Source organism: Fundidesulfovibrio butyratiphilus (assembly GCF_054657235.1).
This window is the reverse complement of the sequence record NZ_BAAHXA010000002.1, coordinates 110,809-225,049: the sequence shown is the minus strand read 5'-3', so window position 1 is coordinate 225,049 and position 114,241 is coordinate 110,809. Positions and strand designations below refer to the sequence as shown.

The window sequence follows — 114,241 nt, the reverse complement described above, 5'->3', positions numbered from 1 at the left end:
CATCCTGGCGATGCAATCAATCGCGACCTGACCTTCGGTATGGAGGTCACCTCGAGTCCGGGACGCCCGGAATGCTCCTTACCATTGAGGTTGACAGTTCTTTGGCCCTCCTCTCCGACTTCACCTCTTGGCACATTTGCCTCAACAACAGGTATTATTGTAAAATGTTGTTAGTAGTTATTGGGTATGGAGTCGACAGGTGCTTGACGTGTGCAACAACCATACTATATAATACATTATACAGTAAATAGTTTGCGCATTAATAATGCTTAATAACTTTACTGAAGGAGGTAGGTATGGGTATTAATAACGGGAAAACGATTCAGATTTATTTGCCAGATGGCGACCCGCGTGGGATACGAATCGCTGAAATCACAACGCGGTTGGTTAAGGCCATTCAGATTCCTCAAGTGCAATTGTCTCAGCTTCAGAATATTAAAGAAGCTAGTCAGCCAACTTGTTATTTTTTGTTTGGAGAATCACAAGAAACTGGCCGTCCAACTGTTTACATAGGGCAGTCAGAAAATTTTTCAGGAAGGCTCCTGGTTCATGGCCGCGAAAAAGATTTTAACACAGCAGTAATGGTTGTATCTTCTTCAGACTCATTTACTCAGACCCATATTAAATACCTGGAAAGTCATTCAATACAAATAGCAAGGGAAAGAGATAGATACGTATTGGTAAATACAAAAGACGAGTCGAAGCCACATGTAAATGAACCTATGGAGGCGGACATACTTGATGCATTTTTAACCATAGAAACATTGTTGACAACGCTTGGATTTCCTGTTTTTGAACAATTGGTGTCTAGTGATAAATTCGAAAACGATTCAGATAGGGCAAATGAGTATCGCAATAAAAAACATCATGTTTTTAAATGTTCAGGTCAGGGAGGAGATGCTCGGGGGGAACTGAACGATGAGGGCTTTGTCATATTTAAAAATTCCATAATTAGAAAAGAAGTTGTTCCGAGCATGCAGTCTTATGCTGCGTATATGCAAAAGCGTGACGCGCTGTGCAATGAGGGGGTGCTCGTTGATCATGACTCTGGGAATTATATTTTAACAAAAGATCTTTTGCTTTCAACTCCTACTGCTGCAGCAAATCTTGTGCTTGGAAACTCAAGCAACGGTTGGAAGTCATGGGTTTCAGAAGATAATGGAAAATCTTTGCATGAAGTATATAGAACGCCGTTCGAGAATAAACAGCAGGAATTTGATGATTAATGTTTTGTTGTTTCCTGGCGAGGGGTTGAACCGTATGCGGCTCTACGGTGAGGTCGTTTTAATGGCTGGTCTGAGATATAAAGGATTGGATGGGGTTGTTGCGACGGGGCTCTCGTGCGTCACAAGGATGTTGGCTTTTTTCTGTTATATTGAATAGTACAGCAGTGTCCTGATACGCATACACGCCAAAGAGGCGCTCTATGAGCCAGCAGTACAGACCACCTTTTTCCATCACCTCCGTGATTGTCAATCTTGTCGGCCGAGTTAGCGAAGCGGTGGGACGGTTGACTATCCTCAACGAGCAGGCGAAATCACTTCGGTTGCGGCGCATCAACCGCATCCGCACCATTCAAGGATCGCTTGCCATTGAAGGAAACACACTGAGCGAAGCGCAAATTACCGCTATCCTCGACGGGAAAAGGGTTATCGCTCCGCCTCGAGAAGTGCAGGAGGTCCGCAATGCTCTCGTTGCCTATGATTGCTTCGACACATGGAGCCCTGGAGAGGAAAAGGACCTTCTGGAGGCCCACCGTATTCTGATGTCCGGCCTGGTTGATAGAGCCGGAAGCTACCGGAGTGGAAACGTTGGTGTGATGGAAGGTCCTCATGTCATTCACATGGCCCCTCCGGCGGATCGCGTTCCGAAGCTGATGGACGATCTGTTCAGTTGGTTGAGGTGCAGTGACCTTCATCCGCTGATCGCCAGTTCGGTCTTCCACTATGAATTTGAATTCATCCATCCCTTCGCTGACGGGAATGGTCGCATGGGGCGACTGTGGCAGAGTCTCATTCTGGCTCGCTGGAACCCTTTGTTTGGCGATATGCCCGTGGAAAGTCTGGTTTATGAGCATCAAGCCGAGTATTATGAGGCCTTGCAGGAAAGCACGCGGCAAACGGACTGCGCTCCTTTCATAGAATTTATGCTCGGGATGATTTTCGATACCATCGCCGTATCTACCCCCCAAGTCGCCCCCTCAGTCACCCCCCAAGTCGGTCAACTGCTTCTGGCCGTGAAAGGGGAAATGTCCCGTGAAGAACTGCAAGAAGCCCTTCAGTTGCACGACCGCAAGTCATTTCGAGAGCGCTACCTCAGACCTGCCCTGATAGAGGGACTCATTGAAATGACTCTTCCCGACAAACCCAATAGCCGTCTGCAACGATATCGTCTGACGGAAAAAGGGCGTCAGTGGCTGCGATTGTTCGATGAGTAGACTCTGAAGAATGCTATGCGTGTACTATAGAAAGCGTATGCTACTTACTAGAGGAGTAAACCTGTGAGTGTGTTGTTTTCAGAATGCAATTTGTTACGATTGACGCGGATGCAATAAAGTGTTTTCCTTGCATGGAAAAAGAAATGTCGAGTTTGTACGCGCATTTTGTCCATAAATAAAGCGATGTTGTTTACTTCCTTAAAGTGTATTTTTCTTGAGATAGAGCGCGATAGCCAACGGTAAATTGGAGCGTTGGCAGCACTGTTGGAGGTTAACCAACGGTGCGTTGGCAGGATCGTTGGGAATCACCAAAAAACCGTTGGCTCAGCGTTGGTGTAGACGCCAAAAATTATTTAAATTATCCAATTATTTCAAATATTTACTACGGACCTGGAGACATGGGGTTCAGGGGGTCGGAGGTTCAAATCCTCTCATCCCGACCACAAATTTCCCCAAGAAAATGGGCCGGTTAACACATAAAGTTGACTGGTCCTTTTTTTATGGTTGTCAACCTCCTGGTGAACCTTGCGTTGACCGCGATGTTGGAGAGAACTGTTTAATCCGCTGTAATCACTGTGTATGAAGGTGTATGAAGCGGAAAAGTGTCAACCCCTGATTACCCAAGCCCTTCAGACACCCTCCTGCAAAACCTCCATACTTCCTCCAACACCGTATGAGACATGAGGTACGGGTTGCTGTTTCATTTCCCTCGTCTTGAAAAATATTGAGGGAGGGACATTTCTGCCCCTCCCTTCACAGCTTGGTTTCCATGCGGTTCAGCTAGTCCAGCTCAGGCAGGAGCGCCGCAGCGCGTTCCTCGTCGCCGGGCATGATGTGCCCGTACCGTCCAAGGGTCATGGAGGGGTTGCTATGCCCCATCATCGCGCTGACGGTGCGGACCGAGGCCCCCTTGGACAAGAGCGTGGAACAGAACAAGTGCCGGATGTCATACGAAATGATGTCGTCGGAGATACCGGCGGCCTTGCAAGCTGTTCTGAAGGCCTTGCTGATACGCTTGACCTGACGCCCCTGGTATTCCACCAGATACGGAGTCTGAGCCTCAGCCTTCTTGAGTTGCAGCTTTTCCAGGAACTTCGGAGACACCTTCACGCGTCTCCAGGTCTTGGTCTTTCTGCCGTAGACACGGACGTAGCCGTTTTCCCAATCCACGTGACGCCACTCCAGGGCCAGCAACTCGGACTGTCCGGTGCGGACGCCGAGGTTGTACGCCACTTCGACTGAGGTGGTCGCAGAAAATTGGGCAGCCTGTTAAGCTCTAGTCCTCGACACAGGAGGACGGTTTCGATGTCCAAGCGACGGAAGTTTTCAGCGGAGTTCAAGGCAAAAGTGGCGCTCGAGGCCCTGTCCGGCGAATTGACCTTGGCCGAGTTGGCCAGCAAGTACGACGTGCACCCGACGCAGATCACCGGTTGGAAGCGCCAGGCCAAGGAGGGCATGGTTGCGGCCTTTTCCGGGAAGGCGGCGACCGTACAGAAGGATGCCGCCGCCGAAATCCGGGAACTCCACGCCAAAATCGGCCAGTTGACCGTGGAAAAAGATTTTTTAGAACGAGCCTTCGCCAAACGATGAGTCGCGAGCGAAGGCGCGGGATGGTCGAACGTCACCATCCCCGACTCAGTGTCTGCCGGCAGTGTCACATTCTCGGGCTGGCCAGGTCGACGTGGTATCATCGCCCGAAGGGCGAGTCGGCCATGAATCTGGACCTGATGCGGCGTATCGACGAACAGTTTCTGGAGACGCCGTTTTACGGATCACGCCAGATGCAACGGCATTTGCGACATCAGGGCATCACGGTCGGACGTGGCCGCGTGCGGCGGTTAATGCGCAAAATGGGACTGATGGCGATTTACCAGAAGCCCAGGACCAGTGTGCCGCATCCCGATCACAAGATTTACCCGTACCTGCTGCGCGATCTTGCGATCAAACGGCCGGATCAAGCGTGGTGCGCCGACATCACGTATATACCGATGAAGCGAGGCTTCCTGTATCTGGTGGCGGTCATGGACTGGCATAGCCGGGCCGTGCTGTCCTGGCGGCTGTCGAACACCCTGGACGCTGATTTTTGCGTTGACGCCTTGGAAGAGGCCATGAATCGCTATGGAGTGCCGGAAATCTTCAACACGGATCAGGGATCGCAGTTCACTGGCCAGAACTTCACGCAGACTCTCAAAGATGCCGGCGTTGCCATCTCCATGGATGGCAAGGGCCGATGGATGGATAACGTCTTTATCGAGCGGCTGTGGCGCTCGGTGAAATGGGAGTGTGTCTACCTGCGAGAGTTCGAAACTGGCAGGCAAGCCCGTCAGGCGCTCGGAAACTGGTTTCACTTCTACAACGAGCAGCGGCCGCATACGGCCTTTGACGGTCGCCGACCCATGGACGTATACCGAGATGGCCACTCAGCCTCAAAGGCGGCATGACCACCAACCGGGCTAGAGCTTAACTTTGCCGCCAATCTGTCCAAACAAATGGGACCACTTCACCGCATGCGTATCGACTTCATGACCCAGTGGTTTCCGCGCCTTACCATTCTTCAATGGTTTGTCTGCGTGATTGCCGCCATTGGGTTTGCTTTTGACACCTATGAACTGTTGATGCTGCCCTTAATCATCAAGCCGGCCCTTCTGGAACTAGGGGGCATTCAGCCCGGCTCGCCGGCTTTTACGCTCTGGTTCAGCCTGTTGTTCTATGTTCCGGCATTGGCCGGCGGAGTATTCGGACTGCTGGGAGGATACCTGACGGACTGCTTTGGACGCAAAAGAGTGTTATGCTTGAGCATCCTCCTCTACTCTTTCGCCGCATTCCTTGCCGGATTTTCAGTCACCCTACCCATGCTTCTGGTATTGCGCTGTCTCGTCTTCATCGGCGTCAGCGTGGAATTTGTGGCGGCTGTAGCCTGGCTCGCGGAATTGTTTCCTCAACACCAGCGAGAAGGGATACTCGGCATGACGCAGGTTTTCTCTTCACTTGGGGGCGTCATGGTCGCGGTTGCCAACGGCGTCGTCACGGCCTGGTCCACTAACAGCCCCGCCCCGCTCTTTCTCGGATTGCAGTTGCCGGCAATTCAGCTCCCGGCCATCGCCACACCCGCGCTGTTCGATATGCTTGGCTGCGTCTCCAACCCGCACGCGCACTGGCGATATACGCTCATGTCAGGCCTCATCCCCGCCATTCCTTTGCTTTTGTTCAGACCGTTTCTCCCCGAGTCTCCCCTCTGGAAAGAGAAGCGGAGAACAGGGAAACTCCAACGCCCAAGCATTGCTGAACTCTTTCGCCCAAGATTGCGCAAGACCACCATTCTCGTCACGGTGATGTTCACGATAAGCTATGCGACGTTTTATGGCGCGCTCGCCCAGACACCGCAGATCGTTCCCGAACTGCCCGAAGTGAAGGAGGATATCCGCATTGCGCTGAAGCAGCGGTTGCCAATTGCCTTGCAGGAGGAATACAAGTCGCGATGGCGCGAAGAGGGCAAGACAGACGCGGACATGGCGCAACTGCTCAGAGCCGAAGAGCGCCTCATCGCCGGCCAAGTCGAACAGGCCCACACCGCCCGAATCATGAAAGCGCCGCCGCTTGGGGGGCTCGTGGGCAGATTCGTTCTGGCCTGCCTGGCCATCGTTGTCGTCAGCCGGCAACGACTGCTGCGCGCGTTTCTGTTGCCTGGCCTTGCCGTGATGCCTCTGACGTTTGTATGGGCGGGGGGGAGCAGCCTCTCTTGGCTGGAGAGCGGCATTTTTCTGGCCGGCTTCCTGACTGTCGGCCAATTCAGCTTTTGGGGCAACTATCTGCCGCAGGTTTTTCCGCTCCACTTGCGGGGAACAGGGGAAAGCTTTGCCGCAAACATCGGCGGGCGCATGATAGGCACGTCGTTCGCCGCCCTCACGCCGATGATCGCCGCCTGGCTGCCGGCAGGTGTCCCCACCGCGACTAAAATTGCCTATACGGCTGCCGTCGTGGGCTTTCTCTGCTACCTGCTCAACGCAATCTGCTCGTTTTGGCTGCCGGAAACCGGCACCCGCGACGTTTCCAGGTAACTCGGGCTCAAACCACCGCGAAAGCGGCGGCGACGCAATGCTCCGGCTTCAGTCTGCGAGGGCCTGGGCAAGAGCCACAAGTCCTGCCCGATCAACTTTGCCGCCTCGCGTCAAAGGCCACTGATCGACCCTATGAAACGCCACGGGAACGGACTCGACATCAACCCGTGCGGACACCAGGGCGCGAAGCGTTTCCTCCGCAGGATCGTCGGCAGACTGCCCAAGTCGATAAAACGCCACCGGAACCTGGCCGGCAATGGGGTCCGGCATGCCCACGAGAATGGCCTCGGCAACGGCGGGGTGTTCAAGCAGCACATCAGTCACCAGCGCTGAAGCGACATTGGTGGCGTTGCGGACGATCACATCGGCAGCCCTACCCTTGAACCAATAGAACCCGTCCCTGTCCATGCATGCAAGATCCTGGGTGTCGAACCAGCCGGAGCAGGTGGCCTGATGCGTTCGCAAGGTGTCGTTCCAATAACCGGCCATCCAGTTCTTCGTACGCACCAGCAGTCTGCCGGATTTTCCCGGTGGCACATCGCGCCCGTTTTCGTCCACCAGGCGCATTTCGACTCCTTCGAGCGGCTTGCCCATGGACCCCGCGTTCAGGGGGCCGGCCAAAGGATGCGCGGCCACAAGGCCGGTTTCCGTCAACCCGTACAGATTGAGCAGCGGTTTTCCTGTTGTTTGCTCCACCTTGCGGACCAGCTCCGGGCCGGGATTGTCTCCAGATACCAACAGAAATCTCAAGCTGGAATGATCGGCCGATGCGGCTGAGGGATGCTCGAAGAGCTTGCGGGTGTAGGCCGGCATGAATACGCTGTATGTCGGCCGTACCTCGGCGTAGATGTCCCAAAACGCACCGCTGTCTGGGGGGCTCGCCATGACGACGGTTCCCCCCACCCGGAACATGGCCAGCACCTGAAACACGAAACATGTGGATCGAAGGGGTGAGAACACCAGGAGCGTCGTATCCTGGTCAGTCATCATCATTGCGTTGCAGAGGTGTTCTGTCCTTCTTGCAAGGCGGGTCTGGGTGTGCGCTATGGCTTTCGGACGCCCTGTGGTGCCGGAAGTGAACACAAGAAACCCGATAGGGTCTTGACAGTGCGTTGAGCACTGCTGGGGTACACCCTGCTGCGTGGCCATGAGCGACGAATACGGCGTACGGCCTTGAACCTGCCCGTCCGTAAGAATGCAATGCGCAATTGTTCCCAGCGAGTCCTTCGGCAAGTGCGGGAGCATTTCCCGGTTTGTCACCACAGCCTTCGGGGAGGCTTCAGACAGATACAGGGCATACAGGCTGGACGGAGCATCGACAGGCAAGGAAACCACGATCAATGCGGCGCGGTTTGCGGCAAGACATGCGGTCACGAGTTCCATCGAGGTCGGCAGCACCAGGGCGATTCTGTCGCCCGGGCGCAAGCCGAGAGAATGAAATCCCGCAGCCAGCCGTTCCACATCCATTGCGAGACGGCCATAGGTAATTTCCTGTCCGCCAAAGACCATGGCGATGCGGTCAGGCGTACGAGTGGCTGTTCGCTCGAGAATGTCCCAGATCAGCATTCGCGTCTCGCAAGCTTCTTCAACAAGAACCTGTCGGGTGTTCGACGCCTCTGTCGCAACAGGGAGCAGGTCGTCTCAAACGCCTTGAGCGACCTGCATGGCGGGCTTGTCGCTCAAGGCTCGGACGCATCCGCGTAGCCTGTCAAACGGGATTGAAGATTATTTGGCCAGATTCACCGGATCATTCTTCAAGCTCTTGGCGAGCTGGTCTCGCAGTTTTATGCTGTATGCCGCGCTTTTCACTTCACCGGTGCGATCGTCGCATTTGACTTTCAACTCAACGTCATCAGTCATGTTGCAACTATACTCGGTCCAAGGTCCGGACTTTTTGACTTTTATCTTCTGACCAAAACTCGCCTTCATTTTGTTCAGGACGTCTTCCTTATGTCTCCCAACAACACGTATAATTCTAGCATAATACATGCCATCGACGAAAGCATAGGAAATGGCCGGGCATGCGTCCTGATGCACCTGGAGCCGGCAATTTCCGATGTAATTGTAGTACGAGACCCCTTCAACCTGTTTATACAGAATGAAATTTCCATCATCCAGTTCGCTGAACTTCGCGCCAAAGTTCAGCTTTGTACAGTCAAATGCATACGAAACATTGCAGAAGAAAACTGTCAACACAAACAAGCTGGCCACTGCAAGTACTCGCATTGCTGCCCTCCCCATTTTCCGATTGTTCACATTTTTATAAATATAATCAATAGATATTAGATATATCCCTTATTGTCAAACAGCATTGATCACGTTTGGCCAAAGCCCCCCCTCTCGACGGTCAGTCGCTCTTGTAAATGTTCGCTCACTTGAGCTGGCCGTTGAAAACGTCGTTTCATGAAGTCTGTTCAATAATTCGCTGGCTGAACTGCTGCGAAAAACTCAAAACATCACCTATGCGAACTCCACTCTGTGCTGGACGCAATATTAGAGGCACAAAATCACTACAGTCAAGCGATCCCGTTTATTTCATGGGCTTTTCACTAGGTTAAGCCTCGATAGGAATTGATCAACTCATGATATGATAATGTATTTTTAGAGCGTCTGCCAAGAAAATAGAACCCTGACGCACCATCAAGAGTCCCTTTCGTGCCGTGCGTTATGTAGTCAAAGTATTTGATTGGAAAAAAAAGAACTCGGCCTGCCGCGTGAAGGAGTGATTTTACTTTTCTTTTTGATGTGAAACTCTGTAGAAAGTAAATTAATGACCAGCACAACGCTGTGCCAGCACCACAAGCCGTCCCACTCGAGAGTTCTTCAAAATCACGAAACAACCAACGATGTCCAAGATTCGTAAATCTTTGAAAATCATAAGCTCCCATATGAACTTGTTGCATAAACGGTGTCTCTGCGTACACTATCCCATCGTCTTTTAATACTCGGCATGCTTCTCTCAAACATTGATTGGGATCTAGCACATGTTCAAGAACCGCTTGAAAAACGATGCAATCGAATGATCCGCTTTGAAACGGAAGGTCATGGGCGTCGCAAATCATGTTTGTTTTTTCTTGAAACACAACATCACTTGAGACAATGTCAAGATCCTTGCGATTTCTAAGTACACCAAAGCCTTTCCCGTCAACTCCCCCTCCAACGACGAGCACTGAAGCACCATTTGCTAATAACTTACTAATTTTAATGAAATTAGCCTTTGCGGCCACGTTAACTTCTGCAGAAGGAAGATGCTTGAACATAAACGAAACGAGGCGATTGGAAGGCGTTTTATACGTCGTATCTTCCCCTTTAGCATATTGCCCTGTGTTAAACAGGGATTCTCCGTCCCGAATGAAAATTGGTATCCCCTGCATAACCGGCCATTTCTTTCCGCATCCTGTGCAAAACAAGGTATTTTCTTCTTCGTTTACGCAGATATCAGCGTTGCAAAGCAAGCAGCGCAACTTTTTGATCATGTTTTGACTGAGTTTCATTGGAAATCCCTGTTTTGGAGTAAACGGATGGCCAGACCTATAAACAATACTCCATGGATTTACAACCAACCCTGCGGCAAAGGCCCACCTCTGTGACTCGCTTCTCCTGCCCTTTCGTCAACCCTTGCGTAGTGGCGTTTCCAGGACAGCACGACATGGAGTACTTCCGCCCCCAGGTGTCCTTGAACTCGGCCAAGGCCATGAGATGAGGCAGTCCTGGTTCCTTCTCCCTGAGCCCCGCCGTTACGGGTTTACCGATTGACAAGCCGGGCGTTTCGTCCGATTTCCCGTCCTGGACCGGGTGCGCGCCAAGAGCGGTCGTTTCTTCGCAGCGCGCCGATTCGCAGGTCCGAACCCGCTTTGCGCGCACATCGCTTTCAGGAGAACACTTCCATGGATCTCACGTATTGGGCCCTCTACGCCCTGGCCGGAGCCGGCGCCGGCGTCCTGGCCGGATTGCTCGGCGTGGGCGGCGGCATCGTCATCGTTCCCGTGCTCATCGCCCTGTTCACCATGCAGGGCCTGCCTCAGCACTATCTCATGCAAATGGCCCTGGGCACCTCGTTGGCCAGCATCATGTTCACTTCGGTGTCGAGCATGCGCGCCCACCATCGGCACGGAGCCGTGCGCTGGAACATCGTCAAATCCATCGCCCCGGGCATCATCCTGGGCACCCTGGCCGGCTCCACCGTGGCGTCGATGCTTCCCACCCGGTTCCTGAAAGGCTTTTTCGTTTGCTTTCTCTACTTCGTGTCCGTGCAGATGTTCCTCAACTTCAAGCCCAAACCCAGCCGGGAAATCCCCGGACAAAAGGCCCTCCTGGGCGTGGGCGGCGGCATCGGCATTTTGTCGGCCCTGGTGGGTATCGGCGGCGGATCGCTCTCCGTGCCCTACATGGCCTGGTGCAACATCCCCCTGCACCAGGCCGTGGGCACTTCGGCCGCCATCGGCTTTCCCATCGCCGCCGCGGGAACCGTGGGCTACATTCTCAACGGACTGAACAAGGCCGATATCCCCTCCGGCTGCCTGGGCTACATCTACCTGCCCGCCCTGGTGGGCCTGGTGGTGTTTAGCATGCTCACCGCGCCGCTCGGGGCGAAAATCGCCCACAAGTTGCCCGTGGCCAAGCTCAAGCGCATTTTCGCCCTGTTTCTCTTCGTTGTCGCCACGAAGATGCTCTACAACATCGTCATGAAGTAGGCGCCGCGCCCCATGGACGCCGCACTGCACACCCTGGCCGGACAAGGACGCGCTCCGGCCCTGCTTCGCACGCTTCTGGCCAACTGCCGGGAAGGCGTGATGCTCACCGACGCGCATGGAGCCATCGTCCTGGTGAACGCGGCGTTCACCGCCATCACCGGCTACGAACCCCGGGAAGTGGTGGGACAAAGCCCCAAGGTGCTCTCCTGCGACCGCAACGACCGGGCCTTTTTCCTACGCATGCGCAAAAGCCTGGAAGAGTCCGGACGCTGGGAGGGCGAGATCTGGAACCGCCACAAGAGCGGCGAGGCCTACCCCGAATGGCTCAGCATCTGCGCCCTGCATGACGAACAGGGGACCCTGTCCGGCCACTTGGCCGTGTTTCAGGACTTGAGCGACCAGAAACGCCGGGAAAATCTGCTGCTGGCCAAGATTCACCACGACGCCCTCACCGGCCTGCCCGACCGGCACCTCTTTCTGGACAGGCTGCGCCGGGCCGTTCGATCCATGAACCAAACCGGCGCCATGGCGGCCGTGATCTGCCTGAATCTGGACCGCTTCCGCCTGGTCAACGACAGCCTGGGACACCTGGCCGGCGACGTGGTGCTGGCCAGGGTGGCCAAGCGGCTTTCGGGGTTCATGCGCCAAAGCGACACCCTGTCGCGCTTCGGCGGGGACAGCTTCTATCTGCTGCTGGGCTCCCTGCGCGATCCGGGCGACGCGGCCCACGTGGCCGGACGCATTCTCACGCGCCTGGCCGCACCCATGCGCATCGACGACCAGGAACATTTCGTCTCGGCCAGCCTGGGCGTCTGCGTGGCCCCCACCGACGGCGACACGCCCGAACAGCTTCTTCAGCACGCCGAAACCGCCATGCACCGGGCCAAGGAAGCCGGGCGCAACACCTACGTCTTCTTTACCGAGGAGCTCGGCAACCGGGCCAGCCGGTCGCTGCGGCTGGAAAACGACCTGCGCAAGGCCTTGTCCCGACGCGAGTTCGTTCTGCACTACCAGCCCTGCGTGAACATACGCACCGGCCGGGTCACGGGCATGGAGGCCCTGGTGCGCTGGATTCCCCCGGATGGGCGCGTGGTCTCCCCGGAGGAATTCATCCCCCTGGCCGAAGAAATCGGCCTGATGCCCAGTCTGGGACGCTTCGTGCTCGCCGAGGCCTGCCGGGCGGCCGGGGAGTGGCGCAAGGCCGGACACGGTCCGCTCAAGCTGGCCGTGAACCTCTCCACCCGACAGCTCGGACAGAAGGATCTGATTGATTTTGTCTGGAACACACTGGAACGCAACGGCCTCTCCCCAAGCGCCCTGGAGCTTGAAGTCACCGAATCGGCCTTTCTGAGCGACTACCGCGCGGCCACGGCCTTTCTCGGACGCATGGCCCAGGCAGGCGTGGGCGTGGCCCTGGACGACTTCGGCACCGGGTATTCGTGTCTGGCCTATCTCAAGCGGTTGCCCATCACCACGCTCAAGATCGACAAGAGTTTCATTTCCGGCCTGCCCACCGACAGGGAGGACGAAGGCATTGTGCGTTCGGTGCTCTCCCTGGCCGATCACCTGGGCCTGACCACCGTGACCGAGGGCGTGGAGACCCGCGACCAGTTGGAATGCCTGCTCTCCCTGGGTTGCCGGGGAGGCTGCCAGGGCTACCTCTTCAGCCGGCCCCTGCCGGAACAGGAGTTTACCCTGCGCCTGCGCTCTGGATGGAAGGGCCTGGACACGTGAGGCTCATCGACACTACCCTGCGCGAAGGCGAACAGGGGTACGGAATCTATTTTTCGCCCCGGGACAAGCGCGACATTCTCACCCTCCTGGCCCGAACCGGCGTGGAAGAAGCCGAAATAGGCGTGGCCGGACGCGACGAGGAGTTGGCCGCCCTGGCCGCCTTCGCCCGGAGCCTCTCCCCCAGGCCCGCCCTGTCGGTCTGGACCGCCTGCCGCGCCAAGGACCTGGACCAGGCCAAGGCCTGCGCGCCCGACACCCTGCACATGGGCCTGCCCGTTTCCGACGCCCACATGACCGCCCGTCTGGGCCTGGATCGCGGTCAGGTGCTCGAACTTCTGGCCGCCAACGTGGCCCAGGCCCGGAGCCGGGGCTTTCCCCGCGTTTCCATCGGCCTGGAGGACGCCTCCCGGGCCGATGCGGACTTCGTGTTCGAGGCCGCCCGCACAGCGGCCAAGGCCGGGGCGTGCCGGGTGCGCCTGTCCGACACCGTGGGCGTGTGGAGCCCCGCGGACACTGCCCGCGCGGTGACCTCCCTGACGCAACGCCTTTCCGTGGATGTGGGGGTGCATTGCCACAACGATTTCGGCATGGGCACGGCCAATGCCGTGGCCGGACTCATGGCCGGAGCGGCCTTTGCCGACGGCTCGGCCCTGGGCCTGGGCGAACGGGCCGGCCTGGCCGCCACGGAGGAACTGGCCGCCTACCTGGCCTTGCGCCTGGGCAAGTCCTACGACCTGGAGGCCCTGGGACCGCTGTGCCGGGCCGTGGCTAAGGCGGCCGGGCTGGTGGTGTCCGACCGCAAACCCGTGGTGGGGGGGGCGGTGTTCGCCTGCGAAACCGGCCTGCACGTGCATGCCCTGTGCAAGAATCCCGCCCTGTTCGAACCCTTCGACCCCCAGGCGGTGGGAGCCGCGCGCACCACGTCCCTGGGCAAGAAAAGCGGCCGGGCCGCGGTGGCCGGAGTGCTCGCCCGCCTGGGCCTGGATCCGGCCGGATGCGATCTGGAAAGCCTGGTGGATGCCGTGCGCGCCCGTTCCAACCAGTTGGGCCGTCCCCTGACCGACGCCGAAGCCAAAACCCTTCTGGACGATCCCGCGAATAAATCCTGAACACCCGCGCCTGCCGACAAAAGAAACCGGCGGTTCAGGCCCCCCGGAACTTCCCCTCCACTTTTCCTATCGGATATTGCGCCTTTTTGCCCGACGACGCCTTGACCGCGAAGGCTTCCTGTGACTAGGGATGCACAGATTCTGTCCGAATGGCAGCGGTCCGCGCGGCGATTCCGACCGATCCGAGGGGCTTTTTCCCGCCGAGTTCGCCCGTGTGACCTCGGGTTCGCTTCGGGCGAGTCGATGCGTTCGGCTCCGCTTCATTTATCGCACTCGCACGGTATGTTTCCGTGCGGGCGGGCCTTCCCAAAGGCCCCAAGCTTGTCGACTCCGCTGGGCCGGCAAACGCAACCTCGGCAACCGGTATGTCATGACACCCGACGTCCCACCGGCCGGTCTCGGGCCGGCCACAGCACCTCCCGGCGATGGCGCGGCCCTCACGGCCCTTCTGCCAGATTTTCCGTTCAAGGCGGCGCACAGCCGGCGTCTTCCCCCCGTCCAAGCCGTTTCTTTCCGACCGCCACACGGCCGGCCCTCAGGCTCTTTTGCCTTTCGGCGGCATCCTTCCTTCCCGCCGGTTCCTTCGAACCCCAAGTCGATCCAGGAGTCTTAAATGGCGAAAAATCTCTATATCATAGCCACGGAAGCCCGCAGCGGCAAATCCGCCATCTGCCTTGGCGTAATGCAAATGCTGCTCAAGCATTTCAACAAAGTGGCCTTTTTCAGACCGATCATCAGCAACGGCGACGTGGGCAAAAGAGACCATGACATCGCGCTCATGCTCAACCAGTTCTCCCTCAACATGCGTTACGAGGACACCTACGTCTACACCCTGGACCAGGCCCGCGACCTGATCACCCAGGGCAAGAGCGCCCTGCTGGTGGACAACGTGCTCCAGCGCTTCAAGGACCTGGAAGCCAATTACGACTTCGTGCTCTGCGAAGGCACCGACTTCGTGGGCGCCGACCCGGCCTTCGAATTCGACCTCAACGCCGAGCTGGCCGCCAACCTGGGCTGCCCGGTCATCGTGGTGGCCAACGCCCTGGGCAAGGAGCCCGAACGCCTGGTCGCCGCCACCCAGATCGCCCTGGACGCCTTTGAAGACAAAAACCTCGACATCTTCGCCACCATCATCAACCGGGTCACCCCGGGCGACGAGGCCAAAGTGCTGAGCGGCCTGAGCTGCAAGTACATGGGCGGCGACTGCCTGACCTACGCCATTCCCGAAGAACCCCTGCTCGGCAAGCCCACCGTTGGCGACGTGGCCAAATGGCTGGGCGCCAAGGTGCTCTACGGCAAGAGCCTGCTCGACACCCCGGTGGAAGACTACATCGTGGCCGCCATGCAGGTGGGCAACTTCATGGACTACATCTCCAAGGGCTCGCTGGTGCTCACCCCCGGCGACCGGGCCGATGTGGTGCTCAGTTGCTTCGCCTCGCGCAACTCCACCTCGTACCAGGCCGTTTCCGGCATCGTGCTCACCGGCGGCATCGAACCGCATCGCAACGTCCGTCGCCTGATCGACGGCTGGACCGGGGTGCCCGTTCCCGTGCTCCTGGCCGAAGGGCACACCTTCAAGGTGGCCCGCTGCCTCATGGACCTGTACGGACGCATCGATCCCAGCGACCAGAAGAAAATCGCCACGGCGCTCGGCTCCTTCGAGACCCACGTCAACTGCGACGACTTCCGCCAGCGTCTCGCGGCCAAGACCACGGCCAAGATCACGCCCAAGATGTTCGAATACCTGCTCATCGACAAGGCCAAAGCCAACCGCAAGCGCATCGTGCTGCCCGAGGGCGCGTCCGACCGCATCCTGCTGGCGGCCGATATCCTGCTGCGCCGCGGCGTGGCCGACCTCATCATCCTGGGTAACGAAGAAGAAGTGAAGGGCCGCATCTCCCAGCTCGGTCTCGACCTCTCCGGCGCCGAGATCATCGAGCCGGCCAAGTCGCCCCACCTGGAGACCTACGCCGAAGCCTTCCATGAGCTGCGCAAGAACAAGGGCGTGACCATGGAAATCGCCCGCGACCAGATGCTCGACACCAACTACTTCGGCACCATGATGGTCCAGTTCGGACACGCCGACGGCATGGTTTCCGGCTCCATCTGCACCACCGCCGACACCATCCGCCCGGCCCTGCAGATCATCAAGACCAAGCCCGGCATGTCCATCGTGAGCTCGAGCTTCCTCATGTGCCTGTCCGACCGGGTGCTGGTCTTCGGCGACTGCGCCGTCAATCCCAACCCCAATGCCCAGGGGCTGGCCGAAATCGCCATCCAGTCGTCCCAGACCGCCCAGGCCTTCGGCGTTGAGCCGCGCGTGGCCATGCTGTCCTACTCCACCGGCGGCTCGGGCTCGGGCGCCGATGTCGACAAGGTGCGCGAAGCCACCAAGATCGCCCAGGAAATGGCCCCCGAACTGGCCCTGGAAGGCCCCCTGCAGTACGACGCCGCCATCGATCCCAGCGTGGCCTCCCTCAAGATGCCCGGCTCCAAGGTGGCGGGCAAGGCTACCGTGTTCATCTTCCCCGACTTAAACACCGGCAACAACACCTACAAGGCCGTGCAGCGCGCCGCCCAGGCCGTGGCCATCGGTCCGGTTCTCCAGGGCTTGAACAAGCCCGTCAACGACCTCTCGCGCGGTTGCACCGTGCCCGACATCGTCAATACCGTGGCCATTACCGCCATCCAGGCGCAAAATTAAACCTCCGAACACACCAACATGCGCCCCGGACCGGTCCGGGGCGCACCGAGGGAGTCAAGTCTCATGAAAGTTCTCGTTCTCAACTGCGGCAGCTCTTCCCTGAAATACCAGCTCATCGACATGGACAACCTGGACGTGCTGTGCTCCGGCCTGGTGGAGCGCATCGGCGAACCCGTGGGCAAGATCGCCCACAAGGCCTATCCTGGCACCCCCAAGGAAAAGGCCGTGGTCTCCGAAGAGCCCTTCACCGACCATGAAGCCGCCCTGAAACGCACCGCCGGTCTCATCACCGGGTCCGAAGCCGGCGTGGTCAAGAACGCCTCCGAAATCGGCGCCATCGGCCACCGCGTGGTGCACGGCGGCGAAGCCTTCCGGCAGCCCGTGCTCATTACCGAAGATGTCAAAGCCGCCATCAAGCAGTTCAGCACCTTGGCTCCCCTGCACAACCCCGCCGGCCTCACCGGCATCGAAGCCGCCACCCGTCTGTTCGTGGGCGTGCCCCAGGTGGCCGTGTTCGACACCGCTTTCCACGGCTCCATCCCGGATTACGCCTACCTGTTCCCGATTCCCTACGAATATTACAAGGACCTGGGCATCCGCCGCTACGGCTTCCACGGTACCTCCCACGCCTACGTGGCCAAGCAGGCCGCCAAGGTCCTGGGCAAGCCCTTCGACCAGACCAGCGTCATCACCGTGCATCTGGGCAACGGCTGCTCCATGGCCGCCGTCAAGAACGGACAGTGCATCGACACCACCATGGGCCTCACGCCCCTGGAAGGCCTCATGATGGGCACCCGCTCCGGCGACGTGGACCCCTCGATCCACGCCTTCCTGGCCAAGAACAAGGGCCTCACCATTGACGAAATCGACACCGTGCTCAACAAGCAGAGCGGTTCCAAAGGCATCGCCGGCGTTTCCGACATGCGCGACATCCACGCCCGCCGCGAAAAGGGCGACAAGATGGCCCAGCTGGCCTTTGAAATGTTCTCCTACCGCGTGACCCGCCACATCGGCGCCTTCCTGGCCGTCATGGACGGTTGCGACGCCATCGTGTTCACCGCCGGCATCGGCGAGAACGACCCCGACACCCGCCAGCAGTGCCTGAGCACCCTCGGCGCCCTGGGCGTCAAGGTCAGCAAGGAGCGCAACTACGGCTTCAAGCGCGGCCAGATCGAAAAGATCAGCACCGACGACTCCAAGGTGGCCATCTTCGTGATCCCCACCAACGAGGAACTCGAAATCGCCAACCAGACCTACTCCCTGGTCAGCGCTCAGTAAGACAATACGTCATACAATATGACTTCGAAAAGGAGGACGCTTGCGTCCTCCTTTTTTGTTACAAGGAAGAGCCTCCGGCGGCTGGGGGCGGAGCCCGCCCCCAGACCCCCGCAAGGGAGAGCGGAAATAATGAGTCCGCATGGAAAAAAAGGTCATGAACGGCAAAAAGAAAAAGAATGTGCGCCTTTTCGGCTTTGCCGAAAAGACGCACGCTCTTGTCTTTGCTTCCGCGCTTGTCTCTAGGGGGCGCGATGGAAACCGGTTGGCAGGCAATTGGGGATTTCCAAGGGGGTCACCCCCTTGGGCCGCCGGAGGCTCTTCGCCTTTCTGCGTTAAAACATCCAGCCGTCAGCCCTGTTCTGGGCCAGTTGCAGGTCGCCGGACGGCAGTTCAGCGATGACCGCCATTCGCCCCAGATCCGCAAACGTGGTGGACTGGCGCAAGGTGATCACGCTTTTGTCCGTGACCGTAAAGGGCCTCCCCAGGGTAAGGGGAGCGTCGCCCAGAAACGGCTGGACCATGGTGGCGGGTCCGTTGCCCACAATGTCGGTCAGGGTGTAGCGCCCGGGAGGGGCCACGGCGGGCTTGCCCGGGGTCCAGGGCAGGGTGAGCGTCTCGCCGTTGGGCTTGACCAGGATCAGGGCTTGCACCTTGCGGGGCAGCAGCCGAATGAGAAACCGGTCCTTGGGCTGCCCGGGCGTTTCGCGCACCACTTCGCACAGGGTTTCCCCCGGCGTGTCGCAGGGGAGAAAGAACTTCTCGATAAAGCTCTTCGGGTCGAGAATGATTTCCTGTCCGGCGTCCTGTCCGTCGTTTTCGCCCACTCGCGAGACATAACCCTTGAGATTGAGCACCTCTTCGCGTCGGCTGCCCTGTACGCCTTCAAGAATAAGCTGATCGCCCTGCACGGCGGTAAGTGTCTGTCCCGCGCGCACGATCTTGAGCTTGCCCCCCAACCAACAGACAAACGCCGTCGGCCCGCCGGGCTTGGCCGCGGGCCAGGTCCCGTTCCAGTCCAGCTTGGCCTTGGCCAGCACCACGCCGTCGGCCCGGACGTCCAGGGTGTCGAACGGGGCCAAAGGCAGTCGGGGAGCGCGGGTCAGGTTCAGCCCCGGCCGGTCCGAAGCGAAGACGGCGGTGACCGGATCAAGGGGATTTCGCGAGTCGTTCAGGGCCAATTGCACCGTGAGCGGGGAGCCGGGATTCACGCTCAACCGGGGTTTGTTCTTGTCCAGGGGCCGACCGTTGACCAGCACGGTGTATTCCCGGGGCGGATAGGCTTGGAAATCGGCGGGCGAGAGCGCGGGGGGTTCGAGTTCCACGCCGAATTCGCGCAAGAAGAGGGTGGTGGCCCGCATCTGCTGATTCACCTTCCAGGCCAGGTCGGTGATGTTCTTGCTGACTTCCACGGCCACGGCCGGAATGCCTACGTTGGAGAGGCAATAGTAGGTCAGGGATTTGCGTTGTTCCAGATAGTGGGAACGGTCGTTGAAGGTGTCCATATTGAAAAGCTGAAAGGCGAAATCCTTCCTGTCCACGCCCTGGTTGAGCCGGTCGAGCACCTCGCGCACCATATTTGCCAGCGGAATGGCGTGCTTGTAGTTGACCGTATCGATGATGACCGACTGGCCGTAGCGATGGGGACCGCGCAGGTCGGAAATCTGCTTGGCATCGTAGAATCCTGATCCTTCGTGCAGGTGGATAAGCGCCTTGCTTTGACCCACGAGGAACCGGATGAGACGTGCCAGACGGTCTTCGTAGAACTCGTTGTAATCCTTGTCGAAGCGCCGGTTCAAATCGACGTTGATGGATCGTTTGCGTTCATGGATGGAGGGCGGATTGGCCCGTGGGACGATGATGATCGTCCCCTTGGTCACCTTCGCCCGGGTGAGCAACTGGGCGGTGAGAAATCCCGCGGATTCGTCCCCCTGGATGCCGCCCTGTACCATGACCGTGGGACCAGGTTGCGCGCCGCGCAGAAAGTGCACGTCGATGGCGTATTGGGTGCCGGGGAAAAAGGTATGCACCTCTGCTTGAGCCGGTTCGCACACGGTCAGCGCGAGAATCAGCCCGAAAAGGACATTAGGGAGCCTGAACAAGGGGATACGTCTCGCTGAAAATGGTTTTGCCCGAGGAATTGGATATCACCAGGCGCAAAGCGAACACGTTTTGCCGATCCATCTGGTTCGGCAGGGGGGCTTGGGCGTTGACCTGCTTGAATCGCTGAATTTGAAAACCCAAATCGTCCTTGCCGGTCTCCAGGGGAATCATGGCGCCGTCACGACCGATCACGAGCAGTCGGCCGCCGCCGGACAAGGCGGTCTGGGGCATGAGATTGTTCAGGTCGAAGCCGTAATGCACGGTCTTGCCGTCGACCTTGAAGCGAAAATTTTCCACGCCGACCTGACCCAGGTCGACTTTGGAAAGAATGTCGGCCAGATCGAAACCGGCCGGCCTTTCCCGTTCGGGTTGCTGATCTTTCTTGCCCTGGTCTTTTTTGCTCGCGCCGGTCTGGACGGTCGGAGCCTTGCCCGCGGGCATTGCCACGCCCAGCCCGGCCAACAATTGCGAAAGCTCGCTCGGATCGGATGTGCGCAAGAGCTTGTCGATATTTTCCAGTCGCTCGACCTGGAGAAGGGTTTCGGCCAAACGTTTGTCCACGTCGCGCTTTTCCTCGGCGATCTTGCGGGCGCGTTGCCAGAATTCCCAACCCGAGTAGGCCCCGCCGACAGCCAAAAGGGCCAAACAAACAGCCAGATACGTCAAGGCGCGCAACCATCCCGGATGCAGGCGCATGCGCCTGGCCGGCTCGTCGTCACGAAACCAGATGAGGCTGATCTTGGCCTTGCTCGACATGATCTAGAGTTTTCTCCAGTCTTCGTCCACGATCTGCCACTTGTCGCCAAGAGGGGCCAACACCAGCTTCTTGAGGCCCTTGTCGGAAACGCCGTCCTTGCTGACGTATTCCTGGACGAATTCGACTTCCAGGCCTTTGTTGTCCAGGCCCACCTTGACGTTCCGCAGGGCGACCTTTTTCGGGGCCTTGGCGCCGGCCCACAATTTTTGTTTCTGTTCCCGGATGGCCGACCGGCCCTCCCGATCGCCCTGGCTGGCGTTCTCGGCGTAAAACCCCATGTATCCCTGAAGGTTGCCCTTTTCCCAGGCCTGACGCCAGGCCTCCACCAGGGCGATGGCGTCGGGGCGCACACGGTCCAGGTATTTGGCCTCCAGGCCCATGTTGACGTCCTGGTAGTCCATCCCCACGATCACGTAGCGGCCCTTGTCGTCCTTCTGCCAGTACAGGCGCTTGATTCCCTCGCTGGTCAGGGTGGGGGAGCGGTAGAGCTGGCCGAAATAGGTCACCCAGTAGTCCGGCCCCTGCACGGCGCGCACGTCGTCGATGAGCACATGGATCCAGGGCAGGGAGGAAAAGAGTTGGCGCTTATGGTCGCGAAACACGGAAAACGGTTCGCCCTGGGCTATGGAAAACTTGACCGCGTCATGAAAACCGAAAAAATCATCGGACTTGCGCGACCAGGCCTTGGCCCATTCCAGGGTGGCGGCCACCACTTCCTGAGCCTCCTTGCGGACCTGGGGCGCGTCTTTGCTCCAGTGCACCTTGTTGGCGATGATCACGGGCATGGTGCGTTTGGCCAATTGCCCGTCAAGGTCCTTGATGTCGGGATTGTTGAGCGCGACGCAGCCCTGGCTTTCGTTGGGCGTGATGGGCTTTCCCCGACCGTGGATCCAAATGCCGCTGCCCGTGTGTTTGTTGATGATGTCGACGGGATTGGGATAATTGAGGGTGAAGGCCAACTCGCCGTAAAGGCTGTAATCGAGGTTGCCGCTCAGGCGTTCCTTGATGAAATACACGCCCTCCGGGGTCTTGAGATCGCCTTCCCGGGTTTTGGTGCCGGGTTCCTTGCCCGTGGTGCAGGGCAACTGCTTGAAGACGACCAGGGGGCTTTTCTGTTCGAAAAACCAAAACGTCTGGGAGGACTTGTCCACGGCCAGAAACTTTTCCGGCCCTGTGGGATCGGCGCGCAGATTGACGAACCATCCTTCGTTCTCGGCCCGGGCGGGTAGGGAAACGCCGAGACAGAGCGCAAAAGAACAGACGGCCCATGCGACCGCAGGAAAAATGATCCGGGAATATTTTCGGGACTTGGCCACGGTCTGGCTCCTCCTTGAGTCGACGGTGGGATGCTCTACTCCTTTGCGTTCAAGAGGTCGGCCCTGGTGAAGATCGAACGCAACGCGTATCCGGCTTCGGCCAGGTTTTCCTTCCCGCCTTCCTGCCGGTCGAGAACCGCCAGAACGGCCACGATATCAAGGCCGGCCTCGCGTACCCGCTCGCAGGCTTTGATAAGTGTTCCGCCGGTGGTGACCACGTCTTCGAGCATGGCGACCTTGTCGCCGGGACGAAAGTTGGTCAACCCCTCAAGAAATTGGTTGGTGCCGTGTCCCTTGGACTGCTTGCGGACAATAAATCCGGGCAAGGGCCGGTTGCGCGTGTAGGAAACCACGGTGACGGCGCTGACCAAGGGATCGGCCCCCAGGGTCATGCCGCCCACGCCCGTCACGTCCACGCCGTCGAGCATGTCGCAAAAGAGATTGCCCAGAAGATAGGCGCCTTCGGGCCAAAGAGCGGTGGGTTTGCAGTCGAAATAGTAATCGGCCTTGCGACCGGAGGTAAGAATGAACTCCCCCTCGCGGTAGGACTTTTCCAGGATGAGCTTCGCCAATCTGGTCTTCACGATCCGAAAACCCTTTTCAATATCATGTCTTCATATTTCAAGAAATTGGCCGGATCGAAGAGGCTTTCCAACGCTTTGGGACCAAGCGCCGCACTCATGGCGCTATCATGGCGCACGGCTTCGGGAAAGTTCTTTTTTTGCGTCCAGCAGTCCATGGCGATGCGCTGCACGGCCTCGTAGGCCTTTTGCCGCTCCATGCCGCCTTCGATCAGGGCCAGAAGCACGGCCTGGGAAAAGAAGAGACCGTATGAACTCCAGAGGTTGCGCTCCATGTTCTCCGGGATGACCCGCAACCCGGAAAGCAGACCGGCCAACCGGGACAGCATGTAGTCGGCCAGGATGGTGGAGTCGGGCATGATCACCCGTTCGACCGAGGAGTGGGAGATGTCGCGTTCGTGCCAAAGGGCCTGGTTTTCCATGGCTGCAAGGGCGTTGGAGCGCAGGAGGCGGGAAAGTCCGGTCAGATTTTCGGCCGAGATGGGATTTTTCTTGTGCGGCATGGCCGAGGACCCTTTCTGGCCCTTGCCGAAGCCTTCTTCCACCTCGAGCACCTCGGTGCGCTGAAGATGGCGCAGTTCCAGGCACAGGCGTTCCACCCCGCCGCCCATGACGCCCAGGGCGGTGAAAAATTCGGCGTAGCGATCGCGCTGCACGATCTGGGTGGAAATGGGATCGGCGGTCAGGCCCAAGAGGGCGCAGGCCCGACTTTCGATTTCCGGCGGCACGTAGGCGTAGGTGCCCACCGCTCCGGAAATCTTGCCCACGGCCGCGTTTTCCACGGCCCGAGCCACGCGCTGGCGGTGACGGGAAAACTCGGCGTAAAAACCGGCCATCTTGAGGCCGAACGAGGTGGGTTCGGCATGCACGCCGTGGGTGCGCCCCATGCAGAGCCGGCCCCTGTTGTCCTGGGCCATCCGCTTGAGCACGTCGAGCAGCTTGTCGAGTCCGGCCAGCACCATTTCGCCCGAGCGCTTGAGCAAAACGCCGTTGGCAGTGTCCACGATGTCGGAAGACGTACACCCCAAGTGGATGAACCGGGCCGAGGGTCCGACGAATTCTTCGACGTTTGTGAGAAAGGCGATGACGTCGTGGCGTGTGCGCTCCTCGTGTTCGAGTATGCGCGTGACATCGATATCGGCCTTTTGTCGGATACTCTCCATATCGGCCTGGGGGATTTCTCCCAGGGCGTGCCAGGCCTCGCACACGGCGAGTTCGACCTCGAGCCAGACCCGAAAACGATTTTCCAGGCTCCAAAGCCTGCCCATTTCCGGGCGGGTGTAGCGTTCTATCATGGGTGTGTCGCTTACGTGGCCCGAGGGCCGGGCTTGAAAACAAGCAAGGCAGCCGAAGCTGCCTTGCCGGTCGGATTAATTGGAGCAGCCTCCGCCGCTACAGGACGTGGAACACGCAGCGGAAGCGGTGGCGGACTCGGTCTGGCTCGATTCGGACGTGCTTTGAGCGGGTTTGGAATACAAATCGCTATACCAACCGCCGCCTTTGAGCACAAACGACGTGTTGGACATGATCCGCTCGGACTTTCCTCCGCAGACCGGACAAGGCACTTGGCGCTCGGTGAAATCCTTCTGCCACTCCTCGAAAGTCTGCTGACACTCCTGACAGCGGTATTCGTAGATGGGCATCATGAACCTCCTTGCCACAAGCCGAATGGCTTAGGAAATAAGCAGTGTGCCGAATATTGTCAAATCTTAGGACTTCTTGGCCGCCTTCGCTTCGCGGATACGGTCTTTGAGGCGTTCCTGGCGACGTTTGCGGCGACGGTCGAGTTCCTTCTTGCGTTCGTGCTTCTTGTGGCTCATTGCGTTTCTCCTAGCATGTGGCGTAAAAAGTCCGCATAGACAAAACAGGCTTGTCTGTCCAGTCTTTTCGGTCCAGGAATCGCCGGCTGGGTGTGTCCCCCAGGACACGCGCGCCCCTGATTCCCATGGAGAACATCCCGAAAATCCTGGTTTTCTCAGGACGCGGCGCTAGTACGAGGGAATCTTGTCCTGGGCCTCGGTGAGGAAAAATTCTCCCTTTTCGAGCTTGGACTTGAGATCCTGGGCTATTTCCAAAGACGCCGAATAGCTGGTCACGGGCACGGATTTGACCGTCTCGCCGTTCACCGTAATCTGGCCGCTCTTGAGCTCCTCGAACGTCACGTAGCCAAGGATGCGGTCGATGCCGTTGGGGTAGTCGTGCCCGTAATCGCGCACGGCCACGGTGATGTCGGCGTCGCTGACTCCCGTGTAAAAGGCCATTTCCTCGTCGAGAATGGGAATGGGAATGCCCAGGCCCACGGCCATGGAGCAGCCGTAGCCCAGGATGGAAACTCCACGGATCCACTTGGCGCTCATGCCCTTGAGATCGCCCTTGAGCATGAGCGTGCCCGAAGCCACCTCGGGAACTCCCCGGGCGTTCCTGGGCGGCCTGGGATTGTGTTGCGTTCCGGCCCCGATCACCCAACCGGTGCCGCCTCCCAGCCAAATGCGCGTCCCCAGACCGATGGTGCGAAGGAACGGATCGTTAAGAAGAGGCGAAATCTGTCCCGCCGTGGCGTAGTTGGCGTTCTTGCAATTGGGGCGCAGGGGACCCATGTAGGTGTAGATGATTCGGCTGGTGAGGTTCACCGCCACGTTGTAGTTCTGGTAGCAGTTGCGGGGATTGATGAGCTCGGCGTTGCGCAACTGGGCCAGGGTCACGTCCTTTTCCAGCGACCGGCGGGGATAACAATCCGTGCCGTAGGCCAGGGCCTTGAGGCGCACGGCCTTGCCCCGCAGCAGGTCCTCGATGACGTGGCCTCCGCCGTACTTGAACCGGCCGGGATAGACCTTGTTCAGGGGATCGTCCACGCTGGGCTCGGTGCAGCCCATGTAGGCGTCCACGGCGGCCAGGCCGGCCATGCAGGGAACGTTGTTGAGCCACACCTGCGACGCCTTCATGACCGGCGGCTCCTGTCCGAAGTTGAACAGCAACCCCGACGAGCACATGGGCGAAAACGTCCCCGTGGTCACCACGTCCACTTCCTTGGCGGCCGCGGTCTTGCCCATCTTTTTCACGGCTTCCACCATCTCCTCGGCGGTGAGGATGACGGCCTTGCCCTTGGAAAGGCGCTCGTTGATCTCGCGAATGGTCTTTTTCACAGGTGCGGACATGTCTCTTCCCCTTGGCGCTTGAAAAAAGCGGCGTAACGTTGGCCCAAATCCGTCCGCTTGGCAAGCTCGGGCACCCCCGTTGCCACCTCTCGGGTGGATTTGGTATGTACGGGGAAGAGGAAAAAAGACTGAAAAATCAGGCAAAGGGACCATTTGTGAACAAAACGTTCCCTCCTGCGAACTCCGCTCCTCAAATAACTTTGTTCGGGGTCAGGCCCAGCGAACCTCTTCAGACACCGGGAGACTGTTTTTTGGAGATGAAGGGTCTGGGGAGAACTCTTTTTTGTCCACACAAGGGGTTTTTCCCCGGTCGCCTGTTCCTTCTTTTCCGCTTCACTTTCTTACCCATCTTCCAGAGGTCTTGTGCTGCACGCGTCTTTGCGCCGACATCTCTTGCAATCGTTTAGCGAGGAAGAACTTTCCCGCTGGTACGACGGCCTGGTCATCACAGAGGGCACGTATCCGTTGGAAATCTCCGTGGAGTTTCCCCATCCCTTGTTCGCGCAATGGTTCGAGGAAAACGTCAAGGAAGCCTTCGAGCGCCATGCCGGACTGTTTTTCGGCCCAGGCCATGTGTTGCGCTACAGAACACCTGCTGGACGCAACATTCAAATGGCGTCGTCTTTTTCCGAGTTTTTTCACAGCTCGGTGGATTTTCCTTTCGGACACGAATTCACCTTCGAAAGTTTTTTTACCAATCAAAAAAATTTGTTCGCATTGGCATCGGTCCGCGACGCGGCCAAAAGTCGCGAAGTGAAATTCAATCCCCTGGTGCTGACCGGTGAAGCCGGCACGGGCAAGTCGCACCTCTTGCGCTCCATGGCCAACGAGCTTTCCAAGCGCCACGACCAAAGCGTCTTGTTTCTGGGCAACGTGGACGACCTGGCCGAACTCTCGGCCGCACTGCCACGCGACGTCCCCATGGCCCTGCGCACGCACATGTCCGGCTACAAATTCTTTTTTCTGGATGACTTGCAGCATCTCGCTTCGTATCCGGGCCTGGGGAGGATGGTGCTGATCCTGTTCAACATGTTCCATGATCTCAAGCGCCTCATGGTATTTACGGCCAACCAGAAGCCGGCGGACATGGACTTTTTGCCCGAAGCCTTGCGCACGCGCCTGGATTGGGGGCTGTCGGTTCCGCTTTCGCGTCCGGATTTGGACGTGCGACTCAAGTACACGCAAAGCCACTGCCAACGAAAAAAAATTGGCCTTACCAAGGCCCAGATGCTCACCTTGGCCCAGAATCACGCGGATTTTAGAACCCTTACCGGAGTATTGAACAAATTCCAGGCCTACAGGGAGCTTCTCAAGCGTGATATTTCCGATTCCATCTTCGAAAATATCCTCGGTCACGAAACCGCCAGCGAAGCGCCCCGCCTGAGCCCGGAAGATATTATCCGCCTGGTCGCGGAGCAGTTCGAACTGGATGTTTCCGATCTAGTAGGCAACCGCAGGCACAAGGAGGTGGTCGCCGCCCGCCAAGTGGCCATGCTGCTGTGTCGAGAGATCCTGGCCCTGTCCTATCCGGCCCTGGGCAAACTGTTTGGCGGCAAGGACCACAGCACTGTCCTGTACGCCATTCGAAAAGTTCAAGAAATGCAACTGGATAATCCGGTTATGAAAGAAAAGGTGGCAAGCTTGCGCAAAATGTTGGCCAAAGCGAACACTGGCGAAGGCTCATGACGGAGCAAGACGCGCAAGTGTCACTTGCCGATCAAAACCGCATTCGCAAAAAATATAAGGATTCAAGCTTGTTCTTTGTTTTTGGCACAAGAAGCACCCCCCTATTATTCCGACAACCTTTTTCTCTTTTCAAATCCTGTTTTAAGATTGAAGCTGTCGCTTCGAACGGGAAGTCCCTCGTTTTGAAAATGGGCATTGGCTAATCCATAAAGGGTTCCAATGCTTGATGATTGTCCCATTGGCATTCGTGAGCACCGGGCAGGAAGGGCTTTCTTTTTCGCTGATTTTCCGTATGATGTCTCGTGCCGCGCCGATCTCTACTCCCCTGACCAAGCACGCTTATGCATTCCTAAGGAGACGACCATGTTCGTGAAGGTCACCCGTGAAGACATCATCGAAGGCCTGCAAAAATCGGCCAATATCATTCCTGCCAAGACGGGAGCGGCCTTCTTGCGCACCATCTGGTTGCAGGCCGAAAACGGCTCCTTGCGCATCATGTCCACCGACTCCAGCCTGGAATTCGTCGGCAAGTATCGGGCCGAAGTGGTGGAAAACGGTTTGGTGGGTGTTCAAGGCCGGTCGTTTTTCGATCTCGTGCGCAAGCTGCCTAAAGGCGAAATCCACCTCAAGCTCGATCCGGAGAGCCAAAATCTCTTGGTGCACCAGGGGGCGCGCCGCTACAAGCTTCCTACCAGCGAAAAAAGCTGGTTCCAGGATTTTGCCGCTTTTCCCGCCCAAGGCCACGTCATGTGGTCCGGCGATTTTCTCAACGAACTCATCGACCGGGTGTTCTTTTGCATTTCCGACGAAGACACCATGGAAGCCATGGCCTGCATGTATTTCAAACCCGTGGACGAACGCGTGGAAGTCTGCGGACTCAATGGCCATCAATTCGCCATGGCTTCGTTTTTGAACGACGACATCAAGGGAATCATGCCGCCCGAAGGCATTCTCATTCAGAAAAAATACGTGCTCGAACTCAAGAAATGGCTCACCGCCGACGAGATCGAACTGGCCATCAGCCAGAAGCGTCTTTTCTTTCGCACCCAGGACCAGAGTGAAACCTTCAGCTTGCCGTTGTCCTATTTTCAGTATCCCGACTACAAAAATTTCGTGAGCAAGCTTTCCGTGACCGGAGTTTCGGACCTCACGGTGGAAAAAATGGCCCTGGCCGAAGCGCTCGACCGCATCGCCATCTTCAATACCGACAACAACCGGTGCACCTATTTCCTTTTCGACGATCCCGCCCAGCTCATGTTGCAGAGCCAGGGCCAGGAGACCGGAGCGGCCACGGAGTCGCTGGAGTCGACCTTCACCGGCGATCTGAAAAAGATCGCTTTTCCCACCAAGGACCTTCTGGAAATTCTCGGTCACTACCATTCGTCCAATGTGCGCTTTTCCTTGACCGGCTCCGAAGGACCTTGCGGTATAACCGGGGAGGACGACACGGACTATCTCGTCATAATCATGCCGATGAAGATCGTCGAGGAGACGTATTACAGCGAGGAAGCTTCCGCATGACGCCAAACGAGCAGTCTCAAAGCTACAACGCCAACTCCATCACCGTTCTCGAAGGACTTTCGGCGGTACGAAAACGTCCCGCCATGTATATCGGCTCCACCGATGTGCGCGGGTTGCATCATCTTGTCTACGAAGTCGTGGACAACTCCATCGACGAAGCCATGGCCGGCTATTGCGACCGCATCCGGGTGGTGATCCATCTGGACAACTCGGTCACCGTGGCCGACAACGGGCGCGGCATTCCCGTGGACATGCATCCCAAGGAGCACCGTCCCGCCGTCGAAGTGGTCATGACCGTGCTGCACGCCGGCGGCAAGTTCGACAACAACGCCTACAAGGTGTCGGGCGGATTGCACGGCGTAGGCGTTTCCTGCGTCAACGCCCTTTCCGAATACCTGGAAGTAACCATCAAACGCGGCGGATCGCGCTACCAGCAGCGCTACGAACGCGGCGCGCCCGTGACCCCGGTCAAACTCCTGGGCGAGGCCGAGGGAACCGGCACCACCGTACGCTTTCTTCCCGATGACCAGATATTCGAGACCGCGGATTTCGTACACGAAACCCTGGCTAAACGGTTCGAGGAATTGGCCTACCTGAACAAGGGGTTGTCCATTGAATTTCGCGACGAGCGCACCCAGGAGGAGCAGGTCTTCCACTTCGAGGGGGGAATCCGCCAGTTCGTGACCGACCTCAATTCCGGGTCCATGGGCATTCACGAACTCATCGCCGGTTCGGGACAGGTGGACACCACCATCGTGGACTTCGCCCTGCAGTACAACGCCGGCTACAAGGAAGATGTCCTGACCTTCGTCAACAACATCCGCACCAAGGAAGGCGGCACGCATCTGGCCGGATTCAAGACCGCGCTGACCCGGGCGATCAACGTCTATATCGAGAAATCCGGTCTCATCAAGAAACTCAAGCAGAAGCTGACCGGCGACGACGTGCGCGAAGGCCTGACCGCGGTCTTGAGCGTGAAGATTTCCCAGCCCCAGTTCGAAGGCCAGACCAAGACCAAGCTCGGCAATTCCGAAGTGGCGGGGCAGGTGGCCAAGATCTGCTTTGACGTTCTCAACACGTTTTTCGAAGAAAATCCCAAGGACGCCAAGCTCATCGTGGACAAGGCCGTGGACGCCGCCAGGGCCCGGGAAGCCGCGCGCAAGGCCAAGGATCTGGTTCGCCGCAAAGGCGCCCTGTCCGACAACGCGCTTCCGGGCAAGCTTGCCGACTGCCAGTCCAAGAGCCCGGAACTCTCCGAACTGTTCATCGTGGAGGGCGATTCGGCCGGCGGTTCGGCCAAGCAGGGGAGGGACCCCAAATTTCAGGCCATTTTGCCCCTGCGCGGCAAGATCCTGAACGTCGAGAAAACCCGGTTCGACCGCATGCTCGGCAACAAGGAAATTCGCGCCCTGATCACGGCCATGGGACCGAGCCCGTCCATGAACGAGGATTCGGTGGATCTTTCCCGGCTGCGCTATCACAAGATCGTCATCATGACCGACGCCGACGTGGACGGAGCGCACATCCGCACGCTTTTGCTCACGTTCTTTTTTCGTCAGTATCAGGAACTCATCGAAAGCGGCTATCTCTACATTGCCCAGCCGCCCCTGTACCGCGTGCACAAAGGGGATTTCGAGCGGTTCATCAAGGACGACAAGGAACTTTCCGATTTTCTCTTGTCTCGCGTCACACAGGACCTGAGTGTGACATCGTCCAACGGCGTGTCCTACGAAAACGCTCCCCTGCGCGAGCTTTTGGCAAAAATCGAGACCCTGCAGACGCGCTTTGCCGAAGCCCAGTCCTACGGCGTTTCCGAGACGCTTTTATGGAAGCTCTTGCGCTATCCCGATCGGTTGATTCCCGGGGACTTCGACCTGGATCCGGAAAAGATCGAAGGCATGGATCCCGACCACCTGGAAAAAGCCCTCAACGAACCCGACCATTTGCGCACGTTTCGCGACTACCTGCGTGACAGCGAGTACGACCTTTCCCTGACGCGAGAAGAAGACGATTCCGAGCATCGGCTCTTTGCGCTTTTCACCTCGCAAGGTGGTCTGCGCACCCGTTTGGGCGTCGAATTTTTCGGCTCCAAAGCCTACCGCCAGTGCTGGACCCTGTTGAGCGAACTGCGCGAAGCCTTTGGCGGCACGGCCTTCACCCTTTCCCGCAAGGACATGTCGAGCACTGTGGAAGGCGTGTTCGAACTCCTTCAGAACGTGTTGGACGAAGCCCACAAGGGGCTCAATATCCAGCGTTACAAGGGCCTGGGGGAAATGAATCCCGTCCAGTTGTGGGATACCACCATGAACCCCGAGAACCGGACCTTTCTGCGCGTGACCATCGACGACGCCGGAGAAGCCGATCGCCGTTTCACCGACCTCATGGGCGACGAAGTGGAAAAACGCCGCGAGTTCATCCAGCGTTATGGATTGGCGGTCCGCGATTTGGACATTTGATCCGTCTTTTTTCCATGACGGGCCAGTGTCCCACGGATCGCTCGCCTGACGTTCTTTGAAGCGCCTTTTTTGGAGACTACAGCGTGCTTGACCAGATCAGCATTGAGACGGAACTGAAGAAATCCTACCTGGAATATTCCATGTCCGTCATTGTGGGCAGGGCCATTCCAGATGTTCGTGACGGCCTCAAGCCCGTGCATCGGCGCATACTCTTCGCCATGCACGAGCTATCCAACACGTGGAACCGGCCGTACAAGAAGTCCGCTCGCATTGTTGGCGACGTCATCGGCAAATACCATCCGCATGGCGATTCCGCCGTGTACGACGCCCTGGTGCGCATGGCCCAGGAATTTTCCATGCGCGACCCCCTGGTCGACGGGCAGGGCAACTTCGGCTCCATAGACGGCGACGCCGCGGCGGCCATGCGTTATACCGAAGTGCGCATGTCTCGTCTGACAAGCGAGTTTTTGGGCGACATCGAGAAAGAGACCGTTGATTTTCGTCCCAACTACGACAACTCCTTGGAAGAGCCTTCGGTACTGCCCACCAAGGTGCCCAATCTGCTGGTCAACGGCAGTTCCGGCATCGCCGTGGGCATGGCCACCAATATTCCGCCCCACAACCTGGGCGAACTCTGCGACGCCCTGCTTTTTCTCATCGACAATCCGCACGCTCCCGTGGATGAGGTCATCGCCCGCGTGCCCGGACCGGATTTTCCCACCGGGGCGTCGATTTATGGCGGAGCCGGACTGGTCGAAGCCTACCGGACCGGACGCGGCACGTTCAAGATCCGGGGCAAGGTCGAGGTGGAGACGCCCAAGAAAGGCCATGAACTGGTCATCATTCGGGAAATCCCCTACGCGCTGAACAAGTCCTCCCTGGTGGAAAAAATCGCCCAGCTCATCAACGAGAAAAAGATCGACAACGTAAGCGATCTTCGCGACGAGTCCGACCGCAAGGGAATCCGTATTGTGCTGGAACTCAAGCGCGGTTCCATCCCCGACATCGTCACCAACAGCTTGTACAAATACACGCCGCTGGAGACGTCTTTCGGCATCAACATGCTGGTCGTGGCCGGCAACCGGCCCGTACTGTGCAACTTGAAGCAATTGTTGGGATATTTTCTCGAACACCGCAAGGAAGTGGTGCTTCGGCGCACACGCTTTGACTTGCGCAAGAGCGAAGAGCGCGCGCATATCCTGGAAGGTTTGCGCATCGCCCTGGACTTCATCGACGAAGTGGTGGCCATGATTCGGGCTTCCAAGACTCCCCAGGAAGCCAAGGAAAAGCTCATGGTCCGTTTCGGTCTTTCCGAAAGACAGAGCCAGGCCATCCTCGACATGCGCTTGCAGCGTCTCACCAACCTGGAACGCCAGAAGATTTTGGATGAACTCGAGGAACTCAAAAAATTGATCCTGTACCTCAAGTCCATCCTGGAAAGCGAAGAAGTGTTGCTCGGGGTCATTCGCGACGAAGTGCGCGAGCTCAAAGACAAATATGCCACCCCGCGCAAGACCGAGATCCTCGAAAGCCTGGAAGGCATTGATATCGAGGACCTCATCCCGGACGACAACGTCGTCATTACCCTCTCCAGACGCGGCTACATCAAACGCACCCCCCTGGACACCTACCAGCAGCAACGACGCGGCGGAAAGGGCATAGCCGGGGTGCACACCAGCGCCGAAGACACGATCCAGTTTTTCTGCACCACAACAAATCATCAATATCTGCTGCTTTTTACCAACCAGGGCCGGATGCATCAACTCAAGGTGCACCAGGTTCCCGAAGGCTCGCGTGTGGCCAAGGGTGTGCACATCGCCAATTTGCTGCCCATGGAAAAAGACGAGGTCGTGGCCACGGCCATCACCATTCGGGAATTCACCCCGGAACGGTTTTTTCTTTTTGTCACGCGCAAGGGCATGGTCAAACGCACGGCCATCGATCTCTACAAAAACGTGCGGGTAGGGGGCATCAAGGCCGTCAACCTGAACGACAACGACGAGTTGCTCGACGTCAAGGAAGTGCCTTCCAGCGCTGAGATCATTCTGGCCACGGAAATGGGACTGGCCATTCGCTTCAATGTGGGGGACGTGCGCCCCATGGGCCGTTCTGCCGCCGGCGTGCGCGGTATCGCGTTGCGCGGGGAAGACAGCGTCGCGTCGGGCGTCGTGATAGACGGCACATCTGAACGCTCTCAGATTCTCACAGTCGCCGGGCACGGGTTCGGAAAACGGACGGACCGGGATCACTACCGGGTTCAAAGCCGGGGTGGAAAAGGCGTCATCAACATGAAGGTCACGCAAAAAACCGGACATGTCGTGGGCGCGGTCATGGTGGCCGATAGCGATGAAATCCTTCTGCTCACTTCCGGCAACAAGGTCATCCGCTTGCGTGTGGGCGAAATTTCCAATGTGGGACGCGCCGCTCAGGGCGTGACCCTGGTTCGCATGGACGACGGCGAAAAAGTGGTGGGGTTCGATTTGGTGGACGCCACGGAAAATGCCGATGAGTCGGCCCCCCTGTAATAGGGTATGAACGTCTCCCAAAAGCTTGCCCTGCTTGCCGTGGCCGGCGTTTGCGGCACCTTGAGCCGGTATTGGCTTTCCGGCGTGGTGCAGCGTTTGGCGGGCCCGGGATTTCCCTGGGGAACCTGGTCCGTCAACATCTTCGGGTGCTTTCTGTTCGGGCTCGTGTGGGTGTTGAGCGAGGAACGTTTGTACCTGTCCTCCCAGGCGCGGGTCATCATTCTGGTAGGATTCATGGGCGCGTTCACCACCTTTTCGTCCTACATGTTCGAAACCACGGAACTCCTTCGCGGGGGAGAGTGGATCAAGGTCGCCGGAAACTTTTTCGGGCAAAATGTCGTGGGATTGCTCGCCATGATGACGGGCATGTTTGTCGGCAGGGTGCTCTGAGATGGAGTGGAGCGCCCTTGTGCGTTTGCGCATCTATCTAGGGGAACAGGACACGTTTCAGGGCGAATCCGCCTCGTTGGCCTTGGTCAAGGCGGCCCGCGCCAAAAAGCTGCATGGCGCGACCGTCATTCGGGGCGTGATGGGCTACGGCAAACACAGCCTGATTCATACCGCAAAGATTTTGCGTTTATCCGACGATCTTCCCTTGATAGTCGAAATTCTGGATGAACCCGAAGCCGTTGAATCCTTTCTTGATGATGTGTTGCTTATCGCTCCCACCTGCCTGGTCACCCGTGAGCAGGTGGAAGCGCTCTTGCCCTGATCGGTGAATACGTCTATTTGTGCTTGCGAAACGAGCCGTCAAAGCGAATTTTCATGATCAACATGGCCAGAATCATGCCCAGACTGACCGTGTTGGCCAAAATGACGGACACGGATTGAACCAGAACCCCGTAGACGATCCACAGACCGATTCCCATCGCCAAAATGGCGTACATGAGAAAGGAAATGTCACCGACGGAACGCGTTCGCATGGTTCGCAAGACTTGTGGCACATAGGCCCCCGTCGTCAGCGTACCGGCGAGAATGCCAATCGCTTCAACCCAGAATGAATCCAACAAATGACCTTCCTCCGCAACATATTGTTCTTTGAGGAAAAAACACCATGCTTGCGCACCATCTGAACTTTGCCATCCACCGGTCCACACCGGTTCATCTGGGAGTAACCGGTTCCGTCGCAGCCTACAAGTCCGCGGAAATTCTTCGCATGTTGCTGCAAGTCGGCTTGGATGTGAGCGTCACCCTGACCTCTGGCGCGGCAAAGTTTGTCAGTCCCCTGCTTTTTGAATCCCTTGGGGCAAGCGCGGTGTATACATCGCTTTGGGATACTCCGGACAGTGCCTTTGGCCATCTCGAACCGGCCCAAAAAACCAAAGCCATGCTTGTCGCTCCGGCCACTGCCAATACCTTGGCGAAGATGGCGCACGGGATCGCTGATGAAATTCTCAGCACGCAGTACCTCGCTTTCCAGGGTCCCGTGCTCGTGGCGCCAACCATGAATCCCAGGCTGTTTGAAGCGTCCGCTACGCAAGACAACCTTGCTCTTCTTCAAAAACGCGGTGTGAAAATCCTCGAACCCGAATCCGGTGAAATGGCCTGCGGCGAAACCGGAAGAGGGCGATTGCCAAATCTGGAATACATGGTCATCGAGGTTTTGCGCGCGTTGACCGTTCAGGATATGGCCGGAACCCATGTGCTCGTCACTCTTGGGCCGACCCAGGAATTTTTTGATCCGGTTCGCTATTGGACCAATCCGTCCACAGGGCTCATGGGCGCCTGCCTGGCCATGGCCGCTTGGCTGCGCGGGGCAAAGGTCAGTGTCGTCCATGGACCGGTCGATCTCTGGTTTCCCCCGGACGTTGCCCGGGTCCCCGTGGTATCCGCACGGCAAATGTATGAAGCGTGTATCGATCTTTGGCCGACCCAGGATATTGGTCTCATGAGCGCGGCCGTGTCCGATTTTTCGCCTGTTCCTTTTACGGGTGGCAAATTCAAGAAGCGCGACATTCAAGATGGCGACATGCGCGTCGCATTCACATCGAATCCCGATATCTTGCGCACGCTCGGGGAAAACAAGGCTCCCGGGCAGAAGCTTCTCGGATTTTGCGCGGAAACCGGCAACCTGGAGCACTGGGCCTCCTTCAAGCTTCAAGAAAAGCATTGCGATCTCATGGTGGCCAACTCCGTCACTGCCGAAGGATCAGGATTCGCCGTGCCGACCAACATCGTGTATGTGCTTGACGCCAAGGGACGCAACGAAACCTGGCCGACGCTTTCCAAAAGTGAAATCGGCTGGAGACTGATGGAATGGATGACGCAGCTTTTGGATTGAACGAATGCCAGCGAGTTTTTTTTTCAGCGGGTATTCGCTATATGTTTCGTCCTCCATCCGACAATATTTCACGTGAAACATTTCAAGAAGCTCGTGTTGATGATCTTCCCAAGGAATTTCGCAAGCTTCTTGAAAATACCGAGCCTGGATGTACAACATTGTGGACGTACGCCGAGCTTGGGCAGGACCTGATGGGATTGGGGTCAGCCAACCGATCACGCGTCCTGAAACAACTCATTCAAGCGTTGGCTTGGCCTAAAGGTTCGATTTGTTTTTGGCCTTTTACCCTATGGAAAGACGAGAGCCTTCTTTTTCAACCTGATATTTTTTTACTTGGTCTTCATACTCTTGTTCCTCGTGCAATTGTCTATTTCGAAAGCCAATCGGTTCAAAACAATATTTCATTCCATGAACAAATGGTATCTGTGTTGAATTTGTGTGATGTTTCCCATGTCTCATTGCCGGATTTTCATGAATTCGATCGAGCGGAACTGATTGATCCACGTGTTCTTGAGCGTCTTCAATCCCTGAAAGATTCCCTTTCATGACCCTGGCGCCATATATTTTTGAAACTTGACAGTGGGTATCCAGCATCGTACCAGCCGCCAGGGAATGTACTAACAAAAACAAAAACCTTTTCCACAGGAACCGGGATAAAGGAAACTCAATGAAATTTCTCATTACAGGAGCCGCCGGCTTCATAGGGTTTCATCTTTGCAAACGCCTCCTTGAAATGGGGTATGAAGTTTCTGGACTGGATAATCTCAACGATTATTACAGTGTTCAATTGAAGAAAGATCGTTTGCAGATTTTAAAACCCTATGATCGGTTCACGTTTTTCAAAATGGATTTATCCGATCAGGCGGCTATCAATGATTTGTTTGCATCAAATCAGTTTACCCATGTTGTCAATCTCGCCGCTCAAGCCGGGGTTCGCTATAGTATTCTGAACCCAATGGCTTATGTTCAATCCAATATTGTCGGTTTCACCCATCTTCTTGAAGGGTGTCGCCATAACAATGTTTCCCACTTTATTTTTGCATCATCCAGTTCGGTTTATGGCTTGAATTCAACAATGCCGTTCAGCGTGCATGATAATGTCGATCATCCAATCAGTTTGTATGCGGCTTCGAAGAAATCCAATGAACTCATGGCCCATTCCTACAGCTATTTGTATAATCTCCCCTGTACGGGGTTGAGATTTTTTACTGTCTACGGGCCGTGGGGAAGACCGGATATGGCGTTGTTTCTTTTTACGAAAGCAATTTTGGAAAACAGACCAATTCAAGTTTTCAATCATGGTAAAATGCGCCGCGATTTTACCTACATTGATGATATCATTGAAGGTGTTGTTCGGGTGAGCTTGCGTATTCCCACCCCAAATCCTGAATGGTCGAGCGCCGCTCCGGATCCAAGTTCGAGCATCGCTCCCTATAAAATTTATAATATAGGAAATAATTCCTCAATTGAATTGATGGAATATATTGAAGCAATTGAAAATTGCCTTGGAAAAAAAGCGCAAAAAGAAATGCTTCCCATGCAACCTGGCGATGTTCCTGCAACTGTTGCTAATGTTGATGATTTGATTGCTGACGTAGGTTTTCGTCCATCAACGCCAATACAGTATGGAATTTCACAGTTTATTGAATGGTATCGCGCTTACTACAAGCAATGAGCCTCTTGACAGAAGGCTTTGCCTCAAGTAATTTTCAATTAAATGAACATATAACCTTACCTAAAGGTAGTTGGAGATGAATTTCGTTGCCTTGAAGAAAAATCTGGAAGATTCCTTTCAAAAAATTCTCGATTTGACTCATGACGGTCAAATGCCTGATGAGAAACTTGCCAGTCATTTTTCCCGCTTGTGTACGCAATTGCATATGCAAGCGAAAGAATCCTGGGTAGGTGAAGCGGAAGATTTCGCCCATCTGGCAAACCAGCTTTTGCAAACCGTCAAGAAGAAAAAGCTTGAAGATTCCATCAGGCTTGTCAATTCTCTTCAAGATGCTCAGGATTACTGCCATCGAACTTTCAAGTCCTGAAGCGTTTCACGTGAAACATGGTTTGGAAAAGGAGCGCATGGCATGGCGCGTTGCATAGTCATCGCCAACCAAAAAGGCGGAGTGGGAAAGACCACCACAGCGGTGAATCTCGCGGCGGCTTTGGCGGTGATGGAAAAAAAAACCCTGATCATCGATTGCGATCCTCAGGGAAATGCGGGCAGCGGCCTCGGTATCTATCCTGAAGACATGGCTGCCAATCTGTACTCCATTCTCTACGAGCCGGAGAGAGCGGAGGAAGCGGTTCATGAAAGTTCGTTGCCCTACCTGCACGTCGTTCCATCGACATCCGATTTGGTCGCAGCGGATATTGAGCTGGTTGATAAAAAAGACCGGGAAAAATATCTGAGCCATGTGATCGAGCGTTTGAACGACCAATATGAATTTATCTTGCTTGATTGCCCGCCTTCACTCGGACTTGTTACCCTGAATGCTCTTTGTGCCGCTTCGGAATTGTTGGTTCCGTTGCAGTGCGAATATTATGCATTGGAAGGAGTGGCGCAACTCCTCAAGACTTTTGAACTGGTTCGTCGTCGTTTCAATACCCGTTTGCAGCTTCTGGGCGTGGTGATGACCATGTACGATGGACGCAACAAGCTCAATCGCCATGTCAAGCGAGAGATTCGGCGATGTTTTCCAAAACATCATTTTGAAACGGTGATTCCAAGAAACGTGCGATTGAGTGAAGCGCCGAGTCACGGATTGCCCGTCATCAGCTATGACGTCAAATCGAAGGGAGCTGAATCCTATATGACCCTGGCCAGGGAAATTCTCTGCCGGGTACCGGTTTGAGTCCTGGCAAGGGTCATCGTGTGTTTCGTCAACCAGGCGGGAGCTTTCAGCTTCCGCCTTTTTGTTTTTCGACAAAAGGGCGGCATTCAACATCAACGTGTTTTTTGAAATGCCGTTTGATGATGCGGGCCTTGCAGCTCTGACATTCAAAATTGACCAGTCCGCCAAGATTCGCGGCTTTCAGGTAGAACTTTCGGGGAGAATCTTCCTGCCAATTGTTGGTCATGGCGCCGCAATTGGAACAGGTGACGTCCGGGGTGAGCGGATAGGAAAAATCCCAATATTGATTCAGCATATCCCAATCGGCAAGGGGTTCGACAGGCGGAGCGGGAGGGGTGGGATTGAGCTCTTCCAAAGCTTGGTTCAAAAAGGGAGCGATTTTGGATTGCACTTTTTCCCAAAGAGAAACATGCAAAAAAACGCCGAGCATTCGACGGTCCTGATCGTACAACGGTTGAAGAGGATCGTTGGAAAAGGGCACTCGTTGCCTCCTGAAGTGGAAAAATGGGTTAAAACCGACACGGGCGGTTGCCAGAAAGTAAGCGATGAGGGTAAGGAGTTGCCTGTTGATGTCAAGCATGAGTTGGGATGAAAAAGGGGACACCATGGCTGTCGCGAAGGGACTGGGAAGAGGGCTCGATGTTCTCCTCAAGGGGATTTCCGTGGATAAGGATTCCATGGAAGTGACCGTACTCAATATTTCGGACATACGCCCCAATCCAAGGCAACCGCGGTTGGAATTCGATGAACAGGCTCTGGCCGATTTGGCCTTGTCCATCAAGGAACAGGGGGTGTTGCAACCCATTCTGGTCCGTCCGTCCACCCAAGGTCAGGCGCATGGATACGAACTGGTGGCCGGGGAAAGACGGCTACGCGCGAGCGCTTTGGCTGGAATGGAGACGATTCCGGCCATTGTCAGGGACGTGAGTGATGAGTTGAGCCTGGCCATGGCCTTGGTGGAAAACCTTCAGCGGGAAAATCTCAATGCCCTGGAGGAAGCCAAAGGGTATGAGCAGCTCATCGAACAGTTCGGTTTCAGCCAGGAAAGTCTCGCCCAAAAAATGGGACGCAGCCGTTCCGCAGTGTCGAACAGTCTACGTCTGCTGCAACTTCCCGAGGAAATCCGAGAAAGTCTGAGAAGCGATCAAATAAGCGCCGGTCACGCTCGCGCCTTGCTTTCCGTGACGGATGCCGATGCCAGGCGCCAGTTGTGGAGTCGTCTCTTGGATTCGGACATGTCGGTCAGGGAAGTGGAGCGGCAAGCCGCCCATTGGCGTGAAACGGGTTCCTTGCCCGAGGGTGAAGAACACTTGGCTCCCGCACCACGCCGCTCGTCTTCGCCCAAGGCGCAACGCGATGAGCAGCTCTCCAATTTGGCCTCGCGTTTGACAGAGCATTTTGGTCTCAAAGTGAAACTGGGTGGGGACGGGTCAAAAGGAAAAGTGACCATTGCCTATTCCAGTGCGGATGAATTGAATAATCTTTTGGACAAAATCGGTGTCGCCGATGCCTCCTGATGCTCAGGACGGTTTCACGCTGGAAGCCAAATCGCTTCTGCATGTCGTCCAGCAATTCCCTTCACGCAAAGTGTTGGTGGTGGGCGACATCATGCTCGATCACTATATGCAGGGGGAGGTTGAACGCATTTCTCCCGAAGCGCCGGTTCCCGTCCTGCAGGTAAGCGGGGAGTGGCATGTTTTGGGGGGAGCGGGAAATGTGGCCCGGAACATCGCCGCGTTGGGGGCCACGGTCGATATCGTCTGTGTCATTGGTGCCGATGGCCCGGGTCAAATTGTGCAAGGGCTTCTTGCCGAAAGCGGAATTTCAGGACATTTGCTGGCCGAAAAAAGGCGCCTGACCACGGTGAAAACCAGGATCATCGCCAGAAACCAGCAGCTAGTGCGTGTCGATCGGGAAGATTGCACGCCTTTAGAATTTTCGACTGCGCGAGGGTTCCTGGATGTTTTGAAAAAGTTGTTGCCGGAATATTCCGTGGTCGTCGTGTCGGACTACGGAAAGGGCGTGGTCAGCGACTTGGTCATGCAGGCCGTGCGTTCCGTTCGAAATACCGATGGAAAGCGGCCGAAAGTTTTGGTCGATCCCAAGGTCGTGAACACCGATCTGTACACAGACGTCTTCATGCTCACGCCAAACGCCAAAGAAGCGGCGGAAATGACCGGCATCCCAACCACCCAACGCGATGGGGTCATTCGCGCGGGTCTCTCCCTGTTCAAAAAATTGCGATGTGAAAAGCTCTGCATCACCTTGGGGGCGCAGGGCATGGCCATTTTCGAGCAACCACAGCGGGTGTTTCGGCTTCCGACCCTGGCCCACAAGGTGTTCGACGTCACCGGCGCCGGCGACACGGTCATGGCCGCCATGGCTTTGGGATTGGCTTCCGGGTTGGATGTTATGGGAGCGGGAATGCTCGCCAATATGGCCGCGAGTTTGGTTGTGGGTCAGGTGGGCACGGCTGTGACGTCGCCGGAAGAGCTCCTTGAGGCCCTGTCGAGTTGTCCGTTGTTGGAAGCGGAGACCTGGTTGGCTCTGTGACGCGATCAAGAAAGACACGGGGGAGCGACGCCTGGGACTTCGGAAGGAGACGTTTCCCTCAAGTATGCCGGTGGAGCGTGAGTGGGTAGGGCAAATTCCGATTCTTGCCGCAACTGATCGAGACTGGAGTGGAAGGATTCGACATGGCCAAGGCCGACAAAATATCCCCCTGGAAGGGTGTGGTGTCTGACGAAACCGGAGTGATCAAACTTTCCGGCGAGATTGATTTCACCAATTCCCAAATGGTGCGCGACTGGATGACCGAAACGTTCGCCCAATCCCAGGGAGAGGTTCGGCTGGACATGTCAGACGTGGAATACATCGACAGCTCCGGGTTGGCTGTCCTTATCGAGGTGCGCAAGGCGCTCAAGGCCAATGGACGCTCCATTAAAGTCACGTCCGCGTCGCTTCAGGTGCATAAACTTTTCAGCCTGACGCAGATCGGCGACCTGTTTGGAATCTAAGGCCGCAAGGTGAGCAAGGATCTGGATCAGCTTGTCTGGCTCGTCAACAGACTGCTCGTCTGTCTGGTCAAGCCTTTTTCGAAAAAACCGTATATCAAATGGCAGCAATGGCGACATTATGCCTGGATTGGTTCGGGCTCCATGCCCATTGTCAGTGTCATATCCGGCTGCACAGGGGTGATTCTGGCGCTCCAGTCCGCTGCGCAGTTGGAAAAGGTAGGGGCGCTTTCCTATGTGGCCAGTTTGGTGGGGGTCACACTGATCAACGAGTTGGGACCCTTGCTTACGGCGCTGATTTTGAGTGGTCGGGCCGGCGCGGCCTTTACCGCGGAAATCGCCACCATGAAAATTTCCGAGGAGATCGACGCGCTCGAAGTCATGGGGCTGGATTCAGTGCGCTTTCTCGTCTGGCCCAAGTGCCTGGCCATGTTTTTCATGATGCCCCTGCTCACGGTCTGGGCCGACTTCGTGGGTATTCTTGCCGGGGGGCTGTTTTCGGTCAACGTGCTGGGACTTTCCAGCTCGGAATACTACGAACAGACAACGACTTTTGTCACCTTGCGCGATATGTTTTCCGGCCTGATCAAGAGTATCGCCTTCGGGCTCGCCATTACCATCATCGGGTGTTGGCAGGGCTTTCTGGCCAGGGAAGGTGCTTTCGACGTGGGAAATCGCACCACGCGCAGCGTCGTGCAATCGATTTTCGTGGTCGTACTCCTGGATTTGATTTTCACCAGCCTCATCTATTGGACACGCTGACATGGAACTCGCCTGGACCAACAGCCACGACGCTCCCGAAATCCGATTGGAGAACATCCGTTTGGCCTATGGGGAAAAAACCATTCTCCATGACATCAACGCCGTGTTGCCGGCGGGAAAAATAACCGTCATTCTCGGCGGATCGGGAGGGGGAAAATCCACGCTCCTGCGTACCATCCTCGGCCTTCTGGAGCCGACGGATGGTCGGGTGATGCTGGGCGACGCGAACCTCTACGCGCTGGACACGGATCAACTGCGCGAAGTGCGCCGACGCATGGGGGTACTGTTTCAGGATGGCGCCTTGCTCGGCTCGTTGCCGTTGGGGGAAAACATCGCGTTGCCGATTCGGGAACACACGATGCTCGACGACAGCCTGATCGAAACCGTGGTGCGCCTGAAACTCGGCCTGGTGGGGCTGGAGCCCTTTCTGGACTATTTTCCCAATCAGCTTTCCGGGGGCATGAAGAAACGCGCCGGCCTGGCCAGGGCCTTGGCGCTGGATCCGCGAATTCTTTTGTGCGACGAACCGACATCCGGCCTGGATCCCATCACCTCGGCCGATCTTGACCAACTCATCCTCGATCTCAAAGACGCCTTCAACATGACCATTGTGGTGGTATCCCACGATCTGGCCAGTCTTTTCACCATTGCGGACCATGTGGTGGTGCTCTACAAGGGAGGCGTTGTCTATCAGGGCGATCTCGACGGCCTGCGGGCCAGCGGGGACGCGTTCCTGCGGCAATTTCTCGACCGTAAACCGACGCGTTCCACCAAGGGAGAAAACGGCAAGCGGCAACAGGGTTGATTCCAAACCGGGTACAAGGGGCCGAAACGCATGTTTCTCAAATCCGCACATAGAAAGGACACCATTCGGGCCGTGGTGGCTCTTTTGGTGTGCGGCGGCATTTTGGCCGCGTTTATTGTTGTTCTTGGTGGATTTCGCTTCTGGGAAAAATTCGACGTCTATTCCATCCGCTTCGTCAGTGTGAAAGACCTTTCGGTGGGGCGTCCGGTCAAATACGGCGGCCTGGATGTGGGTCGCATTCAGGCCATCGGCGTCGACCCCAAGGACCCGCGGCTGATCCGGGTGGAAGTGGGCATTCGCCCCCCTCTGGTGCTGCACAAGGGCGTGGTGGCACGCATCGCCCAGAAAGGGCTCGTTGGCGACTATTACGTATTTCTCGATCCTCAGGATTCGCCCGGCGAACCGATCAAGCCGGGAAGTGTGATCCCTTCGGAAGAATCGGTGGACATGGCCCAGTTGGCCGGGTTGGCCGGTGCGGTGCTCAACGACCTTCGCCCCAAGCTGGACCAGATGGTCAGCAGCATGGAGCAGGTCATCAACTCCAAGAACGCCGAACGCGTTTCCCAGGTTCTCGACCGGCTGCCGGTGTTGGTGGCGGAACTGGAATCCGCGGCCAAGGAGCTCAAGACCGGTTGGCACGGCATCACCAAGGACGGACGCGTCCTGGTTCAGAACGCGTCGCATACCTTGCAGGACATATCCTCGGCGGTGAACACGCTGCAAGGCGACGCCCGGGTCACAATGGGCGACCTGCGTCACGAAGTGAAGCGCATCGGCGAACTCACTCAGAGTCTGCAATCGGCCGTCAATTACGATCAAGCGCAGCTCGAAGACATTCTCGACAACGTGAACAAGCTTTCGAGCGATCTCAAGCATCTCTCGGCCAAATTGCGCGACCGGCCCTGGGAGGTGATTCGTCAGCCGCAGGGAGGTCCCAAGTGAAGCGATTGCGCGGGGTGCGGTGGTTTGTTTGGGCGCTCGCCATTTTAGTGCTGGGGGGGTGTCTGGGCAAAGCCCCTCCGGTGGAAGAGTACTTGAGCGTCCGTCCCGCGACCGGGGAACCTTGCGCGCAACAGGCGTCTCCGGGGACCCGGGTCACGGTGGCGTTGAAGTCCTTCAAGGCCGTGGACGCGTTGGATAGGCAGGCCGTGTTGTTGGGTCGGGGGCGGGTAATGCGACCGAGCTTGGCCTGGTACTGGGAAGGGCCACCGGCCCGTCTTGTGGAGCAGGCCCTTGTGCAGGGGTTGTCCTGCTCGTCCGGGGTCGCTCCGGTTTGGCCGATGCGTTCCACCACGCGCGCCGATGGAGTGCTCACCGGTATGGTGAACGCGTTCTGGGTGGACACCGAATCGCGAACCTTGCACGCCGCCGTGCAGGTGCAACTCTGGGACGAAAAACAGGTCGCGGCCCTTGCCTCGAAGGAGATTTTCGTCCAGTCCCCGGTGCGGTCCCTGGACGCCCAGGGCGTGGCCGAAGCCGGTTCCGAGGCGCTGGCCAGGCTTTCGGGCGAAGTCTCCGCCTGGCTGGAATCCGTGATGAAGGAAGGGAAGCACTTGCCAGGCGCGCGGTAAAGACGCATGGAAAAGTGAAACCCCCACCGCGACCGCGTGGCCACCAGCGTACCGAACCCGCTACCATTCGCCACGGTCGACGGGTTCAAGCAAAGAGGCGCACCATGTTCGCAGCCATAGCCTACATAGCGGAACAACGCATTCTCGAAGCCATGGAAAAGGGCGAATTCGACAATCTTCCGGGAAAGGGCAAACCCTTGGACCTGGACGACGATGCCAATGTGCCCGAAGACCTGCGCATGGCCTACAAGCTCTTGAAAAATGCCGGCTACGCTCCAGAGGAATTGGCCAAGGAGACGGGCGTGAAGACCACCCGCGACCTCTTGCCGAAAGACACGGGGGAGCGCAAACGGCTGCGCCAGTTGCAAAAGATGGAAATTTTGTTCACCAAGGCCGGTTTTGGGGCAAAACGCATGGAAAGTCTGGAGGCGAACGCCGACTATTTCGATGCCCTTGTTTCGCGCGTCCCGGTCAGAGACACGGAGGAAAAATCATGAAGTGCAAGACACCGCCTGGAGAATGCCTCATTCCCGATGGCTTGATGCAGCAGTATTTTCCCTATGCTCGTCTCAGTGAGAACGGGGAATACGTGATTCCCAAGGACAAGGTCGACGATTTCGTAAAGAAGTACAATGAAATTGCGGATTCACGCGAACATCAGCAAATTCTCGCCGCGTATCGCGCCCAGGCTCCGCAGGACCGCCAGGGTGATGATGGGGATTGATACGGTCAAGGTGGTTCGTGTTGTCGGGTCTGTGTTGGCGCTTTTGCTGCTGACGACGTTGCCCGCCCGGGCGCAGAACTGTGAGCGTCCGACGGACTTGGACGAAAGCGAGGAGTGCGCGCGTTTGCGCTTGCGGGCGGCCGAGCGGGACATGCTTGCCCAGATGCGCTTTCTTGAGACCTTGGAAGACGAGAACCTGAAGAAAGCCATCGCGGCCGCTCAGGACGCCTGGCTCAAATGGCGCGATGCCGAAGCGGACGTGGCCATGGTGGCGAGTGAAAACGTTCGGGTGGGAACGGTCAATCGCGACACCGTGAAGGCGCAACTCACGGAAGATCGGGTGCGCGACCTGCGCACCCATACGGGGCGATGAGGGGGGGACGCGGCCGCGTCTTCATCCCGGCTTTTTCCAGACTTTTCCCCAGAAGAACTCTCCCAGATCATAAAAGCTGTTTTCGTCCACCTGGGCCAGGGTGGTCAAGCCGTGCCGGTGTTCCAACCGGGCGGCTTGTATTTCGTTTTCCTGGGGCAAAATGGTGCAGGTAAGATAGGCGAGAACCCCGCCGGCCGGCAGTTCGGCCAGGCAGGCTTCAAGAATATCCTCCTGGAGACGGGTCAGATCGGCCAGATCGTCCGGGGAGCGTTTCCATTTGGCGTCGGGGCGCCTGGCGAGCACGCCCATGCCGCTGCATGGGGCGTCGAGCAGAATGGTGGAGGGTTTGTTGCGAAGGGCGAAGTGGGTCGCGTCGGCAACGAAGATCGAGGGCTCGGGCAGACTCAGCCGATGGAGTTCTCGCCGCAGGCCGCGCAGGCGACGACGGTTTCTGTCGCTGGCCGCGAAAAGGCGTTTGCCGGCTTCCAGAAGCCAGGCGGTCTTGCCGCCGCGTCCGGCGCAGGCGTCGTAGACCGGCTCCGGCCAGAGAGAAGCGCCCAGGATCGAAAGCGCGCGGTGCACGGCCGCGGACTGGCGCGACACCAGGCCGGATGCCTCCAGGTGGGAAAATTCTTCGTCCGGCAATGGCTGGGAGCCGGATGAAAAGGCCAAGGCCGGGAAGTCGGACCAGATGGCGCCGGGGGCCGAGGACAAGCGCTGGAAAAGTTCCAGGGCCCCGGGTTTGGACGCGTTGACGCGAAGTCCGAGCGGGGCGGGACGGAGTTGGGTTTCGAGCAAACGCAGGGTTTTCTCCTCGCCGAACGCGGAAACAAGCATCCGCGTCAACCACAAAGGGGCGCTGGCGTATCGGCTGACGAACACGTCGAATGCGCAGGCGTCGCGCCTGTAGTATTCCGGGTCGTTCACAACGTCGCCCAGGCGTTGGGCGGCGCGCAGCACGCCATTGACCAAGGAGCCGGCGAACGCGCCCACGCGGACCTTGGCCGCGTCCACGGCCCAGGAAAGCGTGGCGTGGGGCGGAACATGATCCAGCTGTGTCAGTTCGTGCAGGGCCACGGTCAGGATGCGCAAAACCTGGGGCGGGGTCTTTTCGGGTTTGGCCAGAAGCGACCTAGCCAAAAAGTCGTATCTCCCCATAAGGCGCAACGTCCCATAGACGAGTTCCGTGGCAAGGCGTTTGTCACGCGGGTCATGGCACGTGGGAAGGATGTGGTCCAGGGCTTCCTGGGCGTCTTGTGCCCTGGTGCGTTTGCCCGAAGGGAAAATGGCGTCGAGCGCCGCCAGGGCCGCACGTCGGGACGGGGGAAGGACAGGTTTGACGCGGCTCATGACAGGCCCGAAAAACAAAACGGCCGGTGAAAAAAAAGGTCGAAGGCGATCATGATTCCTTGGCCGCCAGAGGAGCGGCGCGGTTCAGGGTGGGCAGGATCCAGGCCGTGTTTTGCCGGGTGTTGAGGAACAGGCGCAGGGTCCGCTCTATGGTGGCCAGACAGACCTGGGTATCCAGGCAGGGGCCGTTGGGTCGTTCGTTCAGCACGCCGAACACGGGCAGGGGGTAGGTGTCCTGAATGCCGCTGGAAAGGTCCCGTTCGCAGGCCACGGCCAAAATGAGCTTGGGCCGCTTCTGCACCACGATGCGTCGGGCGATGGTGCCCCCGGTGGCGATGGCCATGTGCACGCCGTAGGCTTCGGAAAGCGTGAGAAGGCCGGCCACGGGGCAGCGTCCGCACCGCTTGCAGTTGTTGATGTTGTAGGTGAGCCGCACGGAACAGGTGCTCGACTGGAGACAATGGGGCAGAAGCAGAAGAATTTCGGACGACTTGTACCGCTTGCCTTCGGCAAGGACGAGTTCGTTATTGACCTTGATGAACGAGTTGCGCACCCGTTCTTTCGAAATGCCAACCACGCGACCGAAAAGAATCATCAGCGGGAGGAACAGCTTCACGGTCAGGCCGCGAAGGCGTCTGGTAAACGGCAAGGTGCGCCCGCAGGCCACGGAAAGGGCCAGGCCCAAAGCGGCCCAGAGCACCAGGACGATGCACAAAAGCACCACCGCTCCCCATATCGCCGTCGCCCAGGGGTGAATGGCGGAAAGACCGATGGTGGGAACGATCCAAAGCAACGCCAAGGCCAAACAGACCAGGAGCGAAGTTCCGGTGATGAGTCCTATGAAGAGTCGCTTGCGTGAAGTTTCTACTGGTTCCATGGCTATCCGATGCATGTGGGGAATACGCTGAAAATAGCGTGTCCTGAGCGAAAAGCAAGTGTCACGTCGTACGTCGTCCACACGAGAGAGAAAAACGGATGTTCAATGTGCGAAGAAAGGAATCGCGGCGTCGGCGTGGTTTGGCGCAACGAAACTGAAGGCGCAAGGATCAACCGACAAGATCGGGCGGCGCGTCGCAGACCAGGGGGGCGTTCGGGTCCAGGGCGTGCAGGTAGCCGCAATAGAACGAGCGTGCGTCCATGGGGCGTTTGCCGGCGGGTTGCACCAGAGACAGCGAATAGATGCCGTCCCGACAGGCTATGGAAAGCGAGTCGTCAGAAAGCCCCAGGATGCTTCCTGGCGGGTTGGTCTGGGGGTCGACATGGGTGAACCGTCCAGGAGCCGCCAGAAGGCGAATTTGGCCCTTTTGGCCCGGAAGGGTCAAAAAAAACGCCGCGCCGGGTTTTGGGGACATGGCCCGGATGCGGTTGTGGACATTGCGCACCGAATCGTTCCAATCAATGCGCGTGTCGGCTTTGACGATCTTGGGCGCGTAGCTGGACAAGGCGTCGTTTTGGGGTTCGGCCGACGCCAGGTGCGATTCGATATCGCCAAGTACGTCGTGAAGCGTGTGACATCCCAGATCGACCAGACGGTCGTGCAGTTCGCCCGCGGTTTCGTCGGGTCCGATGGACAGCGAAGTGCGCAACAGCATGGGGCCGGTATCGAGCCCGGCTTCCATGCGCATGATGGTGATGCCGGTCACCGCATCGCCTTCCAGGATGGCCCGCTGGATGGGGGCCGCGCCGCGCAGTCTGGGCAACAGCGAGGCGTGGACGTTGAGGGGCGCCAGGCGGGGGATGTCCAGCACGACCTGGGGGAGAATGAGCCCGTAGGCGGCCACGATCAAAAGGTCGGGGGCGTAGCCGGCCAGACGCGCGACATCCTCGGCGGACTTGAAGTTGAAAGGCTGCTCCACGGGCAGGTTGCGGGCAAGGGCCAGCCGTTTGACCGGGGAGGGTTGCGGCTTGTGGCCGCGTCCGCCGGGTCGGTCGGGTTGGGTGTAGACGGCCGGCACGCAAACGCTTCCCGAATCCAGCAAGGACTCGAGAATGGCGGCCGCGAAGTCCGGCGTGCCCATGAAGACGGCGGTCAGCTTTTTTTCTTGCGATGCGACCATTTCTTGATCTTGGCGTCGTACATGCCGCGTTTGAGCCTGCTGATGCGGTCGATGAAGAGCACGCCGTCCAGGTGGTCGAGTTCGTGCTGCAGGCAGATGGCCAACAGCCCGTCGGCGTCCAGGTTCACCTCTTCGCCGTCCAGGTTTCGGGCCTTGACCAGGACCTTTTCGGCCCGTTCCACCTTGGCCCGGAAGTTGGTGACGGAAAGGCACCCCTCTTCGTCGACCACCTTGCCTTCCTTGGAGAGGATGACCGGGTTCACCAGCACCATGAGTTCGGTGCGTTCTTCGGGACCCGAGAGGTCGATGGTCACCAACCGACGCGATTCGCCCACCTGGGGGGCGGCCAGGCCGATGCCCCGGTTCTCGTACATGAGCTGGGCCATTTCATCGGCCAGGTCGCGGATCTCCTGGGTGATCTCCTGGACGTCCTCGGATTTTTGGGCGAGCACGGGGTTGGGATAGGTGAGAATCTCCCTCGCCATGGTCAGCCCTCCTTGTTGGTGAGGCTTTCGCGCAGCTTTATGCCCAGCTCGCGCAGTTGCTTGTTGCTCACGTCGCTGGGCGCTTCCGTCATGAGGCAGGTGGCTTTCTGCGTTTTCGGAAAAGCGATGACGTCGCGGATGGACTTGGCCCCGGACATGAGCATGACCAGACGGTCCAGGCCGAAGGCGATGCCGCCGTGGGGCGGGGCGCCGTACTGCAGGGCGTTCAGCAGGAAGCTGAACTTGGCCTCGGCTTCCTCGGGGCTGATGCCCAGGGCGGAAAACAAGGCGGTCTGACGGTCCAGGGTGTGGCACCGAATGGAGCCGCCGCCGATCTCGTTGCCGTTGAGCACCAGGTCGTAGGCGCGGGCGAGGGCCTTTTCGGGCTGGCTGGCCAAAAGCTCCAGATGGCCATCCTGGGGCGAGGTGAAGGGGTGGTGCTTGGCCACGTAGCGCTTTTCCTCGGGATCGTATTCGAGCAGGGGAAAGTCCGTGACCCAGACCGGGGCGAACACGTCGTGGTCGATGAGCCCGAACCGCTCGCCCAGTTGCACGCGCAGATAGCCCAGAGCGTTGTTGACCATGTCCGAGGCGCCCGCCTGAAAAAAGACGATGTCGCCTTCACGGAGTTCCAGGCGTTCGGCCAGGGCGGCGCGCTCCTCGTCGGTGAAAAACTTGGCGATGGGCGATTGCCATTCGCCGGGGCGGATCTTGATCCAGGCCAGGCCTTGCGCCCCGTAGATCTTCACGAACTCGGTGTAGGCGTCGATCTCCTTGCGGGTGAGGCTTTCGCCGCCGGGCACGCGCAGGCCCTTGACCAGTTCGGCCTTGGCGAACACGCGCAACGCCGAGTCGCGCACCAGGTCGGTCACGTCGGTCAGCGGCAGGTCGAAGCGCACGTCGGGTTTGTCCAGGCCGTAGCGGCCAACGGCGTGCTCGTAGGTCATGCGGGGAAACGCATCGGGAAGCGTGACCCCGAGGTTTTCGCGGAACACGACCCGGATCATTTCCTCGGCCATGTCCATGACCTGCTCTTCGTCCACGAAGCTCATTTCGATGTCGATCTGGGTGAACTCGGGCTGGCGGTCGGCGCGCAGGTCTTCGTCGCGGAAGCACTTCACGATCTGATAGTACCGCTCCAGCCCGCCCACCATGAGCAGTTGCTTGAAGAGCTGCGGGCTCTGGGGCAGGGCGTAGAACATGCCCAGGTTCACCCGGCTGGGCACGAGGAAGTCGCGCGCGCCTTCGGGCGTGCTCTTGGTGAGCATGGGCGTTTCGACCTCGAGAAAGTCCAGGGAATCCAGATAGCGGCGCACGCTCTGGGCCACCTTGCTGCGCAAGAGGAAGTTGGCGGCCAGTTTGGGCCGGCGCAGGTCCAGGTAACGGTATTTGAGCCGCAGGGCCTCGGAGGCGTCCACCCGGTCCTCGATGGTGAAGGGCGGGGTCTTGGCCGTGTTCAGGAGCTTGAAATCCATGACCACGACTTCGATCTCGCCGGTGACCATGCCGGGGTTGGCCATGCCCTCGGGACGCGGGCGCACCCGGCCCTGAATGGCCAGAACGTATTCGCTGCGCACCACGTGGGCGCGTTCGTGGGCCTTGGGGGCCAGTTCCGGGCTGAAGACCACCTGGGTCAAACCCCTGCGGTCGCGCAGGTCGATAAAGATGAGCCCGCCGTGGTCGCGGCGGAACTGCACCCAGCCCATAAGGCAGACCTCGTCGCCGACGTTTTGGGCCGTGAGCTGGCCGCAGCTGTGGGTGCGCCGCCAGTCTCCCAAGGGGTCGGCGACGCGGGCTTCGGGTTCGGCGGCGTTGAGAGTCTCGTCCATGTTCTGCTCCGAAAAAGGGTGGCTATTTGGCTTCAGAAGGCCGGGTCAACAGGGCGGTCACGTCCACGCGGGGCAGGGATGTCTGCTCGGCGGTGGCCATGTCCTTGACCACGACGGTGTTGTTTGCAAGTTCCGATTCGCCCAGGATCAGGCAGCGTTTCGCGCCCAGGCGGGCGGCCTGGCGCAGCTGGTTCTTGGCGCTTTTGGCGGCCAGGGCGCATTCGCCGGAAAGGCCCTGCGCGCGCAGGGCCTGGGCCAGTTCCAGGGCCGGCCCCAGGGCTTCGGGGCACAGGGCGGCGATGAAAAAATCCGGGGCCGGGGTTTCGCCTTGTCCAAGCAGCAGAGCCAGGCGCTCCATGCCGCAGGCGAAGCCTACGCCGGGCAGTTCCGGCCCGCCCAGGGCGCTTACCAGGCCGTCGTAGCGTCCGCCGCCGGCCACGGCCGACTGGGACCCGATCTTGCCCGAAACCACCTCGAACGTGGTGCGCACGTAGTAGTCCAGCCCGCGCACCAGGCGGGGGTTGAGCACGTAGGAGAATCCGGCTTTGTCGAGAAGCCCGGTCACCACGGCGAAGTGTTCGCGGCACTCGTCGCACAGGTAGTTGGCAAGCGAGGGCGCGCCCTTGGTCAGCTCCCGGCAACCGGGGACCTTGCAGTCGAGCACGCGCAAGGGATTGGTGAGCTTGCGGCGCAGGCAGTCTTCGCACAGGCTGCCGGAATCAAACCCGCGAAAATAGGCGTTCAGGGCGTCCTGATAGGCGGGACGGCAGGCTGGGCAGCCCAGGGAGTTGAGTTCGACGCTCAGGTCCGTAAGCCCGATCTCGCCGAGAAAGTCGGCCAGCATGAAAAGCATTTCGGCGTCCAGGTAGGGCGAAGGGGAGCCCACGGCCTCCACGTCGAGCTGATGGAACTGGCGCATGCGCCCTTTTTGCGGGCGTTCGTAGCGGAACATGGGGCCCGTGCAGTAGAGCTTGGAAAGCTCTTGCGCGGCATGCATGTTGTTTTCAATGTAGGCGCGCATGACCCCGGCCGTGGCTTCGGGCCGCATGGTCAGGGAACGGCCCTTGCGGTCGGGAAAGGTGTACATTTCCTTTTGGACCACGTCGGTCTCTTCACCGATGGACCGGGCGAAAAGCTCCGTGCGTTCGAGGATGGGCAGGCGGATCTCGCGGTATCCGTAGCGGCCGAAGACGGTTTTGGCCACGGTTTCCAGGCGGGCGAACTGGCTGGCCTGGTCGGGCAGCAGATCCGCGAAGCCTTTGATCTTTTGGATTTTGTCCATGCGGGTTCCTTGAGCGGGACTAGCGCCCGGCAAAAGGATGCTGTTAGCCAGAAGCGCCGGCCTTGTCAAAAAGACTTTGCGCCCGAAGCCGGGTGAGAAGGCGCGCGGTCCAGGCCGGCAGCCCGGTGAGGGGCGGTTCGGCGGACAGATCGGCGGCCAACGCGCAGTAGGCGCCCATCGGCATGCGGCACAATCCCCTGGCCAAGCCGTAGAGGGGAAAACCCGTCCGCCAGGTGCAGGGGGGGCCGGGCAGCACGCTGGCTTCCACAAAGGGAACGTGTCCCGCCACGGCATGAAGCAGGCGTCGCATGCGCCAGGGAGTGAAGAACCGGGCCTGGTGCGTGGAGCGTGAGCGACCGCGACACAGGCCGTACAGCGAAAACGCGTTGCGATAGCCCACGATCAGTCCCCGTTTGGCCACGCGCACGGCTTCGAGCAGCAGATCTCCGGGATCGGCGGCGTATTCGAGCACCGTGAACAGCCCCACGTAATCGAAGGCGTCGTTGTCGAAGGGCAAGTGCGTGGCCTCGGCCAGGTGCAGGGTCGCGGTCTGTCCCAGGCGTTCGCGCGCGGCCTGGAGCATGACCGGGGACTTGTCCACTCCGGTGACGCTAAACCCGGATTCATGGAAATTTTCCAGATTGTGCCCGGCTCCGCATCCGATATCGAGAAACGTGCGTCCTTGCCTGGGCCAGCAGGCGGTCAGGGCTTCGAAAAGGCGCCGCTCCTGGGCGAAGGCGAAGGCCCCGGCGCGGGAAGTCAGCCAGTTTTCGTGGCGGCGCAGGTCGTCAAGATCCCAGAGCATGGGAAAACTCCGGCGCGGCGGGAAGAGTGGGTGTTTCGGAATCCATGGTCAATTGCGTCAGGTCGTCATTTTGCGTTCGATCTCGTCGAGCAGGCCTTCGATGGGGGCGCGGGCGTTCAGCCCCGCCAGCCAGTCCTCCGGAAGCGATTGTCCGCCCGGGGCCGCTCCGAGCAGCAGACCGATGAGCATGTTGCGCGCGGCGCTGTCGCCGCCGGCCAGCGTGGACGCCAAAAGCGCGCCGGGCAGGTCAAAGGGGTGGCGGGCCACGATCTGAACCACGGCGGCAAAGGCCCCGTCCACATGGCAGCTCTGGCCGAGCCGGGCCACGGCGGCGGACGTGTCCTCGTCTGCGGCTTCAAGGCCTTCGGCCAGCCAGGCGTGCAGGGGCGAACCGGGCAGCCGGCCCTGAAGGGCCAGGCGCAGGGCGTTCACCGGGTCCTGTCCGGAGAGGGCCAGAAGCGCGGCCCGGGCGAAACATTCCGCGGCGTCGATCACGGGTTGGTGGCGGTGCGTCAGGGCGGTTTGGGCCCGCGCGGCCGCGACCAGGGTTTCTTCGTCCCGGCGCAGGGCGAAGACGAGAGGCGCTATGCGCGCCGCGCCGGCCAGGTCGGTGGAGTTGGACCCGGCGTCTTCAGGCGTCCACCCCTGGTCCAGGCGTTCCAGGGTGCTCCTGGTGGCCCGGTCCAGATAGCCATCGTATTGGCTGAACAGGTTGCGCCAGGAGGAGGCGAAATCGGCGGCGTCGAATCCTCCGCAACGGGCCAGGGAAGCCAGCAACACGAAGGTCTGATCGCCGTAGTGGGTGAAGTCGCCGCGTTTGCGGTTGGGATGGTAGCCGGCCGGGTCCGGGTCGGTCAGGCCGTCCAGGTGGGGATGCAGGGCCAGTATGCGGGGCTGGTCGTAGATCCAGTGCACGCCAAGGGCCAGGCTGTCGCCCACAAACGAGGCCAGAACCATGGATTTTGCGCGTTCGTACATGAACCCTCCAACCAAAGACGAAACAGCGGTCGAACGGAAGGAAACAAACGGGAAACATCCCCATCAAACCCTAGCGCAAAGCGCTGTCGGGCGAAAGGGGCGCGCAACAGGAAACGACAGGGGGGCGGGGCGTCCGCATCGCGGACTGTGCGTCATGTGTGTGAAAACTCGGCGAAACCGCAGGAAAGGGAAGGGGCTGGAGGAGAATGAGGATGTTCTCCCCCAGCCCGGGAGGCATGGCGAAAAATCGCGTTATTGTCCGGCGGGCGCGGCAGGCGCGGCCGCCGGAGCCGCGGGGGCCGTCGGAGCCGCGGGGGCCGCCGGAGTTGCGGGAGCGGCGGCGGGAGCGGCGGCGGGAGCGGAGGTATCGGTCGCGGCGGGCGCGGCACCCGGTCCGCGTCCGGCCTTGGCGGCGCGACGGGCTTCGCGGGCTTCGGCGCGCTTTTGCTTGAGGGTCTGAACGTCTTGGACGGTGATGTAGCCCTTGTTTCCGGTATCGAGCTTTTCCCAGCGCTTTTCCGCCAGCTTGCGGGCGTGGTTGAGGTATTCTTCCTTGGTGACCTTGCCATCGCCGTTGGCGTCGGCGGCCTTGAATCCGGCAGCGCCTCGATTGGACCCGGCCTTGCCTTGGGCCATGGCCAGCGATCCGGCTCCGAAGAGCAGAACGACCGCGCACAGAAGGGAAACGAGACGTTTCATGGGAAACTCCTTGGTTTTTTTCGAGGTAAACTCCTTGTGGGATTTCGTCCAGAAAAATCCCTCACGCCTGGCGAAAGAAATACGCCCTGACGCGTAGGAACCAGGCGGGAAGGGCATCGCATGGGCGCATGCGCGTCGGGTGCGGCGGGAACGAGCGTCGCCTTCATTTGTTGGGGAGGCGCTTGGCGAAAATCCGTTGGAAACATGCGCCATCCTCTGGCCCCACGCGGCGCGGCCCTTGAAGAAACAGCCAAGTTGGCGGTAGGATGCCCATACGGGAGGATACCCCCATGAGAGCTTACCGATTGGCCATGGCGTTGCTGGTCGTTGTCTGCGCAACCCTGGCGGGTTGCGACAAGCGGGAAAGCCCGGCCTCCGACACGCTCACGCTCATCACCTGCAACGAGGCTTCGTTCCTGGAGCCCCATCTGCGACGCCTGGCCCGGAAAGAGGGGTTTCACCTGAACCTGCGCTATATGGCCGTTCAGGAACTCGTGCGCGAACTTGCCAAGGGGCAAAACGCGCAGGCCGACGCGGTCATCGCGCCGTGCGCCGAGTGGCTTGCCCTGGCCGAGGTCCAAAGCCCGGGCGTCCTGGGCAAGCCCGTGGCGGTCATGAACCTGCCCGTGGCCCTGGGCGTGCGCCAGAGCCAGGCCCAGGCCCTGGGGCTGGAGGCTTCGGGCGTGGACGCCGACCGGCTGTGCGCTCTGGCCGCGGAGGGAAAGTTCACGTTCCTGCTGTCTTCGCCCAGTCAGTCGGGCGCGGGATTGGCCGTGTACCTGGGAATGGTTCGGGCCTTGTCCGGCGGCACCGATCCGGCGACCCTGTCGCCCGAGGCCAAGGAGAAGCTCAAGGCGTTTTTTTCCGGGGTGTCGCGTTCGGCCGGCAGCCATTTGTGGGTGAAGAGCCTGTTCGAGACCGGGGCCTATCCCGCCATGTTCAATTACGTCCACGTGCTGGAGCAGACCGCCCAGGACATGGCCCGCGACGGTGGCGAGCCCCTGGTGGTGACCCGGGTCAAGGGCGCGGACATGGTCTGCGCCGCGGTGTTCGCCCCGGTGCGTAAGAAGGACGCCCCCAAGGAGCTGTGCGACAAGGTGGCCGACTCTCTGACCTCGGACAGGTTCCGCAATCATCTGGTCAGTCAGGGACGGGAACCGGCCGACAGGGACGTGTCCATGCCTTCCGGGAAGGTGGTGGCGGACCTGCTGGACGTCTACCAGAGCCAGTTGCGCAGGCCGTCGCTCACCGTGCTGGCGGTGGAGCTTTCCAGCCCCATGAAGGGCTACGCGGAACGCGAGCTCAAGCGCGCCGTGCGCCAGGCCCTGGACCCGGGCCTGTTGGCCGAGCGGTTTTTGCAATCCGAGCCCGGAGACCAACTGTACCTGTTGGTCTACGCCGACAAGGTGGTGAAGACCTGGCGGTTGGACACCCTGGGTGCGCGGCAGCGGACCGAGGCGCTCGCCCAGTTCGAATCCCTGACGCCCAAGGGCGGCTCCAATCCGTATTCGGCCCTGGCCGAGGCCGGCGCGCTGGCGGCCAAGGCCAACTGCGCCGACTGTCTGGACCAGGTGATTCTGGTGGCCTATGACAACCCCACCGTGCCGGGCAAGACCATGGCCCAGGTCAGGCAGCAGTGGCAGTCCCTGCGTCGCGAGGTTCCGGTGCAGGGCGTGCTTTTTGGCAACATGACCCCGGCCCGTATGGATGAAATCGCCATGGTCACGCGAGGACGCATTTTCGACGGCAGGACCGACCTGTCCCGGGCCGTGCTCGCGGCAAGGGCCTACAACAACTAAAACAAACGCCAACGCCGGTCCGGGCCGGCAAGGAGAGTGCGTATGGACCGTTATGTCTGCCTGTTGTGCGGCTACACCTACGACCCCAAACGCGGCGATCCCAAGGGAAACATTCCCCCGGGCATTCCGGGAAGCGAGCTTCCGACGGATTGGGTCTGCCCCCAATGCAAGGCTGACCAGACCAACTTCGCCAAGCGCGACGATTGACGCCCCGCGCAAACGCGCACGAAAACACGTCGCGGGCGCGACCCGAGGGGCGCGCCCGCGACGCATCCGTTTCCACAGCCCGTGCGTCCAAGCCGGCCGATTCCCAAACCGCATCGGAGTCCTTCCATGTCCTTCGCATCGCCCAGGCACTTTCTTACCGCCCTGGCCTTTCTCACCCGTCTGGTCCCGGGCCGGCACATCCGCGAGGCCGATCTGGCCCCCAGCGTGGCCTGGTTCCCCCTGGCCGGTTTGGCCGTGGGGGCGCTTTGCGTCGCGCCCGTGGCCCTGGGACTGTATTCCGCGGCCCCCGGCCTGGCCGGGTGGCTCACCGTGGCGCTGGCCCTCTGGATCACGCGCGGCCTGCACGCCGACGGCTTGAGCGACCTGGCCGACGCCTGGGGCAGTTCGGCCCGGGGGGAGCGGTTTTGGAGCATCATGAAAGACAGCCGGGTGGGGGCGTTCGGGGTCATGGCCCTGGTGCTGGGCCTGGGAGGATTCGCCCAGGCCCTGGGCCTGCTGGCGGCGCGGGGCGACTTCGGGGCCATGGCGCTATGCTTCCTGCTCGGGCGGCTGGGAGCCTGCGCTCTGCTGGCCGTGGGGCGTTCCCTGGCTCAAAAGGGGCTGTCGCGTCCTGGATTGGGGGCGTTGTTTCATCCCGGAGCCACGCCGGCGGCCCTGGCTTTCGCCCTGGTCCAGGCCGTGGCCGTGGGGCTGGTCCTGGCCGGACCCCGGCCCCTGCTGGCCGGCCTGGCGGCCACGGCGGTCGTTGTCTGGGCCCTGGCCCGGCTGGCGCGCGCGGTCGGCGGAGTGAACGGCGACTTTGTGGGCGCGGCCGTGGTGCTGGCCGAACTGGGCGCGGCTCTGGCCATGGCCGCGTGAGAAGGAGACGGTCTTTCGCGCCTTGCGGGGGGGGGGGGGGGGGCGAACCGGGCGCCTGTTTCGGCGGTCGGCTAGCGCTTCGCGTGCGCTTCCCAGGTCACGCCCAGGGGGTCGAACCAGTCGGCGCGGTCCAGCACAAAGGCCATGCTGCGCACGAAGGCTTCCTCCCCGTGGGGTTCGAAGGTCACGGTGGGGGTGAGATTGCGTTTTTCCAGCCCCTCGAAGACGTCTTCCCAGGGGATGGTTCCCGCCCCCAGGCCCAGGTGCTGGTCGAAGCTGCCGTCGTTGTCGTGCAGATGCACGTGGCTCAGGCAGGACTGGGCCGCGTCCAGCCAGGCGTCGAGGTTGTTTTCCTCCTTGCCCTTGGCGAAGCTGTACCAGTGGCCAAAGTCCAGGCACAGGCCCACGGCCATTCCGTGGTCCACGGCCAGGGTTTCCACAAGTTCGGTCACCGTGGCCGGGTCGGGTTCGGCGGTGTTTTCCAGGTACAGGGGGGGATGGTCGGGCCAGACGTCCAGGGTGCGTTTCCAGGTCTCCAGGCTGCGCTCTTTCCACAGGGGATAGGTGAGCATGTAGAGCAGGTGGTCGTACCGGGCGTGGGCCACAAGATGCCTGGGGCGGTAGATCTTGGCCACCTGCATGGCGCGGCGCAGACGTTCGCGCGTGGCTTCCAGCAGAAGGGAGTCGGCGCTGCCCGGCTGGAGGTCGAAAAAGGGCAGATGCAACGAACAGGTCAGGCCTTCGCGTTCCAGGCGTTCGGCCATGGTCTTGTGCCAGTCCATGTCCACGGCGTCCATGAGCACGGGGTCCAGTCCCAGTTCGGGGTTGACCTTTCTGGCCAGAAACCGCGTGAGCACGGCCGGGTCCCGATACGCATGGCGCAGGGTCAGATTGACAAAAAACATAAAGACTCCCGTGACAACGAATAAAGAGTTCCTATTCTACTCTCCAGACGAAATCCATTCCCAGCGAGGCCGATATGAACGAAACCCTTCGGGTGACATGCCCGCATTGCCATACCAAAAACCGCGTGGACACCGCCAGGCGAACCCAGGCCGTCTGCGGAAAGTGCGGCGAGCCGTTGTTTTCCGGCAAGCCGGTGGAGCTGACCGAGCAAAATTTCGCCCGCCACGTGCAGGAAACCGATGTTCCCCTCCTGGTGGACTTCTGGGCTCCCTGGTGCGGTCCCTGCCGGATGATGGCCGGAGCGTTCGAAGAGGCCGCCAAACAGTTGGAGCCTGACGTGCGCGCCGCAAAGGTCAATACCGAAACCGAGCAGGTGTTGGCCGCCCAGATGGGCATTCGGGCCGTGCCCACCCTGATTCTTTTCAAGAACGGCAAAGTGGTGGACAGCATAAGCGGCGCCCTGGACGTCAACAATCTGGTTTCCTGGGCCTTGTCCAGGGCCATGTAGGGAAGAAAAGAACCGGGAGCTCGGCTCCCGAATTTCGAATCGCTTTCCGGCGGGAGTGTGACCGCTGGAAGCGCGGCGCGTCAAGTGGTCGGCCGTCGGTTTCCTGGGGGAGCCGGCGGCCGAAGGCGTTTTTTCATCGCAGTGGTGGACGCGCGCGTTCCGTCGCGCCTGGACCTGGAGCGATCGGGCAGCGCGCGAGGTTGTCGCGGGCGCTGTCGGGGCGTCGGTGCGGCGACGGCTTGTCGTACAAATGTAATACTTAGTGTACGACAGTCGGGATGCTCAGAATCAAGTCCCTGGTGTAGCTCACCATCTTGTCCATGAGCCAGGGAAAGGCCACCAAAAGCGCTACGAACATGGCCAGCATCTTGGGCACGAAGGTCAGGGTGGCGTCCTGGATCTGGGTGGCGGCCTGGATGATGCTGATCACCACGCCCACGGCCAGGCTGACGCCCAGCAGGGGCAGCGAGAGCATGAGCGCGGCCTCGATGGCCTGGCGGGCGAAGCCGATGACGAATTCCGGAGACATGGGCGGACTCCTTACGAAAAACTGTTCACGAGGGACATGGTCATGAGGCTCCAGCCGTCCACCATGACGAAGAGCAGCAGCTTGAAGGGCATGGAGACCATGGCCGGCGGCAGCATCATCATGCCCATGGCCAGCAGGATGCTCGACACCACCATGTCGAGCACGAGAAAGGGCACGTAGATCATGAAGCCGATGGTGAAGCCGGTCTTGAGCTCCGAGATCATGAAGCCGGCGGCCAGCATGATGGTGGGCACCTCGGCCTTGGACTTGGGCTGATCCATCTTGGTGATGGCGTAGAAGACCCCGAGATCCTTCTCGCGGGTGTGCTTGAAGAGAAATTCGCGCAACGGGGGTTCGGCCTTGCTGAGGGCCTCTGTGAAGCCGATGCGTTCTTCCATGTAGGGGTTGAGCGCGTCGTCGTACATCTTCTTGCCCACGGGATACATGATGACCACGGTCATGAAGATGGCCAGGCTGGCCAGGATCTGGTTGGGCGGCATCTGGGCGGTGCCCATGGCTTGGCGCAAAAACGAGAACACGATGATGATGCGCGTGAACGAGGTGACGCACAAGACGATGGACGGCGCCAGGGAGAGCACCGTCATCACGAAGAGAATTTCGAGCAGCACGCTGACCTTTTCGGTCTGGGTCTGCCCGGCGGCCAGGTTGAGGGTCAGGGTGGGTTCAGGCAGGGTCTGGGCCGCCAGGGCCAGGGCCGGGACCAGGGCCGTCAGGATCAGGGCCGCCGGCAGCGCGCGCGCCAGCAAGCGCGGAAGCGAAGTCGCTGGAGTCATCGTTTTGGTCCACCTCTGTCAGCACGTTGATGCTTTGCTCGGTCACTCCGAGCACCAACAGCTTATTCAAAAATCGGACCACCATAATGTTCTTCTTGGGCCCCAGGGGCAGATGGCCTTCAAGACGCAGGCCGTAGGCCCCTCCGGGGCGTTTCAGGCCGAACTTGGGGCCAAAACGCCTGAGCATCCAGTATGCCAGCAAAATGACGCCCAAAATGAGCAGCATGGCGAGCGTCATCTGCACGGCGGCGCCGCCCAGGCCGAGAGAGGGGGTGACGGGAGCCCCGGCGGGAGGGACGAACTCAGCCAAGCTGCTTCACCCGTTCGATGGGGCTTATGATGTCGGTCAGGCGCACGCCGAACTTTTCGTTGATGACCACGGCCTCGCCCCGGGCCACCAGCTTGCCGTTGACGTAGATCTCAAGCGGCTCGCCGGCCAGCTTGTTGAGCTCGATGACCGATCCCTGGCCGAGCTGGAGCAGCTCGTTGATGAGCAGTTTCGTGCGTCCCAGTTCGGCCGACACGTCGAGCGGAATGTCCAGGATGAAGTCCAGGTCGCGCCGTCCCGTGTCCGGGCGCGGGGCCTTGGCCTCCTGCGTCAAATCCTTGAACGAGGCTTCCCGGCTTTTGGCGGCCAGTTGGGCCTGCTCGCGCTCGCGCTTGGTGTCGGCCATTTCGTCCGAGGCCAGGGCGGCGGCCCATTCCGCTGCCAGGGCGTCGTCGCTGGAGCCTCCCCCGCCCCCGCCGGCCGCATCGGCGGCCACGGCCGCCTCGAAGGGGTCGACGGCTCCCGCGCCTTGTTCGTCTTTTTCCAGGGCGGCGGCCCATTCCGCTGCCAGGGCGTCCTGATCGATATCGTCCGGGGCCATGCGCGTCTCCTTGCCTGGCGTAGGGGTTGGTCCGGTTGGGAGGCTTCCGCCAGAAAACCGGGGTTCGAGTCGGCTTCGGAAATCGGTCTGACGATATCCATGCGACCGGGGGCCGCGCTAGAACCGCGTCTCCTCTTCGCGTATCACCTGAAAGGCCTTGTTGGACTTCACCGTGCCGGGCAGGCCCCAGAACTTTTTCACGCCTTCCACCTCGCCCGGCAACAGGTCGTCCACGTCGGTGTCGAGCAGCAGGATGTCGCCCTCCTTGAGCGAGAGCAACTGGCGTCCGCTGAGTTGGGTGCAGCCGAAGCGCACCACCAGCTCCACCGTGGTCTCCATGAGCCGTTCCTTGAAGCGCGAGATCCAGGCGTGGTCCACTTCGAGCCGTTCCGATTGGAACGAGGCGTACAGCTTGGACCGTATGGGTTCTATGGTGGCGTAGGGCAGGCAGCAGATCATGGAGCCGATGGCGTTTTCCAGCTCCACCTCGAAGGTGACCACCACCACCACGTCCGAGGGCGGCACGATGGCCGCGAACTGCGGGTTGATTTCGGAGCGGATGAGCTCCACGTGCACCTCGTGCACCGGCCGCCAGGCCTCTTCGAGGTTGATGAGCGCCACCCGCACCACCTTCGAGATGATGGCCTGCTCGATGGGGGTGAAGTCGCGGCCTTCCACCTTGGGCTGGGACCCGGCCCCGCCGAAAAAGTTTTCCACCAGGGCGAAGACCAGGCGCGAGTCCACCACGAGGATGGCGTTGCCGCGCAGCGGGTCGAGCTTGAAAATGTTGATGGACGTGGGCACCGGCAGGGAACGCATGAAGTCCCCGAACTTGGACATGTCGATGGAGATGGGGTTCACGTCCACGCGCTTGCGCATGGCGTTGGCCATGGCGTTGGTGGCCAGGCGCGAAAAGCGGTCGTTGATGATTTCGAGAACGGGCATACGCCCGCGAATGATCCGGTCCTGGTTGGAGAGGTCGAAGGGCACGATGCCGGAATCGTCCTCCAGCACCTCGGAGTCGGTTTCGATCTCGCCGCCGGTGAGACCCCGCAACAGGGTATCGACTTCGTCCTGGCTGAGTATCTTGCTCATGCGCTGTCCGCCGTGGGCGCGTTTTGGCCGATCACTGGATCAGCCGGTCGGTCACGTACACGTCCTTGATTCTGCCTTGGCCCATGATCTGGTTGATGCGGGCCACCACTTCCTTGCGGAAGGTGATCATGCCTTCCAGCGAGGAAAGATCCGCCGCGGTCTTGGAAAGCAGCAGGGTGAGCACCGCGTCCTTGACCTTGGCCTGATAGTTGTCGGTGAAATCGCGCGCGGTGTCCTCGTCCTTGAAATCAAAATCCAGGCTGATCCGCACATAGCGGCGTCCGCCGGGATCGGCCAGGTTGGTGATGATGTTCTGAAAGCCGGTGACGGGTTTGGCTTCGTCCTTCTTGCCGTCTTTCTTTTCGGTCTTTTTCTCGTCTTTCTTCTTTTCTTCCTTCTTGTCTTCCTTTTTCTCTTCTTTCTTTTCTTCCTTCTTTTGTTCGCCTTCGGCCGGGGCCGCCTCCTCGGTGGCAGCCGGCTGGGCCTTGAAGAACTTTATGTAGGCGAAATAGCCGCCGCCGCCGAGAAGGCCCAGCACGAGCAGCAGCACGATGATGAGCAGCAGTTTGCTTTTCTTTTTCTTGGGGGCCTGTTCCGGGGCGTCGGCCATGACCGTCTCCTTTGCTTGGCGTTACCTGGACTCGCGCTCGCCGAACAGGTCGGTGCCCACCCTGACCAGGGTGGCGCCCTCCTCGACGGCTTGCTCCAGATCGTGGGACATGCCCATGGACAACTGGCCAAGGCCCGCGCCCAAGGCGTTCTCCAGCCGGTCTCGCAGTTCGCGCAACCCGGAAAACCAGGGCCGGGAGACCTCGCCGTCCTCTCCGAACGGCGGCAGCACCATGAGTCCCTCCAGGCGCAGGGCGTCGAAATCGCGCACCGCGCGGGCCAGGGCCTCGGCCTGGTCGGCCGGGCAGCCGGCTTTCTGGGACTCCGCGGCCAGGTTCACCTGCATCAGGACCTTCTGCACCACGCCTTTTTGCGCCGATTTTTCATGCAACAGGCGTGCCAGATCAAGAGAGTCCACCGTGTGGATCAGGTCGAACAACCCCGCCACGTATTTGACCTTGTTCTTCTGCAATCGGCCGATGAAATGCCAGGTCAGGCTCGGATCGGCCAGTTCGGCGATCTTTTCCACGGCTTCCTGCACGTAGGATTCGCCGAACAGCCGTTGTCCGGCGTCGGCCATGTCCCGCACCCGCTGGGCGGGGTGGGTTTTGGAGACCGCCACCAGGGTCACGTCCCCGGGGGAGCGTCCGCATTTTTGGCAGGCCGCGTCGATGCGCGCTCGCACGGTGGCCAGGTTCTTCGCCGCTTCGTTTACGCTGTGCATGTCTTCAGGTCCTTGGCGGGTTGCGCCTCGGGTGGGCGTAACACATTCGTCCGGGGTTGGAAAATGGCTATGAGCCCGGTCCGCGCCGCCCAGGCGGCCGCGGGGAGGGGCAGGGCGTCGCGGGATGCGACAACCCCGGCTGGGCGTGCCGACAGGACGCTATCATCCCGGTATTGCAGGCAATGGATGCCAGGGACCGCTCTTGCCAAGACGGGCGGCTTCCACTAGGGGTTGGCTTCTCCCTTCGTGCGAACCCCGCGTGTTCGTTTGTTGCGCGATCCGGCACGATCACCCGCAACGCTCAAGGTTCCGCCCGATGCACGACGTTTTCCCTGTGGCCCGATTCGAGGGCGTTTTGGTCTTTGTCCGGTCTTCTCTGCCGGCCGCGTCTTCCCCGGCCCAGCTCATGGGGTATGTCGCCTTCGTGCTGGGCGTCACGGCCTTTCTGCAAAAAAGCGATGGCCGGCTTAAATTCTTCAACGCCAGCCAGTGCCTGGCCTACACGGCCCACTTCGCCATGCTCGGCAATTACGCCGCCTCGTCGAGCGCCCTGGTGTCCAGCGTGCGTTCGTTCCTGGCCCTGCGCTTCCACAGCCGGACCCTGGCCGCGGCCATCGTGGCGATCAACCTGGTCTTGGGGGCGTTGACCGCCAACGTCTGGTGGGGCTGGCTGCCCGTGGCCTCGTCGTGCATCTCCACGGTGGCCGTGTTCACCATGCGGGATGTGGCCTTGCGCGTGGCCCTGCTCGCCTGCACCGCGCTCTGGCTGACCAACAACGTGTTGAGCGGGTCCATCGGGGGCACCCTGTTGGAATGCCTTATCGGCGTGGCCAACATCCACACCATCTTCCGTCTGTTGCGAAGCCGGAAGCCCGGATAGCAGGCTGTTGAAAAATCCTCGCTGGCTGCGTTGCTGCGGAAAGCTCAAACCCTCAACGGATGCCAACTCCGCTTCGGGCTTGACTTTTTTGCGCGCCTTGCCAGCCAGTTTTTTGAACAGGCTGCACGAATCGACTTTTTGGGCGGTCAAATATCCCCGTGTCGCGCGGTCGGGACGCGACGCGAACGCGGATCAGGTATCGTCTTCGTCCGGTGTGTTGGACGGACAGGGTTCGGTGGCGTCACTTCCGCCCCAGGTGAGCATTTCCCCGAGAAAAATGGAGTCGAGCCGGTCCAGAAAAGCCTCGCTGGCTTTTTTCCACACCCAGCTCGTGGGGCACGTCTCCAGGCGGGGGCAGGGCTTGCCCGCCCGCTCGCAGGATACCAGGCTCAGGTCGCCTTCGAGGGCCCGCACCACCTCGCCCATGGAAATGGTTTCGGCCGGACGGGCCAGAACGTGTCCGCCCCTGGCCCCGCGATGGCTTTTGATGAGCCCGGCCCGCTTGAGGGATCGGGAAAGCTTTTCGAGATATTTCACGGAAATGCCCTGCCGCCTGGCAATCTCGCCAATGCGCACCGGCCCGCCGGTGTCGTTGGCGGCCAGGTCGAGCAGCATGCGCGTTCCGTAGCGACTGCGCGTGGTCAACTTCATGGCGTTCTCCGGGTCGAAAGTCGCGAAGCCGCGCCGGCGCAAGGCCATGCGACGGCCATTCCAACGTTTGTATAGGCACAGGTCCATGAGAACGCAAGCGCGCCAGGTGGGCGCGGCCGGAGAAAAGCGTTGACGAAGCCCGCGACGAAACAGCATCTTTGCCCCATGCGCGCCTTCCTGCTCAACGCCGCCGATTCGGGAAATCCTGACTGCCGCCAGGGAGCGGACGCCCTGAGCCGGGCCCTGGACGACTTCGGCCTGGACGTAAGCGAGGTCCACCTGGCCGAGATGTCCGTGGCTCCCTGCAAGGGCTGTTTCGGCTGCTGGGTATCCACTCCGGGCGAGTGCCTCCAGACCGACGCCTTGAAATGCATCGCCGGGCAGGTGGTTTCTTCGGATTTGTGGGCGCTCTACGCGCCTCTGGCCTTCGGGGGCTACGGCTGGCGGCTCAAGCAGGTTCTCGACCGCCTGATCGGTCTGGTGTCGCCGCTTTTCGAGTGGGGCGTTCCCACACGGCACAGGCCCCGCTACAGCCGCTATCCGGCCATGCTGGGGGTGGGGTGGCTCCCCGCGCCCGATCCCGAGCAGGAGCGCCTCTTCGCCCGGATCGTGGCCCGCAACGCCTACAACATGCACGCCCCGGCCAGCGCCGCCCTGGTGCTCGCCGGCGACAAGGACTGGGCCGTCCGGCGCAAGATCTGCCTGGCCGCCCTGGGAGGGCTCCTGCCGTGACCGATCGCCACACCAGGGCGCTTTTGTTGCTGGGCAGCCCGCGTCGTCTGGGCGCGTCGGCCAAGATGCGCGGCTATCTGGCCGACCGTCTGGTGGAAGCCGGGTGCGAAGTCAGGACTCTCAGTCTGGTCAAGCTCATCGGAACCGAAAAGGGCCGGGCCAAGCTGGCCACGGAAGCCGCCTGGGCCGGTCTGTGCCTGCTCTGCGCCCCCGTCTACGTGGACGGTTTGCCCGGACCGGTGGTGCGCGCCCTGGAATTTTTGTCCGACGACCGACCGGCCTTCGTTCCGGGAACGCGATTCGCGGCCGTGGTCGTGTGCGGCTTTCCCGAATCCGAAAACACGGCCATCGCCCTGGACATGTGCCGGCTCTTCGCCCGCCGGGCCGGGCTGGAGTTCGCCGGCGGCCTGGGCGTGGGCGGGGCGGGGGCCTTTTCCGACAAGCCGCTGGAAACCCAGGGCGCCCTGACCCTGCGTTTGCGCCAGGGACTGGACCAGGCCGCGTTGGCCTTCGCGCGCGGCCAGGCCATCCCGGAAAGCGCCGTGCACCTTGCGGCGGGTCCCCACGTCAACAGGCGCTTCTACCTGTTCATGGCCTCGCTCGGCATGCTGACCCAGGCCCGCAAGCATCGCGTCCTGCGCAAGCTGTGGCGAACGCCCTTTCAAAAGCCGTGAACCAGCGTCCCGGTTTTCTCTTTCTGGCCTGCCCGGACCCGGAAATGCTCAAACGCCGCCTGGATACCGCCCTGCGGGAGGCCGGCGGGGGCTTCACGCGCCAGGTGTTCTGGGGCGACGCCGACGACTTCGGCCCGGCCTATTGGCAGGCCCTTGCCACGGTGAGTCTGTTCGCCACCCCCTCGCTCCTGGTGCTGCGGCGCGCCGAGGCGCAGGGGGCCGACTTCTGGGAAAAGCTCACGCGGCCCCTGTCCGGGTTCAACGAATACGTCTGGCCGGTGTTTTGTCTCGAAGGCTCCCAGGACCCCAAGAAGGGCTACGCCCCGCCCAAGGCCCTGGCCGCCAAGCCCTACTGGAAGCTGGCCCGGGAAAAGGGCTGGCTGTGGACCTCTCCGGGGCTTACCGCGGACACCATGCTGCCCATGCTCAAGGACTGGGCCGCGTCGCGCCGCCTGCGCCTGGGCAAGGACGTGGCCCGCGAGCTGGCCAGGCTGCTCCCCACGGACATGACGGCCGCCGCGCGGGAACTGGAAAAGCTCGAGCTGGCGGCCGAGGGCGAGGTGCTTCCCGAACACCTCGAACTGGTGAGTTTTCAGGTCGGCATGGATACCTTCGCCTTTGTGCGCGCCCTGGTGGAGGGGCGCGATCCGTCCGGGGTGTGGCGCAAGATCCTGGGCAACGAACTGGCGGGGGACGAGGGGCTGGTGTTCGCCTTTCTGGCGCTCATGCTTCGTGACGCGCGCATCATGTGGCAGCTTTTGCACGGCGAGGACGAGGGGATTCGCCTGTGGCCCAAGCTCCGGCAGGAGCGCGAGGCCATGGCCAGGCGGTTGGGCGTTTCCGGCCTGGCCCGCTTTTGGGAGGCGGCCATGGAAGCGGAGTGGGGCATAAAAAGCGGCCAGCGCACCCCGGACCAGGCCATGGAAATGTTGGCCGCCGGGTTGTCGTCCCTGGCCGGTCGGAGATAGACGGTATGGTTTTCCCGGTTTTCGCGGCCACGGTTCGGGATTTTCCCGATTTTATCCCCAACACGGCGACATTTGTATTTTTTTCCCCGCCGACCCTTGCGCAAGGGGCTCGCGATGCTTAAAAAAGAGAGTCCTCCCCATTATCTTGGGCATCGGGGCCGCCTCAAGGAACGCCTAGGCGTCGACTCCCGCTCCCTGGCCGACTACGAAGTGCTCGAACTGTTGCTGGGGTACGCCAACCCCCGACGCGACGCAAAACCCCTGGCCAAGGCCCTTATCGAGCGTTTCGGCGGGTTGCGCGGGGTCTACCAGGCCAGAATCGGGGAACTGCGGACCATGGAGGGCTTCGGGGAGGGCCTGGCGGTCTTTTGGACCTTGTGGCGCGAATTTTTGGCCCGCCTTGGCGAGCAGGACATTCCCGAACGGGTGGAGGTGGACGAGCCTGACGTGGTGGCCAATCTCGCCCGGGAACGCCTGGGCACCCTGGTGGGCGAAGAGTTTTGGGTGCTTCTGCTCGACGCCTCGAACAAGGTTGTGGGGTGGGAGCGGGTCAGCCGGGGCACCGTGGACCAAACCCCGGTCTACCCCCGCGAAGTGCTGACTCTGGCCCTGACGAAACAGGCGGTGGGCGTCATCTTGGTGCACAACCATCCGAGCGGCAACCCCAAGCCTTCGGACAAGGACAAGGAGATCACCCGCCAGATCAAGTTGGCCGCCCACGGGGTGGGGGTGAAGGTGCTCGACCACGTAATCGTGGCGGGCAAGACCTTTTTCAGCTTCAGGAAGGGCAGGCTTATTTGACCAACCCGCGGGCCAGGCCCGCGCGACGCACGGGAGGCTCCATGGCCAAGAGCTTGCGGTGTCTGGTGAGCGGCAGGGTGCAGGGGGTGTTTTTCCGGTCCTTCGTGCTTTCCCAAGCGCTCAGCCTGGGGGTGAACGGCTACGTGCGCAACAAAACCGGCGGCGACGTCGAGGTGGTGGCCCAGGGAAAGCCCGAAGTGCTTCGGGAACTGGTCGAGCGGCTGCACGGTGGTTCGCCGCTGGCCAAGGTGACTTCGCTTCGCACCATGTGGGTGGTGGACGAACCTCCCCACGAGGGTTTTCACATCAGACGCTAGGTCTCGGCGCACGCCGAGCGTTTTGTTTTCGCGAGACAGTCTTCCTAAGGAAACCAAGGAGCGATCCATGACCATAGATCCCAACGAAACTTCCCGGCCCGAAAGCCTGAGCGCGGAAAACGCCGAGGCCCCGGTGTCGGAAAACGACGCCTCCCAGTCGCCCGACCAGGCCCGGCTCGACATCCCCGGTGTCTTGCCGGTTTTGGCCGTGCGCGACATCGTGGTGTTCAATTACATGATTCTGCCTCTGTTCGTGGGGCGGGAGAAATCCGTGGCCGCCGTGGACGCGGCGCTCAATTCCAATCGGTATATCCTGATTCTCACCCAGAAGGATGAGAAGATCGACGATCCCAAGCCGGACGAGCTCTACGAAACCGGCACCGTGGGCATGATCATGCGCATGCTCAAGATGCCGGACGGCCGGCTCAAGGTGCTGGTGCAGGGTTTGGCCCGGGCCAAGGTGACGGGGTTCGAGAAGACCGAACCCTATCTGGAGGCCTCGGTGATCGTGCAGGAGGAAAACGAGCCCAAGGAGCTGGGCGTGACCGAAGAGGCCCTCATGCGGGCCGCGCGCGAGCAGAGCGAACGCATTCTCACCCTGCGGGGCATTTCCTCGACCGACATCATGGGCGTGCTCAACTCGGTCAACGAGCCCGGCCGCCTGGCCGACCTCATCGCCTCGAACCTGCGCATGCGCGTGGAGGACGCCCAGAACATCCTGGAGACCCTGGACCCCATGGCCCGCCTTGAGATGGTGAACACCCAGCTCAACAAGGAGGTCGAGGTGGCCTCCATGCAGGCCAAGATCCAGTCCATGGCCAAGGAGGGCATGGACAAGGCCCAGAAGGACTTCTTCCTGCGCGAGCAGATGAAGGCCATCCGCAAGGAGCTGGGCGAGGGCGGCGAAGAGGGCGAGGAGCTCGAAGAGCTGCGCGAGACCCTGGAAAAAGCCGGACTGCCCAAGGACGTCAAGGCCGAGGCCGACAAGCAGCTCAAGCGTTTGATCTCCATGCACCCGGATTCGTCCGAAGCCTCGGTGATCCGCACCTACCTGGACTGGCTGGCCGACCTGCCCTGGAAGAAGCTCTCCAAGGACCGTCTCGACATCAAGGAGGCGGCCCGGATTCTGAACGAGGACCACTACGACCTGGAAAAGGTCAAGGAGCGCATTCTCGAATACCTGTCGGTGCGCAAGCTCAACCCCAAGATGAAGGGGCCCATCCTGTGCTTCGTGGGGCCTCCGGGCGTGGGCAAGACCTCGCTTGGGCGGTCCATCGCCCGGTCGCTCGGGCGCAAGTTCGTGCGCATGTCGCTCGGCGGCATCCGCGACGAGGCCGAGATTCGCGGCCACCGGCGCACCTACATCGGGTCCATGCCCGGTCGGATCATTCAAGCCATCAAGACCGCGGGCACGAGAAACCCGGTCATCATGCTCGACGAGATCGACAAGGTGGGCGCGGACTACCGGGGCGACCCCACCAGCGCCCTGCTCGAAGTGCTCGACCCGGAACAGAACAACAGCTTCTCGGACCACTACCTGGGGGTGCCGTTCGACCTGTCCAAGGTCATGTTCGTGTGCACGGCCAACATGCTCGACACCATCCCCGGCCCCCTGCTGGACCGCATGGAAGTGATCCGCATCCCCGGGTACACCGAACAGGAAAAGGTCAAGATCGCCAGGCGCTACCTGCTGCCGCGCCAGATCAAGGAGAACGGACTCAAGAAGGCCGACATCGAGCTTTCCGACGCGGTGCTGGCCAAGATCATCCGCGACTACACGCGCGAGGCCGGGCTGCGCAACCTGGAGCGCGAAGTGGGCTCGGTGTGCCGCAAGCTGGCCCGCAAGAAGGCCGAGGGCGAACCGGGGCCCTTCAAGGTGGCCCCCAAGACCCTGCCCAAGCTGCTGGGCGTGCCGCGCTTTCTGGACGAGGAAACCGAACGCGACCTGCCTCCGGGCGTGGCCGTGGGCCTGGCCTGGACCCCGGTGGGCGGCGAGATCCTGCACATCGAGGTGACCACCATGCCGGGCAAGGGCGGGCTGACGCTTACCGGCAAGCTGGGCGACGTGATGAAGGAGTCGGCCCAGGCCGCGCTGTCCTACGCCCGGTCGCGGGCCGAGAAGCTGGGCATCAAGCCCGACTTCAACGAGAAGCTCGACATTCACGTGCACGTGCCGGCCGGGGCCACGCCCAAGGACGGCCCCTCCGCCGGCGTGACCCTGGTGACCGCGCTGATTTCGGCGCTCACCAACACGCCCATCTGCAACGACCTGGCCATGACCGGCGAGATCACCCTGCGCGGGCGGGTGCTGCCCGTGGGCGGCATCAAGGAGAAGATCCTGGCCGCCATGGCCGCGGGCATGAAGCGGGTCATCATTCCGGCCCGCAACGCCAAGGACCTGCAGGACATCCCGGCCGACCTGCGCGGCAAGATCAAGGTGCAGCTCGTGGAGCACATCGACGAGATCTGGCCCCTGGCCTGCGCCCGGGAGCCGGAGGCGGTGGCCCGGACGGATGAAAAGGCGGTTGAGAACTAGGCCGCCGCGAAAAACGATACTCGGAGTGAGAAAACGGCCCGGGGCGAAAGCCTTTGGGCCGTTTTTATTCTTTGTCGCGGTCAGGGACGCGGCTTGTCGCCTCCCTCAACACCGCACCTGATTGCGGCCCGAGCTTTTGGCCAGATAGAGGTTGTCGTCGGCGCGTTTGATGAGTTCGTCCACGGTGTCGCCGGACCGCAACTGGGAGACGCCCACGCTGGTGGTCACCGAGAAGGCCGTCTCGCCCGAGCGCATGATGGTGAGCGCTATCTTGTCGCGGATGCGGTTGGCCACGTTGCAGGCCCCGTCCAGGCAGGTCTCCGGGGCCACCACCAGAAATTCCTCGCCGCCGAAACGACCCACCTCGTCGTAGATGCGCAGTTCCGACGCGATGAGCGCCGACACCCGCTTGAGGGTTTCGTCGCCCACCAGGTGGCCGTAGGTGTCGTTGACCAGCTTGAAGAAGTCCAGGTCGAACAGCAGCACGGAAAGGCAGGCCTCCACTCGCGCGGCCCGGGCCACCTCCTTTTCGAGCCGGGTGAAAAGGGCCCTGCGGTTGGCTATGCCGGTGAGGTAGTCCCGGTTGGCCCGCTCCACGAGCAGGGCTTCGTATTTCTTGCGGGCGGTCACGTCCTGCACGAAGGCCAGCATGTGCAGCCTGCCGTCCTCCGTGTCCAGGATGGACGTTGAGATGTTCACGATCTTGCGTTCGCCGGTCTTGCAGTCGATTTCGCGTTCCAGTCCGCTGACCTCGTTGCCCTGGCTGAGCAGGGTGAAAATCCGTTGGGTCTCGCGGCGTTTGTCCGGGTCCTGCTGCAGGGCGTTGGGCCAGCCGAGACGGTTGATTTCTTCCAGGGTGTAGCCGGTGATGGCGGTCATTTTGTCGTTCCAGACAGAGAACTCGACAAAAAGCGGGGGCGGGGCGGAACAGCCGACGCAGATGCCCTCGGCAGCTTTTTCGATGATCTTTTTGCTGAAGGACGCTTCTTTCTGAAGCCGGAGCATCTGGTTTTTCATGGGAATGTCGATACCTTTTTTCCTGAACGTGGCCTGAAAACGAAAAAGCCGCCATGAGGGAACGGGGATCCCTTCTGGCGGCTCGGCTGTCTCGCGTTGAGACCCGTGGCTTTCCGGACACCTGCCTCACGGCAGGGTAGGCTTTTCAAAATCGAGCCTATAGTGAAGGGCAATACCTCCGTCAAGACCGGAAGGGCTTGGGCGGAAGCGGGGGGCGGTCAAGGTTGGCCACTGGGTTTCCGTTTTTCGCAATCGGAAAAGACCGCGGAGAGGGGAATGCCCCGCTCGGAGTCGGACCGGAGCGCCTTCCTCTTGCCCGAATCGGCCATCCGGGCTAGCAGTCCGTGGAAACAACAGAATCGAGCAACCTGTTCAAAAACATGCGGACAAGACTCGGCAAACGGTTCCACCCGGTGCGCAGTGCGCGCACGCGAGGATCTGGCCGTTTCGATGCGACACGGGTGTCGGGCATGGTCCACAGGTTGCCAGGGGAGCGGGCATGAGCGGAAACACCTTCGGACGCCTTTTTCGACTGACCACGTTCGGCGAATCCCACGGACCGGCCCTGGGCGGGGTGGTCGACGGCTGTCCTCCCGGCGTGCCCCTGGACGAAGACCGCGTCCAGACCGGGCTGGACCGGCGCAAGCCCGGACAGGGCGCGGCCTCCACGGCCCGCAAGGAGCCGGATCGCATCCGCCTGCTCTCCGGGGTGTTCGAAGGGCTGACCACTGGCACGCCCATCGGCTTCGTGATTGAAAACACCGACCAGCGCTCCCGCGATTATTCCGCCATCAAGGACCTCTATCGACCGGGACACGCGGATTTCACCTACCAGGCCAAGTACGGTCGACGCGACTACCGGGGCGGCGGACGGGCCTCGGCCCGGGAGACGGCCGCCCGGGTGGCCGGCGGCGAGGTGGCCAGGGCCCTGCTCCAGGGAGTGGGGATTGCGGTCTTTTCCTACACCCTGGAGTTCGGCGACATCCCCTGCATGGTCACGGACCCGAAAAACGCCCACACCCGGCCTTTCTACGCACCCGACGACGCCATCGTGGACCTGTGGGACGACCGGGTGCGCCAGGTCAAGGCCGAAGGCGACTCCATCGGCGGGGTGGTGGGGGTGACGGCCACCGGGGTTCCGGCGGGCTTGGGAGAACCGGTGTTCGACAAGCTGGATGCGCGCCTGGCCTACGCGCTCATGGGCATCGGCGCGGTGAAGGGGGTGGAGATCGGCGGCGGCCTGGGGTCGGCCAGGGCCTATGGATCAAAAAACAACGACGCCCTGACGCCCACCGGGTTCGAGACCAATTTCGCCGGGGGAATCCTGGGGGGCATCAGCTCGGGCCAGGACATCACCGCCCGGGTGGCGGTCAAACCCATTCCCTCGGTGGGCAAGGAGCAGCGCACCGTGACCACGGCCGGCGAACCGACCACGCTTCGCGTGCCGGGACGCCACGACGTGTGCGCCATTCCCCGCATCAATCCCGTGATCGAGGCCATGGTGCTCCTCACCTTGGCCGATTTCTGGCTTCTCGACCGAAGGGGAGCCTAGCGGCCTGCTGAATAATCCTCGCTGGCCGCGTTGCTCCAAAATAACGCAAACCCTTCACGAGGTTCAGCGCCTTGAAGACCCGGGTCGTGAGGTCGGCCGCAAGAGCCGGCCCAAGGCCTGGGTGTCCTCGCCGTTGGGGAGGCTTTTCTTGGAGAAGTCGTTCTCATGGGGGCAAGGTGTCGCGGGAAATCAAGTCCGCCGTGCACGGTGGGACTTCGCCTCGACGATTTGTAGCACATCGAAATTCCAGAGTCTTTAGAGCGCATGCGCCACGGGATGCCGGGGGGGACTCGCCCGCTTCCTCTCGTCGGTGTTGCGTCGCATTGTTTCGGCAAAGGGTACGCATGCGTTTTGTGTCTGCGAACGGGCTGTGAAAACAAGCGTTTTCCTCGGCCCGGGAACGCCCGGGTATCGGGCGAAGAGCGAACACGACCCCTTGACCGGGTTCTTTGTTGAGTATACTCACTGAGTTTACTCAACCAATGAATCCACTTGAGGGCACCATGAAACACCCCGCCACGCGCCGAAAAGCCGCGGCCCTGGAAACGCGGCGTCTGATCCTGGCCGCCGCCAAGGCGATCTACTCGGAGGAAGGCGCCGTGGACGCGCCGATCAGCCGTTTGGCTCGCCAAGCCGGAGTGGCCGAGGGCACGATCTTTTCCCATTTTCCAGACAAACCGTCCTTGCTGGCCGCGGCCCTGGAGGACGAAATCGACACCGTACTCACCGCCGCCTGGGCGGATACGCCGCGCCATGGCGCCTGCCGGGATCAACTGCTGCACTTGGCTTCCAGGCTGTACGCCTTTTATTCCCTTCGTCCGGCCCTGTTTCGGGTCCTGGTCAAGGAGTCGCTGTTCCTGCGGGGCGAGTGGGGCCGGCGCGTGGTGGAGTACACCCTGCGTTTCGTCGGCCAGGTGGCGCAACTGATTGAAGAAGCGAAACGGCGAGGCGAATACCGCGAAACGACCGACAGCCTGTTGGCGGGGAGAAGTTTTTTCGGCCTGTATTTCATCGAGTTGGTGGACGCCTTGAGCGCCGAAACCTTTGACGCGGACCAGGCGACCTCCCGGCTCGATGCGGCATGGAACCAGTTCGAACAGGGATTGCTCGACACCACGGAGGGGCGGGGATGAAATTTTTCGATTATTTGAAGTGGATCGTGACCGGCCAGGCGGGCGCATATTGGCGTCTTTCCCGCAGCATGAAGGGGCTCTATACGGTGTGTTTTTTGGCCCGGGCGGGGCAGTCGGGACTTCTGGCGGCGCTGGGATCGGGGTCGCGTTCGACGCCCGAGCTCTTGCGCGCCATGCGGCTTGAACCTGGGGCGGCCCCGGTTCTGGAGGCGTTTTTGCACCTCGGCCTGACCGTGGGACAGCTCGCCCGGGACGATGGGCGCTTTCGTCTGAAGGGGCGGTTGGCCCGCTCCCTGTCGCGTGCGGCCTTCGATCCGTTTCTGGCCCTGGCCGAGGAGGTCGGCGGACTGCACGTGTCCTACATCGGCAAGGCCTTGGACCGGGAAACCGATCCACGGGAGCTCCTGGAGGTGACCGACCGGTTTTCCGAGATCATCGCCCGCTCGTCCCGCGTGGCCGAACCGGTCCTCAAGAATGTTCTGGAGGGGATCCTCCCGCGCTCGGGCGCGTTCGAGTTGTTGGAGATCGGCAGCGGGTCGGGCGCGTACCTGCTCCACGCCCTGGCGTGGAATCCCGGGCTTGTGGCCACGGGCGTCGAACGGGTGGAGTCCATCGCCCGGGACCTGGAACAAAAGATCCGCGCCGCCGGGTACGCCTCCCGGGCCCGGGTGCTGGCCAGCGACGTGCGCGCCCTGGATTTTTCCGGCCGGTTCGATTGCATCACGCTCTTAAACAACCTCTACTACTTTCCGGAGTCCGAGCACACGCAGCTTCTGGGCCGCCTGTACGGCTGGCTGAAACCGGGTGGCACACTGGCCGTCGCCACCCTGTGTCGCAACGGAAACGCCCCCCTCGACGCGGTCATGCACATGTGGTCGGCCATGACTCCCGGGGCTTCCGTTCTGGTCGATCCCGAAGCGTTTCCAGGGGTCATGGGGCGGGCTGGGTTTTGCGTCGACGTGGTTACGCCCTCGGCCGTCGCGCCGGGCTTCAAGGTGTTTTTGGGACAGCGGCCCATGGACGCGTGAACGAAGTCCGCATGCCGGAGCGCGTTTTCGGGGAGCCCGATTTCCGGGCTCCCTTTTTTGTTGGTCCAAGGGCCTGGAGGGGCGCGGACCGCGGGTTCGCGGCAATAGAGGAAAAGCGTTTTTCGGTTGCAAAAAGGAAAAAAATCACATAATATGTAAAATTGAGCCGAATCCAAGGGTCTGATCTGGGTTGACCCGAGGATGGCGCACGGCTCGACATGGGGACGCCGGCGACGACCGGCGTTTGGGATTTCCTGGTTTCGGTTGTTTTCCACGGCCAGGTCTTTGGCAATTTTTTCAGCAGAAGGGGGAGTTTGTGAAGCGCTGTCTTTTGGGATTGGTTGTTCTTGGCCTTATGATTGGACTCGGCGTCCAGGCCAAGGCGGAATCGCGAGTGAGAATGGTTGGCGATGCGCGGATACACGCCACCTATTTTCAAAACGTCAACTATACCGGCTGGAACTACAACGGCACCAGAACCATTGACGATTTTCTCATCTGGGAGCGCTTTCGCCTGCGCACCGACTTTTTCGCCAACGAGAACCTGAAGTTTCGTCTGGGTATCCGCGTCAACAACCGCATCTGGGGCAGCAACACCTTCACCGTGGACAATCCCACCCCCTGCCTGGATGTCTATCAGGCCTTTCTGCAGTTCAAGTGGCCCAACACCGAGGCGGAATTCACCGTGGGCCTGATCAACTTCGATCTGCCCCTGTCCAACTCCATTTTCAACGCCAACCCGGTGATCGGCACGCGCTCCACCGTGGCCATGGTCACCATGCCCCTGCTGGACAAGACCCTGGGCCTCAATGCCGGTTTCGTCCGCTGGCTCGACACCAACGCCCTGTTCGCCGCCAACACCACGCCCTCCAGCGACACCCTGGACGGCTACTTCCTGGCCCTGCCCGTGACCCTGGACGGCTTCAAGGCCACTCCCTGGGGCGTGCTGGGCGTGGCGGGCCGCGGTGCCGGGTACTGGAACACCCCCGTGGGCTCCTATCCCAACGTAAACAACGAAAACCTGCTCACCAACCTGATGAGCGCCGGCTACGGCGCCACGCCCAACGGGCTGCGTGACAACGTGAATCTCTACTACTGGGTGGGCAGCTCCTTCAGCGTGACCGCCCTGGATCCGTTCCATTTCTACGCCGACGTGATCTACGGCGGAGGCAACGACTCGGACCGGTCCAAGAACCGCCGCCACGGCTACTTCATCGACGCCGCGGTGGAATATGTGGGTCTTGAAGCGGTCACCCCGCAGTTGTCGTTCTGGTACGGTTCGGGCGAAGATTCGTCCACGGTCAACGGTTCCGAACGCATGCCCGTGGTGGCCAACTTCTGGGGACCGAGCAACTCGTTCCTTTTCGACAGCTCCCAGGCCTATCAGCTCAACAGCATGACCCTGAACGCCATGGGCAGCTGGGGCTTCGTGGCCGCCCTGAACAAGATTTCCCTTATCAAGGACAATCTCAGCCGGGTGACCGTCTCCTACGCCATGGGGAACAACTCGCGCCAGGCCGTTCGCGCCGGCAACCTCATCTGGGGAGCGAACACCTTCTTCCAGATGGGACGCGACTTGGCCCAGGGCGACTCGGTCGTGGCCATCGGACTCGACCATCAGTACAACATCTACGAAAACCTGGCGCTCATCGTGGAGACCGGCTGGGCCCACGGCACGTTCCAGCAGTCCGTTTGGGGTCGGCGCTTCACGCATGAAGCTTCCAAGTCCGACGCGGTCAAGGTTTCCTTCGGTTTTCAGTACAAGTTCTAAATCGACCGCAGGCGCTCTGCGCACCGGGGGAGGGAGTCTTCACGCAAGAGGGGCTCCTTCCCCCGTTTTCTTTTGTCGCTTGGCGGGCGCCACGAGTTTTGCGTCGCGTTCCCGCGTCACCCGCATTGACCCGCGCGGGCCCTGGTCGTACAGGTTCGAAAACTCCGTCTTCGGCGGATGACCAAGGACCGGAAATGTCCGTTCAGGAATGGAAAATCGGCTTTCGCATGGCGGCCTCGCTCAAGAAGAACGGGGACGAGCCCGAGGCCGCTCCGACGGACAAAAAAGTCTTCGTCTACGCCGAGCGCAACGAAGAGGGCGTCATTCACGTCCAGCCCCTGAACGCCCAGGACTACCCCGTGGGCGAGCCGACCGTGTTGGAGCTGGAGGACTTTCTGGCCGCCTACACCCCCGAGCCGCTCTACTATTTCAATCGCATCAAGCCCGCCATGCAGAAGGTGGCCCGAAACCTGGCCAAAGGGGACAGGCACCTGGAAGAAAAACAGTACGCCAGGGCCGAAAACGACTACCGCAAGGTGCTGTCCGTCGACGAAGACAACATCCGGGCCATCTTCGGACTGGGCATCGCCTGCCTGTCCCTGGACAAGGTCGAGAGCGGACTGGCCATCTTTGACAAGCTCATGACGCTGGATCTGGCCTTCGGGCCGGAACACAAGCACCTCTTCAACCTCTTCGGCATACAAATGCGCAAGTCCGGCCTGTACGAGCAGGCCGTGACCTACTACCAGCGCGGCATCACGCTCAATCCCGAGGACGAGCATCTGCATTTCAACGCCAGCCGTTCCCACTTCGAACACCAGAACATGATCGGGGCGTACGTGAGCCTGGCCAAGGCCCTGGAGTTGAACCCCGACTTCCTGGAGGCCCTGCTCCTGCAAAAGGCGCTGCTCAAGGCCTCGGGCATGACCTGGGCCCAGCTCAAGCTGGAAAGCATGCGCCTGAGCCAGAACAAGGACGTGGTCGGTCTGGACCTGGACGGAGCGCCCTGGCTGGAGGAGTAACCCCCCGGGGCCGTTCTTCGCCTGTCGCTGGCGGTCCGCAGGTTCCGACCCCGTTTCCGACTCCGTTTCCGACTCCGGCCCCGTTGCGGCTCCGTTGCGGCCCGACTCCGGCGCGTGCCGCCCGGGCCTGTCCCTGCGCCGGCAAGCGCCGTGGAGCGCCTGCCGGGGCCGAGTTTCACGTGAAATGGCTCGGGATCGCGCGCGCTTGGACCCGGGATTGCGCCAGGGGCGAAAAAAAGGGAGGAGCGCCGGTCCGGCCGCTCCTCCCCTGACGTTTCAAGCCGTTGCCTTTTCGGGCGTCACCCCATGTTCACCGCCTGGGGCAAGTCGTCGCTGGCCGGGCTGGAATCGGCTTCGATGCCGCAGCAGTGAATCATTTCGGTGTTGGCCGCTCCGGCCGGCACCATGGGGAACACCATGGCCTCGCTGTCCACGCGGGCGTGGATCAGGCAGGGGCCTTCCTGGTCCAGGGCGTCGCTCAGGGCCTGGGCGGGATGTTTTTCCTCGTCCAGGTCCACGCCGCGCACGCCGAAGGCCTGGGCCAGGGCGGCGAAATCCACCTGGCCGGAGTAGCTCGACTGGCTCTTGCGGCCGAAGAACAGCTTCTGTTGCTGCACCACCAGGCCCAGGCTCTGGTTGTCGAGCACCACGATCTTCACGTTGGCTCCGGTTTCAGCCAGGGTGGCCAGTTCCTGAATGTTCATCTTCAGGCTGCCGTCGCCGGTGAACAGCACCACCCGCGCTTCGGGATCGGCCAGGGAGGCACCGATGGCCGCGGGCAGGCCGAAGCCCATGACGCCCAGGCCGCCCGAGGTGAGCCAGCGGCCGGGTTTGGCGAACGGAAAGTGCTGGGCCACGAACATCTGGTGCTGGCCCACGTCCGTGACGATGATCGAGTTCTCGTCGACGCGGTCGGCCACGGCTGCGATGACGTGGCGGGCGTGGCCGGCCTGGGGCTTTTCACCGGTCTGGGGCGCGGCTTCGCGCAGGGTGCGGATCCTGTTCAGCCAGAGCTGGCGTTCCTGGGGGGCCAGGGCGTCGGCCAGGGCCGAGAGGGTCTTGGCCGAATCGGCCACGATGGCCACCTCGGGATTGAGGATGCGCCCCATCTCGCCGGCGTCGAGGTTGATGTGGATCAGCCTGGCGTTGCGGCAGAAGGTCGAAACCACGCCCGTGGCCCGGTCGTCGAAGCGGTTTCCCACGGCCACCAGCGCGTCGCACTCGTCCAGGGCCTGGTTGGCCCAGGCGTGGCCGTGCATGCCGTGCAGGCCCAGGCTCAGGGGGTGCCCGGCGGGGATGGCGCCCAGGCCCATGAGGGTGGCGGTGACGGGCATCTGCACCTTTTCGGCCAGGGCCAGGGCCTGCGAGGCCGCGCGCACCGCGCCTCCGCCCAGCAGCAGCATGGGGCGCTTGGCCGTGCGGATGATTTCAGCCGCGCGGGCCACGGCGTTGGCGTCCGGCGCCGGAGTGTCCGGGGTTTTCACCTCGAGGAAGGGGTGGGTTCCCATGACCTGGCTCTGCACGTCGCGGGGGATGTCCAGCAGCACCGGGCCGGGGCGTCCGGCGGCGGCCAGGGCGAAGGCCTTGGCCAGAAATTCGGGCAGTTGGTTGGCGTCGTCCACCCGCACGCTCCATTTGGTGATGGACTGGGTGATGGCCACGATGTCCACTTCCTGGAAGGCTTCGGTGCCGAGCATGGACCGGGGCACCTGGCCGGTCAGGCAGACCAGGGGAACGGCGTCGCGACGGGCGTCGGCGATGGCGGTGACCAGGTTGGTGGCCCCGGGACCCGAGGTGGCCATGCACACGCCGGGCTTTCCGCTCAGGCGGGCCATGCCCTGGGCCAGGAACCCCGCGCCCTGTTCGTGCCGGGTGAGCACATGGCGCACCACGCCGCTGTCGGCGAAGGCATCGTACAGAGGCAGAATGGAGCCGCCGGGGATGCCCGCGACCACGCGCACGCCCTGGCGTTTCAGAAATTCGACGATGTAGCGCGCACCGGTCATACCCATGGAAAACCTCCAGACGGTTGGTCGGCGCGGCGCAAGGGGGAGCAGAGCAGGAAAGAAAAACCCCCATCGGCGTCCGCGCCAACGGGGGTTAAAAACGAAAGCTACACGCTGTTCATCCCACGCGGGCGAGACCCAGGCATACGGTCATGCCTACTACGAGGGATAGGACGAGGGTGTTGGTTTGCATATTCATGGCGATCACGTGTTTTGCAAGTACGCCGGCTCCGAAATTCTGTCAACGGGGCGGTGGAATTTTTCTGCGCCCCCTTCCCCCGGCCCCCTCCCGCCGTCGATCGAGGCGAGAAACGGATTCGTCCGTCGTTTTGTAGTACACCCGGCGTCTTCCCCAAGGTCCCGGCGTCCGGGCGACGCGTGTTCCCGTGCGGCGGGGGGAAAGGGTGGGGGGCGGCGCGTTCCCCGTGAACGGGTTTGATCTGAAATCCGTAAGCAACAGGTATAGGCTCGTACATCGGAAACAGTAGCGTCCAACACCCTGAAAAGGCAGGGCTGACGGGCGCGTCGCGCCGTTCATTTTTCTTTTCCCTTGCCCTTTATGACAGATGGGCTATAGAGACTTCCAGCGTTCCAACCCTTTGGCCCCGTGCGTTTCATGGCTCAAAACACGTTGCTCTCAGACTACCAGCTCGACATCTTCAGGGAGCTCATCAATATCGGCATGGGCAAGGCCGCCGGACTCATCAACCAGATGGTCGATTCCCATGTCAGCCTCGAACTGCCCGAAGTGGTTATTCTCGGCGGCAAGGACGAACTGGCGCAGCGCATGGGCATCACCCCGGACGCCATGCTGTCCACGGTGCGCATGGGCTTCAAGGGTGAACTCGAAGGCTGGTCGGGGCTGATCTTTCCCCGCTCCAGCGCCTCGTGGCTGGTTTCGCGCCTGATCGGCGACCTCGACGACGCCTCCATGGACTTCGACTCCCTGCGCATCGGCGCCATTCAGGAGGTGGGAAACATCGTGCTCAACGGCGTGATGGGCTCCATCGCCACCATGCTGGAAAAGAGCCTGGACTACTTTCCCCCGGACTACTTCGAGACCAGCGTCAAGGGCCTGTTCGACATCAATCCCGACGACGACGGCATCATCCTGGTCGTCAAGACCCGCTTTCTCATCGAACAGGGCGTGGCCGAGGGTGACATCGTGGTCTTTTTTCAGGTGGCCGCGTTCGACAAGCTGCTGGCGGCCATGAACGCGCTGGGCGGTGGCGGCGTATGCTAGCCGCGCTGTTTCAGCCGCCTTCGTCCGGTCAGTCTCCGCGTTTCGCCGCCATCGACTTCCTGCCCATGGGCATTTTGGCCATCGACCGCGAGCACCGCATCGTGTTCTGGAACGCCTGTCTGGAATCGTGGACCGGACTGGAGCGCGGCGCCGTGCTGGGACGCGACCTGCGCCAGGCCTTTCCCCTGTTCGCCAAGCCCCTGGTGGTCAGGCGTGTGGCCGACCTGTTCGCGGGAGGGCCGCCGGCCATTTTTTCCTATCACCTGCACAACTTTCTCATTCCGTCCCCCCTGCCCGGCGGGGGCTGGCGGTTGCAGCACTCCATGGCCTACGGGCTGCGCGACCAGACCGGACAGGTGGACGCCGTGGTCTTTTCGCTGCAAGACGTCACCGAGATCCACAAGCGTCTGCAGGAGAATTTGCGCGTTCAGGCTAAGCTCGAAAAAGAGGTGGCCCAGCGCAAGCGCATGGAAGTCCGGTTGCTCGAATTGGCCACCGTTGACATGCTCACCGGCGTCTTCAATCGCCGGGCCTTTCTCCGCGCCCTCTCCAAGGAGGTGCGCCGCTCCAATCGCTATGGGCACGCCCTGTCGCTGATTTCCCTCGATATCGACCATTTCAAGACGGTCAACGACAGCTTCGGCCACCTGACAGGCGACGAGGTCTTACGGGTGGTGGCCACCGTGTGCGCCGAAGAGGTGCGCGACATGGACACCTTTGGCCGGGTGGGCGGAGAGGAGTTCGCCGTGGTGCTGCCCGAGACCGTGGCGAAAAGCGCCATGATCGTGGCCGAGCGCATTTGCCGGCGCATTGCCGACACCGTGGTGCACAAGGACGCCCGAGAGATTCGCTGCACGGTGAGTTGCGGCGTGGCCGCGCTCGGCTCGGGGCAAAGCCTGGAAGACCTGCTCCACGCGGCGGACATGGCCTTGTACGAAGCCAAGGGCAAGGGCCGCAATCGCTGCGTCCTCGCCTCCTGCTGAATTCGTCCTTCCGAAATTCCGACTTCCGAAATTTTGACCCTGACGGTCGAGCCGAAATTAAACGTCGCGCGAAGCGCGTCCGGCGTCGATCAGCCTTGCGCGCGCTCGTCCAGGAGGATTTGGGCCAGGGCGTTCACGGTGGCGGCGGCCAGGGCCGACCCACCCTTGCGCCCGGCCAGGGCGATGTAGGGAATGCGGTCCTGGGCCATGAGCAGAGCCTTGGACGGGGCGGCGTTGACGAACCCCACCGGCATGCCCACCACGAGCGCCGGTTCCACGCGCCCCTCGCGGACGAGCTCCAGCAGGCGCAGCAAGGCCGTGGGCGCGTTGCCCAGGGCGAAGACCAGGGGGCCGGGCAGCTCTACGGCCGCGTCCATGGCCGCGCGGGCCCGGGTGACCCCCAGGCGCTGGGCCGTGGCCGCCACGTCGGGATCGCCCATGTGGCAGACCACGGAAAAGCCCAGGGCCTGACGACGCCGTTGCGGGATGCCCTCCTGGGCCATGCGGGTGTCGGTCACCACGGTGGCGCCGTGGGCCAGGGCGTCCAGTCCGGCCTCCACGGCCCGGGGATGGAAGCGCAGGTGATTGAGCAGGTCGAAATCCGCCGTGGTATGCACCAGCCGGCGGGCTATCACCCATTGCCGGCCGCAAAAGGGCCGCGGCTCCGGGGTTTCGGCGTCGATGATGGCCAGGCTCTCGCGTTCGATGGCCTGGGGCTCGAACACCGGCATCAGGGTCGTTTCGTCCATGGGGACTCCTTGTCGGCCTGGTGGTCCGGGGATCGAACCGGTCAGGCCAGGGCGGACCGGTACACGCCTTCGAGCTTGGCGGCCACGGCGTCCCAGTTGAGCGTGGTGGCCACCAGGCGGCGGGCGTTTTCGCGCACGGTTTCCCGCCGGGCCGGGTCGCTGACGGCCAGGGCCATCTGGTCGCCGAAGCCGATCCGGTCCGTGGGCGCGCTCACGTAGCCGCAGTCGTATTCGGTGAGGTAGCGGGCGATTTCCCCCACGGCGTTGGACACGATGGGAACCCCGGACGCCAGGTAGTCCCCGAACCGGATGGGGAAACGGGCCTTTTCGATGGGGTCGTCGTCCATGGGCAGGGCCAGGGCGTCGGCGCAGGCCAGGTAGGCGGGCACGTCCGCCGGGGGCTTTTCGCCCAGGCGCACGATATCGCCTCCGGCCCGCTCCAGGTAGGGCGCCAGGCGTTTTTCGAAGGCGTCCGGGATGTGCATGCGGCCCAGAAACACCAGCTTGAGCCCGGGAACCGCGGTTCGGGCGCGTTCGTAGGCGTCCAGCAGGGCGAACAGCGACTCGGTGTAGGTGTGGCCCATGGAAAGGACAATGGGCGCGTCCTGGGGCAGACCGACCGTGCGCCTGGCCTCGTCCTTGGAAAGGGGCGAGGGCGAGAGCGTGGGGCAGTTGGGAATGTTGTGCACGCGCGACCGGGGCACGCCCGCGGCCAAAAACGACGCTTCGAGCACGGCGCTGGCCGCGGTGCATTGCCTGGCCATGGCCGGCAGACGGTCGTTGAACCAACCCACCAGCCGCTGGTAGGGGCCGGGGTGCTGGTTGGCGAAGCCGCCCTTCCAGAGGTCGTCGTGGTCGAGCACAAGGCGAAGCCCGGGGCGCAGGGCGTGGGCGGTCAGGGTGGGCACGGCGATGGGGTGCAGGGGAAAGGCGAAGCTGTGCAACACCTGGGCGCGGGTGGTGAGCGCGATCCCGGTGTTCAGGACCATGCGCAGGGTGTGCAGGGTGTGAAACCCGCCCAGTCGCCGCTTGGGCAGCAGGACCGTGGTCAGTCCGCCCTCCCGGCGCACGCGCGGGCGCAGGGTGTCTTCCTTGCTGGCGCAGACCAGGGTCAGGCGGTGGCCCCGGCGCACCAGCGCCCTGGCCAGGTGCAGGCAGCGGAAATAGGTGCCGTAGTTTTCGACGTTGTGGTTGAGGTAGAGGATGTCCATCTAGAGGCCGGTCCTTTTGAAGAGGGCTTCGGGCAGGTTGCGCACCAGCCAGAGGATGGGCCGCCACACCGGGGTCACGTAGGCCACGTCCCGGCCTTTTTTCCAGGCCTTCCAGACGTGATGGGCCACGGTTTGGGGACTGGCGCAAAGTGGGCCGGCGAGCTTCAACCCGGTGGTCATTTTGGTGCGTGCGAACCCCGGGATCACCGTGAGCAGCCGCACCCCCGAGGCGTGCAGACGGTGGCGCAGGCCCGAAAGGTAGGCCGTGAGACCGGCCTTGGCCGCGCCGTAGACGTAGTTGGACTTGCGTCCCCGCTCGCCCGCGGCCGAGGAGTACACGATGAAAAAGCCGGACTTTCGGGTTTCGAAGTCCTTGGCCGCGATTTCCAGGATGCTGGCCGCCCCCACCAGGTTGACGGCGAACGTCCGGCGCACCAGGTCGAAGTCGTCCTGGGCGGTTTTTTGGTTCGGCAACAGGCCGAAGGCCAGCACCACGCCGTCAGGCTTTTGGGGAAGCGAGTCGTAAAACGCTTTGTGTGACGAAAAGTCGCACGCATCGAAATACAACTCGCATACGGACACCCCGTACGTTCGGGCCAGGGTTTGGCCCTTGGGCACGAGCGCCGCAAGATCGCGCGAGGCCAGGATCAGGTCGGCCTTTTCCCGCGCGGCGAATTCTTCGGCCAGGGCCAGGCCCAGGTCGGAATTGCCTCCAAGCACCAGGACGAGCATCAGTTTCCCCCCAAAGTGTTGTGCAGAAGTCGCAGCCCGAAGCGGACGTAGTTGGCCAGCACGCGCGGACGGGCGCCGGCCTGGACGAGCTTGCGCGCGATGTACGACGGACGCAAATGAAAACGCAGCAGGGTGTTGCGCCGGAAGGCCTCTATTTCGGCCATGCCCAGGTGCGCGGTGCCCACGGTGGGGGCGTTGAAGTAGTCCTTGCCGAGCACCGAATCGGTGATGAGCCCGTGGGCCACGGCCTCGTCGTGGAGGACGGTGCCGGGATAGGGCACGGCGATGTGCACTTCCAGGAAGTCGTTGTCCAGTTCGAAGATCAGGCGGCGGGTGGCTCCCAGGTGCTCGCGGCTTTCCCAGGGCAGTCCGATCAGGAAAAAGCCGAAGGTGAGTAGTCCCGCCTGTTTGGCCAGGGCCGTGGCCCGCCGGTTGTCCTCCACGGTGGTGCCTTTGCGGATGCGTTCCAGCGTCTCGGGGTGGCCGGATTCGTAGCCGAAGGCCACCAGCCAGCATCCGGCGCGTTTCATGGCGGCCAGGGTCTCCAGGCTGATGGGCTTGACCTTGGAGTTGGCCACGAAGCGGATTTTGCCCGCCAGGTCCGAACCGGTGATGGCCGCGCAGACTTCCTGGGCCCACTTCTGGTCGATGGTGAAGGTGTCGGACTTGAAGAAAAAGTCGCGGATGCCGTGCTTGTGGTGGCACTCGCGCAGTTCTTCGAGGATGTTGCCCGGCGAGCGCAGGCGCAGCTTGGACCCCGAAATGGTGGGAGTGACGCAGAAGATGCAGCGCGAAGGGCACCCGCGCGAGGTGGCGATGGTGGCCTGGGGTTCGCCGGTGTCCGGGCGCACGTAGAGCCGGTTTTCCAGAAGCGACCGGTCGGGAAAGGGCAGGGCGTCCAGGTCGGTTTCGAAACACGCGAAGGCGGTCTTCCGCCAGCCTCGCGCGTCGCGGTAGAGAATGCCGCCGATGTCCGGCAGGGCCGCCTGGTCGAAAAAGTGGGCGTCGATCAGCCGTCCCACCACAAAGTCGCTCTCCTGGCCGATGAGATAGTCCACGCGCGAAAGGTCCAGGTGGTCCAGCAGGGCCTGGTCCGGATCGAAGAAGATGGCCCCCTTGAGCAGCACCACCAGGTTGGGGCGCGCGTCCTTGAGCCGGGCCACCAACTCCAGGTCGGTGAAGATCGTGGCGTTGGTGATGGACACGAACACCGCGTCCGGCGCGAAGGCGGCGAAGTCGGCCAGGAGTTCGTCTTCGCTGCGCCGGCTGGTCTGGTAGTCGCGCACGAAGACTTCGTGGCCCCGGGCCTTGATCGCGGCGGCGGCGTAGCCCAGGTCGTTGGGCGCGCGCATGGTGGTGGCGGTGGAGTTTTCCACGTTGCCCTGGGAGCGGTCCTCCCCGCGCTGATAGAAGCGCCCGGGGGGGTAGAAGAGCATGATGCGTTTGGCGGGACGTGTGTCGGTCATGATTGTGGCATCCGGGAATTATCGCGTGCGGAGGTTGGCCGGTTCGCGCCGGCGCGTCAAGCCCTGGGCGGGTTTTTTGGCCCGGGGGGTCATTTCCAGTAGAGGATCAGGTAGACCGAGACCACCCACAGCCCGATGCACCACTTGATGAATCCGTCGCGCAAAAGCACCTGGGTGGGCGAACCGGAGCGGCCCTCCACCAGGGCGATCTGCATGTAGCGCAGCATGGCCGCCACCACCCACAGGCCGGTGAGGTAGAGTCGGTCCGTTCCGTGCTTGGCGATAACGTCGGGCGAGAGGGTGTAGAGAATGTAGCTGACGATGACCACGCCGGCCATGACCGCCATGCACAGGGAGACGAACTCCAGCGAGTAGCCGTCCAGGCTTTTGCGTACCTTGTCCCCGCCCGGCAGCAGGAGGTCGTCGCGACGCTTGGCCAGGCCCAGGAACAGGGCCAGCAGAAAGGTCATGATGACGATCCAGTGACTGGGCGTGACCCCGGAGGCGGCGCCCCCCGCGAACACCCGCAGCACGAAGCCGATGGCGATGCACATGAGGTCCACGATGGCCATGTGCTTGACGCCCAGCGAGTAGGCCAGGTTGACGGCCAGGTAGGCGCCGAGGATCAGGGGAAAGCTTTTTCCCGGCACCAGGGGCGTGACCAGGAGCGATCCGACCAGCAACAGTCCCGCGAAACGCCAGGCCTGCCCCGGGGTCACGGTCCCGGCAGGCAGGGGGCGCAGGCGTTTGATGGGATGCTGACGGTCCTGCTCCACGTCGCGCAGGTCGTTGAACACGTAGACCGCCCCGGCAGCCAGGCAGAAGGCCAGGAAGGCCAACAGCGCTCCGAACAGGGCGTGCGGGTCCGTGAGTTTCCAGCCGAAGAACGCGGGCAGGAACACGAACAGGTTTTTGAGGTACTGGTGCGGCCTGGCCATCTTGACCAGGCCGGAGAGCGCGGTGCGGTTCATGGCGTGGGGTTTCCTCTAGCCTGATCGCGGTCGGAAGAAAACCCCATCCGTCGCCAGGCCAAAACGGCCGACACGGCGAAAGCGGCGACCAAAAGGCCCCAGGCCCCCAGGCTTGCGGCCAGAAAGCGTTCGCGCACCGGCTGGGTGGAAAATTCCAGCATCAGGGCGGGGCTGGCGTTTTGTCCCAGCACGTAGGCGTTGGCGAACCCGTAGGCCTGGACCGGGTGCAGGTCGAAGGACGCCTCGGGCCTGGAGCCCACCCCGCGCCATCTGGCCAGCCAGCGCGGATGGTAGCATTCGGCGAACACCAGGACGCCGCCCTCGGGGGGCAGTCCTTCCACCACATAGCGCCCCTGGTTGACGCGTCGCCAGTGTAGGGGAGGCGTTTTCGACGTTTCGCCCGCTTCGTGGACAAGGGAAAAGGCGCTCGCTCGGGGTGTGGACGCGTCGTGCGTCCTGGCTGCCAAAGCCGTGCCCCCGTCCTTTCGCGGTGCGTCCGCGCCCCAGAGGTCTGGTCCGGGAGGGGCGTGGTCGTCGCGGCTTTCCAGCACCACCAGGTCGCAGGCCGACCCGGGGGGGCCGGTCACGTCCAGGGGGATGGCCGCGTCGTCTTCCGGGGCTTCGCGCCGGCCCAGGTCGACCCAGCGCGCGCCCGCCGCGGTGAGGATTCTGGCCCGGATCCGGTAGACCCCGGATTCGTGCGCCACGGGAAGCAGCCGGGCCGGCAGGCGCACGCCTTGCCCCAGCGCGGGCGCGGCGGGCAGGGGGGCGGTCCGGCTCAGGACCAGGCGCATGGGCTGGTTGGGCGGGTTGCCCAGGCTTGAAAGTTGGGCCTGGCGCAGGGCGAAGCGCAGGTGAAGCGTGACCGGGCCCGACGCCGCGTTCCGGGGTGTCGTTTCGGGCACGAGGACGGCGGTCTCCATCCGGCGGCCGTAGACGTCCTCCCACTTGCCGTTGGGTTCGGGCGCGACCTCGAACAGGGGATGGTAGGAGCGCCCGTCCAGGGACCATTCGGCCCGCACGAAGGAAAGCCCCTGCCGATCGCCGAACAGGCGGGGGTAGCATTCCAGCGCGAACCGGCCGGTTCCGGGCGGCAGGGCCAGGGCGAATTCGGCCCGGCCGACGTCTTCGCCCTCGGCGGTCAGGGTCCCCGGGCCCGAGCCGTCCAGGTCCCGGGCCGCCAAATCCGTTACCGTGCGGCTCAGGCCTGGAAAGTCGGCCAGCAGGGGGACTTCCAGGGTTTCGGCGAAGGGTCGGGCCGGCCCCTGGACGCAGGCCGTGGCGGTCCAGACCTCGCGGGTTCCGTGGCCCGGAGGGACGGTCCGGTCCAGGGCGGCCAGGGCGTCGTGGAAGTCGGCCTCGGGCAGGCAGAGCACCCCGGCGAATACGGCGCCTCGTCCCTGGGCGCGCACGGTCAGGGGAGACGTTCCGTCCAGGTCGACCACGCCCAGGTCGATCCAGCGCCATCCCCGGTCCAGGGGGGCCGGCGGCTGGGCTTGGGCCAGGGCGGTCTCCCCGTAGGCCAGGCTGATTCCGTATTGCCCGGGCAGGCTGGCCAGGCGAGCCAGCAGGCGATGCGGTCCCTTGCCGGGCAGGGGCAGGGCGAGTTCGGCCGGTCCCACGCTCCAGAGCAGGCCTCCGTTCAGGGGAGAGTCCGAAAACCACAGGCTGTGGTGCCAGCGGTCGCGGGGGGTGGTCCAGCCTCTCGGCGGGGCGTGGTTGTCGGGCCAGGCCGGCAGCCACGCCCGGTCCGGGAGGAAAGGCAACAGCAGCTCGGGCCAAGCGCCGTTGAACGCCGTGCGGTCCGGGTGCAGGGACGCCAGGGCGCGAGCCTGGGGGGCGCTCACGTCCGTGCCGAAGAACAGGGCCTGCTCGGCCGCAAGGTCGCCGGGCAGTTCGGCCAGGGCCGCCAGCAGGGCCAGTCCGCCGCCGGCCAGACCCGCATGGCGCGCCACCCGCACCCGGGGCAGAAAGTCGCGGTTGTCCAGGCCCAGGATGGGGCCGAAGGTCCAGGCCGGGTCCGGGATCAGGTCCTTTTGCGCGGCCACGAACGGTCCCAGAATTCCGCGCGGATCGGAAAGCGTTTCGGCCCCGCGTTTGGTGGCCGGCATCCAGCCGAAGTCCAAGTATGAGAGATAGGGGACCGACCGGTCGAAGAACACCCGCTTGACCGCGCCCAGACCGAGCAGCCGTCCGAAGCGGTCGGTGGAGAGGGTGCGCCGGTGGCTCAGCGACAGCAGGAACCGGCCGTAGGGCTGTCCCACGAAGGCCGGGCCCATCAGGGAGTCCTTGCCGGTGAGGCCGAAGTTTCGCGTCAGGCTGGTGGCCGGCGGGGCGGGCACGTTGCCGGTGGGGCCGGATATGGTGGGCAGCACGGTGATGCGGTAGTCGCCGGGGTCGCGCTCCAGGGCGGCCACCAGGCGGCGTTCGTCGGCGTTTACGGGCTGAAGGGCCAGGGACATGGTCTGGGTGGTGGCGTTTTTGGGCCGGGTGAGTTCGCCCGACCACCAGGGCTCCAGGTACAGGGCCAGGGCGGCCAGGGCGGCGGTCACGGCCAGCGCGTCGATCCAGCGGCGCGCGGTCCAGAAGCGGCGGCGGCGCAGGGTCTCCAGTCCCATGCCGACCATGAGGGCCAGGCCGGCCTGATAAAAGGGCAGCCAACGCGCCGGACGGGCCATGAGAAAAAACACCATGCTCACCCGGCCCAGCAGGCCTTCGTACAGCAGGCGGCCGGCGTTGGTCTGGGCCCCGGCCATCATGAGAAACCCCAGGAGCAGGCAGGCCGCGGCGAATCGGGCCAGGGCCGGATTGGCCCCCCGGTGGAGAAGACCCAGCAGGGCCAAGGCCAGAAGCGCGTAGGCCGAGGGTTTCCACCAGGCGTCGCGGGGGGGCTCCACGGGGTAGGCGTACTCGGTGCCCATGCCCAGGTTGTCGGTGTGGCCGATCATGGCCTGGCCCGGGGGGGCGGAAAAACGGCGGTAGATGCTTTCGTAATGGGCGCGCACGTCTTCGAGGCGCTGGTTGTACTTGGCGCCGCTCGTGCCCGTGAGCGCGGCCGGAACCAGCCAGTGCAGGTGCAGCAGGACCAGCGCCAGGCCCACGAATCCGGCCAGGGCCAGGGGACGCCAGGAGGGGCGGGCCAGGAGGGCCCCCAGAGTCCACAAGGCGAGAAACACCCCCACGAACACGATGCCGAACGGCGAGGTGCTCGACCCCAGACCGGCGGCCAGGGCCGCAGCGCACAGGGCCGCGAGCCTGGCCGGGCCGCGCGCGGCCCGGGCCGTATCCAGGGCGAAGACCATCCACGGGGTCGCGGCCAGGGCGAAGCCGGACTCGAAGGCGTGGCCCGACACCACCAGCGAATAGGTGCGCGGCCCGAACTGGGAGATCAGGCATACGCAAAGCGCGGGCCAGAAGGAGAGCCCCAGCCGCCTGGACAACAAACCGAATCCGGCCGCTCCGACCAGGGCGTAGAGCAGGAAATAGCCTTTGGCCAGGGCCGGCCCTCCCAGAAAGGCCAGGCCCTTGCGCATGATCTGGTCAAACATCCAGGAAATGCCGTTGAAGGTGGCGGGCGAGCCCAGTTCGTAGATCGAACTCCACGAATCGGCGGAGATGGAGCCGTATGTCCTGATTTCCGAAGGGAACGGGGGCACGGTCTGGTCCCAGTTCTGGGAAATGTGCCCCGGGGCGAAGAGCGCCCCGCGCAGGCTGGCCACGGCCAGCAGCAGGGTGACGACCAGGATGAGCGTCAGCCCGGCCCGACCCACGGGCCGGGTCTCGGCCGGTCGGCCCGAAAGGACCCGCCCGGCTGACGAAGACAACGATTGGGGACGCACGGTTTCCACGCCGGGTCAGTGCCACGCGGCCGGGGTTTTGAAAAGGGGGGGGCGGACCGTGGTTCGATGCCGACGGCCCGCCCCGCATGTTCCGAGGTGCGTTGCTCAGCGCGCGACCGGGACGGTTGGCGCGGTCAGGGGATGGGAGGCCAGGCTCGGCTCGGCCCGCCGCTCGGGGACCACCTCTCCGGTGCGGGCCACCACCAGATCCCGCACGGGAGTGTCGGTTTCGGCCAGACGCGCCGCTTGGTGGACCAGGGCGGAAAGCCCGGAGCAGCACGGCACTTCCATGCGCAACACGCTCACTCCGGTTGGCGCGGCGGAGCGCAGGATCTGGATAAGCTTTTCGATATATGGCTTGGGATCGTCGAACTTGGGGCAGGCCGTGAGCACCACCTTGCCCGCGATGCGTTCGTGCAGGTCCGGGATGGCCACGGCGGCGCAGTCCGCCATGATCAGGATGTCGGCTCCCTTGAGGAAGGGGGCGTCCGGCGGAGCCAGACGCAGCTTTACCGGCCAATGCCCCAGGCCGGAAAGGGCCGCGTTCGGCGTCGCGGCGGGGCCGGGGGAAGCGAGCCTTCCCGCGCCGGGCAAGGTCGCTCCGGTCGCGCCCGGGCAGGCGCGCGCGGCGATCATGTCCCGGGGCGCTTGCAACACCTGGGCGTGAGAGCCGGCGCAGCCGCAGGCCAGGGGCGCGGGCGTCTCGTCATGGGCGGCCGCCAATTCGGCGTGAACGGCTTCCTCGTCAAAGTCCTCGGCTTCGCGCTCCACGATGCGTATGGCGTCCATGGGACAATGGCCCAGGCACGCGCCCAATCCGTCGCAGAATTGTTCGGCCTTGAGCCGGGCCTTGCCGTCCACCAGCACGATGGCCCCCTCGGCGCAGTTGGGCAGGCACTGGCCGCAACCGTTGCACAGCTCTTCGTCGATCTCCACTATTTTGCGCAGGATCTTCATGGCGTTTCTCCCGATGTCGTTTCCCGGCATATAGCGCCTCCCGGGGCGGGAGGCCGTGACGTGCGTCACACGGGAAAGAAAAAACCGGAAAAAAAGCCCCCCGTCGCCAACGCGAACGCCCCCGCCGACCGGGTCCGGTCGCGGGGGCGCGTGTGCTTTCGACACAGGGAGGCGGCCCTCGCCGGCGACGCCTCGGGGGCCGCATCAGCCCGGCAGGGCCCGCCGGGTGTCCGAGGCCTCGTGTTGCAGGTCCGCGATGAGCTTCTTGAGCTCGTGGGCCTGGCCGGTCAGCTCGGTCACGGCCCGGGCCGCGTCGGCCATGGTGTGCGAGGTCTCTTCGGAAATGGCGTTCACCTGGTCCACGGAGCGGTTGATTTCTTCGCTGGCGGCGGATTGTTGTTCCGAGGCGGTGGCGATGGCCCGCACCTGGTCCGAGGCCGAGTCCACCAGATGCACGATTTCGTCCAGGGAGGCGCGCGACGAGTCGGCCTGCTCGGCGGTGCGGGCGATGAGCGTGACGGACTGGTCCACGTTGTCCACGTTCTGGCGGGCGCTTTGCTGAATGGCGTCGATGGCCTCGCCCACTTCCTTGGTGGCCACCATGGTCTTTTCGGCCAGCTTGCGCACTTCGTCGGCCACCACGGCGAACCCGCGTCCGGCCTCGCCGGCCCGGGCCGCCTCGATGGCGGCGTTCAAGGCCAGGAGATTGGTCTGGTCCGCGATGTCGGTGATCACGGTGAGCACCCGGCCGATGTCTTCGGCCTGCGCGCCCAGGCGTCCCATGTCCTGCTTGAGGCGGGAGGATTGCTCCTCCATGCTCTTCATGCTGGCCAACACCTCGCCCACGACCTTGGAGCCTTCCACGGCCTTGTTGCGCGCGGATTCGGTGGTGCCGGCCGCGTCGGCCGCGTTCTTGGCCACCTCGAGCACAGTGGCGGTCATTTCGTCCATGGCCGTGGCTGTGTCCGCGGTGCGTTCGGCCTGGGTCCTGGCCCCCTGGTTGGCCGATTCGATGCGCTCGGAAAGCTGGTCCGAGGTCTCGCTCACCACGCCGGCGATGCTTTCCAGGCGTCCGGCCGCGTCGAGCATGCCCTGGCTCTTGGCCTGTTCGGCCTGCAAGCGGGCCTGTTCGGCCTCTCTGGAAGCCGTTTCGGCGGCCAGGGTCTTCTGTTCGGCCTCGCGGGTCTTGGCGGTGATGCGCTCGATGTTGTCGCGCAGGGTGGCCGCCATGGCGTTGAGCGCCCGGGAGAGTTCGGCGGCCTCGTCGCGTCCGGTTTCGTCGAGCGTGATGTCGTACTTGCCGGAAGCCACGTGCTGGGCCGCCTCGGTGGCGTGGGCCAGGGGCCTGGTGATGCTGCGCACCACGAGCACCGTGCCCGGCGCCACCACCAGCACGAGCACCAGGATGATCCCCACCAGCACGATGGTCGTGTTGCGCCGGATGACGCTCGAAATCACGTCGCCGATGCGGGTCTTTTCCCGTTCGATGTTGTCGATGTAGATGCCCGTGGCGATCCAGTACGGGGTGCCGGGGATGGACACCGCGTAGGAGAGCTTGGGCTGCACGCCCATGCCCGGCTTGGGGAAGGCGTAATGCACGAACCCGCCGCCCTTGCGCACGGCGGCATACATTTCGCTGACGAAGTTCACGCCGTTGACGTCCTTTTCGTCGCGCATGTCCTTGTCCACGAGTCCGGGCGAGGTGGGATGGGCGCGAAAGTACGTGCCCTCGGCCACGAAGAGATAGCCGGACTTGTCGTTTTCGTAGCGAAAAGTCGAAATGCCCTTGCGCAGAAAGGCGAGCCGCTGGTCCGCGGGGATGTCCTTGAGGATCTGGCCCAACGTTTCGGCCGCCGTTTGGGTGGCCACCTGGATCTTTTCCTTTTGGGCGTCGAGCATGAGCACGCCCACTTCGTCCAGAATGAGGTTGCGGATGCGGTCGACCCCGTACAAAAAGCCGCTCACCGTCGCCAGGAGGAACAGGGCGAGTCCGAAGAGCGACAAGGCGAGGCGTGTGGGAATGGATAGACGGCGTAACATGGCCTTCTCCTGATACACGTTTCCGAGGACTACAGCATATTCGCTGTTTTCTGCCAAGGTTTTTCAGAAAATCGCCGTCTCAAGCAGGTGAAAGTCGGGGGGCGGGCGTGTGAAAGCGTTTGTCTTGCGAACAAAAAACGGCCGACGCTTTCGCGGCGGCCGCCGGTTCGTTGCACGCTACTGTTTGCTAGCCGAGAATGGCCTTGATGTCGGCTTCGGCCGTGGTGATGGGCATGATGTTGTAGGTGTCGACCAACAGCTTGAGCACGTTGGGGCTGAGAAACGCCGGCAGCGAAGGTCCGAGACGGATGTTCTTGATCCCGAGCGCCAGCAACGAGAGCAGGATGGCCACGGCCTTCTGTTCGTACCAGGAGAGGATCATCGAAAGCGGCAGGTCGTTGACCTCGCACTCGAAGGCCTTGGCCAGGGCCAGGGCCACCTGGACGGCCGAATAGGCGTCGTTGCACTGGCCCATGTCCAGCAGGCGCGGAATGCCGCCGATATCGCCCAGATCCTTGTCGAAGAAGCGGAACTTGCCGCAGGCCAGGGTGAGCACCACCGTATCCTTGGGCAGCTTTTCCACGAATTCGGTGTAGTAGTTGCGTCCGGGCTTGGCTCCGTCGCATCCGGCCACCAGGAAAAAGCGCTTGATGGCGCCGCTCTTGACCGCTTCGATCACCTTGTCGGCCACGCCCAGGACCGCGTTGTGGGCGAATCCCGTGAGCACGCGCTTGCCGGGTGCGTCCTCGCTGAAGCCGGGCAGGGCCAGGGCGCGCTCGATCACCGGGGCGAAGTCGTGCTCGGTCACGTGGGTGACGCCGGGCCATCCCACCAGGCCGGTGGTGAACACGTTGGCCTTGTAGGATTCGGCCGGCTTCATGAGACAATTGGTGGTGAAGAGAATGGCTCCGGGAAACTTGGCGAACTCCTTTTGCTGGTTCTGCCAGGCCGTTCCGTAGTGTCCGTAGAGGTGGGGATACTTTTGCTTGAGCCCGGGGTACCCGTGCGCGGGCAGCATTTCGCCGTGGGTGTAGATGAAAATGCCCTTGCCTTCCGTCTGCTTGAGCAGCTCTTCCAGGTCCTTGAGATCGTGGCCGGTGATGCAGATGGCCTTGCCCTTGACGTGGCCCAGGGGCACCTCGGTGGGCGCGGGATGTCCGTAGGCCTGGGTGTTGGCCTCGTCCAGGGCTTCCATGGCCAGCAGGTTCACCTTGCCGGTATCCAGGGTGATCTCCAGCCAGCGCTCCAGGCCCAGGTTTCCGACCGTGCCGGCGGCCAGGGCCTCGTGAATGAATTCGAAGATCAGGGGATTTTCCACGCCAAGAATGCTGGCGTGGTCCGCGTAGGCGGCAAGCCCCTTGAGCCCGAAAAGCACGGTGTGTTGCAGGGACACCACGTCGGGATCGGTGTCGGGGTTGTCCTTCATGCCGCCCTTGCCCGAGGCGGCCTGGGCGATGAGCCCTTCCAGGTCGGGCGCGGGGGTGAAGGTGGCGCTCTCATGGTCGGGCGTCTTCATGCCCGTGGCGGCCACCTTGGCCTTGAGCGATTCGCGCAGGGCCACGGTCTTGTCGATCCAGACCTTGAAGCGGGCGGGGTCGAAGTCCACGTTGGTCAGGGTGGCGAAAAGCATGGCCGGCACGTGGCGATCCACGTCGATGTCGATCATCTCCGCCCGGCGCGCCTCCATCGCCACCAGAGAAAGTCCGCGCAGGGCGTAAATCAGGAGGTCCTGGAGGTTGGAGGTGGTTTCGTCCTTGCTGCACACCCCGATCTTTTCGCATCCTTTGCCTTGAAGCGTCTGTTCGCACTGGTAACAAAACATGAAAGCCTCCTCGGTTTGCCGGATGGCGTTGTGTTCTGGCCGGAAGCTACCTCGCTTTGGCTGTTGCGAATGTGACCTGCGTCACGAGGGGAAAAAATCTTTCCCCGCAAGCCCCCTGGAGGAAGTTCTTGACGTTTTTTGCATAATCGTTAGCAGTTAGCGGGGGATCGCATGCGGATACACCACAAGATCATTCTGTTAACCGGATTGGTGCTGTGCATCAACCTGGGATTTCAGGTTTTATGGCTTGTGGAGTTCATTGGCGTGAAGACGGTTGCGGATGAATACCAGTCCAACTGGCTGCCCACAACCAGCCTGGCCGGGCAATTGGCCAATCGTCTCGGCGAATTCCGCCGCATGGAATACGCCTACCTGCTCGCCGATTCCGAAAGCGAACTCGCCGCCAAGGCCCGGGTGTTCGAACGGCGCAAACTCTCCCTGGCCAGGGCGGAAGCCGGCCTGGAGCGGCGCATACGCACCGGCGACGAGCTTGAGGCCCTGGACCGGTATCGTATGGCCAAGTCCCTCTATATGGAACGGCACAACGTCATCCTCGCGGCCATGGCGGACGGTGCGCCCCGGGCCGCGCAGGCCGAGATTTCAGGACAGTCCGAACGCGCTTTTCAGACCATGCGCCTGGCCCTGGACAGGTTGCGGCTGCTCAACAAGGAATACGCCGACCAGGCCGGTCGGAACGCGGAAAAGCGTTTCAGCGACGTGCTCAAGGTCATGGGATTGGCCCTGTTTGCCAACCTGGTGATAGGGTTGGGCGCGGTGTGGCTCACCACCCGGCGCATCGGCCGGCCCATCATCCAGTTGGCGGCGTGCATGCGGGAAGACCTTCACGGGGTGCCGACCTGTACCGAGCTGCCCCAGCCCACGGGCGCGCCTTCGGAGATCGTGGCCCTGTACCGTTCCTATCAGAACCTTACGTCCAAGCTGGCGGTCACCCTCTGCGACCTGGAAAAGCAGGCCATCACCGACGCGCTGACCGGCCTGGCCAATCGGCGCAGGCTCATGGAGGGCGGCTTGCGCATCCTGGAAATCTGCAAGCGGGGCGGGTTGGCGTGCGTGGTGCTCATGGCCGACATCGACCACTTCAAGAAGGTCAACGACACCCTGGGCCATGCGGCCGGGGACGAGGTGTTGCGGGCGGTGTCCCGCGTGCTGGCGAATGGCGTGCGCGGCTCGGACTTGGCCGCGCGCTACGGGGGCGAGGAGTTCGTGATTGTGGCTCCGAGCGCCGGATTGGAGCAGGGACGCGCCCTGGCCGAACGGTTGCGCCAGGATGTGGAGGCCATGACCGTGCAGTGGGCGGACCAGACGGTGCGGGTCACCATCAGCCTGGGGGTGACCGTGGCCCGGACCAACGGGGCCGCATCCCCGTCCCTGGAGGAACTGATCGGCCAAGCCGACCAGGTGTTGTACCAGGCCAAGCGCCTGGGACGAAACCGGGTGGAAATCCACGAGACCCCTGCACTGTCCCTGCCGAGCGCGTGACCACCCGGAAGGGCCTGTCCATCGGCGGGCGTGCAGGCGCCTGCCTGGCGCGCGCCTGCAGGGCGTGGGCGAAGGGCGCGGATCAGTGGTCCTTGTTTTTTCCTCTGGGCTTCGTGGTGGTTGGAGAAGCGGACCGCGCAGCGGTGCGCATACCGTCCGGACAACGCCTGATGAGGCCTGGCGTCATGGCTTTTTGGGGGAAGTGGTCTCGGGTGATGGGAAAAAACAGTGAAACGCGAACTCCCGCTCCCTGTTGGTGGGCTTGACGTTGAAGACGAGCTGCGCCTTGCCCGTGAACGCAAAGCGCAGATGGAGACGCGTAACGCCCTCCCGGGCGGACCATTCCATGATCTTGGTGTTCTCCATGCCGTCCCAATGCTGATCGTTTTCGGCGTCGTACACCCAGTACGTCTTTCCGCTGTCGCCATCCAGCAGGGCAATGCGGGACGCTCCATCGTTGAAGACACGGCGCGTGCAGACCAGGGCGACGCTGCTTGCGGGGATGTCGGACGTAAAAAGAATATCCATGACCCCGGTCCTTCCCTGTCCCGCGGAAGCGACGGGCTCCACGATCGTGACTGCCGAGCCCGGCTCTCCATGCGCGACAAGGCCTTTGGTTTCCACCGTGGCCTTCAGGCGTGGACGGGAAGCGTCTTGCACAAATACCAGATCGCCCTTGTCGTTGCGGTCCAGGCGCAGGGAGGCTTGCTCGCCGCAGGCGAACGCGGGATCGGGCGTGTGTATGGCAAGCGTATCGCCCACGGTTATTGCGTCGGCAAGGGCTTGGGCGATGACGACGTTGCCCTTCGGCGAGGGGTGGCCGTCGCGCGGGAGAAGTAGTTCCGCAGTGCTTTTGACCACGTTGTCCCGAAAGATCGGCGTCATGTCCACATAGTGGACGGATTCTTGTCTTGCCCACGCGCTGAATACGCACCGTTCGGCGTTTCTGTACGTATCAATCTCGTTTTGTGACGGGACGGAAAAAAAGATGAAGGCGGCTCCATCCCGTTCCACCTGGCCCTTGAGCAGGGTCGCGGCCTGGGTGAAGTTTCCCCATGCCCGTTGCAACTGCGGAATGGTGCTCTCGTCCGTAAAGGCAAACCAGGTGTTGAGAACGCGATGTTCCTCCTCGGTCGGAGAAAGAAGAAGCGCATTGATCCCGTCGCGTTTGGGGTAGGTGTTCGGTTTGGGCAAAAACTTTTTGCTGAAGCCGTCCTTCCCTGCGTATTTGGCGCTGACATAGGCCGCGGCCTTGACAATGGCGGATCGGGAAAGCGCCCGGCGCACGATTCCCAGGATGCCGGAATCATAGGGCCGGCCCGTCTCCAGGGACATGGCTTGTCGCCCGACAAAGGGCCTGAACATGTCGCTGGACACATCGTTGTAGCAATACTGGGAGAGGACCACGTCCGCGTTGAGGAACCGTCCCTTGTCGTTGTAATACGAAAGCTGGTCGAGGACATTGGAGAACATCAACCCGGTGTTGATGACCTCGAACCGTTTTCCCGGGTATTTGGCCTTCAGGATCTGATAGAGTCGTTCGGGATAGGTTTGGTCGTCCTGAACGCCCCAGCCCAACGTAAAGGAGTCGCCCAGGCAGAGGATGCGAATGACCCCGTCCGGCTTTTCCTTGCTGATTTCATGCAACGAGCGCAGGCCTTGAGAGTTGGTGGTGAACCGATACGGGTATTCTTGCGGGTGTTGACTCAGGATTGACGACGACGGATCAAAGTCCCCGATCAAGTCCGTGTAATAGCGGGCATACACATAGTCGACAGGGATGATGTCCTGGGTCCTGAGCACGACTTCCAGAGCCGCCAGGAGCAAGGCGACGAGGAGGCATTGCTGGAGAACAAGAACAACAAAACGCTTCATTGTCTTGCCGCCTTCCCCGTGGCCGGAGTGGCGCGACTTATGTCTCGGCCCCGCGGGGCTGGTTGTGCTCCAGGCGATTCGAGCTGTTGTGGCGAGTCTGTCATGGTGAAACGGTGCGCATCAAGGGGCGGCGGTTACAGATAGCTTTTCATGCGCTTGAGTCCGGCCTTGGCCGCCACCCACCAGGCGCGCCGGCCTTCGAACGGGGCGTAGAGGCTGACGTAGCGGTGAAACGAGACCAGCAGCGACGAGAGGGTGGCCAGGGCGGGCACGTGGCGCCGCACCAGGGGCATGAGCAGGGGCTCGATCCGGGGATAGCGGACCATCCAGTAGAAATAGGCGTTGAAGCGGGCCAGGGCGTCGGTGTCGGGCTGCTTGATGGTGGGGCTGTGGAAGAGGTTGGCCCCGGTCTCGCCCTTGGGCAGAAGCCCCATGCTTTCGGCGATGTCGTAGACCCCGGTGCCCCGGTAGGGCTGCAAGAGCCCGGACCAGGGGTGGTTGCCCCGGCGTATCTCCTGGTTGAGGCGCAGCGTGGCCAGGGCCTTTTCCAGGGTTTCTCCGGGCAGGTTGAACATGTTGAACGTGGAGAACACCAGCCCCCGGTCGGCCAGCAGCCGGGCCGTGTTCACGATCTGCTCCCGGCTGACCTTCTTGTTGAGCACCCGGTTGCGCAGGTCGTCGTCGCCGCTTTCCAGGCCGAAGCTGACCATGCGGCAGCCGCTGTCGGCCAGAAGGTCCACCAGGGGCTTGTCCACCAGATTGGCGCGCACCCCGCACATGAAGGGCAGGCCCACCTCGGCCCGGTAGCGGGTGAGAAAGTCCGTAAGCCAGGTCCGGTCCTGCACGAAAAGGTCGTCGACAAAGGTGACGTAGCCGAGTCGCGGGCGCAGGCGGCGCAGTTCGGCCAGCTCGGCCAGCACCCGATCCGGGCTGTGTCGGCGGATGTAGGGTCCCTTGCCCCGGTAGAGCCCCCGGATGAGCTTGTTGTAGCAGAAGCTGCAACTGTACGGGCAGCCCCTGGCCACGAGCAGTTCGGCCGCTTGCGAGGCGATGAGCGCGGGGTAGCGGTTCAGGTAGAGGGTGCGGTCCGGGGGGGGCAGGGAGTCCAGATCGGCCCGCAGGGGGTAGAGGTCGTTTTGCCGAAGTCCCGAGGTGGTCTTGACCCAGAACCCTGGCACGTCCGAGGCGTCGGTCCCGGCGTCCAGGCGGTCGCAGAAGTCGGGCAGGGCGTCCTCGGCTTCGCCCCGGCACAGGGCGTCGATGTCCGGGGTCTCCACGAATTCGGGAAAAAACGTGCAGTGCGGACCGCCGGCGATGACCGTGACCCGGCCGAGAGCGGCCTTGACCTTGGCCGCCGTGGCGGCGGCCCAGTCCTGGAGTCCGCTCATGATGGAAAAGGCCACCACGTCCGGGGCGATCTGGCGGACCGTGTCCAGAAAGCCGCGGCCCTCCTCGCCTTCGATGACCACGTCCGTCCGGTGCCCTCTGGCCGCCAGGGCCGAGGCCAGATACATCACCCCGAAGGATTCGTAGCCGTCCCGCTGGAGAAAAAGAACCTTGGCCATCAGCGCCTGGAAAGGGCCAACACGTCCGCGGTGTAGAGGGCCGCTTCCTTTTTCATGATTTCGCGCCAGTCGAATTCGCGCTCCACGAGCTCGCGTCCGGCCCGTCCCAGCCGGCGGGCCAAGTCCCGGTCCTCGATCAGGCGCAAAAAGGCCGCAGCGTATCCGGCCACGTCTTCGGAACGCACCACCAGGCCGTTTCCCCCGTCCTTGACGATGCGGCCGATGGCCTTGAGCCGGGTCACCACCACGGGCAGGCCGCACCCCCAGTACTCGAAGAGCTTGAAGGAGAGGTAGTTGTCGTGGTTGAGCGTGGCGCGAAGCGTCATGGCCCCGATGTCGCAGGCGTTCAGGTAGACGGGCACTTCCTGGTGGGGAATCCAGCCCGGAGTGATGACGTTTTCGGCCAGGCCCAGGGTGTCGATGAGGGGACGGATCACTTCGTCGAAGTAGGGGCCCCCGCCGCCCAGCACCAGCAGGCGAACGTCCGGGCGCTTTTTGACCACTTCGGCCAGGGTGAGCATGAGCACGTCCACGCCGTCGTCGTGCTTGATGTCGCCGTGAAAGATGAGCAGTGGCGTCTCGGGACCGACGCCCAGCTTGGCCCGCACCGAGGCCCCGTCCAGACCGGGACAAAACGTCCGGCTGTCGGTGCCGTCTGGGACCACCACCACCTTTTCCGGCGGCAGGCCCTTGACCGATATCAGATGCTCGCGCATCACGTCGCTGACCACGAAGACGTTGCGCGCCCGGCGCAGCACCAGATTTTCCAGCCAGACCAGGGGCTTTCGCAAAAGCGGCATGTCGGTTCTGGCGATGTCGGAATAGAAGTCCGTGAAGTCGACGAACACCGGGCGGCGGATGAGAAAGCCCGCCACCAGACCTGCCATGCCGGCCAGGGGGTTCCAGGCGTGCACGGCGCAAAAGCCCCTGGCGCCGGAGCGGCGGTACCACAGCTCCAGCACGAGGATGGAGATGATGGAGGCCAGAAAGTGCCACACCCGCACGGGCAGGCGCCAGGAACCGTACAGGGCCTTGCCGAAGCCGGGAAACTGGTTCATCCAGATCCACTCGGTGAAGTAGGAGCTGCGCGAGCCCAGGTCGCCGCTGGGGGCCACCATGTTCACCAGGGCTTTTTTTTCGCTCAGGATGGCCTTGGCCAGCCAGTACATGCGCAGGTTGGCCCGCGACACCGGCGGGATGGTGGTCTCCACGATGATGGCCACCTTGGGGTGGTCGCCCAGGTCGAAGCCGTGGGGCACGTTGGCGGCGGCGGTCTTGCGAAACGAGGTCATGGCTAGTCCGACAAGCTCACGGTGGAGTGGCCCTTGGTGAGCATGGCCCAGGCGTTTTTCAAGTCGTCCAGGAGCATGGCCGGGTTGGCGATGTTGCGCTTGAGCCGCCACCAGATGTAGCCCGGGCGCAGGTAGTAGGCCATGTAGCCTTCCTTGCGCAGTTGGTTCATGCGTTCCTGGGTCAGGCCGTCGGGCACGTAAGTGGGCCAGACCTTCCAGAAGTCCTCGCCGTATTCGAAATTGATGTAGCGGTCGATGAAGTCCGGGGGCATCTTGCCTTCCTCCATGGCCACCTTCCACAGCCTGGACCCGGGCATGGGCACGGCGGGCTTGATGCCCACCTGGCCCAGACACTTGATGCCGCTCTTCTTGAGCTTCAGGGGGAAATAACAGGTCTGGCGCATTTCCTCCTCGGTCTCGGTGGGGTGGCCGATGACGAACGAGGCCTCCACGTCGAAACCGAACTCGTCCAGGATCTTGAACGAGCGGAAGATGTCGGCGTCCTTGAGTTTCTTGCCGATGATCTGGTTACGCACCCGCTCGTTGCCCGACTCCACGCCCACGAAGAACGAACGGCACCCGGCCCGCCACATGAGTTCGGCGGTTTCGCGGTCCACCTGGTCCAGGCGCAGGCTGCCGGCCGACCAGCGGATGGGCTTGCCCCATTTGATGAGCGCCTCGCACATGGCCACCACGTTGGACCGGCGCAGGGTGAAGCTCTCGTCCATGAATTCGTACTTGCCGCCGAACTGGTCGTAGTAGAGTTCCATTTCGCCGATCAGGTTCTCCGGCGAGCGCACCCGCACCCGGCGCGAGGCCGGGGAGCGCGAGCAGAAAATGCAGCTGAACGGACACCCCCGGGTGGCCAGGGTGGTGTAGCGGTCAAGCCCCATGGCCTTGTAGCGATCCAGGTCCACCAGGTGATAGGCCGGATAGGGCACGTCGTCGAAGGACTTGATCTGCACGCCCTCGTACAGACCCTTGACCTGCAGCCCGCCCAGCACCTTTTCGGCCAGGTCGGGAAAGGTGACGTCGCCGTCGCCCACCACGCCGAAGTCCACCTCCGGGTGGCGTTCGAGAAAGGTGGGATCGTTGGAGATGTGGTAGCCGCCCAGGGCGATGGAAATGGCGTTGCCGAAGCGGGCGCGCAGTCCCCGCACCACCCGCATGGTGTTGTGGATCTGGGGCGAAACCGAGCCCAGGCCCACCAGCTTGACGTTGAGCTTCGAGACCAGGTCGCAGACGTCCTCCACGCCGAGGGGTTCGGTGGAAAGGTCGCGGATGGCCACGGACATGCCTCGGCGTTCCAGGGCGGCGGCCACGTAGGCCACGCCCACCGGCGGATAGTGCTGGATGCCCCGGGCCAAGTGTCCGAGCTTGATGGTGGAGTTGATGAGCAGGATATCGGCCATGGATGCCTCGTGCTTAGACCCGTGCGGGCGTTGCGGTCAAGGGAGTGGGCCGCGACCCATCTCGGCGAGCAGGCGGGAGTAGATGACGTCCCACAGGTTCTCGCGGGAGGCGGCGATGACGTTTTGGCGCACGGCGAAGTAGGTTTGCGGATCGGCCAGCAGCCCGGTCACGGCCTGGGCCAGGGCTTCGGGGGTGTATTCCACCACCCGGCCCAGATTCTTTTCCAGCACCTCGCGGTGGGAGGGCGGCACGGCGGTGGTGATCACGGGAAGTCCGCAGCCGATGGCTTCGCGGATCTTGATCACGTCGCCGAAGCGCTTCACGCTGGTCTTGAGCGGAGCGTAGGGGGCGAGCGCCAGCCCGGCCCCGAGCTGGGCCTGGAGAATGGCCTGGCGGTCGCTTACGAACCCGCGCCAGGTGACGCGCTCGTCCAGTCCCAGGGCCGAGGCCCGGGTCTTGAGCCGGGACAGGTCCGGGCCGTCGCCCAGCACTTCCAGCCGGATGTCCGGCAGGGCCCGGGCGATGAGCGGCAGGGCTTCTATCACCAGGTCCAGGCCGTTTTCCGGGCCCACGCCGCCGCAAAAGACCAGGCGGGAAAGGTCCACGGCCTCGTCCGGGGGCAGGACCACCCCGTCGGGGATGAAGCCGAAAGGCGCCCAGTGCTGACGCCCGAAGCGGGTGTCGTCGAAATGCAGGATGTCGCGCCGGGCGTCCTCGATGGCGTAGGTGTAGTTCCAGATGTGGTCGCACAGCAGGCAGGCGGTGCGGTCCATTTCCAGGTAGATCTTGTTGAGGACGGGATTGGCGAACTTCCAGGGCGACCAGTCCGAGATGTAGTAGACCGCGCTGTCGACCTTGCCCAATTTTTTGAGCACGCCGCCGCAGATGGCCAGAAGCGATTCCACCCCGATGAACAGGTCGTAGCGCCGCACGTGGACGCCGGCCGCCCATATGCAGGCCAGGAGGTCGCGCAGCTTGAGGCGCATGTAGGTGCGCGAGGCGGCTTCGCTGGCCTTGGGGGAAAAGGGGCGGGTAAAGCCGGCGTTCCAGGTGCGAAAGCGGGTCAGCCGGCCGTTTTCGAAGAACGAAAGCTGGGGCCTGGCCACCATGCCCGGCCGGGGAACCGAAAGTTCCAGCAGGGTCAGGCGCTCGCAGCGCCGGGAAAAGTAGTCGAGCAACGGCCAGGCCGGGCTGTTGTGGCGGATACGCTGGCCCGACTCGTCCAGAATGTCCGAGCAGGTGGCGATGAAGGCGCTACGCAGAGGTTTGGCCGGGGTCATAGGGGCTTTCGCGCCTTGGCCACGATGAGGGCGGCCCGGCGCGGGTCCAGGCGTCCCAGCAGGTCGCCCGCGCGACCCGGCAGGGGGAACGATCCGGCTCCGGCGAGTTTTTCCACGCAAAATCCGTGGACTTCGAGCATGTCGGCCAACCCCTGGTAGGCGAAGACCCGACAGTGGGGACTTTCCTCGTCGCCCAGCCGGGTCATGCGTCCGCCCTGGAGCTTGTTGCCCAGGCGCCACTCGGGGCTGAGCGCGATGGTCATGGTGAAAGGCTCCTGCCCGAGCATCAGGGCCAGGATGTTGTGCCAGGAGCTCAGGTTCTCCGTGCCGGCCAGCAGCACCCCGCCCGGCTTGAGGATGCGCAGGGCCTCGGACAGGTGGGTGTCCACGTTCACCAGGTGTTCGACCACGAAGTGGGAAAAAACCACGTCGAAGGTGTCGGACGGCAGGTCCAGGACGGTGTTCAGGTCGTCCTCCACCACCGTCTCGAAGCCCGCGTTCCGGGCCCGCCGGGCTTTTGCGGCGTGGTTTTCCACTCCGGTCAGGCCCTTTCGCGCGCCCAAGACCGACAGGGCGAAGGACCCGTCGCCGCAGCCCAGGTCGCAGATACGGTCGCGCCGCTCTCCCCCGATCAGGGAGACGCAACGTCTGCGGTAGCCATCCAGCCAGGCGTCCCAGTAGCGTTCGTGCAGGCCCATCAGCTGTTCCGTTCGTATACGATGAGATTGCCCTGGCGCATGGTCACGGAAAATCCCGGCAGGTCGATCTCTTCGGGCGTGACGAAGGTGGTGCTCACCAGAAAGGCGTTCAGGTCGTACTTGTCGGCTATTTCGCGCAGGGGCTTGGTGATGAGCGGAAACCAGTCGGCCAGTTCCCACACGCCCACCGAGTTGTCGGAAAGAAGCACCCGGCCGTTGTTCAGGAAATAGGCCATGGCGTCGGCCAGTCCGTGGGGCAGGCAGGCCAGGCGCACCTCGTGGGGACGTCCGTTCAGGTGGGCGATGACCGCGCGCAGGGCCGGGGTGACGGACTTGTCCGGGTTTCTCACCACCAGCTTCACCTGAAAGAACACGATGAGCGCGAAGCATCCCACCCCGATGACGCAGGGCAGAACGTGCACTATGCCGGGCAGGCTCGGCTGCGCGGCGAATTTGAGGATCATGGTGCCGGCCGCGGCCGCTGCGGCGGTGGTGCCGAACTCCAGGTAGCGTTGGCCCTCGCCCAGGAAGCGAAGCAGCGGCAAGTTGAAGAGAATCCCCAGGAAAAACAGGATGACGGACCACTTGACGAACAGCGACAGCCAGAGGTTGTCCGCCGCCGGCACGGAAAAGACCGCGCAGAACACGTAGAGAATCCAGGGATTGACCGCGAAGAACGGCGCGACCGGGATCTTCCAGATGAGATATTCGATGCGGCGCACGAAGTCGGTGTGCTTGCGCTGGGCTGTGGGGTTGCCGCGCACCTGGTGGGCCAGGCGGTTCTGGATGTTGTACATCCAGAAGCTGATCATGAGCAGATGGCCGCGCAGGTAGCGCAGGTAGAGTCCCCGGGTGGCGAAGATGGAAACCAGAAGCCCCACGGCGAAGGCCAGCAGCGGCCGGATGGAGCCTTCCACCATGGCCAGCCAGAAGAGCGTGAAGAAGAGCACCTGCATGGCCATGCGGTGGGTCATGGAGAGCAGCACCACGCCGGCCACGGCCAAGACGAAGGTCACGACGCCCGGATGGGCCGTGTAGCCCAGCACCCCCAGCATGGCCCAGGTGAAGATCAGCCCGCCCAGGGTGCGCAGGCTCAGGTTCGAGGCCTCCAGCGGAACCACCGGGGTGAGCAGGTACACGATCTGGGCCAGATGGCCGCCGGCGGCCTGTCCCGAGGCGGCCACGCCCATGGCGTAGACCGTCAGGCTCGAAAGCACGTCGAAGGCCGGGGAGATGAGTCCCTGGTTGCGGTCCAGCCAGTCCTTGGGCAACAGGGAGCACAGCCAGGGCAAAAGCGGCGGGTTGTCCACCGATCCCGGAACGAGATATTTGTGGGGCAGGCTCTCGGGCAGTTTTTTGTTGTCGCGGATGTACTGGGCCAGCAGGGTGAAGCGCCAAGTGTCTATGCCGAAATAGCGATTGATGAGCCGGGGCCAGACCTGAAAGCAGTAACCGGCCAGGGCGATTCCTAGGGCGAGAAGAATATCCATGGGCTCTCCGGAAGGGGGCCGGCTGCGGCTCTCCCATTGACAGTGGCGGCTTCCGGGAGGAAACCGGACTTGGGCTTACGGCCAGCATGGGCGAAAGTCAATGCTGGCAAGGCCCGCCAGCCCTTCATCACTCCCTTCAAAGGATCATTCCATGAGCGATTCGGATCAAAATCCCACGCAAGTCGCCCTGTTTACCCCGCTTGTCCTGCGCGGGGTCACCCTGAAGAACCGCATCGGGCTTTCGCCCATGTGCCAGTACTGCGCCGAAGACGGCCTGCCTAACGACTGGCATCTGGTGCATCTGGCCTCGCGGGCCGTGGGCGGGGCCGGGCTCGTGCTTACCGAGGCCACGGCCGTGGTTCCCGAGGGGCGCATTTCTCCCTGGGACCTGGGGCTGTGGAACGATGCCCAGCAGAATGCCCTGGCCCGCATCGCCGCGGCCGTGAAATCCCTGGGCGCGGTTCCCGGGGTGCAGTTGGCCCACGCCGGACGCAAAGCCGCCTGCTCGCAGCCGTGGGCCGGAGGCCACCGTCTGGACGCCGACAGCGGCGGCTGGGACACCATGGCCCCGAGCCCCCTGCCGTTTCGCGACGACGAGCCCGCGCCCTTGGCCCTGGACCAGGCCGGAATCGAGGCCTTGATCCAAGCCTTCGCCACGGCCGCGCGCCGGGCCGTGGACGCCGGTTTCGAAGTGGTGGAAATGCACGCCGCCCACGGCTACCTGCTCCACCAGTTTCTCTCGCCGCTCACCAACCGGCGCGACGACGCCTGGGGCGGCAGTCTGGAAAACCGCATGCGTCTGCCCCTTGCGTGCGCCACGGCCATGCGCGCCGCACTGCCGGACGAAACCCCGCTCTTGGTGCGCGTTTCGGCCACGGACTGGGCCGAAGGCGGCTGGGATCTGGACCAGACCGTGGCCCTGGCCCGGGCTCTCAAACCCCTGGGCGTGGACCTGATGGATGTCTCCACCGGCGGACTGCTCCCCCACGCGCACATACCCGTGGCCCCGCTCTATCAGGTTCCCTTCGCCAAGGCCGTGCGCGAAAGCGCCGGGCTGCCCACCGCCGCCGTGGGGCTCATTACCGAACCCGAGCAGGCCGAGTCCGTCATCGCCTCGGGACAGGCCGATTTGGCCCTTTTGGGCCGGACGCTTTTGCGTGAACCCTACTGGCCCCTCAAGGCCCGTTTGGCCCTGGGATTGCCCGGCGGTTGGCCGTTGCAGTATCAGCGCGGCGCGCCCAAGGGGGCGTAGCAGCCTGTCGAAAAACTCTCGCTGGCTGGGTCGCTCCAAAAAACGCAACCCCTCAACGGATGCGAACCACTCTTCGGGCTTGACTTTTTTCGCGCCTTGCCCGCGTCTGTATTGTACAGGCCGCGGAAGTCAACAGGTTCAACGGACAGGGGGGAGGGGAAGAGCGCGTATTCGGAAAACGAAACCTCTTTCGTCAAAAAAGGGGCGTTCTCCCCGTCCCCCCCCTCTTTCCCCAAAACGTCGGCTCCGGTTCCGGACAAGCGGACCTCCTTCACGCCGAAAGGAAAAAGTTTTTTGGAGGATGGGGGCTTGGGGGAAGGAACCTTTTGTTCACAAAAGGTTCCTTCCCCCAATCTTCTCCATCATCCATCATCCATCCATCATCCATCGTTCATCATGAGGACATCGTCTCATGGGCAAGTTCTTCGACGTCTTCGCCGACCGGCAGTTTCAGAGCCTGTCGGTGGCGCATTTTCAGACCACGCTGGGTAACAGCCTGCTGGTGCCTGTCCTGCCGGTGTATCTGCACGGCCTGGGCTTTGTGGAGTCCCAGATCGGCATCATCATGGGGTCCACGGCCATGACCGCCCTGGCGGTGCGTCCCTTCGTGGGCATGCAGGTGGACACGCGCGGCAGCCGGCCCGTGCTGTTGGTGGGCCAGGCGCTGCTGGTGTGTTCCATTCTGGGACTGTTGCTTGGGCGGGGCGTGCTGGGTTTTTCCCTCATCCGCATGGTCTTCGGCGTGGCCTTGGCCTGCTATGGCACAGGCGCGGTGACCTTCGCCAGTTCCATCGGCGTCGGGCAGACCAACACCAACGCCATCGCCTACTATACCCTGACCACCATGCTCGGCCTGGGACTGAGCATGGGCGTGTCCCAGGCGGCCTACGAAACCTTGGGCTTTCGCACCTGCGTCTGGGTGAGCTGCGCTCTGATCGCCGCGGCGACGGCCGTGATGGCCTTTCGGGCGCGCAACTTTCCCGTGCCCGCGCGCAACGCGCACCGGGCCTCCTTTTGGCGGGTGCTTCGGGCGCGGGCCGTGGTTGCCTCGTCCGTGGGGCAGTTCGGGTCGAGCTTCGCCTTTGGCGCGCTTTTCACCTTCGTGCCTCTGGCGGCGGTGAAGAGCGGCGTGGCCTTGTATTCGCCGTTTTTCATCGGCTTCGCCGTCACGGTGATCGTGTCGCGATTCTTCGTGCAACGCACCATCGACTTCTTCGGCCTGGAAATGACCTGCGTGCTCGCCTACGCGGTCATGCTCGCCGGGGTGCTCTGCCTGCTCGCGCACCTTTCTCCCGTGATCCTGGCCGTGGCCGGCGCGGTCTTCGGAGCCGGGTTCGGCGTGACCTTCCCGTCCTTCGTGCTGGTCGTCGTGCGGCGCATTCCGGCGGCCAGCCGGGGCACGGCCCTGGGCGTGCTCATCGCCTGCGGCGACATCGGCATCGCCCTGGCCGCCGCCGTGCTGGGCGCGGTGGCCGAACATTTCGGCTACATCTGGCTTTTTGTCGCGGTGCTGGGACTTTTGACGGTCAGTCTGTTGGCGCTGTTCAGGCTTTTGCGCCTGGGCAGGCGCGCCAGACGGTGAACCGGACGGCCCGGCGCGGGACGCCCTCGCAAACCACGGAAAGCCGCATCAGGCTTTTTTCGCCGGTTGTCCCAGAAAGAGCTTGGCCGCCAGCAGCAGCATGAGCAGGCCGAAAAGCTTGCGGAAAAGACCCGCCGGGACATGGGAGACCAGGTGTGAGCCGAACTGCGCGCCGATCACGCCGCCGATGCCGGTAAGCAGGGCGATGCGGTAGCGGATGATGGAATGGCTCCTGATGTGAGCGAGGATCGAGGACGGCGCGATGCACAGGATCGCGCAAAACGAGGTGCCCACGGCCAGGGATGGCGACATGCCCATGGTCAAAAACAGCGGCGTGAGCAAGAAGCCGCCGCCCAGCCCGACGAAGGCGGCCACCGCGCCGACGCCCATGCCCAGGGCGGTGAGCCAGACAGGGTGCAGGGTCAGCCACAGGATGTCTTTCTCGGCGCCCGGAATGGCTATTTCCAGGCGCTGGGACAAAAACGCGACCTCGAAGGCCAGGGAGACGAGCAGCGTGGCGAAGACCTTGCGGAACGTGTCCGCGGAAATGGCGTGCGCCAGCCGCGTGCCCGCCTGCGCGCCGACCAGGCCGCCCAGTCCGATCCACCAGCCGAGGGAGAAATCCACCCGGCCCCCCAGGGCGTCGGCCACGAAGCCGGACAGGGAGATGAGCAGGGCCACGCAAATGGAAGTTCCCGAAGCGGACATGTGCTCCATGCCCAGGAACAAAAACAGCGGCACGATGAGAAAACCGCCGCCCATGCCGGCCAGGGAGGCGCAGGTCCCGACGATCAGGCCCATGCCGATGAACGAGGCGGCGAAGGACGGCCCGGAAAGGGCGGACAAGCGGTCGAGGGGCGTGGTCTGCATGGGGGCCGTCCGGGTGGGTTGGTGGTGAGCCTGAGGCAATCTATCCGCGCCGCCCGGGCGGATCAACGCCAAAATGTCCCCTCGACCTTTCCGGGGATGTGGCGGGGTCACTGCCTGGTCAGCTCGTCCTTGTCGGCCGGGGATTTTGTCTGATCGTTTTTCCCGGGGTCGTCCGTGAAGGCGAAGACCAGGGCCAGCGCGAGGAGCGCGACCATCCCGAAAGCCAGCCCCTTGAGGCCTGTTTCATGGCCGCACAGAACCAGCGCGCCGTTCAGCAGGAGCCAGGCGATCAGGGGGATTCCCGCGAGGACCAGGGTTTTGCCCGGACCGAAGGCGCTGGCGAATCGCATGATGAGGTCGAGCAGACAGACGAGCCCGATCAGCAGGCCGAATGCCTTGGGCCAGGGGCGCAAGGCTCCGCCGCTGCTGATGCGGACCAGCCAGACGAACCATTCCCCGGTGTTGAAGAAGACGGAAAGCGCGGGCAGGGACAAGAGGCTCGCCGCCAGGGCGCGCAGGGCGTTCCCCGGGGGCGGGCTGCGTCGCGTGGGAGCGGAGGGCGCGCGCCGTTTTTCGACTATGCGGAGCAGGCCCCGGTCCGTTTTGTCGAGCCGCCAGCCGAGTTCCATTGCGACAAGGGCCGCCGAGGCCGACAGATACCAGGCCAGTATTTCCGGCCCGCCCCAGGCGAGCAGGGCCACGAGCGCTCCCGAGGCCCAGAGCCCGGCCAGCGCGGCCCGAGACGTGCGTTTGTCCGTGCGGACAACCTGAAAGAACACGCAGGCGGGAAACACCAGCCCGGCCGCGAAGCCCAGGTTGAGGCGCATGTTGGGTTTCCAGCCCTCAATGGCCCAGGTGGCCGTGCTGTCCCATGCGGTCGGCTCGAAAAGCCCCAGCGCCAGGGTCAGGACCAAGGCCGCGGCGAACAACCAGAGCGCCCGGAGAATTTTTGAGCGGGTCACGGTCTGTCCTCCCCGTCTTGGCCGGTAGGGGCGTCTTTGTTTGAATACTTGGAGTCATTGCAGACAATGACCGTGATGACGGCGAAGAAGGCCAGTCCCGAAAAGAGGAATCTCTCCCACAGGTTTCGCAACAGGGGAAAAATGATGAGCGCCATGAGGGGGGCCGTCACTGTCAGAATGAACCAAATGGACGCGCGTCTTCGGAAAATAAAATCGAAGCGGTTGGTGAGAGCCGCAAGCAGGAAGAGCAAGACCGTGTCGAGCGGTTTGTCCCGTTGCTTGTGCACGAGCAGAAAGGCCAGGGCCGGAAAAAACAGCCCCGCGCCAAAGGCCAAGCCCACCTTTTCGGGGGGCACTCCGCTCCACGCGGCCAGAGCCCTGGCGCTCGCGTGATCGTGGCCCACCGGATAGGCCATCGCGCGCCCCAGGGCCGCGAGGGCGAAAAAGGCGAGCGTCAGCCGGCG

Annotated in this window: 104 protein-coding genes and 1 riboswitch (2 of these 105 running past the window's edge); of the genes, 52 read left to right on the top strand and 52 right to left on the bottom strand. The window is 61.9% G+C overall.

Annotated features, from left to right (window positions below):
• The 3 genes from ACYQ01_RS12150 to ACYQ01_RS12140 form a co-directional block, all read left to right on the top strand.
• Positions 1-251, top strand: the 3' portion of a protein-coding gene (locus tag ACYQ01_RS12150; RefSeq protein ID WP_459934131.1) for a DUF3841 domain-containing protein. Its footprint begins 187 nt before the window's first position; the window shows 251 of its 438 coding nt (coding positions 188-438); the start codon falls outside the window, past its left edge; its stop codon occupies positions 249-251.
• A 45-nt stretch (positions 252-296) separates the two neighbouring features.
• Positions 297-1,226, top strand: a complete 930-nt coding sequence (locus ACYQ01_RS12145) for a GIY-YIG nuclease family protein (protein ID WP_459934130.1) — start codon at positions 297-299, stop codon at positions 1,224-1,226.
• Between the two features lie 200 nt (positions 1,227-1,426).
• Positions 1,427-2,437: a Fic family protein gene (locus ACYQ01_RS12140; protein WP_459934129.1), complete on the top strand. Its 1,011-nt coding sequence runs from the start codon at positions 1,427-1,429 to the stop codon at positions 2,435-2,437.
• A 780-nt stretch (positions 2,438-3,217) separates the two neighbouring features.
• On the opposite strand, the gene ACYQ01_RS12135 is transcribed toward ACYQ01_RS12140, so the two are convergent.
• Positions 3,218-3,670, bottom strand: a complete 453-nt coding sequence (locus tag ACYQ01_RS12135; protein ID WP_459934128.1) for a tyrosine-type recombinase/integrase — start codon at positions 3,668-3,670, stop codon at positions 3,218-3,220.
• A 72-nt stretch (positions 3,671-3,742) separates the two neighbouring features.
• On the opposite strand from ACYQ01_RS12135, the gene ACYQ01_RS12130 reads away from it, so the two are divergent.
• A protein-coding gene (locus ACYQ01_RS12130; protein ID WP_459934127.1) for an IS3 family transposase occupies positions 3,743-4,878 on the top strand; the annotation gives its coding sequence in 2 pieces (ribosomal slippage) (positions 3,743-4,015 and positions 4,018-4,878; 1,134 coding nt in all).
• A 66-nt stretch (positions 4,879-4,944) separates the two neighbouring features.
• Positions 4,945-6,495, top strand: a complete 1,551-nt coding sequence (locus ACYQ01_RS12125) for an MFS transporter (protein ID WP_459934126.1) — start codon at positions 4,945-4,947, stop codon at positions 6,493-6,495.
• 48 nt (positions 6,496-6,543) lie between these two features.
• Here the strand turns inward: ACYQ01_RS12125 and ACYQ01_RS12120 are convergent, their stop codons facing one another.
• The 3 genes from ACYQ01_RS12120 to ACYQ01_RS12110 form a co-directional block, all read right to left on the bottom strand.
• The gene (locus ACYQ01_RS12120) at positions 6,544-8,061 is read right to left on the bottom strand and encodes a class I adenylate-forming enzyme family protein (protein WP_459934125.1); all 1,518 of its coding nucleotides are present in this window, start codon (positions 8,059-8,061) and stop codon (positions 6,544-6,546) included.
• A gap of 159 nt (positions 8,062-8,220) precedes the next feature.
• Positions 8,221-8,721: a hypothetical protein gene (locus ACYQ01_RS12115; protein ID WP_459934124.1), complete on the bottom strand. Its 501-nt coding sequence runs from the start codon at positions 8,719-8,721 to the stop codon at positions 8,221-8,223.
• Positions 8,722-9,044: 323 nt separating this feature from the next.
• Entirely contained in the window at positions 9,045-9,989 is a 945-nt protein-coding gene (locus ACYQ01_RS12110) for a methyltransferase domain-containing protein (protein ID WP_459934123.1), read from the bottom strand.
• A gap of 393 nt (positions 9,990-10,382) precedes the next feature.
• Here ACYQ01_RS12110 and ACYQ01_RS12105 point away from each other — a divergent pair, with 393 nt between their 5' ends.
• From ACYQ01_RS12105 to ACYQ01_RS12085, 5 genes are all read left to right on the top strand, one after another.
• Positions 10,383-11,189 carry a sulfite exporter TauE/SafE family protein gene (locus tag ACYQ01_RS12105; RefSeq protein WP_459934122.1) on the top strand — a complete coding sequence of 269 codons (807 nt, stop codon included), beginning with the start codon at positions 10,383-10,385 and terminating at the stop codon, positions 11,187-11,189.
• 12 nt (positions 11,190-11,201) lie between these two features.
• The gene (locus ACYQ01_RS12100; RefSeq protein WP_459934121.1) at positions 11,202-12,923 is read left to right on the top strand and encodes a putative bifunctional diguanylate cyclase/phosphodiesterase; all 1,722 of its coding nucleotides are present in this window, start codon (positions 11,202-11,204) and stop codon (positions 12,921-12,923) included.
• Positions 12,920-14,032 (top strand): LeuA family protein, encoded by a 1,113-nt coding sequence (locus ACYQ01_RS12095; RefSeq protein WP_459934120.1) that lies wholly within the window; start codon positions 12,920-12,922, stop codon positions 14,030-14,032. Before ACYQ01_RS12100 ends, ACYQ01_RS12095 begins: the two co-directional genes overlap by 4 nt.
• A 613-nt stretch (positions 14,033-14,645) precedes the next feature.
• A complete protein-coding gene (gene pta / locus ACYQ01_RS12090) occupies positions 14,646-16,736 on the top strand; it encodes a phosphate acetyltransferase (RefSeq protein ID WP_459934119.1) in 2,091 nt (696 codons plus the stop codon).
• A gap of 63 nt (positions 16,737-16,799) precedes the next feature.
• Positions 16,800-18,014, top strand: coding sequence for an acetate kinase (locus ACYQ01_RS12085; RefSeq protein ID WP_459934118.1), 1,215 nt, complete (start codon positions 16,800-16,802; stop codon positions 18,012-18,014).
• A 332-nt stretch (positions 18,015-18,346) separates the two neighbouring features.
• Here ACYQ01_RS12085 and ACYQ01_RS12080 read toward each other — a convergent pair whose 3' ends face one another.
• From ACYQ01_RS12080 to ACYQ01_RS12050, 7 genes are all read right to left on the bottom strand, one after another.
• A complete protein-coding gene (locus ACYQ01_RS12080; protein WP_459934117.1) occupies positions 18,347-20,113 on the bottom strand; it encodes a M99 family carboxypeptidase catalytic domain-containing protein in 1,767 nt (588 codons plus the stop codon).
• A complete protein-coding gene (locus tag ACYQ01_RS12075) occupies positions 20,097-20,870 on the bottom strand; it encodes a hypothetical protein (RefSeq protein ID WP_459934116.1) in 774 nt (257 codons plus the stop codon). Before ACYQ01_RS12075 ends, ACYQ01_RS12080 begins: the two co-directional genes overlap by 17 nt.
• A gap of 3 nt (positions 20,871-20,873) precedes the next feature.
• Complete coding sequence (locus tag ACYQ01_RS12070) at positions 20,874-22,187, bottom strand: L,D-transpeptidase family protein (RefSeq protein WP_459934115.1); 1,314 nt, start codon at positions 22,185-22,187, stop codon at positions 20,874-20,876.
• Between the two features lie 35 nt (positions 22,188-22,222).
• Complete coding sequence (gene pyrE, locus ACYQ01_RS12065; protein WP_459934114.1) at positions 22,223-22,771, bottom strand: orotate phosphoribosyltransferase; 549 nt, start codon at positions 22,769-22,771, stop codon at positions 22,223-22,225.
• Positions 22,768-24,063, bottom strand: coding sequence for an adenylosuccinate lyase (gene purB, locus ACYQ01_RS12060; RefSeq protein ID WP_459934113.1), 1,296 nt, complete (start codon positions 24,061-24,063; stop codon positions 22,768-22,770). The genes pyrE and purB overlap by 4 nt, the downstream gene beginning before the upstream one ends.
• Before the next feature lie 75 nt (positions 24,064-24,138).
• On the bottom strand, positions 24,139-24,414 hold the full coding sequence (locus tag ACYQ01_RS12055; protein WP_459934112.1) for an FmdB family zinc ribbon protein: 276 nt from the start codon (positions 24,412-24,414) through the stop codon (positions 24,139-24,141).
• Positions 24,415-24,756: 342 nt separating this feature from the next.
• The gene (locus ACYQ01_RS12050) at positions 24,757-25,923 is read right to left on the bottom strand and encodes a homocysteine biosynthesis protein (protein WP_459934111.1); all 1,167 of its coding nucleotides are present in this window, start codon (positions 25,921-25,923) and stop codon (positions 24,757-24,759) included.
• A gap of 363 nt (positions 25,924-26,286) precedes the next feature.
• Here ACYQ01_RS12050 and ACYQ01_RS12045 point away from each other — a divergent pair, with 363 nt between their 5' ends.
• The 6 genes from ACYQ01_RS12045 to ACYQ01_RS12020 all read left to right on the top strand — a co-directional run bounded on the left by ACYQ01_RS12045 (position 26,287) and on the right by ACYQ01_RS12020 (position 34,823).
• Complete coding sequence (locus ACYQ01_RS12045; protein WP_459934110.1) at positions 26,287-27,609, top strand: DnaA/Hda family protein; 1,323 nt, start codon at positions 26,287-26,289, stop codon at positions 27,607-27,609.
• Positions 27,610-27,972: 363 nt separating this feature from the next.
• Complete coding sequence (gene dnaN, locus ACYQ01_RS12040) at positions 27,973-29,130, top strand: DNA polymerase III subunit beta (protein WP_459934109.1); 1,158 nt, start codon at positions 27,973-27,975, stop codon at positions 29,128-29,130.
• The gene (gene gyrB / locus ACYQ01_RS12035; protein ID WP_459934108.1) at positions 29,127-31,586 is read left to right on the top strand and encodes a DNA topoisomerase (ATP-hydrolyzing) subunit B; all 2,460 of its coding nucleotides are present in this window, start codon (positions 29,127-29,129) and stop codon (positions 31,584-31,586) included. The genes dnaN and gyrB overlap by 4 nt, the downstream gene beginning before the upstream one ends.
• Before the next feature lie 83 nt (positions 31,587-31,669).
• Positions 31,670-34,111, top strand: a complete 2,442-nt coding sequence (gene gyrA / locus ACYQ01_RS12030) for a DNA gyrase subunit A (protein WP_459934107.1) — start codon at positions 31,670-31,672, stop codon at positions 34,109-34,111.
• A gap of 6 nt (positions 34,112-34,117) precedes the next feature.
• The gene (crcB, locus tag ACYQ01_RS12025; protein ID WP_459934106.1) at positions 34,118-34,501 is read left to right on the top strand and encodes a fluoride efflux transporter CrcB; all 384 of its coding nucleotides are present in this window, start codon (positions 34,118-34,120) and stop codon (positions 34,499-34,501) included.
• A 19-nt stretch (positions 34,502-34,520) separates the two neighbouring features.
• Positions 34,521-34,823 (top strand): DUF190 domain-containing protein, encoded by a 303-nt coding sequence (locus ACYQ01_RS12020; RefSeq protein ID WP_459934105.1) that lies wholly within the window; start codon positions 34,521-34,523, stop codon positions 34,821-34,823.
• Between the two features lie 13 nt (positions 34,824-34,836).
• Here the strand turns inward: ACYQ01_RS12020 and ACYQ01_RS12015 are convergent, their stop codons facing one another.
• Positions 34,837-35,208 carry a SemiSWEET family sugar transporter gene (locus tag ACYQ01_RS12015; RefSeq protein ID WP_459934104.1) on the bottom strand — a complete coding sequence of 124 codons (372 nt, stop codon included), beginning with the start codon at positions 35,206-35,208 and terminating at the stop codon, positions 34,837-34,839.
• On the opposite strand from ACYQ01_RS12015, the gene coaBC reads away from it, so the two are divergent.
• The 5 genes from coaBC (at position 35,166) to ACYQ01_RS11990 (ending at position 39,244) form a co-directional block, all read left to right on the top strand.
• Positions 35,166-36,392, top strand: coding sequence for a bifunctional phosphopantothenoylcysteine decarboxylase/phosphopantothenate--cysteine ligase CoaBC (coaBC, locus tag ACYQ01_RS12010; RefSeq protein WP_459934103.1), 1,227 nt, complete (start codon positions 35,166-35,168; stop codon positions 36,390-36,392). The genes ACYQ01_RS12015 and coaBC overlap by 43 nt on opposite strands.
• On the top strand, positions 36,368-36,940 hold the full coding sequence (locus tag ACYQ01_RS12005; protein ID WP_459934102.1) for a hypothetical protein: 573 nt from the start codon (positions 36,368-36,370) through the stop codon (positions 36,938-36,940). The genes coaBC and ACYQ01_RS12005 overlap by 25 nt, the downstream gene beginning before the upstream one ends.
• A 119-nt stretch (positions 36,941-37,059) precedes the next feature.
• Positions 37,060-38,067, top strand: coding sequence for an NAD-dependent epimerase (locus ACYQ01_RS12000; protein WP_459934101.1), 1,008 nt, complete (start codon positions 37,060-37,062; stop codon positions 38,065-38,067).
• Positions 38,068-38,143: 76 nt separating this feature from the next.
• Positions 38,144-38,434, top strand: coding sequence for a GAK system XXXCH domain-containing protein (locus ACYQ01_RS11995; protein WP_459934100.1), 291 nt, complete (start codon positions 38,144-38,146; stop codon positions 38,432-38,434).
• Positions 38,435-38,476: 42 nt separating this feature from the next.
• On the top strand, positions 38,477-39,244 hold the full coding sequence (locus ACYQ01_RS11990) for a ParA family protein (RefSeq protein WP_459934099.1): 768 nt from the start codon (positions 38,477-38,479) through the stop codon (positions 39,242-39,244).
• A gap of 46 nt (positions 39,245-39,290) precedes the next feature.
• Here ACYQ01_RS11990 and ACYQ01_RS11985 read toward each other — a convergent pair whose 3' ends face one another.
• The gene (locus ACYQ01_RS11985; RefSeq protein ID WP_459934098.1) at positions 39,291-39,725 is read right to left on the bottom strand and encodes a hypothetical protein; all 435 of its coding nucleotides are present in this window, start codon (positions 39,723-39,725) and stop codon (positions 39,291-39,293) included.
• A 97-nt stretch (positions 39,726-39,822) separates the two neighbouring features.
• On the opposite strand from ACYQ01_RS11985, the gene ACYQ01_RS11980 reads away from it, so the two are divergent.
• The 10 genes from ACYQ01_RS11980 (at position 39,823) to ACYQ01_RS11935 (ending at position 46,493) form a co-directional block, all read left to right on the top strand.
• Positions 39,823-40,761, top strand: a complete 939-nt coding sequence (locus tag ACYQ01_RS11980; protein ID WP_459934097.1) for a ParB/RepB/Spo0J family partition protein — start codon at positions 39,823-39,825, stop codon at positions 40,759-40,761.
• Entirely contained in the window at positions 40,751-41,797 is a 1,047-nt protein-coding gene (locus ACYQ01_RS11975; RefSeq protein WP_459934096.1) for a bifunctional heptose 7-phosphate kinase/heptose 1-phosphate adenyltransferase, read from the top strand. The genes ACYQ01_RS11980 and ACYQ01_RS11975 overlap by 11 nt, the downstream gene beginning before the upstream one ends.
• 143 nt (positions 41,798-41,940) lie before the next feature.
• A complete protein-coding gene (locus ACYQ01_RS11970; protein WP_459934095.1) occupies positions 41,941-42,261 on the top strand; it encodes an STAS domain-containing protein in 321 nt (106 codons plus the stop codon).
• 9 nt (positions 42,262-42,270) lie between these two features.
• Positions 42,271-43,020 (top strand): ABC transporter permease, encoded by a 750-nt coding sequence (locus ACYQ01_RS11965; RefSeq protein ID WP_459934094.1) that lies wholly within the window; start codon positions 42,271-42,273, stop codon positions 43,018-43,020.
• 1 nt (position 43,021) lies between these two features.
• Entirely contained in the window at positions 43,022-43,825 is an 804-nt protein-coding gene (locus ACYQ01_RS11960; RefSeq protein ID WP_459934093.1) for an ABC transporter ATP-binding protein, read from the top strand.
• 30 nt (positions 43,826-43,855) lie between these two features.
• Positions 43,856-44,767 (top strand): MlaD family protein, encoded by a 912-nt coding sequence (locus ACYQ01_RS11955; RefSeq protein ID WP_459934092.1) that lies wholly within the window; start codon positions 43,856-43,858, stop codon positions 44,765-44,767.
• Positions 44,764-45,396 (top strand): ABC-type transport auxiliary lipoprotein family protein, encoded by a 633-nt coding sequence (locus ACYQ01_RS11950; protein ID WP_459934091.1) that lies wholly within the window; start codon positions 44,764-44,766, stop codon positions 45,394-45,396. The genes ACYQ01_RS11955 and ACYQ01_RS11950 overlap by 4 nt, the downstream gene beginning before the upstream one ends.
• 104 nt (positions 45,397-45,500) lie before the next feature.
• Complete coding sequence (locus ACYQ01_RS11945) at positions 45,501-45,893, top strand: DnaJ family domain-containing protein (RefSeq protein ID WP_459934090.1); 393 nt, start codon at positions 45,501-45,503, stop codon at positions 45,891-45,893.
• Positions 45,890-46,120 carry a hypothetical protein gene (locus ACYQ01_RS11940; RefSeq protein WP_459934089.1) on the top strand — a complete coding sequence of 77 codons (231 nt, stop codon included), beginning with the start codon at positions 45,890-45,892 and terminating at the stop codon, positions 46,118-46,120. Before ACYQ01_RS11945 ends, ACYQ01_RS11940 begins: the two co-directional genes overlap by 4 nt.
• Positions 46,107-46,493: a lysozyme inhibitor LprI family protein gene (locus ACYQ01_RS11935; RefSeq protein ID WP_459934088.1), complete on the top strand. Its 387-nt coding sequence runs from the start codon at positions 46,107-46,109 to the stop codon at positions 46,491-46,493. Before ACYQ01_RS11940 ends, ACYQ01_RS11935 begins: the two co-directional genes overlap by 14 nt.
• A gap of 21 nt (positions 46,494-46,514) precedes the next feature.
• Here the strand turns inward: ACYQ01_RS11935 and ACYQ01_RS11930 are convergent, their stop codons facing one another.
• From ACYQ01_RS11930 to ACYQ01_RS11890, 9 genes are all read right to left on the bottom strand, one after another.
• On the bottom strand, positions 46,515-47,843 hold the full coding sequence (locus ACYQ01_RS11930) for a transcription antitermination factor NusB (RefSeq protein WP_459934087.1): 1,329 nt from the start codon (positions 47,841-47,843) through the stop codon (positions 46,515-46,517).
• A gap of 49 nt (positions 47,844-47,892) precedes the next feature.
• The gene (locus ACYQ01_RS11925; protein WP_459934086.1) at positions 47,893-48,720 is read right to left on the bottom strand and encodes a DUF116 domain-containing protein; all 828 of its coding nucleotides are present in this window, start codon (positions 48,718-48,720) and stop codon (positions 47,893-47,895) included.
• A gap of 169 nt (positions 48,721-48,889) precedes the next feature.
• Positions 48,890-49,822: a methionyl-tRNA formyltransferase gene (gene fmt, locus ACYQ01_RS11920; RefSeq protein ID WP_459934850.1), complete on the bottom strand. Its 933-nt coding sequence runs from the start codon at positions 49,820-49,822 to the stop codon at positions 48,890-48,892.
• A 50-nt stretch (positions 49,823-49,872) separates the two neighbouring features.
• Entirely contained in the window at positions 49,873-50,385 is a 513-nt protein-coding gene (gene def / locus ACYQ01_RS11915) for a peptide deformylase (RefSeq protein WP_459934085.1), read from the bottom strand.
• 2 nt (positions 50,386-50,387) lie between these two features.
• Complete coding sequence (gene aspS / locus ACYQ01_RS11910; RefSeq protein WP_459934084.1) at positions 50,388-52,214, bottom strand: aspartate--tRNA ligase; 1,827 nt, start codon at positions 52,212-52,214, stop codon at positions 50,388-50,390.
• A gap of 22 nt (positions 52,215-52,236) precedes the next feature.
• Positions 52,237-53,496 (bottom strand): histidine--tRNA ligase, encoded by a 1,260-nt coding sequence (hisS, locus tag ACYQ01_RS11905; protein WP_459934083.1) that lies wholly within the window; start codon positions 53,494-53,496, stop codon positions 52,237-52,239.
• 43 nt (positions 53,497-53,539) lie between these two features.
• Positions 53,540-54,301, bottom strand: a complete 762-nt coding sequence (locus ACYQ01_RS11900; protein WP_459934082.1) for a class I SAM-dependent methyltransferase — start codon at positions 54,299-54,301, stop codon at positions 53,540-53,542.
• A gap of 57 nt (positions 54,302-54,358) precedes the next feature.
• Entirely contained in the window at positions 54,359-55,279 is a 921-nt protein-coding gene (locus ACYQ01_RS11895) for an ADP-ribosylglycohydrolase family protein (RefSeq protein WP_459934081.1), read from the bottom strand.
• Positions 55,280-55,531: 252 nt separating this feature from the next.
• Complete coding sequence (locus ACYQ01_RS11890) at positions 55,532-55,978, bottom strand: EF-hand domain-containing protein (RefSeq protein ID WP_459934080.1); 447 nt, start codon at positions 55,976-55,978, stop codon at positions 55,532-55,534.
• A gap of 290 nt (positions 55,979-56,268) precedes the next feature.
• Here ACYQ01_RS11890 and ACYQ01_RS11885 point away from each other — a divergent pair, with 290 nt between their 5' ends.
• The 3 genes from ACYQ01_RS11885 (at position 56,269) to ACYQ01_RS11875 (ending at position 58,863) form a co-directional block, all read left to right on the top strand.
• Positions 56,269-57,777 carry a substrate-binding domain-containing protein gene (locus tag ACYQ01_RS11885; protein WP_459934079.1) on the top strand — a complete coding sequence of 503 codons (1,509 nt, stop codon included), beginning with the start codon at positions 56,269-56,271 and terminating at the stop codon, positions 57,775-57,777.
• A gap of 42 nt (positions 57,778-57,819) precedes the next feature.
• Positions 57,820-57,984, top strand: a complete 165-nt coding sequence (locus ACYQ01_RS11880; RefSeq protein WP_459934078.1) for a rubredoxin — start codon at positions 57,820-57,822, stop codon at positions 57,982-57,984.
• Between the two features lie 126 nt (positions 57,985-58,110).
• Complete coding sequence (locus ACYQ01_RS11875) at positions 58,111-58,863, top strand: adenosylcobinamide-GDP ribazoletransferase (protein ID WP_459934077.1); 753 nt, start codon at positions 58,111-58,113, stop codon at positions 58,861-58,863.
• 71 nt (positions 58,864-58,934) lie between these two features.
• On the opposite strand, the gene ACYQ01_RS11870 is transcribed toward ACYQ01_RS11875, so the two are convergent.
• Positions 58,935-59,768, bottom strand: coding sequence for a sugar phosphate isomerase/epimerase family protein (locus tag ACYQ01_RS11870; protein ID WP_459934076.1), 834 nt, complete (start codon positions 59,766-59,768; stop codon positions 58,935-58,937).
• Between the two features lie 74 nt (positions 59,769-59,842).
• Between ACYQ01_RS11870 and trxC the strand changes: the two genes are divergently transcribed.
• Positions 59,843-60,277, top strand: a complete 435-nt coding sequence (trxC, locus tag ACYQ01_RS11865) for a thioredoxin TrxC (protein ID WP_459934075.1) — start codon at positions 59,843-59,845, stop codon at positions 60,275-60,277.
• Positions 60,278-60,536: 259 nt separating this feature from the next.
• Here the strand turns inward: trxC and fliQ are convergent, their stop codons facing one another.
• The 7 genes from fliQ to ACYQ01_RS11830 all read right to left on the bottom strand — a co-directional run bounded on the left by fliQ (position 60,537) and on the right by ACYQ01_RS11830 (position 64,897).
• Positions 60,537-60,806 carry a flagellar biosynthesis protein FliQ gene (fliQ, locus tag ACYQ01_RS11860; RefSeq protein WP_459934074.1) on the bottom strand — a complete coding sequence of 90 codons (270 nt, stop codon included), beginning with the start codon at positions 60,804-60,806 and terminating at the stop codon, positions 60,537-60,539.
• 11 nt (positions 60,807-60,817) lie between these two features.
• Positions 60,818-61,600, bottom strand: coding sequence for a flagellar type III secretion system pore protein FliP (gene fliP, locus ACYQ01_RS11855; RefSeq protein WP_459934073.1), 783 nt, complete (start codon positions 61,598-61,600; stop codon positions 60,818-60,820).
• On the bottom strand, positions 61,491-61,910 hold the full coding sequence (gene fliO / locus ACYQ01_RS11850; protein WP_459934072.1) for a flagellar biosynthetic protein FliO: 420 nt from the start codon (positions 61,908-61,910) through the stop codon (positions 61,491-61,493). The genes fliP and fliO overlap by 110 nt, the downstream gene beginning before the upstream one ends.
• A complete protein-coding gene (gene fliN, locus ACYQ01_RS11845; RefSeq protein WP_459934071.1) occupies positions 61,903-62,469 on the bottom strand; it encodes a flagellar motor switch protein FliN in 567 nt (188 codons plus the stop codon). Before fliN ends, fliO begins: the two co-directional genes overlap by 8 nt.
• A 117-nt stretch (positions 62,470-62,586) precedes the next feature.
• Complete coding sequence (fliM, locus tag ACYQ01_RS11840; RefSeq protein ID WP_459934070.1) at positions 62,587-63,564, bottom strand: flagellar motor switch protein FliM; 978 nt, start codon at positions 63,562-63,564, stop codon at positions 62,587-62,589.
• A gap of 31 nt (positions 63,565-63,595) precedes the next feature.
• Positions 63,596-64,174 carry a flagellar basal body-associated FliL family protein gene (locus tag ACYQ01_RS11835; protein ID WP_459934069.1) on the bottom strand — a complete coding sequence of 193 codons (579 nt, stop codon included), beginning with the start codon at positions 64,172-64,174 and terminating at the stop codon, positions 63,596-63,598.
• 21 nt (positions 64,175-64,195) lie between these two features.
• Entirely contained in the window at positions 64,196-64,897 is a 702-nt protein-coding gene (locus ACYQ01_RS11830) for a YggS family pyridoxal phosphate-dependent enzyme (protein WP_459934068.1), read from the bottom strand.
• A gap of 316 nt (positions 64,898-65,213) precedes the next feature.
• On the opposite strand from ACYQ01_RS11830, the gene ACYQ01_RS11825 reads away from it, so the two are divergent.
• On the top strand, positions 65,214-65,777 hold the full coding sequence (locus ACYQ01_RS11825) for a YgjV family protein (protein WP_459934067.1): 564 nt from the start codon (positions 65,214-65,216) through the stop codon (positions 65,775-65,777).
• A gap of 192 nt (positions 65,778-65,969) precedes the next feature.
• Here the strand turns inward: ACYQ01_RS11825 and ACYQ01_RS11820 are convergent, their stop codons facing one another.
• The gene (locus ACYQ01_RS11820) at positions 65,970-66,428 is read right to left on the bottom strand and encodes an RrF2 family transcriptional regulator (protein WP_459934066.1); all 459 of its coding nucleotides are present in this window, start codon (positions 66,426-66,428) and stop codon (positions 65,970-65,972) included.
• A gap of 129 nt (positions 66,429-66,557) precedes the next feature.
• Between ACYQ01_RS11820 and ACYQ01_RS11815 the strand changes: the two genes are divergently transcribed.
• The 6 genes from ACYQ01_RS11815 (at position 66,558) to lon (ending at position 72,456) form a co-directional block, all read left to right on the top strand.
• Positions 66,558-67,160: a flavodoxin family protein gene (locus ACYQ01_RS11815; RefSeq protein WP_459934065.1), complete on the top strand. Its 603-nt coding sequence runs from the start codon at positions 66,558-66,560 to the stop codon at positions 67,158-67,160.
• Entirely contained in the window at positions 67,157-67,834 is a 678-nt protein-coding gene (locus ACYQ01_RS11810; RefSeq protein WP_459934064.1) for an NAD(P)H-dependent oxidoreductase, read from the top strand. Before ACYQ01_RS11815 ends, ACYQ01_RS11810 begins: the two co-directional genes overlap by 4 nt.
• Positions 67,831-68,802, top strand: coding sequence for a DNA polymerase III subunit delta (locus ACYQ01_RS11805; protein ID WP_459934063.1), 972 nt, complete (start codon positions 67,831-67,833; stop codon positions 68,800-68,802). Before ACYQ01_RS11810 ends, ACYQ01_RS11805 begins: the two co-directional genes overlap by 4 nt.
• A 114-nt stretch (positions 68,803-68,916) precedes the next feature.
• On the top strand, positions 68,917-69,603 hold the full coding sequence (gene radC / locus ACYQ01_RS11800) for a RadC family protein (protein WP_459934062.1): 687 nt from the start codon (positions 68,917-68,919) through the stop codon (positions 69,601-69,603).
• 41 nt (positions 69,604-69,644) lie between these two features.
• The gene (locus tag ACYQ01_RS11795; protein ID WP_459934061.1) at positions 69,645-69,920 is read left to right on the top strand and encodes an acylphosphatase; all 276 of its coding nucleotides are present in this window, start codon (positions 69,645-69,647) and stop codon (positions 69,918-69,920) included.
• Between the two features lie 67 nt (positions 69,921-69,987).
• Positions 69,988-72,456, top strand: a complete 2,469-nt coding sequence (gene lon, locus ACYQ01_RS11790) for an endopeptidase La (protein ID WP_459934060.1) — start codon at positions 69,988-69,990, stop codon at positions 72,454-72,456.
• A 105-nt stretch (positions 72,457-72,561) separates the two neighbouring features.
• On the opposite strand, the gene ACYQ01_RS11785 is transcribed toward lon, so the two are convergent.
• Complete coding sequence (locus tag ACYQ01_RS11785; RefSeq protein WP_459934059.1) at positions 72,562-73,473, bottom strand: sensor domain-containing diguanylate cyclase; 912 nt, start codon at positions 73,471-73,473, stop codon at positions 72,562-72,564.
• 73 nt (positions 73,474-73,546) lie between these two features.
• A riboswitch (cyclic di-GMP riboswitch) is annotated at positions 73,547-73,625 on the bottom strand.
• Between the two features lie 347 nt (positions 73,626-73,972).
• Here ACYQ01_RS11785 and aroC point away from each other — a divergent pair.
• The 5 genes from aroC (at position 73,973) to ACYQ01_RS11760 (ending at position 79,979) form a co-directional block, all read left to right on the top strand.
• Positions 73,973-75,025 (top strand): chorismate synthase, encoded by a 1,053-nt coding sequence (aroC, locus tag ACYQ01_RS11780; RefSeq protein WP_459934058.1) that lies wholly within the window; start codon positions 73,973-73,975, stop codon positions 75,023-75,025.
• Positions 75,026-75,528: 503 nt separating this feature from the next.
• Complete coding sequence (locus ACYQ01_RS11775; protein ID WP_459934057.1) at positions 75,529-76,158, top strand: TetR/AcrR family transcriptional regulator; 630 nt, start codon at positions 75,529-75,531, stop codon at positions 76,156-76,158.
• Positions 76,155-77,186 carry an SAM-dependent methyltransferase gene (locus tag ACYQ01_RS11770; protein ID WP_459934056.1) on the top strand — a complete coding sequence of 344 codons (1,032 nt, stop codon included), beginning with the start codon at positions 76,155-76,157 and terminating at the stop codon, positions 77,184-77,186. Before ACYQ01_RS11775 ends, ACYQ01_RS11770 begins: the two co-directional genes overlap by 4 nt.
• A 316-nt stretch (positions 77,187-77,502) precedes the next feature.
• Positions 77,503-78,957 (top strand): outer membrane homotrimeric porin, encoded by a 1,455-nt coding sequence (locus ACYQ01_RS11765; protein WP_459934055.1) that lies wholly within the window; start codon positions 77,503-77,505, stop codon positions 78,955-78,957.
• Positions 78,958-79,151: 194 nt separating this feature from the next.
• Positions 79,152-79,979 (top strand): tetratricopeptide repeat protein, encoded by an 828-nt coding sequence (locus ACYQ01_RS11760; RefSeq protein ID WP_459934054.1) that lies wholly within the window; start codon positions 79,152-79,154, stop codon positions 79,977-79,979.
• A gap of 299 nt (positions 79,980-80,278) precedes the next feature.
• Here ACYQ01_RS11760 and ilvB read toward each other — a convergent pair whose 3' ends face one another.
• Complete coding sequence (gene ilvB / locus ACYQ01_RS11755; RefSeq protein ID WP_459934053.1) at positions 80,279-81,991, bottom strand: biosynthetic-type acetolactate synthase large subunit; 1,713 nt, start codon at positions 81,989-81,991, stop codon at positions 80,279-80,281.
• Between the two features lie 610 nt (positions 81,992-82,601).
• On the opposite strand from ilvB, the gene ACYQ01_RS11750 reads away from it, so the two are divergent.
• Together ACYQ01_RS11750 and ACYQ01_RS11745 are read left to right on the top strand one after the other, a co-directional pair.
• Positions 82,602-83,228: a chemotaxis protein CheC gene (locus ACYQ01_RS11750; RefSeq protein WP_459934052.1), complete on the top strand. Its 627-nt coding sequence runs from the start codon at positions 82,602-82,604 to the stop codon at positions 83,226-83,228.
• Entirely contained in the window at positions 83,222-84,211 is a 990-nt protein-coding gene (locus ACYQ01_RS11745; protein WP_459934051.1) for a sensor domain-containing diguanylate cyclase, read from the top strand. The genes ACYQ01_RS11750 and ACYQ01_RS11745 overlap by 7 nt, the downstream gene beginning before the upstream one ends.
• An 89-nt stretch (positions 84,212-84,300) precedes the next feature.
• Here ACYQ01_RS11745 and ACYQ01_RS11740 read toward each other — a convergent pair whose 3' ends face one another.
• From ACYQ01_RS11740 to hcp, 9 genes are all read right to left on the bottom strand, one after another.
• A complete protein-coding gene (locus ACYQ01_RS11740; RefSeq protein WP_459934050.1) occupies positions 84,301-84,960 on the bottom strand; it encodes a precorrin-8X methylmutase in 660 nt (219 codons plus the stop codon).
• A gap of 41 nt (positions 84,961-85,001) precedes the next feature.
• The gene (locus tag ACYQ01_RS11735) at positions 85,002-86,171 is read right to left on the bottom strand and encodes a glycosyltransferase family 4 protein (protein ID WP_459934049.1); all 1,170 of its coding nucleotides are present in this window, start codon (positions 86,169-86,171) and stop codon (positions 85,002-85,004) included.
• Positions 86,172-86,903 (bottom strand): SDR family oxidoreductase, encoded by a 732-nt coding sequence (locus tag ACYQ01_RS11730; RefSeq protein ID WP_459934048.1) that lies wholly within the window; start codon positions 86,901-86,903, stop codon positions 86,172-86,174.
• Positions 86,903-88,369 (bottom strand): B12-binding domain-containing radical SAM protein, encoded by a 1,467-nt coding sequence (locus ACYQ01_RS11725; protein WP_459934047.1) that lies wholly within the window; start codon positions 88,367-88,369, stop codon positions 86,903-86,905. Before ACYQ01_RS11725 ends, ACYQ01_RS11730 begins: the two co-directional genes overlap by 1 nt.
• A gap of 89 nt (positions 88,370-88,458) precedes the next feature.
• Positions 88,459-89,340, bottom strand: coding sequence for a decaprenyl-phosphate phosphoribosyltransferase (locus tag ACYQ01_RS11720; protein ID WP_459934046.1), 882 nt, complete (start codon positions 89,338-89,340; stop codon positions 88,459-88,461).
• Positions 89,337-93,179: a hypothetical protein gene (locus tag ACYQ01_RS11715; protein WP_459934045.1), complete on the bottom strand. Its 3,843-nt coding sequence runs from the start codon at positions 93,177-93,179 to the stop codon at positions 89,337-89,339. Before ACYQ01_RS11715 ends, ACYQ01_RS11720 begins: the two co-directional genes overlap by 4 nt.
• A gap of 105 nt (positions 93,180-93,284) precedes the next feature.
• Positions 93,285-94,166, bottom strand: a complete 882-nt coding sequence (locus ACYQ01_RS11710; RefSeq protein WP_459934044.1) for an ATP-binding protein — start codon at positions 94,164-94,166, stop codon at positions 93,285-93,287.
• Positions 94,167-94,340: 174 nt separating this feature from the next.
• Positions 94,341-96,176 carry a methyl-accepting chemotaxis protein gene (locus ACYQ01_RS11705; RefSeq protein ID WP_459934043.1) on the bottom strand — a complete coding sequence of 612 codons (1,836 nt, stop codon included), beginning with the start codon at positions 96,174-96,176 and terminating at the stop codon, positions 94,341-94,343.
• 187 nt (positions 96,177-96,363) lie between these two features.
• Positions 96,364-97,998: a hydroxylamine reductase gene (gene hcp / locus ACYQ01_RS11700; protein WP_459934042.1), complete on the bottom strand. Its 1,635-nt coding sequence runs from the start codon at positions 97,996-97,998 to the stop codon at positions 96,364-96,366.
• A 171-nt stretch (positions 97,999-98,169) separates the two neighbouring features.
• Between hcp and ACYQ01_RS11695 the strand changes: the two genes are divergently transcribed.
• A complete protein-coding gene (locus tag ACYQ01_RS11695; RefSeq protein WP_459934041.1) occupies positions 98,170-99,498 on the top strand; it encodes a diguanylate cyclase in 1,329 nt (442 codons plus the stop codon).
• A 183-nt stretch (positions 99,499-99,681) separates the two neighbouring features.
• Here ACYQ01_RS11695 and ACYQ01_RS11690 read toward each other — a convergent pair whose 3' ends face one another.
• The 7 genes from ACYQ01_RS11690 to ACYQ01_RS11660 form a co-directional block, all read right to left on the bottom strand.
• Positions 99,682-101,373 carry an SGNH/GDSL hydrolase family protein gene (locus ACYQ01_RS11690; RefSeq protein WP_459934040.1) on the bottom strand — a complete coding sequence of 564 codons (1,692 nt, stop codon included), beginning with the start codon at positions 101,371-101,373 and terminating at the stop codon, positions 99,682-99,684.
• Positions 101,374-101,507: 134 nt separating this feature from the next.
• The gene (locus ACYQ01_RS11685) at positions 101,508-102,938 is read right to left on the bottom strand and encodes a B12-binding domain-containing radical SAM protein (RefSeq protein ID WP_459934039.1); all 1,431 of its coding nucleotides are present in this window, start codon (positions 102,936-102,938) and stop codon (positions 101,508-101,510) included.
• Positions 102,938-104,230 carry a glycosyltransferase family 4 protein gene (locus ACYQ01_RS11680; protein ID WP_459934038.1) on the bottom strand — a complete coding sequence of 431 codons (1,293 nt, stop codon included), beginning with the start codon at positions 104,228-104,230 and terminating at the stop codon, positions 102,938-102,940. Before ACYQ01_RS11680 ends, ACYQ01_RS11685 begins: the two co-directional genes overlap by 1 nt.
• A gap of 2 nt (positions 104,231-104,232) precedes the next feature.
• The gene (locus tag ACYQ01_RS11675; protein WP_459934037.1) at positions 104,233-105,642 is read right to left on the bottom strand and encodes a B12-binding domain-containing radical SAM protein; all 1,410 of its coding nucleotides are present in this window, start codon (positions 105,640-105,642) and stop codon (positions 104,233-104,235) included.
• Positions 105,643-105,678: 36 nt separating this feature from the next.
• Positions 105,679-106,923 carry a glycosyltransferase gene (locus ACYQ01_RS11670; protein ID WP_459934036.1) on the bottom strand — a complete coding sequence of 415 codons (1,245 nt, stop codon included), beginning with the start codon at positions 106,921-106,923 and terminating at the stop codon, positions 105,679-105,681.
• The gene (locus ACYQ01_RS11665) at positions 106,920-107,621 is read right to left on the bottom strand and encodes a class I SAM-dependent methyltransferase (protein WP_459934035.1); all 702 of its coding nucleotides are present in this window, start codon (positions 107,619-107,621) and stop codon (positions 106,920-106,922) included. Before ACYQ01_RS11665 ends, ACYQ01_RS11670 begins: the two co-directional genes overlap by 4 nt.
• Positions 107,621-109,111, bottom strand: coding sequence for a hypothetical protein (locus ACYQ01_RS11660; RefSeq protein ID WP_459934034.1), 1,491 nt, complete (start codon positions 109,109-109,111; stop codon positions 107,621-107,623). The genes ACYQ01_RS11665 and ACYQ01_RS11660 overlap by 1 nt, the downstream gene beginning before the upstream one ends.
• Positions 109,112-109,262: 151 nt before the next feature.
• Between ACYQ01_RS11660 and ACYQ01_RS11655 the strand changes: the two genes are divergently transcribed.
• Positions 109,263-110,363 carry an NADH:flavin oxidoreductase/NADH oxidase gene (locus tag ACYQ01_RS11655; protein ID WP_459934033.1) on the top strand — a complete coding sequence of 367 codons (1,101 nt, stop codon included), beginning with the start codon at positions 109,263-109,265 and terminating at the stop codon, positions 110,361-110,363.
• Between the two features lie 412 nt (positions 110,364-110,775).
• Positions 110,776-111,945, top strand: a complete 1,170-nt coding sequence (locus ACYQ01_RS11650; protein WP_459934032.1) for an MFS transporter — start codon at positions 110,776-110,778, stop codon at positions 111,943-111,945.
• A gap of 48 nt (positions 111,946-111,993) precedes the next feature.
• On the opposite strand, the gene ACYQ01_RS11645 is transcribed toward ACYQ01_RS11650, so the two are convergent.
• The 3 genes from ACYQ01_RS11645 to ACYQ01_RS11635 form a co-directional block, all read right to left on the bottom strand.
• Positions 111,994-112,815, bottom strand: a complete 822-nt coding sequence (locus tag ACYQ01_RS11645) for a sulfite exporter TauE/SafE family protein (protein ID WP_459934031.1) — start codon at positions 112,813-112,815, stop codon at positions 111,994-111,996.
• Between the two features lie 107 nt (positions 112,816-112,922).
• Positions 112,923-113,777: a hypothetical protein gene (locus tag ACYQ01_RS11640; protein WP_459934030.1), complete on the bottom strand. Its 855-nt coding sequence runs from the start codon at positions 113,775-113,777 to the stop codon at positions 112,923-112,925.
• Positions 113,774-114,241, bottom strand: the 3' portion of a protein-coding gene (locus ACYQ01_RS11635; RefSeq protein WP_459934029.1) for a hypothetical protein. Its footprint extends 78 nt past the window's final position; the window shows 468 of its 546 coding nt (coding positions 79-546); its start codon lies off the right edge, out of view — the gene reads right to left on this strand; the stop codon is at positions 113,774-113,776. Before ACYQ01_RS11635 ends, ACYQ01_RS11640 begins: the two co-directional genes overlap by 4 nt.

Coding starts and splice junctions, on each gene's coding strand:
- fliN (WP_459934071.1), bottom strand. CDS start 62,469: ATGGCCCCGGACGATATCGATCAGGACGCCCTGGCAGCGGAATGGGCC.
- ACYQ01_RS11880 (WP_459934078.1), top strand. CDS start 57,820: ATGGACCGTTATGTCTGCCTGTTGTGCGGCTACACCTACGACCCCAAA.
- ACYQ01_RS11885 (WP_459934079.1), top strand. CDS start 56,269: ATGAGAGCTTACCGATTGGCCATGGCGTTGCTGGTCGTTGTCTGCGCA.
- hisS (WP_459934083.1), bottom strand. CDS start 53,496: ATGGACAAAATCCAAAAGATCAAAGGCTTCGCGGATCTGCTGCCCGAC.
- fliQ (WP_459934074.1), bottom strand. CDS start 60,806: ATGTCTCCGGAATTCGTCATCGGCTTCGCCCGCCAGGCCATCGAGGCC.
- ACYQ01_RS12145 (WP_459934130.1), top strand. CDS start 297: ATGGGTATTAATAACGGGAAAACGATTCAGATTTATTTGCCAGATGGC.
- pta (WP_459934119.1), top strand. CDS start 14,646: ATGGCGAAAAATCTCTATATCATAGCCACGGAAGCCCGCAGCGGCAAA.
- ilvB (WP_459934053.1), bottom strand. CDS start 81,991: ATGGGTATGACCGGTGCGCGCTACATCGTCGAATTTCTGAAACGCCAG.
- coaBC (WP_459934103.1), top strand. CDS start 35,166: ATGCTTGCGCACCATCTGAACTTTGCCATCCACCGGTCCACACCGGTT.
- ACYQ01_RS11740 (WP_459934050.1), bottom strand. CDS start 84,960: ATGGACGAAACGACCCTGATGCCGGTGTTCGAGCCCCAGGCCATCGAA.
- crcB (WP_459934106.1), top strand. CDS start 34,118: ATGAACGTCTCCCAAAAGCTTGCCCTGCTTGCCGTGGCCGGCGTTTGC.
- ACYQ01_RS12120 (WP_459934125.1), bottom strand. CDS start 8,061: ATGCTGATCTGGGACATTCTCGAGCGAACAGCCACTCGTACGCCTGAC.
- ACYQ01_RS11875 (WP_459934077.1), top strand. CDS start 58,111: ATGTCCTTCGCATCGCCCAGGCACTTTCTTACCGCCCTGGCCTTTCTC.
- fliP (WP_459934073.1), bottom strand. CDS start 61,600: ATGACTCCAGCGACTTCGCTTCCGCGCTTGCTGGCGCGCGCGCTGCCG.
- purB (WP_459934113.1), bottom strand. CDS start 24,063: ATGATAGAACGCTACACCCGCCCGGAAATGGGCAGGCTTTGGAGCCTG.
- ACYQ01_RS11695 (WP_459934041.1), top strand. CDS start 98,170: ATGCGGATACACCACAAGATCATTCTGTTAACCGGATTGGTGCTGTGC.
- ACYQ01_RS11945 (WP_459934090.1), top strand. CDS start 45,501: ATGTTCGCAGCCATAGCCTACATAGCGGAACAACGCATTCTCGAAGCC.
- ACYQ01_RS11690 (WP_459934040.1), bottom strand. CDS start 101,373: ATGAAGCGTTTTGTTGTTCTTGTTCTCCAGCAATGCCTCCTCGTCGCC.
- ACYQ01_RS11830 (WP_459934068.1), bottom strand. CDS start 64,897: ATGCACAGCGTAAACGAAGCGGCGAAGAACCTGGCCACCGTGCGAGCG.
- radC (WP_459934062.1), top strand. CDS start 68,917: ATGCTTAAAAAAGAGAGTCCTCCCCATTATCTTGGGCATCGGGGCCGC.
- ACYQ01_RS12140 (WP_459934129.1), top strand. CDS start 1,427: ATGAGCCAGCAGTACAGACCACCTTTTTCCATCACCTCCGTGATTGTC.
- ACYQ01_RS11890 (WP_459934080.1), bottom strand. CDS start 55,978: ATGAAACGTCTCGTTTCCCTTCTGTGCGCGGTCGTTCTGCTCTTCGGA.
- ACYQ01_RS11990 (WP_459934099.1), top strand. CDS start 38,477: ATGGCGCGTTGCATAGTCATCGCCAACCAAAAAGGCGGAGTGGGAAAG.
- aspS (WP_459934084.1), bottom strand. CDS start 52,214: ATGGACGAGACTCTCAACGCCGCCGAACCCGAAGCCCGCGTCGCCGAC.
- ACYQ01_RS12105 (WP_459934122.1), top strand. CDS start 10,383: ATGGATCTCACGTATTGGGCCCTCTACGCCCTGGCCGGAGCCGGCGCC.
- ACYQ01_RS11935 (WP_459934088.1), top strand. CDS start 46,107: ATGATGGGGATTGATACGGTCAAGGTGGTTCGTGTTGTCGGGTCTGTG.
- ACYQ01_RS11735 (WP_459934049.1), bottom strand. CDS start 86,171: ATGGACATCCTCTACCTCAACCACAACGTCGAAAACTACGGCACCTAT.
- ACYQ01_RS11870 (WP_459934076.1), bottom strand. CDS start 59,768: ATGTTTTTTGTCAATCTGACCCTGCGCCATGCGTATCGGGACCCGGCC.
- ACYQ01_RS11995 (WP_459934100.1), top strand. CDS start 38,144: ATGAATTTCGTTGCCTTGAAGAAAAATCTGGAAGATTCCTTTCAAAAA.
- ACYQ01_RS11745 (WP_459934051.1), top strand. CDS start 83,222: ATGCTAGCCGCGCTGTTTCAGCCGCCTTCGTCCGGTCAGTCTCCGCGT.
- ACYQ01_RS11665 (WP_459934035.1), bottom strand. CDS start 107,621: ATGGGCCTGCACGAACGCTACTGGGACGCCTGGCTGGATGGCTACCGC.
- ACYQ01_RS11650 (WP_459934032.1), top strand. CDS start 110,776: ATGGGCAAGTTCTTCGACGTCTTCGCCGACCGGCAGTTTCAGAGCCTG.
- ACYQ01_RS11775 (WP_459934057.1), top strand. CDS start 75,529: ATGAAACACCCCGCCACGCGCCGAAAAGCCGCGGCCCTGGAAACGCGG.
- ACYQ01_RS11710 (WP_459934044.1), bottom strand. CDS start 94,166: ATGCCGGGAAACGACATCGGGAGAAACGCCATGAAGATCCTGCGCAAA.
- ACYQ01_RS12000 (WP_459934101.1), top strand. CDS start 37,060: ATGAAATTTCTCATTACAGGAGCCGCCGGCTTCATAGGGTTTCATCTT.
- ACYQ01_RS12110 (WP_459934123.1), bottom strand. CDS start 9,989: ATGAAACTCAGTCAAAACATGATCAAAAAGTTGCGCTGCTTGCTTTGC.
- def (WP_459934085.1), bottom strand. CDS start 50,385: ATGGCGAGGGAGATTCTCACCTATCCCAACCCCGTGCTCGCCCAAAAA.
- ACYQ01_RS12075 (WP_459934116.1), bottom strand. CDS start 20,870: ATGTCGAGCAAGGCCAAGATCAGCCTCATCTGGTTTCGTGACGACGAG.
- ACYQ01_RS11955 (WP_459934092.1), top strand. CDS start 43,856: ATGTTTCTCAAATCCGCACATAGAAAGGACACCATTCGGGCCGTGGTG.
- ACYQ01_RS12050 (WP_459934111.1), bottom strand. CDS start 25,923: ATGTCCGCACCTGTGAAAAAGACCATTCGCGAGATCAACGAGCGCCTT.
- ACYQ01_RS11795 (WP_459934061.1), top strand. CDS start 69,645: ATGGCCAAGAGCTTGCGGTGTCTGGTGAGCGGCAGGGTGCAGGGGGTG.
- lon (WP_459934060.1), top strand. CDS start 69,988: ATGACCATAGATCCCAACGAAACTTCCCGGCCCGAAAGCCTGAGCGCG.
- ACYQ01_RS11895 (WP_459934081.1), bottom strand. CDS start 55,279: ATGTACGAACGCGCAAAATCCATGGTTCTGGCCTCGTTTGTGGGCGAC.
- ACYQ01_RS11720 (WP_459934046.1), bottom strand. CDS start 89,340: ATGAACCGCACCGCGCTCTCCGGCCTGGTCAAGATGGCCAGGCCGCAC.
- ACYQ01_RS11760 (WP_459934054.1), top strand. CDS start 79,152: ATGTCCGTTCAGGAATGGAAAATCGGCTTTCGCATGGCGGCCTCGCTC.
- gyrB (WP_459934108.1), top strand. CDS start 29,127: ATGACGCCAAACGAGCAGTCTCAAAGCTACAACGCCAACTCCATCACC.
- ACYQ01_RS11675 (WP_459934037.1), bottom strand. CDS start 105,642: ATGGCCGATATCCTGCTCATCAACTCCACCATCAAGCTCGGACACTTG.
- ACYQ01_RS11730 (WP_459934048.1), bottom strand. CDS start 86,903: ATGCTCGTCCTGGTGCTTGGAGGCAATTCCGACCTGGGCCTGGCCCTG.
- ACYQ01_RS11975 (WP_459934096.1), top strand. CDS start 40,751: ATGCCTCCTGATGCTCAGGACGGTTTCACGCTGGAAGCCAAATCGCTT.
- ACYQ01_RS11825 (WP_459934067.1), top strand. CDS start 65,214: ATGCACGACGTTTTCCCTGTGGCCCGATTCGAGGGCGTTTTGGTCTTT.
- ACYQ01_RS11930 (WP_459934087.1), bottom strand. CDS start 47,843: ATGAGCCGCGTCAAACCTGTCCTTCCCCCGTCCCGACGTGCGGCCCTG.
- ACYQ01_RS11960 (WP_459934093.1), top strand. CDS start 43,022: ATGGAACTCGCCTGGACCAACAGCCACGACGCTCCCGAAATCCGATTG.
- ACYQ01_RS11835 (WP_459934069.1), bottom strand. CDS start 64,174: ATGGCCGACGCCCCGGAACAGGCCCCCAAGAAAAAGAAAAGCAAACTG.
- dnaN (WP_459934109.1), top strand. CDS start 27,973: ATGTTCGTGAAGGTCACCCGTGAAGACATCATCGAAGGCCTGCAAAAA.
- ACYQ01_RS11925 (WP_459934086.1), bottom strand. CDS start 48,720: ATGGAACCAGTAGAAACTTCACGCAAGCGACTCTTCATAGGACTCATC.
- ACYQ01_RS12115 (WP_459934124.1), bottom strand. CDS start 8,721: ATGCGAGTACTTGCAGTGGCCAGCTTGTTTGTGTTGACAGTTTTCTTC.
- ACYQ01_RS11770 (WP_459934056.1), top strand. CDS start 76,155: ATGAAATTTTTCGATTATTTGAAGTGGATCGTGACCGGCCAGGCGGGC.
- ACYQ01_RS12005 (WP_459934102.1), top strand. CDS start 36,368: ATGGATGACGCAGCTTTTGGATTGAACGAATGCCAGCGAGTTTTTTTT.
- ACYQ01_RS11725 (WP_459934047.1), bottom strand. CDS start 88,369: ATGACCGACACACGTCCCGCCAAACGCATCATGCTCTTCTACCCCCCC.
- ACYQ01_RS11980 (WP_459934097.1), top strand. CDS start 39,823: ATGAGTTGGGATGAAAAAGGGGACACCATGGCTGTCGCGAAGGGACTG.
- ACYQ01_RS12125 (WP_459934126.1), top strand. CDS start 4,945: ATGCGTATCGACTTCATGACCCAGTGGTTTCCGCGCCTTACCATTCTT.
- ACYQ01_RS11785 (WP_459934059.1), bottom strand. CDS start 73,473: ATGAAAAACCAGATGCTCCGGCTTCAGAAAGAAGCGTCCTTCAGCAAA.
- ACYQ01_RS11680 (WP_459934038.1), bottom strand. CDS start 104,230: ATGACCTCGTTTCGCAAGACCGCCGCCGCCAACGTGCCCCACGGCTTC.
- ACYQ01_RS11900 (WP_459934082.1), bottom strand. CDS start 54,301: ATGCTCTGGGATCTTGACGACCTGCGCCGCCACGAAAACTGGCTGACT.
- ACYQ01_RS11750 (WP_459934052.1), top strand. CDS start 82,602: ATGGCTCAAAACACGTTGCTCTCAGACTACCAGCTCGACATCTTCAGG.
- ACYQ01_RS12100 (WP_459934121.1), top strand. CDS start 11,202: ATGGACGCCGCACTGCACACCCTGGCCGGACAAGGACGCGCTCCGGCC.
- ACYQ01_RS11670 (WP_459934036.1), bottom strand. CDS start 106,923: ATGACCCCGGCCAAACCTCTGCGTAGCGCCTTCATCGCCACCTGCTCG.
- ACYQ01_RS11705 (WP_459934043.1), bottom strand. CDS start 96,176: ATGTTACGCCGTCTATCCATTCCCACACGCCTCGCCTTGTCGCTCTTC.
- ACYQ01_RS11685 (WP_459934039.1), bottom strand. CDS start 102,938: ATGGCCAAGGTTCTTTTTCTCCAGCGGGACGGCTACGAATCCTTCGGG.
- ACYQ01_RS11660 (WP_459934034.1), bottom strand. CDS start 109,111: ATGGATATTCTTCTCGCCCTAGGAATCGCCCTGGCCGGTTACTGCTTT.
- fliM (WP_459934070.1), bottom strand. CDS start 63,564: ATGAGCAAGATACTCAGCCAGGACGAAGTCGATACCCTGTTGCGGGGT.
- ACYQ01_RS11940 (WP_459934089.1), top strand. CDS start 45,890: ATGAAGTGCAAGACACCGCCTGGAGAATGCCTCATTCCCGATGGCTTG.
- ACYQ01_RS11655 (WP_459934033.1), top strand. CDS start 109,263: ATGAGCGATTCGGATCAAAATCCCACGCAAGTCGCCCTGTTTACCCCG.
- ACYQ01_RS11970 (WP_459934095.1), top strand. CDS start 41,941: ATGGCCAAGGCCGACAAAATATCCCCCTGGAAGGGTGTGGTGTCTGAC.
- ACYQ01_RS11645 (WP_459934031.1), bottom strand. CDS start 112,815: ATGCAGACCACGCCCCTCGACCGCTTGTCCGCCCTTTCCGGGCCGTCC.
- ACYQ01_RS12085 (WP_459934118.1), top strand. CDS start 16,800: ATGAAAGTTCTCGTTCTCAACTGCGGCAGCTCTTCCCTGAAATACCAG.
- trxC (WP_459934075.1), top strand. CDS start 59,843: ATGAACGAAACCCTTCGGGTGACATGCCCGCATTGCCATACCAAAAAC.
- hcp (WP_459934042.1), bottom strand. CDS start 97,998: ATGTTTTGTTACCAGTGCGAACAGACGCTTCAAGGCAAAGGATGCGAA.
- ACYQ01_RS12055 (WP_459934112.1), bottom strand. CDS start 24,414: ATGATGCCCATCTACGAATACCGCTGTCAGGAGTGTCAGCAGACTTTC.
- aroC (WP_459934058.1), top strand. CDS start 73,973: ATGAGCGGAAACACCTTCGGACGCCTTTTTCGACTGACCACGTTCGGC.
- ACYQ01_RS11820 (WP_459934066.1), bottom strand. CDS start 66,428: ATGAAGTTGACCACGCGCAGTCGCTACGGAACGCGCATGCTGCTCGAC.